Here is a 110,657-nt window from a genome sequence, read left to right as displayed (position 1 = left end):
TGCAACGTCCTCACATGGAGCTGCGCAAATGAGCCGCGAGATCCTGAAAGTCGAAAATCTGAGCATGCGCTTCGGCGGCCTGCTGGCAGTCAACGGCGTGGCCCTGACCGTGAAGGAAAAACAGGTGGTGGCACTGATCGGGCCGAACGGCGCCGGCAAGACCACCGTGTTCAACTGCCTGACCGGTTTCTACCAGCCGTCGGGCGGCAGCATCCTGCTGGACGGCGAGCCGATCCAGGGCCTGCCGGGCCACAAGATCGCCCTCAAAGGCGTGGTGCGCACGTTCCAGAACGTGCGGTTGTTCAAGGACATGACGGCGGTCGAGAACCTGTTGATCGCCCAGCACCGTCATCTGAACACCAACTTCCTGTCCGGCCTGTTCAAGACCCCGGCGTTTCGCAAGAGCGAGCGCGAGGCCATGGAGTTCGCCGAGTACTGGCTGGAAAAGGTCAACCTGAAAGAGTTCGCCAACCGCCCCGCCGGCACCCTGGCCTACGGTCAGCAGCGTCGCCTGGAAATCGCCCGCTGCATGATGACCCGTCCGCGGATTCTCATGCTCGACGAACCGGCCGCCGGCCTGAACCCGAAGGAAACCGAAGACCTCAAGGCGCTGATCAGCGTGCTGCGTGAAGAGCACAATGTGACCGTGCTGCTGATCGAACACGACATGAAACTGGTCATGAGCATTTCCGACCACATCGTCGTGATCAACCAGGGCACGCCTCTGGCCGACGGCACGCCGGAACAGATCCGCGACAATCCTGAAGTGATCAAAGCCTACCTGGGGGAAGCGTAAATGCTGCAGTTCGAAAACGTTTCCACCTTCTACGGCAAGATCCAGGCCCTGCACAGCGTCAACGTCGAAGTCCGCCAGGGCGAGATCGTGACCCTGATCGGCGCCAACGGTGCCGGCAAGTCCACGCTGCTGATGACGCTGTGCGGTTCGCCGCAGGCCCACAGTGGCAGCATCCGCTACATGGGTGAGGAACTGGTCGGCCAGGACTCGTCGCAGATCATGCGCAAAAGCATCGCCGTGGTGCCGGAAGGCCGTCGGGTGTTTGCCCGCCTGACTGTCGAAGAAAACCTGTCCATGGGCGGATTCTTCACCGACAAGGGCGACTATCAGGAACAGATGGACAAGGTTCTCGGACTTTTCCCACGCCTGAAAGAACGCTTCAACCAGCGTGGCGGCACCATGTCCGGCGGCGAACAGCAAATGCTCGCCATCGGCCGCGCGCTGATGAGCAAGCCGAAACTGCTCCTGCTCGACGAGCCGTCGCTGGGCCTGGCACCGATCATCATCCAGCAGATCTTCGACATCATCGAACAGCTGCGCAAGGACGGTGTGACGGTGTTCCTGGTCGAGCAGAACGCCAACCAGGCGCTGAAAATCGCCGACCGCGCCTACGTGCTGGAGAACGGCCGGGTGGTCATGCAAGGCACCGGTGAAGCGCTGCTGACCGACCCGAAAGTACGCGAGGCGTACCTCGGCGGTTGATGGATCGCAGCAAACAGAAAACGGCCTTCGGGCCGTTTTCTGTTTGTGCCGGAAAAAAACTTTTACCGATCGCTGTAACGCATCGCCAAGTCGTTTCTCTAGTGGGGCAAGCAAGCGCATTTGCTTGTTCAACCCAAGTAAAAGACCGGAGAAACATCATGACTGCTACCACCCGCACCCTGTCCGCCACCGCCCTGGTTCTGGCCCTCGGTTCTGCCCTGAGCATGGCCGCCGTTTCGACCGCTCAGGCCGCCGACAACAGCAACATGGAAAAATGCTTCGGCGTGGCCATGAAAGGTCATAACGACTGCGCCGCCGGCGCCGGCACCACCTGTGCAGGCACAGCGAAAATGGATTACCAGGCCAACGCCTGGAAATTCGTACCGAAAGGCACCTGCACCACCACCGAAAGCAAGACCTCGCCGACCGGTTTCGGCCAGATGGAAGCCTTCAAGGCCAAGTCCTGATCCACGGCCTGCCCGAGTGACGAACATGATCACCTCCTGCGACCATGCCTCCCCCCGCACTCGGGCAGCCCTCACCGGGCTCCCGCCCCGCGCCGGGCTGGGGCTCAAGACCGGGCACTTTCGTGAAGTGCTCGGTTCTCTTCCGGACATCGGATTCTTCGAGGTCCACGCCGAAAACTACATGGTGGCCGGCGGCCCGTTCCATCATTTTCTGGGTTTGATCCGCGAGGCGTATCCGCTGTCGCTGCACGGTGTCGGGCTGTCTATCGGTACCGAAGGCGCGCTGGATGTCCAGCACCTCAAACGCCTGGCGGCACTGATCGAGCGCTATCAACCCCAATCCTTTTCCGAACACCTGGCCTGGTCCAGCCATGGCCCGGTGTTTCTCAATGATTTGCTTCCTCTGGCGTATGACACACCGACGCTGAACCGCGTCTGTGACCACATCGACCAGGTGCAGAACACCCTCAAACTCCCGATGCTCCTGGAAAACCCGGCAACCTATCTGGCGTTCGAGCGCTCGACCATCGACGAAGCGGATTTCATCCGTGAAGTCGTCCGGCGCAGTGGCTGCGGCCTGTTACTGGACGTGAACAACGTCTACGTCTCGTGCATCAACCATCAACGTGATCCCTTGGCCTATCTCGACGCACTACCTCTGCGCGCAGTGGGCGAGATTCATCTGGCGGGGTTTGCTGAAGACTCCGACAGCCACGGTGATCGTTTGCTGATCGACGATCACGGCGCGCCAATCGATCAAGCCGTCTGGTCGTTGTACCGGCAAGCGCTGGAACGCGTCGGCCCGGTGGCGACGCTGATCGAACGGGACAATCAGGTGCCGGCCTTTAACGTGCTGTTGGCAGAAGCGCAGCAGGCCGATGCGCTGTTGCTGGGTGCGGGAGCTCGGCCATGAGTAATCAAACCGCGTTCAGCGCTGCGTTGCTCGATACCGGGCTGCCCTGCCCCGACGGTTTGTGCAGCACCAACGGCGCCGATCCTGCCAGCCGTTTCGCGGTCTACCGCAACAACGTGCAGGGTTCGCTGATCAACGCACTGGCCGACAGCTATCCCGTGGTGATGCAGTTGGTGGGTGACGAATTCTTCCAGGCCATGGCCGGCGTTTTCGTGCAAAGCCATCCGCCACACAGTCCGTTGATGAGCGACTACGGCAGTGAGCTGGCGGACTTCATCAGCAGATTCGAACCTGCCGCGAGCGTCCCCTATCTGGCCGACGTCGCGCGGCTGGAACGCTTGCGCACGCTGGCTTATCACGCGGCCGATGCTTTGCCTTTGAGTCAGGAGCGGATCGCCGCCGTGTTTGCAGATGCCGATGCGCTGAATGAACTGCGCATCGGCCTGCACCCTTCGCTGCATCTGCTCGATTCAAGCTTCGCCGTAGTGAACATCTGGGCCGCGCATCAGCACGACGCCACACTGGCCGGGATCGATCCTCTTCACGCCCAACACGCGTTGATTCTGCGCAACGGACTGGAGGTCGAGGTGTTCGCCGTGGATCGCGGCGCCGGCCAGTTCATTCGCCACCTCAAGGCCGGCCTGTCACTCACGCAGGCGCTGGAGTCCGCCGAAGCCTTCGACCTCAGCCAGACCCTCGCCCTGCTGATCAACCGCCAAGTCATCACTCATTTCTATCCAAAGGTGTCGTCATGAACTGTCTCGTTGCGCGCGCCATCGCGCTGCTGGAAAAAATCCCACACAGCCTGATCGCCTTCATCGCGCGTTTTTCCATCGCGGCGGTGTTCTGGAAATCCGGACAGACCAAGGTCGAGGGCCTGGCCATCGACCTGATCGACGGAACATTCCAGATTGGCTGGCCGCATCTGGCGGACTCGACGATTCCGCTGTTCCAGAGCGAATACCACGTGCCGTTGCTGTCGCCGGACATCGCCGCGCACATGGCGGCGTTTGCCGAGCACTTCTTCCCGATGCTGATCCTGATCGGCTTCGCCACACGGTTTTCAGCGCTGGCCTTGCTGGGCATGACGCTGGTCATCGAGCTATTCGTCTACCCCGACGCCTACCCGACTCACGGCACCTGGGCAGCGGTTCTGCTGTACCTGATGGCCACCGGGCCGGGCAAAGTGTCGATCGATCACCTGATCGCCAGGCACTACAACCGGTCCAGCGCTTCGCCGCTGAGTTTGAACCAGCCGATCAGGTAATCCGCCAGCACCTGAGTCCGTTTCGGTAATCCTCCCTGATAAGGGTGCACCAGGTACATCGGCATGCGACGGGTCTGAAAATCGCGAAGGAGCCAGCGCAATCGGCCGTCAGCCAATTCCGCCTGCAACAGATAGGACGGCAGGCGAGCGATCCCGGCGCCGGCCAGTGCGGCTTTCTTCAACAGGTTGTAGTGATTGCTGGCGAACGGTCCCGACACCCGCACCCGCAGCAGTTCGTGTTGCTGGTGATAAAGCCATTCCTCGCGACCGCTGTAATGACTGTTGAGCAGGCAACGGTGTTCGGCCAGTGCCTGCGGCGTCAGTGGTTCGCCAAAACGTTCCAGATAGGCGGGGCTGGCGCAGGTCATTTCCTGCCAGGCCAGCAGCGGCCTGGCCACCAGTCGCTCGTCATTGGCGACCTCGGTGCGAATCGCCAGATCGAAGCCGTCGCGGGACAGGTCGCGGTAGCTGTTGTTCAGCTCCAGTTCGATCTGCACTTCGGGGTATTTCTGCGAGAAGTCCAACAGCAGACCGTCGAAGAACGTTTCTCCCAGCGACACCGGAACCGTCATACGCACCGGGCCAGCCATGTCGTCCTTCAATCGCGCCAATGCCTGACGCGCTCGCTCCACCTGGACTACCAGCGCCTGTGCCTGTGGCAACAACGCCGCACCGGCCGCGGTCAGGCTCAGCCGACGCGTCGTACGTTGCAGCAACACCACGGAAAAACGCGCCTCCAGCTGACTGATACGCTTGGACAGCTGCCCCTTGCTGCACCCCAATTGCTGCGCCGCCAGGGTAAAACTGCCGGCCTCGATCAACACCGCGAACGCCGCCAGATCATCCATCTCGCTCATGGATTGTTTCCATTTGAAAACCAAAGGTTGCTCATTAGTGCGCTTATCCGCAGAAAAAACCACTCTAGACTGAAACCTCGTTCAATCACTTGAGGCAATCACGATGAAAATTCTGTTGATCGGCGCCGGCGGCACCATCGGTTCGGCGGTGGACAAAGAGCTGTCGCAGCGTCATGAAGTCATTCGTATCGGCCGCAACAGCGGCGATTTCCAGGTGGATATCAGCGACAGCGCATCGATTCGCAAATTGTTCGAACAGACCGGCAAGTTCGACGCGCTGGTGTGTGCCGCCGGCAACGTAACCTTCGCCCCGCTGGGTGAAATGACCGAAGACAGCTTCGCCCTCGGCCTGAAAGACAAGTTGATGGGCCAGGTCAATCTGCTGTTGATCGGCCGCGAATTCGCCAACGACGGCGCATCCTTCACCTTCACCACCGGCGTGCTCAGCCACGATCCGATCCGCAGCGGCGCGTCGGCGGCACTGGTCAACGGCGCGCTCGACAGTTTCGTCCGCGCAGCGGCCATCGAGCTGCCACGCGGTCTGCGCGTCAACTCGATCAGCCCGACCGTGCTGGTGGAAGCCATGGGCAGTTACGCCCCGTACTTCCGTGGCTACAAGCCGGTTCCTGCGGCGGATGTGGCATTGGCCTACGCCAAAAGTGTCGAAGGCTTGCAGACAGGTCAGACATTTCACGTGGGCTAAACCCTTGTGATGAACGGTCAGCCTGCGTAACGTGGCGACACTTGTCTGGAGAGCCAAAGATGCGTGTTGCCCGTTCCCTGATCGTTGTTGCCCTGCTCCCGTTGTTTGCCGCGTGCCAGTTGTTCGATGGTGCGCGGGAAAGTGCCTCCCACGTCGGCCAGACGCGGATGCAGGGACAACTGACCGCTGCCGACGGCAAACTGGTGTTCCAGGCGTGCGGCGAGCAGCGCCAGTACGTGGTCAATGACATCGGCGGCACCAGCATCCTGCAAGAGGCCGCCACCCTGGCCGATCAACAGGGCAAGTTGTTCGCCGACGTGCGCGGAAAGATCGCCGGCGACCGCCTCGACCTGACGCAGCTCTATCGCGTCGAACGTTCCGGCACTGCCTGTGACGACCCCAACTTCAAACAGCTGATCCTGCGCGCCTCCGGCCATGGCCCGGAATGGAACGTCAAGGTCAGCGGCAAGGGCCTGGTCCTCGACCGCGAAGGCCAGCCACCACTCGCCGTGCCCTACGTCGAAGAGCAACTGGGCGACGGTCGTTTCAACCTCAGCAGCGAAGCCAACAACCAGCGCATCGAGTTGTGGGTAGCGCCGCAGCGCTGCGTCGACAGCAACACCGGCAGCGTGCAGCACATGAGCGCCGAGTTGCGTATCGACGGCAAGGTACAGCGCGGTTGCGGGTATTTCGGCGGTTCACGTAACGACTGATCGTTTTACCCTCACGGGATCCGGCCGTTGCGGCTTATAATCGCCGCCTTCAAACGCCCTGGCGCAGTTGTGCGCCCCGCGAACCGGATCCTGTCATGTTACGAATCACCGAACTCAAGCTGCCGATCGACCATCCCGACGAAGACCTGCGCGCTGCCATCGTGCAACGCCTGGGCATCGCCAACGATGACCTGCTCGATTTCACCTTGTTCAAGCGCAGCTACGATGCGCGCAAAAAGTCCTCCGAACTGTGCTTCATCTACACCATCGACCTCGAAGTGCGCGACGAGGCCAAAGTGCTGGGCAAGTTCGCCGACGACCGTAACGTCAACATGGCGCCGGATGTCAGCTACAAATTCGTCGGCCAGGCGCCAAGCGACCTGAGCCAGCGCCCGATCGTGGTCGGGTTCGGCCCGTGCGGGATCTTCGCCGGCCTGTTGCTGGCGCAGATGGGCTTCAAGCCGATCATCCTCGAGCGCGGCACCGAAGTGCGCCAGCGCACCAAGGACACCTGGGGCCTGTGGCGTAAAAGCGTGCTCAACCCCGAGTCCAACGTGCAGTTCGGCGAAGGCGGCGCGGGCACGTTCTCCGACGGCAAGCTGTACAGCCAGATCAAGGATCCGAAATTCCTCGGCCGCAAGGTTCTGCATGAATTCGTTAAGGCCGGCGCGCCGGAAGAAATTCTTTACGTCAGTAAGCCGCACATCGGTACGTTCCGTCTGACCGGCATGGTCGAGACCATGCGTGAAGAAATCCGCTCTCTGGGCGGTGAAGTACGCTTCCAGGAGCGTGTCACCGACGTGCTGATCGAGGACGGCCAACTGGTCGGCGTCGAACTGGCCAGCGGCGAGATCCTGCATTCGAAACACGTGATTCTGGCGCTGGGCCACAGTGCCCGCGACACTTTCCGCATGCTCCACAGCCGTGGTGTGTTCATGGAAGCCAAGCCGTTCTCGGTGGGTTTCCGCATCGAGCACCCGCAATCGCTGATCGACCGCGCGCGCCTCGGCAAGTACGCCGGTCACCCGAAACTCGGCGCTGCCGACTACAAACTGGTGCACCACGCCAAAAACGGCCGTTCGGTCTACAGCTTCTGCATGTGCCCGGGCGGCACAGTGGTGGCGGCGACTTCCGAGCCGAACCGCGTAGTCACCAACGGCATGAGCCAGTACTCGCGTAACGAGCGTAACGCCAACTCCGGCATCGTTGTCGGCATCACCCCGGAAGTCGACTATCCGGGCGGCCCGCTGGCCGGGATCGAGTTGCAGGAACGTCTGGAATCCCACGCTTTCGTCCTCGGCGGCAGCGACTACAAGGCGCCGGCGCAATTGGTCGGCGACTTCATCAATGGCATTCCTTCGACCGAGTTGGGCGAAGTCGAACCGTCATACAAACCGGGCGTCGCTCTGGGCGATCTGGCCCTGGCGCTGCCGGAATTTGCCATCGAAGCCATTCGTGAAGCATTGCCGGCGTTCGAGAAACAGATTCGCGGTTATTCGCTGCACGATGCGGTGCTGACGGGAATCGAGACCCGCACCTCGTCACCGCTGCGCATCACGCGTAACGAGGCGCTGCAGAGCATGAACGTCAAAGGTCTGTTCCCGGCCGGCGAAGGCGCGGGTTATGCGGGCGGGATTCTGTCGGCGGGTGTGGACGGGATTCGGATTGCGGAAGCCGTGGCACGAGACATCCTGGGCCTCGAAGCCTGATAAACAAGCTTTGAAGTGACACAACCCCTGTGGGAGCGAGCTTGCTCCCACAGAGGTATTCGGCGTCAGATATTGGCGCGTAATACGCTGGCCGGCAGCGCCTCACCCCGTTCGGCACTCGCCGCCACGACCGCTATCAATCCCTCCAGCTCATAACCCTGCGCCTTGAGCCACGCCTGATCGTAATAGGTGTCCGCGTAGCGCTCGCCGCCATCGCACAGGATCGCCACGATCGACCCCGACTCCCCCGCCGCTTTCATCTGCTGCGCCGCCATCAACGCACCGATCAGGTTGGTCCCGCTCGACCCGCCCACATGCCGGCCCAGACGCTGCGCCAGGTAATGCATGGCCGCCAGCGACAAGGCGTCCGGCACCTTGACCATCGCGTCGATCACCTTCGGCAGGAACGACGCCTCCACCCGTGGCCGGCCGATGCCTTCGATCCGCGAACCGTGATCCAGCCGCAAACTCGCGTCGCCGGTCTGGTAGTAGTCGAAGAACACCGAACGCTCGGCATCGGCGCAGAGCACACGGGTGCAGTGCTGGCGATAACGCACGTAACGGCCGAGGGTCGCGGTGGTGCCGCCAGTGCCCGGGCTGGAAATCAACCAGGTGGGGCACGGGTGTTGCTCGTAGCGCATCTGCTGGAAGATCGACTCGGCGATGTTGTTGTTCGCCCGCCAGTCCGTGGCGCGCTCGGCGTAGGTGAACTGGTCGATGAAATGACCGTCGTGCTCGCGGGCCAGGCGTTCGGACTCGGCGTAGATCTGCGTCGGGTCTTGCACCAGATGACTCTGGCCACCGTAGAACGCAATCTGCGCGATCTTTTCCCTGGACGTGGTCGCCGGCATCACCGCAATGAACGGCAGGCCGAGCATCCGCGCGAAGTACGCTTCGGAAATCGCCGTCGAACCGCTGGACGCCTCGATCACCGGCGCGCCGGGTTTCAGCCAGCCGTTACACAAGGCGTAGAGAAACAGCGAACGGGCCAGCCGATGCTTGAGGCTACCGGTCGGGTGGCTGGATTCATCCTTGAAGTACAACTCGATGCCCGTAAACCCCGGCAGCGGCAAGGGGATCAGGTGAGTGTCGGCGCTGCGCTGGAAGTCCGCTTCGATGATCCGGATGGCTTCGCGGGCCCACTGTCGGTTGTCGCTCATGGCTGTCGTTCTCATTGAATCGGGCAAAAGTGCCTTCACAGGCTCAGCCCCCAAGCTTAGGAAAAAACCTACAGCACTGACAGATACAGCTGAGCTTCAATACCTTTGGCAACTGCTAGGCTCTGCTGCAGGTCTGGCATACGCCTTGTAACCATATATAACAAAAAAGAATATAACTTTTGTTTTAACAACTAACAGTACGAGTTAGGGTGTGCCACCTTTTGACTTTATCGATGGAGAGCGACCTTGCCTCTGCGTAGCACTTTCACGCGTTTCTTTCAGTTGGAAGCTGCCAGCGGTCTGTTACTGATCGCCGCGGCCATCCTGGCTCTAATCATCAACAACTCGCCGCTGTCGTGGTTGTACAGCGGCCTGCTCGACACTCCGGTGGTGGCGCAGATCGGCGCGTTGAAGATCGCCAAGCCCCTGCTGCTGTGGATCAACGACGGCCTGATGGCGCTGTTCTTCCTGCTGATCGGCCTGGAAGTGAAGCGCGAAGTGCTCGACGGCCAGTTGTCGAAACCGTCGCAGATCGTCCTGCCCGGCGCGGCGGCCATCGGCGGCATGCTGGTGCCGGCGCTGATCTACTGGTTCCTCAACCGTGACAACCCGGCCGCCCTCGACGGCTGGGCCATTCCGACCGCCACCGACATTGCCTTCGCCCTCGGCGTGCTGGCCTTGCTCGGCAAGCGCGTGCCGGTGTCGCTGAAGCTGTTCCTGATGACATTGGCCATCATCGACGACCTCGGCGCCATCGTGATCATTGCGATCTTCTACTCCGGCGAGCTCTCGACCCTGTCGCTGGGCCTCGCTGCCGCGTGCATCGCGGCGCTGGTGGCGATGAACCGGCTCGGGGTGGTCAAGCTCGGGCCGTACATGATCATCGGGTTGATCCTCTGGGTCTGCGTGCTCAAGAGCGGTGTTCACGCGACGCTGGCGGGTGTGACCCTGGCTTTCTGCATTCCGCTGCGCACCAGGAATGCCGAGCCTTCGCCACTGCTGACCCTCGAACACGCGCTGCACCCGTGGGTCGCCTACGGCATCCTGCCGCTGTTCGCCTTCGCCAACGCCGGCCTGTCGCTGACCGGCGTGACCGCCGAAAGCTTCACCCACCACGTTCCGATGGGCATCGCCGTCGGCCTGCTGCTGGGCAAGACCATCGGCGTGTTCGGCCTGACCTGGCTCGCCGTCAAATCCGGCATCGCCGCCCTGCCCCAGAACGCCAATTGGGGTCAGGTGCTGGGCGTGGCGATCCTCTGCGGGATCGGCTTCACCATGAGCCTGTTTGTCGGCTCGCTGGCCTTCGTGCCGGGTGCCAGTGAATACGCCGGGATGGACCGGATGGGCATTCTCACCGGTTCGGTGTTCGCGGCATTGATCGGTTATGCGGTGACGTTGGCGGCGAGCAGAAAAAGATCCACTCAAAGCAGTTAACACGATCAATACGGCGCCTCTCGCTGGAAGGCCCAGGATTCAATGAAAGATTCACACACATGATTGGGCTCCAGCCCCCTGCAAACCGTTGGTAAGTGTCCCGTTGGTGCTGCTCGCAGCGCTTAACCTGAGCCTTTCAAGTGTGCTATATCTTCTGTTGACAGCAGCGTTACCCCAGAACGTTTTTTCGGAGTTTTCCATGTCACGCAAAGCAGAAAAGCGCCCAATGACGGACAGTCAGATCGCCGTGCAGGAATCTTATATTCCGGACATTGCCCTGAAAGCGTTCAATAACGCCTACAAAATGGCACTTGCCAATGGGGCTGCGGTGCTTGTCGCCAAAGATGGTCAGTTGTTTGAAGTGACAGAAAAGTCTTCAGTCGCACTGCGTTCGATCGGCACCTATGGAAACCTGAAAAGCGGGACTCGCCTGCACATCAGCAAACTGTCTAAACAGGTCGTTTCTTGAGCACACCGAGGATACGTATATTCGCCGGACCAAATGGATCAGGAAAAAGCACCTTTAATCGGTTGGTTCCTGCGCATCTATTAGGCAATTACATAAACCCGGATGATATAGAGCGTGCAATCAAAGACACTGGATATTTTGATTTCACCACCTATCGCATCGAATCTCACAAAAATGACATTTTCGACTTTTTCCGCAGCCACGCCCTGCTGAAAAAAGCTCCGGAGTCATTGGCAAAATTGGATTCGATTGCGATTGAAGGTGACAGGCTCAGCTTCTCGGATACTCAAATCGACTCATATGTAGCCTCCGCTCTCTCCGACTTCATACGGCGTTCTCTGATCAAAGAGAAAATCAGTTTTACGTTCGAAACTGTAATGTCCTCCTCAGACAAGGTCGATTTGCTCTACGAAGCCCAGAGATCCGGGTATAGGGTTTACGTCTATTACGTTGCAACAGCCGACCCGGAAATCAATGTTGCCAGGGTTGCCTATCGCGTATCGCAGGGTGGTCACAACGTTCCTCCTGAAAAGATACGAAAGCGTTATTGGAGATCTCTGGCGCTTCTATCGGACGCAATCCTCACCTCGAACAGAGCCTATATCTTTGATAACTCCGACGAAGGTAGCGAAGGACTGACACATGTAGCAGAGATTACGGACGGGGAGCTGATTGAAATTAAATCAGACGTACAGCCACCTTGGTTTAAAGAGTTCGTACTCGATAAACTGATCTAGATCACAAGCCTTCGACTTCTCTTAATGTCGGCCCTTATTCACGTCGAAAATCCCCCACGCCTTTAAAGATACGTCCTACCAAATCGCATTCGTCTATCGCGATCCCTGCTGAACACCAAACAAAAACCCCGACCAGTCACCTGATCGGGGTTTTCCTTTACCGCTCGTTTGCGCTTAGTGCGAAACGCGGCTGGTCCCGCCGACAGTCGAAATCCGTACCCGCTCACCGACGCGGAACACTTCATTTTCCTGAACCTGCTGCACGTAGGCGCGCATGCTGCCGTCGTCTTCGCGCACGGTGATTTCGACACCTTGAGTGCGGGTCAGGCCTTCTTCAGTGGCCGAACCGATCAGGCCGCCGGCCACGGCACCGATAACGGCTGCAACGATGCTGCCTTTACCGCCGCCGATGGCGCTGCCGCCGACACCGCCGACCACTGCACCGGCGGCGCCGCCGATCGGGGTCTTGGTGCCTTCGATTTTCACCGGACGCAGGGATTCGATGGTGCCCATGCGAATCGTCTGCACGCGACGCGCTTCGTCACGGGAGTAGGAGTCACCGGTCAGGCTCGACTGGCAGCCGGTCAGCAACATCGCCATCGTGGAAAAGGAAGCAACCAGCAGAACAGACTTACGCATAGCATCAACTCCAAAGGACAGGTATTCATTAAACTCCGCAGCTTGACGCCTGTCACGACGTGGCCCGGATAAAGTTGCTTTCATTCAGGTCCGGTACAGGCACCCGCGAACTCACCCAACAGTAGCGCCAAATTCCATTTCCTGCGCCGTCGACCCAAGGATTTCCATGGATTACTTCATCATTGTCGTCACCACCGCCGCCGGTCTGTACTTCCACTGGTGGCTGTATGTGCGGATCAAACGCTGGATGGATCGCGATCTGGCCTTGTCACTGGCCGGCAAGGATGAAGGCAAACGCGCGTTCATGCTCGAACGGCTGGAGCAGGCTCAGGCACAGAAGATCAAGCGCCGGGACCTGCCGAAGTGGCTTGAGGCCGCTGCGGCAGGTTATCCCGCTCGGTAGACTGCTCAGGGTGCCAGACGTTCAAGAATCCACTCGGCGCCCTGCACACGGTAGTTGAGGCGATCGTGCAAACGGCTCGCGCGGCCCTGCCAGAACTCGATGCGTTCGGGGAGCAAGCGGTAACCGCCCCAGTGTTCCGGGCAGTGAGGCTGAGTGTCGGTGAAGCGCTGTTCGGTCGCCTTGAGCAAGTCTTCCAGTTCACCCCGGCCGTTGATCACCCGGCTCTGCGGTGAAGCCCAGGCGCCCAGTCGGCTGCCCAGCGGTCGCACCTGATAATACGCGTCGGACTCTTCAGGCGAGACCTTCACCACCCGTCCTTCGATGCGCACCTGGCGCTCCAGGGTCGGCCAGAAGAACGTCATGGCCGCGAACGGATTCGCGGCCAGATGCTGGCCCTTGGCACTCTCGTAGTTGGTGAAGAAGGTGAAGCCCTGCTCGTCCAGCCCCTTGAGCAGCAGAATGCGGCAATGCGGACGGCCGTCCGCATCCACCGTGGCCAGGGTCATCGCGTTGGCTTCCACTGGCGCCTGTTCGGTTTTCACCGCTTCGGCAAACCACTGGTGAAACAACGCAAAGGGCTCGGCCGGGGCTTGCGCCTCGGTCAGGCCGTCCCGGGTGTAATCACGACGCATATCTGCCAGAGACTGGGTCACGGCGCATTCCTTTTCGTTAGCGGATCACTTTTTGGTGGTATCGGTCGCAGCGACTTTCTTGTCGGTTGCGGCAGCTTTGGCGGGCGCGGTCTTTTTCGCAGGAGCCTTGGCCGGGGCCTTCTTCGCTGGAGCCTTGGCAGCAGCTTTCTTGGCCGGGGCCTTTTTGGTGGCCGGTACGTCGGCTTTCTTCGCAGCCGGCGCCGGGGTCACCGGTTTGGCGGCAGGCTTGACGTCCTGAGCGGCGACCATGGTCACTGGCTTCGGTGCTGGCATGTTGTACTTGCTCAGCAACGCAACCATGGTGTTCTGCGGGGTCACCAGCAGTTCGACACGACGGTTGAGGGCACGGCCTTCAACGCTGTCGTTGGCGGCGCGCGGTGCTTCGGAACCCATGCCGCGCAGCATCAGGCGATCACGCTGCAGACCGCTGAGACGGAAGATCGCCGCCACCGCCTGGGCACGTTCCTGGCTCAGCTTGATGTTGGCCGGAGCGGCACCGGTGGTGTCACTGTGACCGAGCACCAGCACGGCGGTTTTCGGGTCGGCTTCAAGGATTTTCGCCACGCGGGTGAACGGGCCGAGTGTCACTGGCAGCAGCATGGCCGGGCGATCCGGGTTGAACGAGCCTTCCACCGGCGCGGTTACGACCAGTACGTTTTCACGACGCTCGAGTTGCAGGTTGCTGTCCTTGATCGCGGTGCGCAGGCGCGGCTCGTAATCATCCAGCCAGGCCTGAGTCACTTTCGGATCGGGCATCGGCACGACTTTGGCCGTGTCCTGCTCCTTGCCGCCAAACGGCCACCACCATTTGCCGCCCTTGTCGGCCTCAGCCTTGGCGACTTCGACCGGTTTTGCCTCGGGCTTGGCTTCAGCTTTCACTTCAGCCTTGTCCGCCGAGTCGTCCGAACCAAACGGCCAGTACCAGGGGTTGCTGCTCTCGGCCTTGGCCACCGGCGCGGCAGCAGCCGGTTTCAACGGTGCAGGTGCCGGAGCCGGCTCCTTGGCGGCGACTTTGTCGGAAGAACCGAACGGCCACCAGCTGCCGCCATCGGCGTCGTTCTTCGGAGTCTGTGCACAACCGGTGATTGCGAAACACAGGGCCAGGGCGAGAGTTTGTTTGGACGACATTGGAAACCCACAAAAAGAATTAGTGAACAATCAGAGGACTTTCGCCCGGATAAACAGACGCTTTGAAACGAAAATCGCCATGAGGTTCCGGCCCTGGAACCTCGGGCGACGCTTTACAGACAAGTGGCAAGTACCCGCGCCAGCTTCTGCGCGCGCGGATCCATCAAGACGTACGGCCCCAGTGTATTTGTCACAAATCCAAAGGCCACATCGTGCTCCGGATCAGCAAAACCGATGGAACCGCCGGCACCCGGATGCCCGAATGCACGCGGGCCGAGGCCGTAAGTGGCATTCGGCACGTCGGGTTGATCGAGCATGCAGCCGAGACCGAAACGGGTGCGGGTCAGCAAGGTCTTGTCCTCGCCGAGGCTGTGTTCGCGGGTCAATTCGTCGAGCATTTCGCTTTCCAGCAGGCTGCCGTCGAGCAGACCGGCGTAGAACCCTGCCAGACTGCGGGCATTGCCGTGGCCGTTGGCCGCTGGTTGCTGCATGCGCCGCCATTCCGGCTTGTTGGTGCTGGTGAGCACCGAAGGCGGATTGGTGAAGGCTCGTGTGGTCATGGCCGTCGGCTCGCGCATGGTCACTTGCAGCAGGCGCTGGGCGGCCGCATCACCGGTGTTGCCCTTGCCCCGGGCGATGTGCGCCACGCGATGGAATTCTTCGTCGGCCAGACCGACATGGAAATCCAGCCCCAGCGGTTTGGCGACCCGCGCCACAATCGATTCCCCCGGCCCGCGACCGTCGGCGCGCCGCAGCAATTCGCCGATCAGCCAGCCGTAAGTGATCGCGGCATAGCCATGACCGGTGCCCGGCGTCCACCACGGTGCTTCGGCCGCGAGGGCGTTGACCATGGTTTGCCAGTCGTACAGCGCTTCAGGTGCCAGCAATTCGCGCAGGGCCGGCAGACCGGCCTGATGGCAAAGCAATTGGCGCAGGGTGACGGATTGCTTGCCGGCGGCAGCGAATTCCGGCCAGTAACGGGCGACTGGCGCATCGAGCTGCAACTTGCCTTCGGCAACCAGTTGCAGCGCGGTGACGGCGGTGAAGGTCTTGGTGCAGGAGAACAGGTTGGCGATGGTGTCGCTGTGCCAGGCCTCGGCGCCGTCCTTGTCGGCGGTACCGGACCAGAGGTCAAGGACGGTTTCCCCGCCGACCCGGATGCACAATGCGGCGCCGCGTTCCTGGGGATCGTCGAACAGTGCGGCGAAGGCTTCGCGCACCGCTTCGAATTGAAGCTCGTAATGTCCCTGAATCTGCACCCGCAACTCCCCCGCGAAAACGCTCTACAAAGTGGCCCGCATTGTTCCAGCCCGTGAGGGTTTTGGGAACTGCTGCGGGCCGGGCGGTCTTCAGGTTTCGTAACGATCAGTGACCGTTGCCGGAATGCCCGCCGCTGTGGCCAGCGCCCTGCCCCGGGCCTTTGCCGGCGTCAGCCTTGCGGCCGCCTTCGGCTTCGTGGCCAGCCTTGTCCGATGCGGCAGCCGCTTTTTGCGCCTCTTTGTTCAACTGATCGACGGTCGCCAGGTTGCTCTTGCGCACGGCTTCGACAAAACCCTGGAACGGCAGATCAGTGACGCCAACCAGACCAAAGTGACCGTTCTCGCCATCGAGCAGGCGGCCGGTCACCGGTTGATCCAGATACTGGAACCAGTGCACGCCGACAATCGACGGTTCGCTCAGCGCCTGCTTGAGGAAGTTGGCGTAGGCCGGACCGCGATCTTCTTCCTTGCTCAATGGGGTCACGCCGCCCCAGAACGGGCCACGGTCGGTGGAGCCGAAGTTGAACTCGGTGATCAGCACCGGTTTGTCGAGGCTGCGCAGCGCGGCAAAGTCATAGCCGTCCTGCGGTTGCAGGGTGTACATGTTGAAGCTCAGCACGTCGCAATACTGGGCGCAGGAGGCCACGGCTTCCGGGGTGCTGGTGGCAAAACGGCCACCGAGCAGCAACTGGTTCGGCGCGTGCCATTTCAGCGAGTCGGAAATGGTCTTGAAGTAGGTGTCGGCAAAAACCTTCTGGAAGTATTTGAAGTCGGCCTCGATTTCCGGATGCTCCGGATTCGGCAGCGGCGCTTCGAAACCCGGGTCTTCCATCAATTCCCACGCCGGCAGATCAATGCCCCAGGCCTTCGACAGCCCCGCCTGGTTGCGGTACTTGTCGCGCAACTGCTTGAGGAACGCACGTTTGGCCGGCACGTCTGTAGTCATTTTCAAGGTGCCGTAGGCCAGCGCGTAGCGAGATTTCGGATCATCTCCGGGGCCGGCCCAGGCCAGTTCGTTGTCGGCGAAGTAGCCGATCAGCCACGGATCATCGCGATGATCGCGGGCGGCAATCGCCACGGCGCGCTCGGTGGCCATGGCGAAACGTGGATCAAACGGGTCAGGCATGCCGCCCCACCAGTCGGTGCCGGTGCTGATGCTGGTGTAGTCGCCGACGATTGACAGCGGCAAGGTGTACGGCATGCGCTCGGCGTCACCAAGGACGGGGGCGCTCCAGTTACCGACGGTGTTGAAGCCCCAGGCCTGCAGGCGATCAAGGGTGTGGCTGGCCCACTTTTGCTCGTCGACCGTGTTGTTGCACGGTGTCGCTACGCTTTGCCCGGTGGTGGCAGCCGACTCGGCGACCCCGGCTTTCGGCTGTTCGGAGGCGGCTACCGGTGCACTGGCGTTGGTTGCCGCCTCTTCTGCGGCACCAGCCTTGGCGGCTTCGGCCACTCCGGCCTTGTTGTCGCTGTCCGGGATGCAGGGCTCGCCATACAGACGTTGAAGGTTGGCGCCGTAGAAGTCGTACCAGCGCCCGAAATTGTAACCACGGCCCTGATCGACACCGTTACCGCCACGGTTGTCACCTTCGCCGAAGTGGCTGGCCAGCGGCTCTTCAGGTTTTGGCAGGGATTCGAACATGTATTCGCGACCGGCCACGTAGGTCTGGTTGACCTCGGGGCTGACAGTGTTTACGCCCAGGGAATAGAACGGATGGCCCTCGGGCGTCACCAGATACCAGCGACCGTCACGCTTTTCGGTGCGGAAGAAACCGCTGGCCTTGAACGCCGGGCCTTTATTCCAGCCACCGAACTTGTCCAGCGACGACTTTTCGCGCTCGGCCAGCCAGGTTTTCAGTTGTTGCTGTTCTTTGGCGGCGGCGGATTTCAGTTGTTCGTCGTTGGCGACTTTTTCCGGCCACTTACCGCGAGTCGATTGGCCATAGGCATCCACCAGATTGCCGTAGGCGGATTTGATCACCTCACCTTCGTCCTGCACGCCAAAACGCTCAAGCAACAGACTTTGCGCGGCTTTCGGCTGGTCCATCGACAGGCTGACCGATACCACCTGGCTGCGATCCAGCTCACCGCTGCTGCTCGCCAGCAGGATGCGCTGCCCGTCAATCGTCATCGGCATCGCTGGCCCGGCCTTCATGCCCTGGCTCAGTGGCGAGGTCGCGGTCAATGGCACCAGCAAGGTCTGCGCCGGGCCGGCCGGCAGATCAACGCGGCTGACCAGGGTCTTGCCGTCGTTACTCTGGATTTGTACGTAGACGGTCACCGCCCAGTTCATCGCACTCTGGATGCGCAGGCTCATCATGCCGGACTGCGACCAGTCCCAGGCACCGGTCTGTGGGGACAGACGCAAGGTCGGGCGGGCCGTCGGATTGAACGTCACCCGGCGCAGCACTTCACCTTCCGGGGTCTGCTCGGCGTTGGCTTGCGGCAGGTCGGCGTTTTCGGTCGCCACTTTCACCACATCGGCGGGGCGGACAAAGTTGAACAGGGTCTGCTGGCCGGCAGGTGCCGCCAGCAAGGGGCCAGCGAAAACCAGGGCAAAAATGGCAGGCAACGAACGACGAATCATGAGAACGGAATTCTCCCTAACGACCCACAAGGGCCAATGGAAAAGCAATGACAGAGAGATAGACAGCGCGGCGGGCAAAACTGCCCACCGATGTCTCAGGATATTTCACGACGGAAAGGAGGCAACGCATTGAGGATCGCCTTGCCGTAGCGCTGGGTGACCAGTCGCCGATCCAGCAAAGTGATGGTGCCGCGGTCTTCTTCGGTGCGCAGCAGACGACCACAGGCCTGAACCAGCTTCAGCGAGGCGTCGGGCACCGAGATTTCCATGAACGGATTGCCGCCCCGGGCTTCGATCCATTCAGACAACGCGGCTTCGACCGGATCGTCCGGCACCGAGAACGGGATCTTGGCGATCACCACGTGCTCGCAGTAGGCCCCTGGCAAGTCCACACCCTCGGCGAAACTGGCAAGACCGAACAGCACGCTGGAATCGCCGCCATCGACCCGCGCCTTGTGCTTGTTCAGGGTTTCCTGCTTCGACAGGTTGCCCTGAATGAACACTTGCTTGCGCCAGTCGCGGTCAAGGCCGTCGAACACGTCCTGCATTTGTTTGCGCGACGAGAACAACACCAGACTGCCGCGAGAGCCTTCCACCAGTTCCGGCAGATCGCGGATGATCGCGGCGGTGTGGGCGGCGGCATCGCGCGGGTCGGCCTTGAGGTCCGGCACCCGCAACACTCCGGCGTCGGCATGATGGAACGGGCTCGGCACCACGGCGGTGACGGCTTTTTTCGGCAGGCCGGCGCGCATGCGGAAGCGATCGAACGTGCCGAGCGCGGTCAAGGTCGCGGAAGTCACCAGGCAGCCGTAGGCCACGTTCCACAGACTGCGGCGCAGGGTTTCGGCGGCGAGGATCGGGCTGGCGTTGACCTCGATATCGAACAGCGAACCGCTTTCGGCCAGGGTCAGCCAGCGGGCCATCGGCGGGTTGTCTTCCGGGTCTTCGGCGGTGAATGCGGTCCACAGTTCCCAGTTGCCGGAGGCACGGGACAACAGGCTGCCGAACAGTGGATACCATTCTTCGGCCTGATTGCTGGCGATGCCGATGTTGACCTCGCCGTCCATGCCTTCCTTGAGCAGATCCGTCAGGCGGGTGAACAGATCGTTGAGGCGGGCGAAGCCTTTTTTCAGCTCGATGCCCATCTCGCGCATGTGTTCGGGAATCACCCCGCCGATGAAGCGATGACGCGGGCGTTCGCGGCCCTCGACGTCTTCGCCGGGCTTGAAATCGGCAATCTGTTCGCAGGCGGTGAACATGAACTGCTGCTGGGTCTTGATCTCCCGCGCCAGCTCCGGCACCTGCTCGATCAGCTTGCCGAGGTCACCCGGCAGCGGGTGCTGGGCCAGCAGTTTGGTGAGGTTCTTGGCGGTGGTTTCCAGCCAGTCGGCGGTGGAACGCAGGCGCGTGTAATGGGCGAAGTGGCCGATGGCCTTGTCCGGCAGGTGATGGCCTTCGTCGAACACATAAATGGTGTCGCGCGGATCGGGCAATACCGCCCCGCCGCCCAGCGCCAGGTCGGCCAGCACCATGTCGTGGTTGGTGACGATCACGTCGACTTTGCCCATGCCTTCGCGGGCCTTGTAGAAGGCGCACTGGCCGAAGTTCGGGCAATGCCGGTTGGTGCACTGGCTGTGATCGGTGGTCAGGCGCGCCCAATCGGCGTCTTCCAGCGCGTTGGGCCAGCTGTCGCGGTCGCCGTCCCATTTATTGCCGGCGAGCTTCTCGATCATGCTGGTGAACAGCTTCTGGCTGGCCTCATCGACCTCGATCTTGAAGCCTTCTTCTTCGAACAACTGGGCGGTGGCGGTCTGGGCATGGCCTTCCTGCAGCAGCATGTCGAGCTTGGACAGGCACATGTAGCGGCCACGGCCCTTGGCCAGGGCGAAGCTGAAGTTCAGCCCGCTGTTGCGCATCAGGTCGGGCAAGTCCTTGTAGACGATCTGCTCTTGCAGGGCGACGGTGGCGGTGGCGATCACCAGGCGTTTGCCGGCCAGTTTCGCCGTCGGGATCGCGGCCAGGCTGTAGGCCACGGTCTTGCCGGTGCCGGTGCCGGCTTCCACCGCGACAATCGCGGGGTCCCCACTGCGCCGGCCTTCGTCATCGGTGTCGATATCCCCGAGGACCTTGGCGACTTCAGCGATCATCAGGCGCTGGCCGTAACGCGGCTTGAGGCTCTTGGCCTCTAGAAAACGCGAGTAGGCGCCCTGGATCGTGGTTTTGAGTTCAGTGCTGATCATTGAGTGTCGGGCGCAAAAAACGCTGGATAAATTTTCAGTGGTTCGAATGGGGGGCTATCATACCCCGCGAATCGATCCCGCGCAGAACGGAGTACCCCAATGACACCTTTTAGCCTCGTTTACCCCATCCATGTACTGGCCGCGCTGGTGTGGGTCGGCGGTATGTTTTTCGCCTGGATGGTGCTGCGTCCTGCGGCGATGAAGGCGCTGGACGGTCCCGGGCGCCTGACGCTCTGGGTGGAAGTGTTTCAAGGTTTTTTTCGTTGGGTGTGGGGGGCGGTGATTTTGCTGCCGGTGACCGGAGTAGGCATGTTGCATCTGCAACACATCGCCTTCGATAGCGCGCCGCGTTACGTGCAAGTGATGATGGGGTTGTATGTGGTGATGACTGCGCTGTTCATCCGCATTCAGGCATTGATGCTGCCGGAACTGCGCACGGCGGTGCAGGCGAAAGACTGGCCGGCCGGTGCGGCAGTGCTGGGGCGGATTCGCAAGGTGGTGGGGTTCAATCTGCTGGTCGGGATGGTGCTGGTGGCGGTGGCCGCAGCGCGACCGTCGTTCTGAAGTGATGCTGATCGTTCCCACGTCGAGGCGTCGAACCGTCCGCGTGGGAATGCAGCCCGTGACGCTCCGCGTCACTGGACGCGGAGCGTCCCTTGAGGCATTCCCACGCAGAGCGTGGGAACGATCAAGCAATCTATTACAGGCGCTGTACGGTGACAGCCCCCGCCGCACCCGCAGGCCCCGGCTGTCCGTCGGCCCCCGGTTTGCCGCTCTTGCCACCATCGGCACGATAGACCAGACAGCCCTTGGACTTGCCACCCGCACCCGGCTTGCCCCCGGGACCGGCCGGACCACCGGCACCGCCGGCGACTTCGACCTTGATCAGCTCGGCCGGAAATTCCCGCGGCACTTCAAGACGCACCAGTGCGCCCGGTGCCCCTGGCTGACCGTCGCTACCGTTGCTGCCATCAAAGCCGCGCCCTGCCTGACCCCAGGTGCAACCCGGCTCCTGACCGTTGGCGCCATCGAGCCCGACAAAACCCGGCGCACCGGTACCGCCACGGGCATCGACCACCAGTTTCGGCGCATTCAACGCTTTGAATTGCAGATTCAGATTGCGCCCGGCGCGGGCGGCTTTTTCGTACGTCCCCGGCGCGCCACGGGCGGTGATCTGGCTGCCTTCGGCGAGTTCGGCGCGGATGACTTTCATATCCAGCGCCTGTTCGCTCGGCACGATGGCGATGCGTGCTTCGTGGCCCAGCTGCAATTCACCGACATTCAGTTCGGTCACGTTCGAAGGAATCAGCAAGGTGCCGTAATCGGCGACCACCAGTTTTTCCAGCTGCAAGGTGCTGGCGGTGTTCGGCAGACGCATGAGGGAGTTGGTTTCGACGCTGACCACCTGGGCGCAGGCCAGGGGACTGATGAATGCAGCGAGCAGGCAGAGTTTACGCATGGGAAGCCTCCGGAGCGGCCGGGGCCGGGATGGTTTGCAGGTGGAATACGCCGAACAACAGGATGCGGCCACGATCACGCCAGGGGTGAGAGCGACCCTTGAGGCTGCGATTGCACAACAGCACTTCGAGTAGGTGGATCGCCAGCAGCAGACCGGCGGCCAGATTGACCATCAGGTGCAGCGGATGAACAAACGGCACCAGCTGATTGGCCAGCACCACGCAGCAGAACAGCAGGGTCAACAATCGCCCCAGCCCACAGAACACCTTCATACGCTCCCCCGTGTTGCGAATTATTCTTTGGGCGCACAGTAACGGCTTCTGCAGGGGATAAGCCAGAGGGGAAAATGAAAAAAACCGGTCCGCCGCCGGATGGCTGCCGGTTCGACGAGATTCATCGACCGACAGCTCTAGCCTGCAGACTACAGACGTTATCTAACGATTGATGTGCAGTTCCACCCGACGGTTCTGCGCACGCCCCTCATCAGTATTGTTGTCGGCGACCGGTTCGCTTTCGCCGCGCCCTTCACTGGTGAGTTTGTTCGGCGCCAGGCCCTGGCTCAGCAAATATTCCGCCACGCTGCTGGCTCGACGTTCCGAAAGCGCCTGGTTATAAGCATCCGAACCTTTGCTGTCGGTGTGGCCGATGACTTTGATGCTCACCACATCGGCATTGCGCAGTTTGTCCATCAACGTGTCCAGCTGGCTTTTGGCAGCGGGTTTCAAATCGGACTTGTCGAAATCGAACAACACGTTGCCGGCGTCGTTGAGGGTGATGACTTCGGTTTGCGGGGCCGGTTCGGCCGGTTTCTCGGTGACCGGGTATTGCGGCAACGGACAGCCACGATGATCGACCGGAGTGTTGGCCGGGGTGTCGGGGCAACGGTCGCGGCGATCGAATACGCCGTCGTCGTCTTCATCGCCATCCTGGGCGTAACAGATCAATCCGCCAGTGAGGATCCCCAGCGCAGCGCCACCGCCGGCCCAGCCGCTATTTTCGAGCGCGCCGAGACCGCCGCCGACCAGTCCGCCAATAAGGCTGCAGATCGGCCAGGTACGTTGATTGAGGGGAGCGGTGCCATCGCTGTGGGTGGCGCAACCGGTCAACAGGCTGCCCAGCAGCAGAACCGGCAAGACGGACCTTGTAAGAACACTCATCGTTAAAGCTCCTGTGTCACCGGCCCATACCGGTTACACAGGAGTAAAGACCCGCATCCGCGACTGCACAAGCCGCGGATGCGAGGGGGGCTAGCGGTTGATTTTGATTTCGGTACGACGGTTCAGCGCGCGACCGTCGGCAGTTTTGTTGTCTGCCACCGGCTGGCTTTCACCGGCACCGGTCACCGACACGAAGCTGCTTTGCGGTACGCCGCTTTCGACCAGGTACTTGACCACCGAGTGCGCACGGCGGTCCGACAGTTTCTGGTTGTAGGCATCGCTGCCGACGCTGTCGGTGTGGCCGGTCACGGTCAGTTGCGCCGTGCTGGATTCCTGTTTCAGGCGCGAAGCGACTTTATCCAGGACCAGTTTGTCGGCCGGAGTCAGCGTGGCCTTGTCGAACTGGAAGTGAACATCGCGGATGACAATGGTTTCTTCCTTGACCACCACAGCTTCTTCGACCACTGGCGCAGGGGCTGGTGGAGGGCAGCCGTCAGCATCGACCTGTACGCCTTTAGGCGTGCCCGGGCACTTGTCGCGACTGTCCGGCACACCATCGCCGTCTTCATCGCCATCACCGTGAACCCAGCAATAGGCTGCTGCCGTACCGCCGACGAGTAACGCGCCATACCCCGCCCATGCGGAGCTTTCGGTCGCACCGAGACCCGCACCGACGACACCACCGACTGCCGCACAGGTCGGCCAGTCGGTTTTCTGCAAACCTGCACAACCAGTCAACACACTGGTTAGCAGAACCAAGGGTAATGCTGTCCGAACTATGCTCATCTAGTTTTCTCCTGAGGGATCGGCTTAGAACCGATTCAGGGAGTAAAGACCGGAGTTTTAATCTCCGCCAGCAATAGGCCATTGCCGTTTGTGCGCCTGTTCACGGGACTTCGGCGAATTTGCCGCAAACCCGCAGGACAGAGATCTAGGCCTTGGCGTCCGGGCAGGCTAGTCTTGGCGCTCTGATTGAGGAGCTTCGATGAACGTTGCCATTTCTTCCCGCACCCCGCAGCAGGCGTTGGCCACCCTGCTCGACCGCTACGCCCCGGCACGCCTGCTGCTGATCGGCGCCAGCGAATTCCCGGCGCTGGCTGCCTTTAAGCAGGCGCACCCGCAGACCTGCGTCGCGCACGCCGCGCCCGGTGCGTTGCCGGCCGAACTGGCGGCCCAACGTTTCGACCTGGCGCTGGTGGTAGATTGCCTGGAACATTTGCCCAAGCGCGACGGCCTCAATCTTTTGGGCGGGATCCGCAACCTCAACGCCAGCCGCATCGCGGTGCTGGCGGATCTGCCGGCCAGCGGCTGGCAGGAGACCGATTTTTATTCCCTGGCCCTGCAGGCCAGCGAACGCTTCGCCCGGGACGAACAGGTGCTGACCCTCTTCACCTACGATCTGCTTGACTACAAACAAGTCCCCGACTGGCTCAATTCGCGGTTCTGGGCCAATCCGGAAAACTTCGGGAAATACTGGTGGTAATGCAATGAGTACAGCCATTTGCCCTTGCGGCAGCGGCAACCTGCTGGATGCCTGCTGCGGTCCTTATCACGCCGGCCACCCGGCCCCGTGCGCCGAAGCCCTGATGCGTTCGCGCTACAGCGCCTACGTGCTGGGTCTGGTCGATTATCTGGTGGCCACCACCCTGCCCGCCCAGCAAGCGGGGCTGGATCGCCAGTCGATCAGCAACTGGAGCGCCCAGAGCACCTGGCTCGGTCTGGACGTGGAAAGCTCGGAAGTGTTCGGCGGCCAGCCGGAACACGCATTCGTCACGTTCACTGCGCGCTGGCATGACGGTCAGGGCGAGCACAGCCACCGCGAACGCTCGTCGTTCGTGCAGAACAGCGGGCGCTGGTATTTCATCGACCCGACCGTGCAACTGAAGCTGGGCCGCAACGACGCCTGCCCGTGCGCCAGCGGCCAGAAGTTCAAGAAATGCTGTGCGGGGTATTTCGGCAGCTGAGGCTAGACTGGGCCGCAAAGGGAGTTAAACCATGCTCGGTCATTGGCGCACATTTCAGGTCCTTTCACTGCTCGTGTTTCTGGGGCTCGGCGGCTGCGCGTCCTGGTTCAGCGACGACTCCCGCGACCCCGCCGTGCACCTGGTGAAAGTCGAGGTAGTACGCGCCAGGTTGCTGGAACAGAAATTCATCCTGCACTTTCGCATCGACAACCCCAACGACAGCGACCTGACCGTGCGCGGCCTGGAATACCGCATACACCTGGCCGACATGCTGCTGGCCGAAGGCGAGCACGAACACTGGATCACGGTGAACCCCAAAAGCAGCGCGTTCTACAACGTGCCGATCCGTACCAACCTGTGGCCGAAGGTCAAAGAGGTGGTGAAAATGCTGAAAAACCCGAACCAGCAGATTCCCTATCGGCTGGAAGGCGAGATGGAAACCGGTTTATTCATCGCTCACTACGTGCACCTGGCGCGCAATGGCGTGATAATCCCCGCCGATTTGATTACGGAGTGACCCCGATGACCCAGCAACCTCATGTCCATGGCCCTGACTGCAACCACGATCATGACCATCACCACCATGACCATGGCCATGTCCACGGCCCGAACTGCGGCCACGCCCACCAGGAACCGGTGCGCAATGCCCTGAAAGACGTTGGCCGCAACGACCCTTGCCCATGCGGCAACGGCAAGAAGTTCAAGAAGTGCCACGGCGCTTGATGTTTCGGGCGAAGACCGACTTCGCCTGATACACCGCTTTCGCGAGCAAGCTCGCTCCCACAGGGATCGCGTTCCGTCAGGAGCAACTCGGTCGAATGTGGGAGCTGCGGTGCGACGATTCGACTTGCCGGCGATGGCGGCGGCACATTCAGCAAAGCCCTATCGGGCCGCAAGAATCTCCGCACTGCCAACCACCGTCGCATACTCCCCGTGCAGATTCCCCAGCGACATGGCATGCACCTCTTGCGCCGAACGCAGCGTGCCGAAATAGTCAGCCTTGTCGAAGGTAAAGCACGCATCCTCCGCCACCCACGCCTCGAACCCCAGATTGCCCGCCGTGCGTGCCGTGGACTCCACCGAGTTGTTCGTCGCCACGCCGACAATGATCAACTGCCCGATCCCCGCCTCACGCAGCTTCGCCTCGAGCCCCGTCGCACAAAACGCATCCGGTACCTGTTTCCGGATCAGCCATTCGCCGTCCTGCGGCAAGAACCGGTCCTGAAATTCCACCCCTGACTGCTCTGGCCAGAACACTGATTCCGGCGAGCGCGACAGGTGCTGTACATGAATCACCGGCCGCCCGCTGCGCCGCCAGAAGCCCAGCAAATCGAGGATCCGCTCTTCGGCCGACGGATTGTTCCGCCGCCCCAGACGCGGTTCCAGAATGCCTTTTTGCTGGTCGATGATGATAAGTGCAGCGTTGGCCTTGAGCTCCATGGCGATTTTTCTCACGCAGGGTCATTGAATTTCCCGTACTTGAGCATCACCTCCTGTGAGTAAGCAAGCTATCGAACGCACACAGGACAACCTGAAGCCGGCGTTTGCTGTCCGCACGTAAGTCATTTTCCTGATTTGGAGTTTTCCATGATCGACCTGTATTACTGGACCACGCCCAACGGCCACAAGATTTCCCTGTTCCTCGAAGAGGCGGGCCTGCGCTACGACGTGCACCCGATCAACATCAGCCAAGGCGAGCAGTTCCAGCCGCACTTTCTGAAAATCGCGCCAAACAATCGCATCCCGGCCATCGTCGATCATGAGCCGGCCGATGGCGGCGAACCGTTGTCGCTGTTCGAGTCCGGGGCGATCCTGCTGTACCTCGCGGAAAAGACCGGCAAGTTCCTGCCCAAGGATCTGCGTGGCCGCCAGGTGGCGCTGCAATGGCTGTTCTGGCAAATGGGCGGCTTGGGGCCGATGGCCGGGCAGAACCATCATTTCAGCCAGTTCGCCCCGGAAAAAATCCCCTACGCGATCAAGCGCTACATCGACGAAACCGCGCGCCTGTACGGGGTTCTGGACAAGCAACTGGCGAACAATGAGTTCGTCGCCGGCAGCGAATACAGCATCGCCGACATGGCGATCTACCCGTGGATCGTTTCGCACAAGTGGCAGAGCCAGAACCTGGAAAACTTCCCGAACGTGCAGCGCTGGTTCAACCACATCAAGGATCGCCCGGCGACCGTGAAGGCGTATGCGCTGGTGCAGAAGATCAATCCGCCAAAGTCCTGACCTGTCTTGATCGTTCCCATGCAGAGGCGTCGAATCGTCCGCGTGGAAATGGGCCGCAGAGCGGCCCGGACTGCATTCCCGCGCAGACGGTTCGGCGCCTCGACGTGGGAACGATCTGCATGAGCGGAAAGAAATAACCGCTCGCCCCGCTTGCGCGGCCCCCACCTGCTCACTAACGTAGCGGCTTTATTGCGCCCCCAGCCTCTACACCCCCGCAGGAGCTTTGCCATGGCCTCGCCAGCCCTTTCACATTTTCTTCCCCGGTTCGGCGTTGCCGCAGCAGTGGCCGGTGTTCTGAGCCTGACCGGTTGTCAGACCTGGAACGCCCAGGACACCCTCCCGCCGACCTCCGGTGTGCAGCCGCTCAAGGGCCTGGCGCAGAACGTTTCGGTACGCCGCAATGCCATGGGCATGCCGCTGATCGAAAGCAACAGCTTCCACGACGCACTCTTCGCCCTCGGCTACGTGCATGCCAGCGACCGGATCAATCAGATGGTCACCCTGCGCCTGCTGGCCCAGGGCCGTCTGGCGGAAATGTCCGGTTCGTCGATGCTCGACGCCGACCGTTATATGCGCGCCGTCAACCTGAAGAAAAGCGCCGGCGAGCTGTACAAGGCCTCGTCGCCACGGCTCAAGCGCTTCTTCGAAGTCTATGCCCGGGGCGTCAACGCCTACCTGTTCCGCTACGCCGACAAACTGCCGGGGGATCTGGCATCCAGCGGCTACAAGCCCGAGTACTGGAAACCGGAAGATTCGGCGCTGATCTTCTGCCTGCTGAATTTCAGCCAGTCGGCCAACCTGCCGGAAGAAATCGCTTCGCTGGTGCTGGCGCAGACCGTGACCAACGACAAACTGGCGTGGCTGACGCCGTCCGCCCCTGACGAAAACCTGCCGCTGGCCGAGGCCGACAAGCTGCAAGGCATCAAGCTCAACGGGCAGATTCCGGGGCTGACGGAACTGAGCAACGCCAGCGAACAACTGGCCGCCATCAACCTGCTTGGCACTCAGTCGTCGAACAACTGGGCCATCGCTCCGCAACGCAGTCGCAGCGGCAAGAGCCTGCTGGCCAGCGACAGCCATGGCCCGCTGGCCGCGCCGTCGCTGTGGAGTTTCGTGCAGATCCGCGCACCGAAATACCAGGCCGCCGGTGTGACCGTGGCGGGTCTGCCCATGGTGCTCGGCGGCTTCAACGGCAAGGTGGCGTGGAGCCTGACCAGCGTGCTCGGCGATAACCAGGACCTGTTCCTGGAAAAAATCCGTCGTCAGGGCAGCACGCTGTCCTACGAGGTCAACGGCAAGTGGCAACCGGTCGCCGTGCGCAACGAAACCTATTTCGTCAAAGGCCAGCGGCCAATTCGCGAAGCGGTGTACGAAACCCGCCATGGCGCGCTGCTCAACAGTGTTCAAGCCGCCGCTCAGGGCGCAGGTTTCGGCCTGGCCCTGCAGACGCCGAGCTTCACCGACGACAAATCCCTCGATGCGTTTTTCGATCTGAGCCGCGCCCAGAACGTTGAACGCGCCTCGGACGCCAGCCGGGAAATCCGCGCCATCGCGTTGAATCTGGTGTTTGCCGACGCCAGCAACATTGGCTGGCAAGTCACCGGACGTTTCCCGAACCGCCGTGAGGGCGAAGGCCTGCTGCCGTCGCCGGGCTGGGAAGGTCGCTACGACTGGGACGGCTACGCCGACCCGATGCTGCACCCCTACGATCAGGATCCGGCCCAGGGCTGGCTCGGCACCGCCAACCAGCGGGTCATTCCCCATGGCTACGGCATGCAACTGTCCAATTCCTGGGCGGCGCCGGAACGTGGCGAGCGCCTGGCTGAACTGGCCGGCAGCGGCAAACACGATGGTCGCAGCGTGATCGCCATGCAGTACGACCAGACCACCACCTTCGCTGCCAAGCTGAAGAAAATGTTCGAAGCACCGGGCATGGCGCAGCCGCTGAAACAGGCGATCGACGCGCTGCCGGACGCCGAGCGCAGCAAGGCCCGCGAGGCCTACACCCGTCTGATGGCGTTCGACGGCAAGCTCAACCCGACTTCCGCCGATGCGGCAATTTACGAGCTGTTCCTGCAGGAAAGCATGAAGCAGATTTTCCTCGACGAACTCGGCCCGCAAAACAGTCCGGCGTGGAAAGCGTTTATCGCCAACGGCGATCTGTCCTACGCCGCACAGGCCGATCACTTGCTGGGCCGCGAAGACAGTCCGTTCTGGGACGACGCCCGTACGCCGCAAAAAGAAGACAAACCGGCGATCCTCGCCCGCAGTCTGGCGGCTGCGATCAGCGCTGGCGACAGTCAGTTGGGTGGCGACCGCCGGTCTTGGCAGTGGGGCAAACTGCACCGCTACGAGTGGAAGAATGCCAACGGCCAGACTGTTCGCGGCCCGATCGCGGCGGGCGGCGACCACACCACGCTCAACACGGCGGCGTTTGCCTGGGGCCAGGACTTCAACACCACCCGTGCGCCGTCGATGCGTTTCATCGTCGACTTCGGTCAGAGCGAGCCGCTGATGGGGCAGAACGGGACGGGGCAATCGGGTAATCCGGTGAGCCCGAACTACCTGAACGGCATCGATCCGTGGCTCAAGGGCCAGTACATCGGCCTGCCGATGCAGCCGCAGAACTTTGACCGGGTGTATGGCAAGACGCGGTTGACGCTTACCCCCGGCAAGTAATCCCCCCCCACAGTTGATCATTCCCACGCTCCGCGTGGGAATGCCTCAAGGGACGCGGAGCGTCACGGGCTGCATTCCCAAGCAGAGCGTGGGAACGATCATGTGACAGTAAAAAACTCGATAGAACTTCTGACTTCGCGCCTGCCTCATAGCTAACAAGTCCTCCATTCCGGTAACACCATGGACCTTGTTATTGCTCGCCCCGAAGGCCTCTACTGTCCCGCCGGGGATTTCTACATTGACCCGTGGCGGCCCGTCGAGCGCTCGGTGATCACCCATGCCCACGGTGATCATGCCCGTGGCGGCAACCAGCATTACCTGGCCGCCAGCCCTGGCGAAGGGATTTTGCGCGCGCGCCTGGGCCAGGACATCAACCTGCAAACCCTCGACTACGGCCAGCGCCTGACCCACCACGGCGTCACCCTGAGTTTTCATCCCGCCGGCCATGTGCTCGGCTCGGCCCAGGTGCGGCTGGAATACGGCGGCGAAGTCTGGGTCGCGTCCGGCGACTACAAGATCGAACCCGACGGCACCTGCGCGCCGTTCGAACCGGTGCGTTGCCACACCTTCATCACCGAATCGACCTTCGGCCTGCCGATCTATCGCTGGCAGCCGCAGGCGCAGGTGTTCGCCGAGATCAACCAGTGGTGGCAGGCCAACATCGAGGCGGGCAAGGCCAGCGTGCTGTTCTGTTATTCGTTCGGCAAGGCCCAGCGGATTCTCCACGGCATCGACGAAACCCTCGGGCCGATCCTCAGCCACGGTGCGGTCGAGCCGCTGAACCGGGTCTACCGCGAGGCCGGCGTCTACCTGCCGCCGACGATCTACGCCGGCGACGTGAAAAAGAACGACCCGATGATGCGCCAGGCGCTGGTCATCGCCCCGCCGTCGGCCGGCGGCAGCAGCTGGATGCGCCGGTTCGGCGATTACAGCGACAGCTTCGCCAGCGGCTGGATGCGCCTGCGCGGCACCCGCCGGCGGCGCGGGGTCGATCGCGGGTTCGTGCTTTCGGATCATGCCGACTGGCCCGGCCTGTTGTGGGCCATCGAGCAGACCGGCGCCGAACGGGTCATGGTCACCCACGGCTCGATTGGCGTACTGGTGCGCCATCTGCGCGAAAAAGGGCTCGACGCCCAAGGCTTCAATACTGAATACGGTGACGACGAAGAAGAGCATTCCACCGCCACGCCCGCCGTCGCCGAGGTGCAGCCATGAAAGACTTCGCCGGGTTGTACGCCGAACTCGACGCCACCACCTCCAGCAACGCCAAACTGGCGGCCATGCAGACTTACTTCGCTCAGGCGCAACCGCAGGATGCGGCGTGGGCGGTGTACTTTTTGTCCGGCGGGCGGCCTCGGCAACTGGTGCCGGTGCGGATCCTGCGGGATCTGGCGGTCGACGTGTCCGGGCTGGAGCCGTGGCTGTTCGAGGAGAGCTATCAAGCAGTCGGCGATCTGGCGGAAACCATCTCGCTGGTGTTGCCGGAACACCCGCACACCTCCGAGGCCGGCCTCGCCGAATGGATCGAAGCCAAACTGCTGCCCTTGCGCGGTGAAACCCCGGAATACCTCGCCCACCAGTTACCCGCACTGTGGGCGCAACTGGATCGACCGAGCCTGATGCTGTGCATCAAACTGATCACCGGCAGCTTCCGGGTTGGCGTGTCCAAATTGCTGGTGACCCGAGCCCTGGCTTCCATGGCCGGGCTCGACAGCAAACGCGTGGCGCAAAGGCTGGTGGGTTACACCGACTTGTCCAACCGGCCGAGCGCTGACAGCTACCTGAAACTGATCGCGCCCGAATCCAGCGATGAACACGCCCAGCGCGGAGGCCAGCCCTACCCGTTCTTCCTCGCCCACGCGCTGGCGCAACCGGTGGAAACCTTCGACACCCTGCTCGGGCCTGCAAGCAACTGGCAGGTGGAGTGGAAGTGGGATGGTATCCGCGCGCAGGTGGTTAAGCGCGACGGCAAATTGTGGGTCTGGTCCCGGGGCGAAGAGCTGGTCACCGAACGTTTTCCCGAACTCGACACACTGGTGCAAGGGTTGCCTGACGGCACAGTGATCGATGGTGAGATCGTGGTGTGGAAGAACAACCGCCCGGTCACCGAAGACGCGTTCGATCCCCAGACGACGCAAGCCCCGGCGGTGCAACCCTTCGCGCTGTTGCAACAGCGGATCGGTCGCAAGTCGCTGGACCGCAAAATCCTCGAAGACGCGCCGGTGGTGGTACTCGCCTATGACCTGCTCGAATGGCAGGGCGAAGACTGGCGCAACCAGCCCCAGGCCAGACGTCGTGAGCAACTGGAGCAGGTCATCGCCAAATGCAACAACCCGGTGCTGCTGCCTTCGCCGCTCCTGACGGGTGATGACTGGCTCGATCTCGCCCGCCAGCGTGAGGCCTCCAGGCGACTTGGGGTCGAAGGCATGATGCTCAAGGCCCGGGATGCGATGTACGGCGTCGGCCGCACCAAGGACATGGGCGTGTGGTGGAAATGGAAGGTCGATCCGTTCAGCGTCGACGCGGTGCTGATCTACGCCCAGCGCGGGCATGGGCGCCGCGCCAGCCTCTACAGCGATTACACCTTTGCGGTGTGGGACGGCCCGCCCGGTTCCAGTGCGCGGGCGCTGGTGCCGTTCGCCAAGGCCTATTCCGGGCTGACCGATGCGGAAATGCGCGAAGTGGACAGCATCGTGCGCAAGACCACCGTGGAAAAATTCGGTCCGGTCAGCAGCGTGACACCAAGCCTGGTGTTCGAACTGGGCTTCGAAGGCATCGCCCTCTCCCGCCGGCACAAAAGCGGCATCGCCGTGCGCTTCCCGCGCATGCTGCGCTGGCGCCAGGACAAGACCGTGGATGAGGCCGACAGCCTGGCGACCTTGCAAGAGCTGTTGGTCTGACTCCTTCCCCCGATACTCCCCCTCACCCCGATCGTTCCCACGCTCCGCGTGGGAATGCCTCAATGGACGCTCTGCGTCCGCTTTGGGACGCGGAGCGTCCCGGGCTGCATTCCCACGCAGAGCGTGGGAACGATCCCCTGAACCATCCTGGTGCAGCTTTTGCGGCGCGCCCGTTTTCGTGCACTGACCGGCCCCGGCATGCACTTCCTGCACCTTTTAAAACACTTGTTCGGGACTCTGGTTCGGAAATTGCTACTTTCTATAAGTCGTAAGCGCTCCAGTAACAATCATTCCGCGCCACAAGCGCTCATATTGGTTCTTAGGGATTGAATAATGAAAAAAGCATTGCTGACCCTTTCTGCACTGGCGTTGTGCATGGCCGCCGGCTCCGCGCTGGCCAAGGAATACAAAGAACTGCGGTTTGGCGTTGACCCTTCCTACGCACCGTTCGAGTCGAAAGCGGCAGACGGCAGCCTGGTTGGCTTCGACATCGATCTGGGCAACGCGATCTGCGCCGAGTTGAAGGTCAAGTGCAAATGGGTCGAAAGTGACTTCGACGGCATGATTCCGGGCCTCAAGGCCAATAAATTCGACGGTGTGATCTCGTCGATGACCGTGACCGAAGCCCGTGAAAAAGTCATCGACTTCTCCAGCGAGCTGTTCTCCGGCCCGACTGCCTACGTGTCGAAGAAGGGTTCCGGCATCACCAACGACGTCGCGTCGCTGAAAGGCAAAACCGTCGGCTACGAGCAAGGCACCATCCAGGAAGCCTATGCCAAAGCCGTGCTGGACAAGGCCGGCGTGAAAACCCAGGCCTATCAGAACCAGGATCAGGTGTATTCCGATCTGACTTCCGGCCGTCTCGATGCGGGCATTCAGGACATGTTGCAGGCCGAACTGGGCTTTCTGAAGTCGCCACAGGGTGCCGACTATGCTGTCAGCGAGCCGGTCGACAACCACTTGCTGCCAGCCAAGACCGCTGTCGGTATTAAGAAAGGTAACACCGAGCTGAAAGCGCTTTTGGATAAAGGTATCAAAGCGTTACACGATGATGGCAAATACGCCGAGATTCAAAAGAAACACTTTGGCGATCTGAATCTGTACAGCGGCAAATAATGCCCCGGCGCCCATCCTCGATGGGCGCCTTTTTCATTCAGTCAGGTTGCTGATTTATGTTCGAAAACCTCTTACAAAATCTGGGGCTCTCCGCCTTCAGCCTCAAGGGCTTTGGCCCGCTGCTGTTGGAAGGCACCTGGATGACCATCAAATTGTCGGCGTTGTCGCTGCTGGTGGCCGTGTTGCTCGGCCTGCTCGGCGCCAGTGCCAAGCTGTCAAAAGTCAAACTGCTGCGCCTGCCCGCCCAGATCTACACCACGCTGATTCGCGGGGTGCCGGACCTGGTGCTGATGCTGCTGATCTTCTACAGCCTGCAAACCTGGCTGACGACGCTCACCGATTACCTGGAATGGGAATACATCGAGATCGACCCGTTCAGCGCCGGGGTCCTGACCCTGGGCTTCATTTATGGCGCGTACTTCACTGAAACCTTCCGCGGAGCGATTCTCGCCGTGCCACGCGGTCAGGTCGAAGCCGCCACCGCCTATGGTCTCAAGCGCGGCCAGCGCTTTCGTTTCGTGGTGTTCCCGCAAATGATGCGCTTCGCCCTGCCGGGCATCGGCAACAACTGGATGGTGATGCTCAAGGCCACCGCGCTGGTCTCGATCATCGGCCTGGCCGATCTGGTCAAGGCCGCGCAGGACGCCGGCAAGAGCACCTATCAGCTGTTCTATTTTCTGGTTCTCGCCGCGTTGATTTACCTGCTGATCACCAGTGCCTCGAACTTCATCCTGCGCTGGCTCGAACGCCGCTACGCCGCCGGTGCACGGGAGGCCGTACGATGATCGAACTTCTGCAGGAATACTGGAAAGCCTTCCTTTATACCGACGGCCAGAACATCACTGGCCTTGCGATGACGATGTGGCTGCTCAGCGCCTCGATCTTCTTCGGTTTCATCGTGTCGATTCCGCTGTCGATCGCCCGCGTCTCGCCGCACTTCTACATCCGCTGGCCAGTGCAGTTCTACACCTACCTGTTCCGTGGCACGCCGCTCTATATCCAGTTGCTGATCTGCTACACCGGGATCTACAGCCTGGCCGCCGTGCGCGCGCAACCGCTGCTCGACAGTTTCTTCCGCGATGCAATGAACTGCACGATCCTGGCCTTCGCCCTGAACACCTGCGCCTACACCACGGAGATTTTCGCCGGGGCGATCCGCAGCATGAACCACGGCGAAGTCGAAGCGGCCAAGGCTTACGGGCTGACCGGGTGGAAACTCTATGCCTACGTGATCATGCCGTCGGCGCTGCGCCGGTCGTTGCCGTACTACAGCAACGAAGTGATCCTGATGCTGCACTCGACCACCGTGGCCTTCACCGCGACCATCCCCGACATCCTCAAGGTCGCGCGGGACGCCAACTCGGCGACCTTCCTGACCTTCCAGTCGTTCGGCATCGCCGCCCTGATCTACCTGACCATCACCTTTGCGCTGGTCGGCCTGTTCCGTCTTGCCGAACGCCGATGGCTGGCCTTTCTCGGCCCGACCCACTAGGACCCTTTTGAGATGCGCCACCAGATACACAACTTGCTGGCCCCGCTGCCGGGGACCGCACGACAGATTCACAGCTTTCACTTCGGCCCGGACAAGGCCCAGGGCAAGATTTATATCCAGTCCTCGCTGCATGCCGACGAACTGCCCGGCATGCTCGTGGCCTGGCACCTCAAGCAGCGTCTGGCGGAGCTGGAAGCCGCCGGGCGCCTGCGCAGCGAAATCGTGCTGGTGCCGGTGGCCAACCCGGTTGGCCTCGAACAGGTGCTGATGGATGTGCCGCTGGGCCGCTACGAGCTGGAGAGCGGGCAGAATTTCAACCGCTGGTTCGTCGACCTCAGCGAAGAAATCGGCAACGAAATCGAAGCGCAACTGAGCGACGACCCGCAGCGCAACCTCGAATTGATCCGATCCAGCCTGCGCAACGCCCTCGACCGCCACACCGCCACGACTCAGTTGCAATCCCAACGCCTGACCCTGCAACGGCTGGCCTGCGATGCGGACATGGTTTTGGACCTGCATTGCGATTTCGAATCCGTGGTTCACCTCTACACCACGCCCGAGGCCTGGCCGCAGGTCGAGCCGCTGGCGCGCTATATCGAATCCCAAGCGAGCCTGCTGGCCACCGACTCCGGCGGCCAGTCGTTCGATGAGTGCTTCACCCTGCTGTGGTGGCAATTGAAGGAGCGCTTCGGCGAACACTTCGACATTCCGCTCGGCAGTTTCTCGGTCACCGTCGAGTTGCGCGGTCAGGGAGATGTCACCCATCCGCTGGCCAGTGGCGACTGCCAGGCGCTGATCGATTACCTGATCCATTTCGGCGCCATCGTCGGCGAACCAAAAGCCTTGCCGGCACTGCCACATCCCGCCACACCTCTGGCCGGCGTGGAACCGGTGGCCACTCCCGTCGGCGGCCTGCTGGTCTACAGCGCCACACCCGGCCAGTGGCTGGAAGCCGGGCAGAAAATCGCCGAAATCATCGACCCGATCAACGACCGGGTCACGCCAGTCCATTGCACCGCTTCCGGTCTGCTCTATGCCCGCTCGCTGCGGCGCATGGCCACCGCCGGGATGGTGATCGCCCACGTCGCGGGCGCCGAAGCCTATCGCAGCGGCTATCTACTTTCGCCTTGAGGATGCCTGTTCCATGTACAAATTGACCGTTGAAGGCCTGCACAAAAGCTATGGCGACCATCAGGTGCTCAAAGGCGTCTCGCTCAAGGCCAAGACCGGCGACGTGATCAGCCTGATCGGCGCCAGCGGCTCGGGCAAAAGCACCTTTTTGCGCTGCATCAACTTTCTCGAACAACCCAACGACGGCGCGATGAGCCTCGACGGCCAGGCGATCCGCATGGTCACCGACCGCCACGGCATGCACGTCGCCGACCCCAATGAACTGCAACGCCTGCGCACGCGCCTGGCGATGGTGTTCCAGCATTTCAATCTGTGGAGCCACATGACCGTGCTGGAAAACATCACCATGGCCCCGCGCCGGGTGCTGGGTTGCAGCAAACAGGAAGCCGACGACCGCGCCCGGCGATATCTGGAAAAGGTCGGTTTGCCGGCGCGGGTGGCCGATCAGTACCCGGCGTTCCTCTCCGGCGGCCAGCAACAACGGGTGGCGATTGCCCGCGCGCTGGCCATGGAACCGGAAGTCATGCTGTTCGACGAACCGACTTCGGCACTCGACCCGGAACTGGTCGGTGAAGTGCTCAAGGTGATCCAGGGCCTGGCCGAGGAAGGCCGGACCATGATCATGGTCACCCATGAAATGAGCTTTGCGCGCAAGGTCTCGAGCCAGGTGCTGTTTCTGCACCAGGGGCTGGTGGAAGAAGAAGGTGCGCCCGAAGAAGTGCTGGGCAATCCGAAAAGCGAACGTCTGAAGCAATTCCTCAGCGGCAATCTCAAGTAAAACTATTGCCCCGCCGGCGCGGTCTCTGAAGGAACACTTTCAGAGCACACGTCGCCGGCATGGGCACTTCCACCGACTTCGCCAAACTTTGGTTCAGCGCCCGCGACTGGAAGCCGTTCGCCTTTCAAAAACAGGTGTGGGCGGCGGTCAAACGTGGCGAATCCGGCCTGCTGCACGCCAGCACCGGCGCCGGTAAAACCTACGCGGTGTGGTTTGCCGCGCTCAATCGGTTTGCCCGCTCCGGGCCTGTTGCCGAAGCCACCCGTAAACGTCCACCGCCCGCCGAACCGCTGACTGTCTTGTGGATCACGCCGATGCGGGCGCTGGCCGCCGACACCGCGCGCGCCTTGCAAACGCCGCTGGACGATCTGCAGATTCCCTGGAGCGTCGGCCTGCGCACTGGCGACACCGGCAGCAGCGAACGCGCCCGGCAGAACCGGCGACTGCCCACCACGCTGATCACCACCCCGGAAAGCCTGACCCTGATGCTCGCCCGCGCCGACGCGCAAACGGCGCTCTCGACGCTGCGCATGGTCGTGGTGGATGAATGGCACGAATTGCTCGGCAACAAGCGCGGCGTCCAACTGCAACTGGCCCTCGCCCGGTTGCGGCGCTGGCACCCGGGACTGATCGTCTGGGGTGTTTCTGCGACGCTCGGCAATCAATCCCACGCCGAACAGGTACTGATCCCACAAGGCGGTGGCATCAGCATTCAGGGGAAAAGCGAAAAGTCGCTCAAGGTCGACACCTTGCTCCCACCGGCCATCGAACGCTTTCCCTGGGCCGGACATATCGGTTTGAAGATGTTGCCGCAGGTGGTCGCCGAACTGGACGTCTGCGCCAGCAGCCTGGTGTTCACCAATACCCGGGCGCAATCGGAAATCTGGTATCAGGCCTTGCTGGAAGCGCGGCCGGACTGGGCCGGGTTGATCGCCTTGCATCACAGTTCTCTGTCCCGCGACACTCGCGACTGGGTTGAGCAGGCGCTGAAGAATGGTCAGCTCAAGGCCGTGGTCTGCACGTCGAGTCTGGATCTGGGGGTGGACTTCCTGCCAGTGGAGCGGGTGCTGCAGATTGGTTCGGCCAAAGGTGTCGCGCGGCTGATGCAGCGTGCCGGGCGTTCGGGCCATGCGCCTGGTCGAACGTCGCGGGTAACGTTGGTGCCGACCCATAGCCTGGAACTGATCGAAGCCGCTGCTGCTGGTGATGCCGTAGCACAGCGGCGGATCGAACCTCGATTGTCACCGCACAAACCGCTGGATGTGCTGGTGCAGCATCTGGTCAGCATGGCCCTGGGCGGTGGCTTTATTCCCGATGAGTTGTACGAGGAAGTCCGTGGTGCCTGGGCCTATCGCGACCTGACACGTGCAGACTGGGCCTGGGCGCTGGCGTTCGTACGCCACGGCGGGATGTCGCTGACGGCGTACCCGGATTACCGCCGGGTCGAACCGGATGAGCACGGGATCTGGCGCGTCCCAGATGCGCGGCTGGCACGCCGCCATCGGATGAGCGTCGGCACCATCGTCAGCGACGCTTCGATCCATTTGAAATTCTGGAGCAAGGGCGGTGGCGGCAAGCAACTGGGCAGCGTTGAAGAGGGCTTTATCGCCCGCCTCAAACCCGGCGACGGCTTCTTGTTCGCCGGGCGCTTGCTGGAGTTGGTGCGGGTGGAAAACATGACTGCCTACGTCAAACGCAGCACGGCGAAAAAAGCCGCTGTACCGCGCTGGAATGGCGGGCGTATGCCGCTGTCCAGCGAACTGGCGCAAGCGGTGGTCAGCCGGTTCAGCGCGGCGGCAAACGGTGAGTTTGCCGGCCCGGAAATGCAGGCGTTGCGACCGTTGCTGGAAACGCAGCTGCGCTGGTCGGGCCTGCCGACCGTTAACAATCTGCTGGCCGAAGTGCTGAAATCCCGCGAAGGCTGGCACCTTTTCCTCTACCCGTTCGCCGGACGCCAGGTGCATCTGGGACTGGCCAGCCTGCTGGCGTGGCGGGTCAGTCAGCGCCTGCCTGTGACCTTCTCGATTGCGGTCAGCGATTACGGCCTGGAATTGCTCAGCGCGACGCCCGTTGACTGGTCTGTGCAACTGGATGACGCGCTGCTCAGTCCCGAGGATTTATTGAGGGATGTGCTGGCCAGCCTCAACGCGGGCGAACTGGCGCTGCGCAGGTTTCGGGAAATCGCCCGGATTGCCGGTCTGGTGTTCGCCGGTTACCCCGGTGCGCCGAAAAGCACTCGTCAGGTGCAGGCCTCCAGCGGGCTGTTCTTTGAAGTGTTCAAACAATACGACGCCGACAATCTGCTACTGGCACAGGCCGGGGAAGAGGTCCTGCGCGAAGAGCTGGATATTCGTCGGCTGGAACAGACATTGGAGCGAGTCAACCGGATGAAACTGGACATGCACCTGATCAAACGTCCCACACCGCTCGGCTTTCCATTGCTGGTGGAGCGCATGCGCGAAAGCATGAGTTCGGAAAAGCTCGCCGACCGCATCCGCCGCATGGTTGGCGACCTGGAGAAAACCGCCGACAAGGGCCAATCCTGATGAACGCGCCCTATCCTGTGCGCCTGGCAGGCGAAGACCTCTGGTTGCTGCCGGAAAAGGCGCTGTACTGGCCGGCGCAACAGGCGTTGCTGATCGCTGATGTGCATTTCGGCAAGGCTGCCGCTTACCGGCGTCTGGGGCAACCGGTGCCGCAGGGCACCACGGCGAGCAACATCGCCGTGATCGAGCAGTTGCTGGCGAAACTGCCGTGTCGGCAACTGATCTTTCTTGGGGACTTTCTGCACGGGCCTGGCTCCCACGCTCCCGACACCTTGCAGGCATTGGCGCAATGGCGGGCGCGGCACGCCGATCTGCCGATCACGCTGATTCGCGGCAATCACGATAAACGTGCCGGTGATCCACCGCAGACCCTGAACATTCGAGTGGTGCCCGAACCCCTGTTGCTAGGGCCTTTCGCGTTGCAGCACGAACCCGAACCGCACCCTGAACGCCACGTCCTTGCAGGCCACGTACACCCGGTCTTTCGGTTGAACGGCAAGGGGCGTCAGCGTTTGCGGCTGGCGTGTTTCAGGCTGGGAGAACGCATCAGTCTGCTGCCGGCCTTCGGGGCCTTCACCGGCGGTTATCCGGTGGAGAAGGAAGACAGCTGTCGGATCTTTGTCATTGGCGACAACGAAATATGGCCCGTCGGCTGAAGTCCTGCTCAGGACTCAGCCGACGGGCCATACATTCAATCAAGCGACAGGCGCGGGTGGCGGTTTGTCCGGCAACGTAGGCTCGCCGGGCTCGGTCGGTTCTTCGTTGGGGGTATCGGGATCGGGCTGGTGAGGAATTCCGCCAGCCATGGCGATGGGTGGGTGTGCCAACAAGGACCAGGCCAATACGCCAACCTGATTGGGCTCGAGCCTTGCCAGTTCGGCAGTGATTTGCGGATCGATCTTCATGGAGCACTCCTCGGCGAAGGCCCGTTTCGCTGTCCGCGAATCGGGCAGTACACCTCATAGAGTGTCTACCCGCCGAAGAATTCCCGGTAACTGCCGGATGGACGGCTCAGGTACGTGGCAAGGTCACGCCACGCTGGCCCTGGTACTTGCCGGCGCGATCCTTGTAGGAGACTTCGCATTCCTCGTCGGATTCAAGGAACAGCATCTGCGCCACGCCTTCGTTGGCGTAGATCTTCGCCGGCAGGTTGGTGGTGTTCGAGAACTCCAGGGTCACCTGGCCTTCCCACTCGGGCTCGAGCGGGGTGACGTTGACGATGATGCCGCAGCGAGCGTAGGTGCTCTTGCCCAGGCAGATGGTCAGGACGTTGCGTGGAATACGGAAGTATTCAACGGTCGTGGCCAGGGCGAAGGAGTTCGGCGGAATGATGCAGACGTCGCTGTGGACGTCGACGAAGCTGCCGGCATCGAAGTTTTTCGGATCGACGATGGCCGAATTGATGTTGGTGAACACCTTGAAATGATTGGTGCAACGCACATCGTAGCCATAGCTCGAAACACCGTAGGAGATCACACGGCTGTCGTCGCTGCCACGTACCTGGCGCTCGACGAACGGCTCGATCATGCCGTGTTCCTGCGCCATGCGGCGAATCCACTTGTCCGATTTGATGCTCATGGCGGGTGTCCTGAATAGCGAGGTGGAAAAAATCTGTCCGGCATCTTACCGGGCGCGCCGCCGGGTTCAAAGTCCGGGCTGCAAATCTCGCCGAACGTGCAGGAATTACGCGGCCTGGCGACGAACCGTCAGACCGCCGATCCCTAAAACAGAGAAACCTTCGCAAGAAGCATTGGCACGTTCCGGAAAAAGGGTTAAGGTGGCGCCACTGTGCTGCTTGTGTCACTGAGAATCTCTACACGATATGTTGAATTTCGATCCAACCATCTACAAGAATTTTTCCTGCTCTTTGCACTCAGTCTCGGCCAGGGTTCTTCCTGAGTCGCAGTTATCTTTGTTCAAGGAGTTACACCATGTCTAATCGCCAAACCGGTACCGTTAAGTGGTTCAACGATGAAAAAGGCTTCGGCTTCATCACCCCACAATCCGGTGACGACCTGTTCGTTCACTTCAAAGCTATCCAATCCGACGGCTTCAAAAGCCTGAAAGAAGGCCAACAGGTTTCTTTCATCGCTACCCGCGGTCAGAAAGGCATGCAAGCTGAAGAAGTACAAGTTATCTAACTTGTAGCTTCTTTAGTAAAAGGCCCCGCCCTCAAAAGCGGGGCTTTTTTGTGAGCGTCTGTTTTTCCGGGCGCAAAAAAAGATCGCAGCCTTCGCAGGCTGCGATCTTTTTTGTTGTTTACCAGGCGACGCCGAAACCGGCGGTGTAGCGGGTCTTGCTCAGGTCCGCGTCCTCGGTGCCGCTGATGATGTCGCGCTCGGCCTTGAGGTTGAGGGAGGCCCAGTCGGTGACCTTGTAGCGCAGGCCCATTTCCGCATCCAGAGCATAGTCGGCCACACCGGACAGCGGCTTGCCGACTTCGCCATTGGTGAAGAACTCGACTTTCTTGCCGATCAGGTAGCGGTTGTAATCCCACTTCATCGCGACCGAATAGAAGTTGTCCTTGCTGCCATCGCGATACTGGTAGTCGGTGCGGTTGAGCAGCGAGCCCAGGGAGAATGCCCCCAGCTCGTCATCCCAGAACTGGTAACCCGGACCTGTACCGACCACGCGCTGACGCGCCAGCTCTTCGATGTGGTCGCGCTTGTAATTCAGGCGCCCCTGCCAGAACCACTTGTCCGTCAGGAAACGGTCGAGTGCATACTCGGCGCGCCAGTTGTCGGTAGTGGTCACGTCGTCCTGCACTTCGCGGTTGTACTCGCCCTCGGCGGTGTGGCGCCAGCGACCATGGCGGGCGGACGTCTTGAAGCCGATATCGTAATCGTCGGTGTCCTTTTCCGCGCGCTGATAATCCAGCGCCAGATCGACGTTGCCCTTCCACACCAGATCCTCGACCACCGGTTTGGGTTTGAGAATCTGCTGAATGCTCGCCAACTCCACGGTTTTCGGCGCTTCGCCGTTGGCCAGGGTGACCTTGCCGTCTTCGGCAGCGCTCAGCGACTTGGCCTTCTCGCCGTTGTAGGCGTCTTGCTTGACCAGCAACTCCTGATCGCTCTCCAGCGTCTTGACCTGCTTCCAGTCAATGGTCACTGCGCCCGCGTACTGGGTCTGGACCAGCAACTTGCCACCGTCGAACAGCGTGATTTTGCCGCTCAGCTTGTCACCGTTCTTCAACCAGACGGTGTCGGCAAGCAGGGGTGTGGACGCACTGAAGACAGCAAGGCACAGCAGGGTTCTGGACAACATAAGCAAATCGGGGACTCAAGTTTGCGAAAAAATGGTCGGCATTATCCGTAGGAATAATTCCCTGACAAGGAATGACCCGGCTATTTCTATTGAGTTCATTTCTCAATTGCCCTTGCACCGATTACGCTTAAGGACATAACGCGATCAAGTTCAGGAACCGCGCACGTGACAGACCCGATGCATGCCTGCGAAAACGATCCGCAAATCCGACGCACGGCACTCTATTCCACCCTCGCCCAAGTGCCCGAGGGCAAGGTCGTCAGCTATGGTCAGTTGGCCGAACTGGCGGGGTTGGGGCGCGCCGCCCGCTGGGTCGGCCGGACCCTGAGCCAATTGCCCGGCGATACCAAACTGCCCTGGCACCGCGTACTCGGCGCCGGCGGTCGGATCAGCCTGCCGGCGGGCAGCCCGTCCGGGGACGAACAGCGGGCGCGATTGCGCATGGAAGGCATCACCATCCTGAACAATCGTGTGGATATTCGGCGCCATGGCTGGCGTCCGGTAGAGCACAGCGGTTAGAGTGCGCGCTTTGTTTTCGCAATCTTGAGGCAGACTTCAGCCCATGCCCCGTAAAACCTGGCGCGCCGCGCTCGCCGCCTATGCCAGTCCTTCGACGCTCGTGCTGTTGTTGCTGGGTTTCGCCGCCGGCCTGCCGTACATGCTGGTGTTCTCGACACTTTCGGTCTGGCTGCGTGAAGCCGGTGTGGCCCGCGAGACGATCGGCTACGCCAGCCTGATCGGTCTGGCCTATGCCTTCAAATGGGTCTGGTCGCCCCTGCTCGATCAATGGCGCCTGCCGTTGCTCGGCAAGCTGGGGCGCCGTCGCTCGTGGCTGGTGCTCTCACAGACGCTGGTGATCCTCGGCCTGATCGGCATGGGCTTTTGCGACCCGCAGAAACACCTGTCCTGGCTGATCGCTATCGCAGTGATCGTCGCCTTCGCTTCCGCCACCCAGGACATCGCCGTCGACGCCTATCGCCTGGAAATCGCCGAAGACAACCGTCAGGCCGCTCTGGCCGCCAGTTACATGTCCGGTTATCGGGTGGCGGCCCTGCTCGCGACCGCTGGTGCACTGTTCTTCGCCGAAGGCTTCGGCTCCACCGGGTTCAACTATCAGCACTCCGCCTGGACCGGCACCTACGTGCTGTTCGGCGCCTTGATGGTCCCTGCCCTGCTCACCACCCTGCTGATGCGCGAGCCTCCGGTGCCGTTGCGCACTCAGTTGCAGGCCGGGCGCTACACCTTCATGCATCAGTTGATGTCGGTGTTCGTGCTGATCATTTTGCTGGTCTCCGTCCCGGCGATGTTCACCCAGCTCTACAACACCGATTTCGCCAGCGTGCTGTTTGGTGACATGAGCCCGCTGGACCTGCTGCTTGAAGACCGGGCGTTCCTGCGCGCGATTCTCTACACCACGCTGACCTGCCTGTGCCTCTCGGCCATGGGCCGTCGCGGTCTGGCGCCGGTGCTGACGCCGGTCAACGACTTCATCCTGCGCTACCGCTGGCAGGCGCTGCTGCTGCTCGGCCTGATCGCCACCTATCGGATGTCCGACACGGTGATGGGCGTGATGGCCAACGTGTTCTACATCGACCAGGGCTTCACCAAGGACCAGATCGCCAGCGTCAGCAAGATTTTCGGTCTGATCATGACCCTCGTCGGCGCCGGCATGGGCGGTCTGCTGATCGTGCGCTTCGGCATCCTGCCGATCCTGTTCATCGGCGGCGCTGCGTCGGCGGCCACCAACCTGCTGTTCCTCATGCTGGCGGACATGGGCCCGAACCTGCAGATGCTGGTGGTGACGATCTCTCTCGACAACTTCAGCTCCGGTCTGGCTACCTCGGCGTTCGTCGCCTACCTGTCGAGCCTGACCAACCTGAAGTTCTCCGCCACTCAATACGCCCTGCTCAGCTCGATCATGCTCCTGCTGCCACGCCTGATCGGCGGCTACTCCGGCGTGATGGTGGAGAAATTCGGTTATCACAACTTCTTCCTGATCACCGCGCTGCTCGGCGTGCCGACCCTGGTGCTGATTGCCCTGCACTGGTTCCAGGAAAGCCGCCGCGAAGGTCCGACGCCGACGCCGGAACCTGCACCGACCTCCGTCGTGGAAGAATCGTAAGACATCTCGCACCCGGCGAGAGGGTTCGCGCCGGGGTTGCACTTCTGTACGTCGGCGGATCTCGCCGTTACACTGCTCCGTCATTTCCAGTCATAGCAACCGACAACGGCCAACCATGCGCACCAGTCAATTTTTGCTCGCCACACAGAAAGAAACGCCTTCCGACGCGGTCGTGATCAGCCATCAGCTGATGCTGCGCGCCGGCATGATCCGCAAACTCGCCTCGGGCCTGTACACCTGGCTGCCGATGGGCTTGCGAGTGATGCGCAAGGTGGAAGCCATCGTTCGCGAAGAGATGAACGCCGCCGGCTCTCTGGAAGTGTTGATGCCGAGCACCCAACCGGCCGAGCTGTGGCAGGAATCGGGACGCTGGGAAGAATACGGCCCTGAGCTGCTGCGCATCAAAGACCGCCACGGTCGTGATTTCTGCGCGGGCCCGACCCACGAAGAAGTGATCACCGATCTGATGCGCAACGAGTTGAGCAGTTACAAACAGCTGCCGATCAACCTGTACCAGATCCAGACCAAATTCCGTGACGAAATCCGTCCACGCTTCGGCCTGATGCGCGGTCGCGAATTCATCATGAAAGACTCGTACTCCTTCCATGCGGATCAGGCGTCGCTGCAGGTCACCTATGACCGCATGCACGAAGCGTACTGCAACATCTTCACCCGTCTGGGCCTGAAGTTCCGTCCGGTGGAAGCCGACAACGGTTCGATCGGCGGTGCCGGTTCCCACGAGTTCCACGTGCTGGCCGAGTCCGGCGAAGACGATATCGTTTTCAGCAACGGTTCCGACTACGCCGCGAACATCGAGAAAGCGGAAGCCGTACCGCGTGAAACCTCGCGTGCCGCGCCAAGCGAAGAGCTGCGCCTGGTCGACACGCCAGACACCAAGACCATCGCGGCCCTGGTGGAAAAATTCGGTCTGCCGATCGAAAAGACCATCAAGACCCTGATCGTGCACGCCGAAGAAGAAGGCAAGCTGATCGCGCTGATCATCCGTGGCGACCACGAACTGAACGAAATCAAGGCTGCCAACCAGCCAGGCGTTGCCAGCCCGCTGGTCATGGCTTCCGATGCCGAACTGCGCGACGCCATTGGCGCCGGCGCCGGTTCCCTCGGCCCGCTGAACCTGCCGCTGCCGATCATCATCGACCGCTCGGTCGAGCTGATGAGCGACTTCGGCATCGGTGCGAACATCGACGACAAGCACTACTTCGGCGTGAACTGGGAGCGTGATCTGCCGGTTCCGACCGTGGCCGACCTGCGTAACGTCGTGGCCGGCGACCCGAGCCCGGACGGCAAGGGCACCCTGGAAATCAAGCGCGGCATCGAAGTCGGGCACATCTTCCAGCTGGGCAACAAGTACAGCAAGGCGATGAAGTGCGAAGTGCTGGGCGAGAACGGCAAGCCGGTGACCCTGGAAATGGGTTGCTACGGCATCGGCGTTTCCCGCGTGGTGGCCGCCGCCATCGAGCAGAACAACGACGAGAACGGCATCATCTGGAGCGACGCCCTGGCACCGTTCCAGATCGCCCTGGTACCACTGCGCTATGAAACCGAGCTGGTGCGCGAAGCCACCGACAAGCTGTACGCGGAACTGACCGCGGCTGGCTTCGAAGTGTTGCTGGACGACCGCGACAAGAAAACCAGCCCGGGCATCAAGTTCGCGGACATGGAGCTGATCGGCATTCCGCACCGGATCGTGGTCAGCGATCGCGGCCTTGCCGAAGGCAACCTGGAATACAAGAGCCGTACCGAAGGCCAGGCGCAAGCGCTGCCGGTTGCCGACGTGCTGTCCTTCCTTCAGGCCCGTATCCGCCGCTGAAACCAGATAGAGACGTCATGTTCAAGCGAAACACCTTAGGCCTCGGTGGTGCCGCCCTGTGCGGCACCCTGCTGGTCAGCGGCTGTGCCAATCACATGTCGCAACGCAGCGAGCACGAGGAACGTGTCGAGCGCAAACTGCTCGATCACAGCCTGCAGATCGATGTCGGCGAGCCCAAGGTGCTTGAGCTGCCGCAACGGCGGGTGAAGATCAACGAACAGAAGACCTTCGAGGTCACCGAGTTCGAGGTCACGCGCCATTACGACCGTTACACGCCTTACCAGCCATGGCGGGAGATCTACGAGATTCCGCTGGGCGCGGTGGCGGTGGTCGGCGGCATCGGTGCGAACGTGGTCAACGTGTTTGCCCTTGGCAATCTGCCCGACAGCGTGACCCGTGACTGGCTCAGTTACGGTTTCGCCGGGCTCAACCCGTTCATGAACGTGCAATCCAATGGTCGCGCGCAACAGAACTTGGCCGGTATCGACGAAGTCCAGCGCGACAAGCGCACGGAGTATTCGAGCCTGCCGTGGAGCGAGCGCCCGGTTCAGATCAAGGCCGGCAAGCAGACCTTCGACATGACCACCGATCGCCACGGCGTGCTGCGTCTGAACCTGCTGGACAGCCCGTTCGCCGAAAACGACCTCAATCATGTAGGCAAACTGCAGATCATTGTCGAAGACAGCAAGGACGACGTGCACTCCGATTCGTCTTTGGCGATCAGCACTCACCTGCGCGGCAAGTTGCTGGAGGCTCACGCACTGATCTACGACGATCTGGAAGACGACGAAGTGAGCCAGTGGGTGCACCGGGTCAAGCGTCTGTCGGAACTGGGTCTGGAAGAAGAAGCCAGTGAGCTGGAGCAAAGTCTGATCGAACTGACCCGCAACGATCCCGAGTTGCAGACCGAGTTCCTCAAATCCCTGACCCGGGATGCGGGGCGCCTGGTGGCGGATCCGGGGCCGAACTGAAGACCCCGAAAAAATGCCCGAACCTGCTTCGGGCATTTTTTTGTCCGCTTATCGCTCGAACAACTCCATTTGTTCGAACCCGCCGCGCAAATCCTCCAGCCGCACGCCCACTCCTAATAGCCGTACCGGTTTGCCACCGCGGTTGAACGCCTGCGTCAGCATCAATTGGTAACTGCCCAGATCCCGCCCTGCCCCGGCCTGCTCCAGCGTGGTCTGGGTGAAATCGTGAAACTTCACTTTGACGAATGGCTTGCCCGGTCGGTAACTGCTGTCGATTCGCGCCATGCGGGTTTTCAGGGTTTCCAGCAATTCCGGAAGCTTGTCGAGGCAACTGCGCAGATCCGGCAGATCGACGTCGTAGGTATTTTCGACGCTGATCGACTGACGGCGGCTGTCGTTGTGCACCAACCGCTCATCGATCCCACGGGCCAGACTCCACAAGCGCTCGCCGAAACTGCCGAATTCCCGCACCAGCGCCAGCTTGTCCCACTCGCGCAACTGCAGACAGTCACTGATACCAAGCCTGCTCAACTTGTCGGCCGTGACCTTGCCCACCCCGTGCAACTTGCTTACCGGCAGGCCACTGACGAAGTCTTCGACCTGGTCCGGGGTAATCACGAACAAGCCGTTGGGCTTTCTCCAGTCGCTGGCGATCTTGGCCAGAAACTTGTTCGGCGCCACACCGGCGGAGACCGTGATGTGCAGTTGATTGGAAACCCGGCGACGAATGTCCTGGGCGATGCGCGTGGCGCTGCCGCCGAAATGCGCGCTGTCCGAGACGTCGAGATAGGCCTCGTCCAGCGAAAGCGGCTCGATCAGGTCGGTGTAATCGCTGAAGATCGTATGAATTTCCTTCGACGCCTCGCGATAGGCATCCATTCGCGGCTTGACGATGGTCAGGTCCGGGCACAGCTTCAAGGCATGCCCGGACGACATCGCCGAGCGAACGCCGTAAGCCCGCGCCTCATAGTTGCAGGTGGCGATCACCCCGCGCCTGTCCGCCGAACCACCGACCGCCAACGGCTTGCCGGCGAGGCTCGGGTCATCCCGCATCTCGATGGCGGCGTAGAAACAGTCACAGTCGACGTGGATGATTTTTCGCTGAGTCATGACAGAAAAGGAAACATGGCGAGCCGGACCGGCAGTATCTCACTGACACCTGTATATAGCACCAGTGGTATGAATGTTCTTTTCAGTTTGTAGGCAAAGGACTTTGAATTTATTTACTCAATCGAAAACCAATCCCCAATAGAGCTGAAACCCTTGCCCTGTCTGCCCTGCGCTCAATGAAAAGACCGTCCGTCAGCGCTAACCGATTGAAGCTCAACAGGTTTTATCCGAATTGAAGGTTGACACCACGGCATTCCTCTGTAGAATGCCGCCACACAGACGCGGGATGGAGCAGTCTGGTAGCTCGTCGGGCTCATAACCCGAAGGTCGTCGGTTCAAATCCGGCTCCCGCAACCAAACATCAGAAAAGGCCAATCGAAAGATTGGCCTTTTTTGTGCGCTTCGGTTTTTTCGGATCCAGTCGAACATTCCGGAAATCGTTCCGATTCCGAAACTTAGCGCTTCCCCTGCGACCGTTTGCCGCGATTGCACACTTATTTGACCCTTCACGGGATTATCGGTTGACACCCCGCCGTTCGCCTGTAGAATGCCGCCACACAGACGCGGGATGGAGCAGTCTGGTAGCTCGTCGGGCTCATAACCCGAAGGTCGTCGGTTCAAATCCGGCTCCCGCAACCAAACATCAAAAAAGGCTACTCGAAAGAGTGGCCTTTTTTGTATCTGTGGAAAAAGTCCTTTCGCAACAATGATCTGTCACTGTGCAGTGAACCGTTCAGGATCTTCAGTCCCGCCAGGTTGCGACTATGCTTGAAGTCGCAGGCAAGGCGTCTGCAATCCAGGAGCTGCCCTCGCCGATACCCGGTGAGAGGCGTAGTATTTTGTGATTATTTTTTTCTACAGGGATTGGTAACTTGGCTGGATACCTCCATCCTGTCGCGCACAATCCAAGAGGTGATTGATGCGCGCCAACTCGTCTGATTCACAAGACACCGTCACAGCGAACCCACCGATCAAGCCTGAGCGTCTGCGCCTGCTGGATCGGATCAGCAAATACCGGCAACCGATCGGTCTGGCGGTCACTTTGCTGCTGTTCGCCATCGCGCTGATTGCCTGTCGCCATCTGCTCAGCGAACTCGATCTCGACGCACTGCACGACTCGATTCTCGAGGTGCCGAAACCGGCCCTTCTCGGCGCCCTCGGTGCGACAGTCATCGGCTTCATCATTCTGCTCGGCTACGAATGGTCGGCCAGTCGATATGCGCGCGTGACGCTGACACCGAAAACCCTGGCTCTGGGCGGCTTCACCGCGTTTGCCATCGGCAATGCCATCGGCCTGTCGATGCTGTCCGGTGGCTCGGTGCGTTACCGTCTATATGCAAGGCATGGCCTGGGCGCTTCCGAAGTCGCGCACATGACCCTGTTCGCCAGCCTGTCGCTGGGCTGCGCCCTGCCGCCACTGGCCGCCCTTGCGACCCTGAGCAACCTGCCGGCCGCCTCACAGGCACTGGGACTGTCCGAGACCTTGTTGGGTACGATTGCCGGCGTGGTGTTGCTGCTCGGTGCGATTCTGGCCATCGGCATCTATCGCCGTCGCCTGCCGGAGCAACCTTATCCGGACAACCTGCTGGTCCGGGCCGGTCGTCGCACCCTGCGTCTGCCGGGTCGTCGCCTGACGTTCCTGCAACTGGTCATTACCGCCCTCGACGTCGCCGCCGCTGCAACCGTGCTTTATCTGCTGCTGCCGCAAGCACCGCCCTTCGGTGCATTCCTGTTGGTCTATCTGCTGGCACTGGCGGCCGGTGTACTCAGCCACGTTCCGGGTGGTGTGGGTGTTTTTGAAGCGATTCTGCTCGCTGCGTTCGCCGACAAACTCGGCGCCGCGCCGCTGGCTGCCGCCCTGCTGCTGTATCGCCTGATCTATGTAGTGCTGCCGTTGCTGGTGGCCTGCGTGCTGTTGCTGCTCAACGAAGGCCAGCGCCTGTTTCAGTCGCAGACCATGCGTGCAGCGTCCGGTCTGGCGGCACCGATCCTCGCGGTGCTGGTGTTCCTGTCCGGCGTGGTGCTGCTGTTTTCCGGCGCGACGCCAGAGATCGACACTCGTCTGGAGCACATCGGTTTTCTGATTCCTCACCGTCTGGTCGACGCCTCGCACTTTGGCGCCAGCCTGATCGGCGTGCTGTGCCTGATGCTCGCTCAAGGCCTGCGTCGCCGGTTGTCGGCGGCATGGATGCTGACCACCATTCTGTTGCTGGTGGGCGCCCTGCTCTCGCTGCTCAAGGGTTTCGACTGGGAAGAGGCAACTCTGATGACCCTCACCGCCGCGCTGCTGGGGGTGTTCCGTCGTTCGTTCTATCGCCCGAGCCGTCTGACCGAATTGCCGTTCTCGCCGCTGTATCTGGTGGCCAGCCTGTGCGTACTCGGTGCTTCGACCTGGCTTTTGCTGTTCGCTTATCAGGACGTTCCGTACAGCCATCAACTGTGGTGGCAGTTCACCCTCGACGCCGACGCCCCGCGCGGTCTGCGCTCGCTGCTCGGTGCCGCCGTGTTGTTGCTGGTGATCGCCCTGACCTGGCTGCTGCGCACCGCTCGCCCGGTGATCCACTTGCCGACACCCGATGAGCTGGAACGCGCCTCGAAAATCCTGATGGCCTCTTCGCAACCGGACGGTGGCCTGGCCCTGACCGGCGACAAGGCGCTGCTGTTTCACCCCAATGATGAAGCCTTCCTGATGTATGCCCGTCGCGGCCGCAGTCTGGTGGCCCTGTACGACCCGATCGGCCCCGGCCAGCAACGGGCCGAGATGATCTGGCAGTTCCGCGACCTGTGCGACATCCATCACGCCCGCCCGGTGTTCTATCAGGTGCGCGCCGAGAACCTGCCGTACTACATGGACATCGGCCTGACCGCGATCAAGCTGGGCGAAGAAGCCCGGGTCGATCTGCATCGCTTTGACCTGGAAGCCAAGGGCAAGGAGATGAAGGACCTGCGCTACACCTGGAATCGTGGCACCCGCGATGGTCTGTCGCTGGAAATCCATGAGCCGGGCCATGCACCGATGGATGAGCTCAAGGTGATTTCCGATGCCTGGCTCACCGGCAAGAACGTGCGCGAGAAAGGCTTCTCCCTCGGCCGTTTCAGCGACGATTACCTGAGGCATTTCCGCATCGCGGTGATTCGCTTCGAAGGCCGCCCGGTGGCGTTCGCCAACCTGCTCGAGACCTACAGCCATGATCTGGCCAGTCTCGACCTGATGCGCGCGCACCCGGACGCCCCCAAGCTGACCATGGAATTCATGATGGTCGGTCTGATTCAACACTATAAGAGTCACGGATACGCGCGCTTCAGCCTGGGCATGGTGCCGCTGTCGGGGTTGCAACCCCGGCGCGGGGCACCGCTGACCCAGCGTCTGGGCTCGATGGTTTTCCGCCGTGGTGAGCAGCTGTACAACTTCCAAGGCTTGCGCCGCTTCAAAGACAAGTTCCAGCCTGACTGGGAACCCCGTTATATGGCCGTGCCCGCCGGACTCGATCCGCTGGTGGCGCTGGCCGACACTGCTGCCCTGATCGCGGGCGGCTTGACTGGATTGGTGAAACGCTGATGATTCAACGCTCCCTGAAGTACATCCTGGTCGCACTGCTGGTGCTGGCCGCGATTGCCGGTGGCGGTTTCTGGTACCTCAAACGCCCGGCACCGGAACCGACCCTCGAACAGCTCACCCCGGCCGATGGCGCCGCCATGACCCGGGTCATCCCCGGCACCAAGCCCAAGGCTCAGGTGTTGGTGGCAGTCAACGACGACCAGAAACTCAGCGACAAGCAACTGAGCACCCTGAGCCGCAGCGCCTCGGCGCAGATCGTTCAGGTGATTCTGCCCAAGGACTGCCTGCTGCAGAGCCGCGCCCTGCAAGCCGGCCTGCGCGAACTGAACGGCCCGGCGACGCTGGTCAGCGGCATCGGCCCCGGCGCCGTGCTGGCGTGGCGCTGGTTGTCCGAACAGAAAGACGACAAGGCCCAGGCCGTCTCCGTCGACCTGGCCCTGGAAAAACCCGGCTGCACCCATCTGCTGCCAAAATCCTCCGCCCACGGCCACTGGCTGGTGGCGTGGAACGACAACCCGGACGACACCAGCGCCGGTTTCGTGCGCGATCAACCAAACGCCGAAACCAGCATCAGCGACTACGACATCAACCTGCCGCAAGTGCTGAACAACGAACTGCGCAAGATCCTCGTCGGCGGCGACAAGGCCAACGGCGGCCTGCAGATCCCGGTGGTGGAAGTCCCGGCCGGCCAGGCCAAGGACACCGTGACCCTGTTCCTGTCCGGCGACGGCGGCTGGCGTGATCTGGACCGCGACGTGGCCGGTGAAATGGCCAAGATCGGCTACCCGGTCGTCGGCATCGACACCCTGCGCTATTACTGGCAGCACAAGAGCCCGGAACAGAGCGCGCTGGACCTGACCGAACTGATGCAGCACTACCGCCAGAAATGGGGCACCAAGCGCTTCATCCTGACCGGTTACTCGTTCGGCGCCGACGTCCTGCCGGCCATCTACAACCGCCTGCCGGAAACCGAGCAGCAACGCGTCGACGCAATCATCCTGCTGGCCTTCGCCCGCACCGGCAGTTTCGAAATCGAAGTCGAAGGCTGGCTCGGCAATGCCGGCAAAGAAGCCGCCACCGGCCCGGAAATGGCCAAGCTGCCACCGGCCAAGGTCGTGTGCATCTACGGTGAAGAAGAAACCGACGAAAGCGGCTGCACCGACAAGACCGCGGTGGGCGAAGCGGTGAAGCTGCCTGGCGGCCACCACTTCGACGAGAACTATCCGGCGCTGGCCAAGCGCTTGGTGGATCTGATCGAGAAGCGCCAGAACACGGCGCAGGTGGCGGAAGAGTGATCTGAAGCGCCCCCCAAAAAAGCCCCCGCAACTTCGCAGTTGCGGGGGCTTTTTCACTCAATGCTTGACTCTTCATGAAATTGAAAACGCCAGGCGTCCACATTCCATAAAACGTGGACACCTGCTTCATTGGCCTTTTCGAGTCGTCAACTCCACATTCATCTGCCGCATCAAAGACGCGCAAAACCTCCATCAACATTGAATTTCGTTTACGTCTGGTGTCGCAATATCAGATGACGTCCGCATACCTTGTAGGCAAACTCCTAATCTCCTGCTTGAGCACTTTGCCGCCCTATTGCGCTGTTTTCCGACGGGATACTCTCCAGAGGTCGCTGACCCTTTCAGCGATCGGGTGTGGTAACCCGGATAAACCAGCGCAACAGCACCCTCATCACAATCACAGACACTTTCAAGCCTGTGATTTCGAGTTATGGCAGCTGTGCGTGGGACGCCTTCGGGCGTGCCGGTTTCCTTGGTTCCCGGTTTACCACCCTGCGTACAGCTGCCTCCCTTTCGTGTGGTAACGGAAGTCGCAGCTCCTCGAACCAAGGAGTAACACCATGACCGAAACGAAATCGCCGTCCCCCGCAGATCTCACAACAATCGGCTTCACCTCTTTCCTCTACAGCTCGGATCAGGCGTTACTCAACGTTCGCTCCGGCGTCCCGATCGTCGAAGCACTGTCCCAGGCTTCAGACCTATTGTTCCTCGCCAAATCCTTCGCCGAGGATGCCGCCTACGACAAGGAGAGCGACCGTCACGCCTGGGCCGCGCACTACCTGACGATAATCGGCAAAGCCTTGGTCGACGACGTGATGAAGGCCCTGATGCCGCGACCCGCGAGAACGAAAACCGAGTCTGAAGCAGAGTTGCCCAAAAGCATGTAACGGCATAAAAACGAAAAAGCCCCGCCAGCCAAAAGGCTGACGGTGGCCTTTTGTTCAGAGGCGCCTTTCAGCAGCGCCATACACCTCTTCGTCACGTCGAGCCCCCACCGCAACGATCAACACCTGGATGGCCCGGCCATCAACTCTATAAACGATTCGCGTGTCGCCCGTTCGAATTCGTCTGCACCCCGCAAGACTGGCTCTCAGAGGCTTGCCACTTTTATCCGGCTCGCCGTGGATGATCCGTTCTTCGATCACATCCAGTATCCGGTTGGCAGCTGCTGATCCCAATTGATCAAGATCCCCTTGGACTTCCGGATGATAAATCACTCCCCAAACCATCCAGCGCTCCCTTAATCCTTCCGGGCGTACCTTGCCCGCATATCCTCATGGCTGACAGCCTTGGTCTGATCAAAATTGCTCAGACGTTCGCGGGCTGCCGCTTCAATGCGAAGGTCCTCAAGTTCATCCAGCATTTCCTGATAGGCCTGCACGTTGATGATGACCGCTGCCGGTTGATTGTCCTTGAAGATGACCAGACGCTCAGTGGCACGACTGGAAATCTCCTTGAGCTTCGCGCTGAAGCTCCTGACCATGGCAGTCACGGAAATTGCTTGGTCAGCACGCTCTAATAATGCCGTCATAATCACCTCTCACTCACATGCTGATGCGTACGTTAATGCACAAAGTATTGTGCTGAATTAAACATAGTGCAACTTGCTGTTTCCACTATCCGACCAAGCACTCCAACCGGACACGCACAAAAAAGCCCCCGACAGCCACAAGGCTGACGGGGGCTTTCAGTTCAGACGGAGCCTACATCTCCACCTGCGTCCCCAATTCAATCACCCGGTTCAGCGGCAGATTGAAGAACCGCAGGTTCCCGTTGGCGTTCTTCAACATGAACGCAAACAGCGCTTCACGCCAACGGGCCATGCCTTCGAGTTTCGAGGCGATGACCGTTTCGCGGCTGAGGAAGTAGGTGGTGCGCATCGGGCTGAAGTCCAGGTCGTCCAGATGACACAGCTTCAGCGCCTGCGGCACGTCCGGCTCGTCAGTGAAGCCGAAGTGCAGGATCACCCGGAAGAAGCCTTCGCCGTGGGCCTCGACTTCGAAACGGCGCGATGACGGCACACGCGGGATGTCTTCGTAGACCACGGTCAGCAGCACCACTTGTTCATGCAGCACCTGGTTGTGCAGCAGGTTGTGCAACAGCGCATGCGGCACCGCGTCGGAACGGGCGGTGAGGAACACGGCTGTGCCCTGAACGCGATGCGGCGGCTGCACGCGGATGCTGCTGATGAAGATCGGCAGCGGCAGCGCGCCTTCGTCCAGGCGCTCGACCAGCAGTTGCTTGCCGCGCTTCCAGGTGGTCATGAGGATGAACAAGGCGATACCGGCGACCACCGGGAACGCACCGCCCTGGACGATCTTCGGCACGTTGGCGGCGAAGTACAGACCGTCCACCAGCAGGAAGCCGATCAGCACCGGCACGGCCAGCACCGGCGGCCATTTCCACAACAGCAACATGACCGCCGATACCAGAATCGTGGTCATCAGCATGGTGCCGGTTACTGCAACACCATAGGCCGAGGCCAGTGCGCCGGAGGATTCGAAGCCCAGCACCAACAGGACAACGCCGACCATCAGCGCCCAGTTCACCGCGCCAATATAAATCTGGCCCTGCTCGTCGCTGGACGTGTGCTGGATGTACATACGCGGAATGTAACCAAGCTGAATCGCCTGACGGGTCAGGGAGAACGCGCCGGAAATCACCGCCTGGGACGCAATGACGGTGGCCAGGGTCGACAGACCGACCAGCGGAATCAGCGCCCAGCCCGGCGCCAGCAGGTAGAACGGGTTGCGCGCCGCTTCCGGGTTGTCCAGCAGCAAGGCGCCCTGTCCGAAGTAGTTAAGCACCAGCGCCGGCAGCACCAGCAGGAACCACGCCCGGGCGATCGGCTTGCGACCGAAGTGGCCCATATCGGCGTACAGCGCTTCGGCACCGGTCAGCGCCAGCACCACGGCGCCGAGAATCGCCACGCCCATGCCGGTATGCACCATGAAAAAGCGCACGGCCCAGATCGGGTTCAGGGCCTTTAGCACTTCCGGGGAATGGCTGATGCCGTACACGCCCAGAGCGCCGAGAACGAGGAACCAGGTGACCATGATCGGCCCGAAAAGAATGCCGATCCGTGCTGTGCCATGGCTCTGGATCAGAAACAGCCCGACCAGCACCACCAATGACAACGGCACGACCCAATGGTCGATCCCGTCAAATGCCAGGCCCAGACCCTCGATGGCCGACAGCACAGAGATCGCCGGGGTGATCATGCTGTCGCCATAGAACAGCGCTGCGCCGATCAAGCCGCAGACCACCAGCAGCGAACGCAATTTTCTGCGCTCCCCCGCTGCCCGCCGTGCCAGTGCGGTGAGCGCCATGATGCCGCCCTCGCCCTGGTTGTCGGCACGCAGCACGAACATCATGTATTTGATCGACACGACCCAGATCAGCGACCAGAAGATCAACGACAGAATGCCCAGCACTCCGTCGTGGTTCACCGGTACGCCGTAACCGCCGGAAAACACTTCTTTGAGGGTGTACAACGGGCTCGTGCCGATGTCGCCGTAAACTACCCCGACTGCCGCGACCAGCATACTCAGCGGCTTGGTGGCCGAACCTTCGGCGCCTGCCGCATGACTACTTGCCTGACCCATCCAACACTCCTACTTCTCAGAACCGGCTTCTTGAATGAAGCACTATGCTTTGTGGTGCAGCATGCGCTGTTTTACCTGCTGTTACAGACGTTTTGTTGACTGTAAAAAATTGGTAAAGCTCAACGGCGCGAAGCATAGCGCAGCACTCGTCGTATTTCCCTGCATAAAGCTGGTCAAGTGCGTTGCTCATCGCTAGAATTGCGCACTTTTTGATCAGAGGCGCACTTCAAGCGCCCGTCCGTCGGCTTCCGCCATCAGGCAAGCGACGTCACAAAACACCGAGGTTAGACATGTCCACCACTCCTGCGCCGGCCAATCCAAAGGTTGGCTTCGTTTCTCTGGGTTGCCCGAAAGCACTGGTCGACTCCGAGCGCATCCTGACCCAGCTGCGCATGGAAGGCTATGACGTGGTGTCCACCTATCAGGACGCCGACGTGGTCGTGGTCAACACCTGCGGCTTCATCGACTCGGCCAAGGCCGAATCGCTGGAAGTCATCGGTGAAGCGATCAAGGAAAACGGCAAGGTCATCGTGACCGGCTGCATGGGCGTGGAAGAAGGCAATATCCGTGACGTGCACCCGAGCGTGCTGGCCGTCACCGGTCCGCAGCAGTACGAGCAAGTGGTCAACGCGGTGCACGAAGTCGTGCCGCCGAAGCAGGATCACAACCCGCTGATCGACCTGGTGCCGCCGCAAGGCATCAAGCTGACCCCGCGTCACTACGCGTACCTGAAGATTTCCGAAGGCTGCAACCACAGCTGCAGCTTCTGCATCATCCCGTCGATGCGCGGCAAACTGGTCAGCCGTCCGGTCGGCGACGTGCTCGACGAAGCCCAGCGCCTGGTGAAATCCGGCGTGAAGGAACTGCTGGTGATTTCCCAGGACACCAGCGCCTACGGCGTTGACGTCAAATACCGCACCGGTTTCTGGAACGGCGCGCCGGTGAAAACCCGCATGACCGAACTGTGCGAAGCGCTGAGCACCCTCGGCGTCTGGGTCCGTCTGCACTACGTTTACCCGTACCCGCACGTCGACGAGCTGATCCCGCTGATGGCCGCCGGCAAGATCCTGCCGTACCTGGACATCCCGTTCCAGCACGCCAGCCCGAAAGTCCTGAAGGCGATGAAACGCCCGGCGTTCGAAGACAAGACCCTGGCGCGGATCAAGAACTGGCGCGAGATCTGCCCGGACCTGATCATCCGTTCGACCTTCATCGTCGGCTTCCCCGGTGAAACCGAAGAGGACTTCCAGTACCTGCTGGACTGGCTGACCGAAGCCCAACTCGACCGCGTCGGCTGCTTCCAGTACTCGCCGGTCGAAGGCGCACCGGCCAATGACCTGAACCTGGATATCGTTCCGGACGACGTCAAGCAGGATCGTTGGGAGCGCTTCATGGCACACCAGCAGGAAATCAGCTCGGCCCGTCTGCAAATGCGCATCGGCCGCGAGATCGAAGTGCTGGTGGACGAAGTCGACGAGCAAGGCGCAGTCGGCCGCTGCTTCTTCGATGCCCCGGAAATCGACGGCAACGTGTTCATCGACAATGGCAGCAACCTCAAGCCGGGCGACAAGGTCTGGTGCAAGGTGACCGACGCCGACGAGTACGACCTCTGGGCCGAACAGATCTAAGCGCGAAAAATACAGAAAGCCCCGCTCTCTTTTACGAGATGCGGGGCTTTTTTACGGCTATCGTTTGGGGTGGGAAGGACTCCCTCATCCATGACAAAGAGGCTATCGGGCATGCGTCACCACTCGGTCATCCACACGCCGAAACTCAGCGATTATCAGGAACTGACCCGGGTCTGGGAGGCCTCGGTGCGCGCGACTCATGATTTCCTGCCGGAATCCTACATCGAGCTGCTGAAGAATCTGGTGCTGACCCGCTACCTCGACGCAGTGATGCTGATCTGCACCCGCGACAGCCACCAGCGCATCACCGGATTTGCCGGGGTCGCCGCGGGCAAGATCGAAATGCTGTTCATCGACCCGGCGCATCGCGGCCAGGGCCTTGGCAAGAAACTGCTGAAGTACGCCATGGAGCACCTGAATGCTGACGAACTGGACGTCAACGAACAGAACCCGCAGGCCCTGGGGTTTTATTTCAAGCAAGGGTTCGAGGTGATCGGCCGCTCGGAAGTCGATGGCATGGGCCAGCCCTATCCGCTGTTGCATATGCGTCTGAAACAACCGGAGCAGCGCGCGGTACGCGGCTAAAAGCCACACGGCGCAAATGCAATCGGGCTTAACCGGCCCCAGGCAGGTACAATGCCCACCCCTTTTTTGTTACGGCCCCTGTCATGACTGACCCGATTCGCCTCTCCAAACGCCTCATCGAACTGGTCGGTTGTTCCCGCCGCGAGGCCGAGCTGTTCATCGAGGGCGGCTGGGTCACCGTGGACGGCGAAATCATCGACGAGCCGCAATTCAAGGTCGGCGACCAGAAAGTCGAGCTCGACAAGGACGCCAAGGCCACCGCGCCGGAGCCGGTGACCATTCTGCTCAACGTGCCGGCCGGCATGGATGTCGACACCGCCATGCAGTCGCTGAATGCCGACACCCTCAGCGAAGAGCACCGCTACGGCAAGCGTCCGCTGCGCGGGCATTTCCTGCGCCTGACCGCCAGCGCTGACCTGCAACCCAAGGCCAGCGGCCTGCTGGTGTTCACCCAGGACTGGAAGGTGCTGCGCAAGCTCACCGCCGACGCGGCCAAAATCGAGCAGGAATACGTGGTCGAAGTCGAAGGCGACATGGTTGCCCACGGCCTCAATCGCCTGCAGCACGGCCTCACCCACAAGGGCAAGGAGCTGCCGCCGGTCAAGGCCAGCTGGCAGAACGAAAACCGCCTGCGCTTCGCCATGAAGAACCCGCAGCCGGGGATCATCGCCCAGCTCTGCGAAGCGGTTGGCCTGAAGGTGATGGGCATCCGCCGCATCCGCATCGGCGGCGTGTCCATCGGCAAGGTGCCGGTCGGCCAATGGCGCTACCTGTCCGGCAAAGAGAAATTCTAAGGCTCGCAAGCCACCCTATATTTCCGGCACCGCGCCCGCGCGATGCCCACAGCGAACAAACAGGATTGCACACATGGTTCACAATGACGTTCTGCGCAGCGTGCGCTACATGCTCGACATCAGCGACAAGAAAGTGGTCGAGATCATCAAACTCGGCGGCCTGGACGTCACGCTTGCCGATGTCGTGACCTACCTCGACAAGAAAGAAGAAGACGAAGAAGGCTTCGTGCGCTGCCCGGACGAAGTCATCGCGCACTTCCTCGACGGTCTGGTGATTTTCAAGCGCGGCAAGGACGAGAGCCGTCCGCCGCTGCCGATCGAAGTGCCGGTGACCAACAACATCATCCTGAAAAAGCTGCGCGTGGCCTTCGAACTGAAAGAAGACGACATGCACGCGATCCTCAAGTCGGCCGATTTTCCGGTGTCCAAGCCTGAGCTGAGCGCGCTGTTCCGCAAGGTCGGCCACACCAACTACCGCCCGTGCGGCGATCAGTTGCTGCGCAATTTCCTCAAGGGCCTGACCCTGCGCGTTCGCGGCTGATTTTTTTGCAAAAACAAAACGGCGACTTCGGTCGCCGTTTTCATGCATGCCCCTCCATTCCTTCCAAAAATAGTGGCTCCGCTTTTCGCGGCCGGCGACTAGGGTGTACTGAACCCTAGCCCTCAGGATTCGCCATGCACCCGTATTTCTCCCTGCAAGGCCGCACCGCCCTGGTGACCGGCGGCACCCGTGGTATCGGCAAAATGATCGCCAAGGCCTTTGTCGAAGCCGGCGCCCGCGTGTACGTCTGCTCCCGTGACGCTGAAGCCTGTCATCAAACCGCTGAAGAACTCAGTGCCGTGGGCACTTGCCTGGGCGTGGCGGCGAATCTGGCGACGGAAGAAGGCGTAAAAGAACTGGTCGCGCGACTGGGCGAGCAGATCACTCATCTGGACATTCTGGTGAACAACGCCGGCACCACCTGGGGCGCTCCGCTGGAGAGCTACCCGGTCAAGGGCTGGGAAAAGGTCATGCAACTAAACGTGACCTCGGTGTTCAGTTGCATCCAGCAATTTCTGCCGTTGCTGCGCAAATCCGGCTCGGCGGCCAATCCGGCGCGGATCATCAACATCGGTTCGGTGGCGGGGATCTCGTCTTTCGGTGAACAGGCCTACGCCTATGGGCCGAGCAAGGCTGCTCTGCATCAACTGTCGCGAATTCTCGCCCGGGAACTGGTGAGCCAGCACATCAACGTCAACGTCATCGCGCCGGGGCGTTTCCCGAGCAAGATGACCCAGCATATCGGCAACGATCAGCAGGCACTGGCCGAAGACACCGCGCTGATCCCGATGAAACGCTGGGGCCGTGAAGAGGAAATGGCGGCGTTGGCGATCAGCCTGGCGAGTACTGCCGGGGCCTACATGACCGGGAATATCATTCCGCTGGATGGCGGATTCAGTCTTTAGGTCGGCGATCCGGCCTTCGCGAGCAAGCTCGCTCCCACACTTGGAATGCGTTTACCTGTGGGAGCGAGCTTGCTCGCGAAGAGGCCAGGTCTGACACCACCAGACTTGAAGCCTGCCGGGTTATCATGCCCGCCCTGCTCCGCTTCGAATGCAAACCATGACTTACAGCGTCTCCCCCATCGGCTTTGTCCGCTCCTGCTTCAAGGAGAAGTTTGCCATCCCGCGCCAGCCGCAACTGGCCCCCGCCGCCCGTGGCGTGCTGGAACTGGTAGCACCGTTCGATCAGGGCGACGCAGTACAGGGGCTGGAGCAGGTCAGTCATGTCTGGCTGCTGTTCCTGTTCCATCAGGCACTGGAAGAAAAGCCGCGCCTCAAAGTCCGCCCTCCGCGCCTGGGTGGCAACAAGTCCATGGGCGTGTTCGCCACTCGCGCCACGCATCGGCCGAACGGCATCGGCCAGTCAGTGGTGAAGCTGGACAAAGTCGAGGCCAATCGCCTGTTCATCTCCGGTATCGACCTGCTGGATGGCACGCCGATTCTCGACATCAAACCCTACGTGCCCTACGCCGACATCATTGCTGACGCGTCCAACAGCATCGCCAGCGCTGCGCCGCAGTTGATTGACGTGCAGTGGACGGACTCGGCGCTGAAACAGGCGCACACACACGCTCAACGCCTCGATGAACCTTTAGTGGCGCTGATCGAGCAATGCCTGGCCCAGGACCCGCGTCCGGCGTATCAGACGCCCGCGCCCGAACGCGAATACGGCGCGCAGTTCTGGGATCTGGATGTGCGCTGGCATTACCCCACGCCGGAGCAGATTCGCGTCCTGGAAGTGGTTCCCGCCGCTGACTGAACCCCGAAAACGAAAAAGCCCGCGCTGCCTTCTCAGGCAACGCGGGCTGATCGTTCCCACGCTCTGCGTGGGAATGAATCCAGTGACGCTCTGCGTCACCTATAAACAGCTTACTTCTCGACGAATGCACGCTCGATCAGGTAATCACCCGGCTCACGCATACGCGCCGAAATCTTCAGGCCAAAGCTGTCGAGCACTTCGCTGGTCTCGTCGAGCATGCTCGGGCTGCCGCAGATCATCGCGCGGTCGTCCTGCGGGTTGATCGGAGGCAGGCCGATGTCGCGGAACAGCTTGCCGCTGCGCATCAGGTCGGTCAGACGGCCCTGATTCTCGAACGGCTCGCGGGTGACGGTCGGGTAGTAGATCAGCTTGTCACGCAGCGCTTCGCCGAAGAACTCGTTCTGCGGCAGGTGCTCGGTGATGAACTCGCGGTAGGCGACTTCGTTGACGTAACGGACACCATGAACCAGGATCACTTTCTCGAAGCGCTCGTAGGTTTCCGGGTCCTGGATCACGCTCATGAACGGCGCCAGACCGGTGCCGGTGCTCAGCAGGTACAGGTGCTTGCCCGGGTTCAGGTCGTCCAGCACCAGAGTGCCGGTCGGTTTCTTCGAGATGATGATCTCGTCGCCTTCCTTCAGGTGCTGCAGCTGGGAGGTCAGCGGACCGTCCTGCACCTTGATGCTGAAGAACTCGAGATGCTCTTCCCAGTTCGGGCTGGCGATCGAGTAAGCGCGCATAAGCGGGCGGCCGTTTGGCTGTTGCAGGCCGATCATCACGAACTGACCGTTCTCGAAGCGCAGGCCCGGATCGCGGGTGCACTTGAAGCTGAACAGAGTGTCGTTCCAGTGATGAACACTGAGGACACGCTCGTGGTTCATGTTGCTCATGTACGTGGGACTCCTGGAGATTGATCTGCGCCTGCCCGGCTCGCGTTGAAGGATGCCGACGGTGCGCAATTGCATCGCATTCTAATAGCGCCGACAATATCTGTTAACTGGATTATTAAGATAAGGGTTATCGGTTATATCGATATGCGATTTACTCTTCGTCAACTGCAAGTCTTCGTTGCTGTCGCCCAACAGGAAAGCGTGTCCCGTGCTGCGGGTCTGCTCAACCTGTCGCAATCGGCCGCCAGCACTTCCATCACCGAACTGGAGCGCCAGTCCAGCTGCCAGCTGTTCGATCGCGCCGGCAAACGTCTGAGCCTCAACGCCCTCGGCAAACAGTTGCTGCCGCAAGCCGTGGCCCTGCTCGATCAGGCCAAGGAAATCGAAGACCTGCTCAACGGAAAATCCGGTTTCGGCTCACTGTCGGTGGGCGCGACCCTGACCATCGGCAATTACCTGGCGACGCTGCTGATCGGCGGATTCATGCAGCGCCATCCCGAAAGTCAGGTGAAGCTGCATGTGCAGAACACTGCCAATATCGTGCAACAAGTGGCTCATTACGAAATTGATCTGGGTCTAATCGAAGGCGATTGCAGCCATCCGGACATCGAAGTACAGAGCTGGGTCGAGGATGAACTCGTGGTGTTCTGCGCCCCGCAGCATCCACTGGCCAAACGCGGCAGCGCGACCATGGAAGCGTTAACGCACGAAGCGTGGATTTTGCGGGAACAGGGTTCGGGGACGCGCCTGACGTTCGATCAGGCGATGCGCCATCACCGCAGCGCGCTGAACATCCGGCTGGAGCTGGAACACACCGAAGCGATCAAGCGCGCGGTGGAATCAGGTCTGGGGATTGGCTGCATCTCGCGCCTGGCGCTGCGTGATGCCTTCCGTCGCGGCAGCCTGGTGCCGGTGGAGACGCCGGATCTGGATCTGGCGCGGCAGTTCTATTTCATCTGGCACAAACAGAAGTACCAGACCTCCGCCATGCGCGAATTCCTCGACCTGTGCCGCGCCTTCACCGCCGGGGTCCAGCGCAGCGACGAGATCGTTCTGCCGAGCATCGCCTAAAGCAGAATCACCGCCCACACCAGGGCAATCATGCTCAGCGCCACGAATTGCGCGGCACTGCCCATGTCCTTGGCGTTCTTGGACAGCGGGTGCAACTCAAGCGAGATGCGGTCAATGGCCGCCTCCACTGCCGAATTCAACAGCTCGACGATCAGCGCAAGCAGGCACACAGCGATCAGCAACGCCTGCTCGACCCGGCTGACATTGAGAAAAAACGTCAGCGGAATCAGCACCACGTTGAGCAGCACCAGTTGGCGGAAAGCCGCTTCGCCAGTGAAGGCGGCGCGCAAGCCGTCCAGCGAGTAACCGGAAGCGTTGAGGATGCGTTTCAGGCCCGTCTGGCCCTTGAAAGGTGACATAAAGTAGATAACCGACCGAAAGAAAGTGGGGAAGCTAGATCAACGAAAGTCAAAAAAGCGTGAAGACGCCAGCACTTACTGGCTCGGAATTGACTCAAGTTGCTGCAGCAGTAAAGCTGCCTGGGTCCGGGTTCGCACGTTCAACTTGCGAAAGATCGCCGTGACGTGGGCCTTGATGGTCGCTTCGGACACGCTCAGCTCGTAAGCGATCTGCTTGTTCAGCAACCCTTCGCAGACCATGGTCAACACCCGGAACTGCTGCGGTGTCAGGCTCGCGAGGCCATCACTGGCAGCCTTGGCTTCATCCGAAACACTGACCGCTTCAAACGCCTGAGGCGGCCAGAACACATCGCCGTCCAGCACCTTGCGCACCGCTTCCTGAATCACGCTCAGGTCGCTGGACTTGGGAATGAAACCACTGGCGCCGAATTCCCGGGACTTGACCATCACCGAGGCTTCTTCCTGGGCCGAAACCATCACCACAGGAATCTGCGGGTATTGACCGCGCAGCATCACCAGCCCGGAAAACCCGAAAGCGCCCGGCATGTTCAGGTCCAGCAGCACCAGATCCCAGTCAGCCTTTTCGGTCAGGCGGGCTTCCAGCTCGGCGATGCTCGCCACTTCCACCATGCGCACGTCCGGGCCAAGGCCCATCGTTACCGCTTGATGCAGTGCGCTACGAAAAAGAGGGTGATCATCGGCAATCAGGATGTCGTATGTGGCCATTTTTCAAATGATCCTGTTTTTGATGGCGGGCCCGCGCATTCGGGCCTTGCCAAAGCAAATCCAGACACCGCCCGGCAGCGGCATCCACAGGGGCACGTTCAACGCCAATCACGAACAAAAACGGCGTTTCAAACCTTGGCCGCACCCCAATCGGCGCCAAGCATGACCAGCGAAGCCGGGGTGGTCAAGCCGCACGGCCACTGCTTTAGCAGTATGGGCCAGGATCAGGCCGGTACGGGGGGCGCGTTTCGGATATAGGGCTGCAATTCGGCGTGGGCCGGCGTCGATACATTGACCTCCAGTTGCTGCTTGGCCCCCAGGTAATGCTGGCTGAACACATCGAAATAGGCGTCCAGCGCCGACGCGGCGTCCGAATCGCCGGCCAGTTCCAGGCACAGCGCCGCCACTTCGGCGGTGCACAGGTGTTCACTGCGGGTCGAGCGGCGCAGGCGATAACGCGACAGCTTGTCGGGTAACAGGCTCAGAATCGGCAAGCGGTCGAAATACGGGCTCTTGCGGAAAATCTTCCGGGCTTCGGTCCAGGTCGCGTCCAGCAAGATGAACAGCGGACGCTTGCTGCTATCGAGATCCACGGTGTTGGTCACCCGCGAGGGATCGACGTACTCACCGGGGAACACCAGATACGGCTGCCATTGCGGGTCGCTCAGCAGCGCCAGCAGTTGCACGTCAGGTTCGGTCCGGGACCAGATGAAGGCATGGTTGTCGCGCACGATGTCGGCGATCAGCCAACCGGTGTTGCTGGGTTTGAACACTTCCTTGCCTGTCATGATCAGGCAAACGCCCGAGCGCGTATCGACGGTCGGCCGCCAGGCGCACAGGCAATGGCTGATGATCACCCGACAATCGCGGCAACGCGGGGAGCGAAAGCCACGGGCCTGAATCGGCTTGATACCTTCATCCTCGCGCTGGTCGCGCAGGCGGGCCACGGCGTTGGGGGCATGATTCATTGCAGGCGGCACCGGCAGACAGGAAAACTCGACACAAACGACACTCGGCAGGGCAATAAAGGGCGGCAGTTTACCAGAGCGGCAGGCACAAGCCTGTACCCTCCCGACCGGCTCCCCTATAATTCGCCGCCACTGAACGCACAGTCACGTGGCTGGTCGAACCACCAGTCACTGAACCAGGAGAGTTTCATGCTGCGCCTTATCGTTCCCACCGCTGCCATTCTGCTGGCTTCGTCCTTCAGCGCTCAGGCGGCATCCCTGAGTGAGCAGAATCTGAACCGAGAGCTGCGCAATGTCGCCGCACAAAGCAGCGTCGGCACGCCACGGGCGATCAACGAAGACATTCTTGATCAGGGCTACACCGTCGAAGGCACTACGCTGATCAACCACCTGAGCGTGCAAAAGAGCCACGCCGACAAAATGCGCGCCGATCCCAAAGCCGTGTATTTCCAGTTGGGCGCCTCGGTTTGCAACAATCCGTCGTACCGTAAGCTGATGGCCAAGGGCGCGATCATGCGTTACGACTTCACCGAAGTGAAAAGCAACAAGGCGATCGGCTCCGCCAGCTACCAGGAATCGGATTGCCCGAAAGCGGCTCCAGCGAAGAAGAAGTAATCATCGCGACGTGGCGCGCCGCTGTTCATCCTCGGCGCGCAGTTCGGCCAGCAAGGCCTGCAAGTAACGCGAGCGGCGATCCCCTCCCGCCAGCCGTCGGCAGCACTCCTCCTCGAGACTCACTTGGTTGGTCTCGGCCGATGCTTTCAACAACCGATACAGCTGCGTATCGATCTCCAGAATGATTCTGGCCATGTGTCCTGCCTCCCTGCCACCCGCAAATCCTTGAATAGCGTGCACCTTGCGTACGGTCGTTGACGCAAAGTTGTCGTACGGCGCCTTTAACTTAGTAAATCAGAGCATTCAGCCCTCGACGCGGCATCGGACGAGCGGTGAAAACACTTCGCAAAACGCCAATAAGCAGTTGCCAGGAAAGACTTTGCGGCGCAATGCTCGATGAGCGAGAAGTGCTTCAAGGGTCTAGATTCAAAGTATTCCCGTTCATTTTTCCAACGGCAGGAAAGGATCTGCCGGATGTTTGTTTTCTTGCAGCGCGGCACTGACGCCGCACGTCAGGGCCGAAAGCCCTGTGCAGAAGGAGAAGTTGCATGCCTTACCAACCGAATGACCTGCTCAGCCGTCATTTTCAGGAAAGCGGCCACGACCTCATCAGCAAGGTCGAAGAACAACTCAACCTCGTGTCACCCAACAGCCCGAATTCCCCCATTTACCGCGACATGATCCTGACCGTGCTGCGCATGGCCCAGGAAGACCACAACCGCTGGAATGCGAAGATCACCCTGCAAGCCCTGCGCGAACTGGAGCAGGCCTTTCGCACCCTTGAACAGTTCAAGGGACGACGCAAGGTCACGGTGTTCGGCTCGGCTCGCACCCCGGTCGAACATCCCCTTTACGCCATGGCTCGTGAACTCGGGGCGGCGCTGGCCCGCTCGAACATGATGGTCATCACGGGTGCCGGCGGCGGAATCATGGCAGCCGCGCATGAAGGTGCCGGTCGCGATCAAAGCCTCGGGTTCAACATCACCCTGCCCTTCGAACAACATGCCAATCCCACTGTGGACGGCACCAATAATCTGCTGCCGTTCCACTTCTTCTTCACCCGCAAGCTGTTCTTCGTCAAGGAGGCCGATGCGCTGGTGTTGTGCCCTGGCGGGTTCGGCACCCTGGACGAAGCGCTGGAAGTACTCACGCTGATCCAGACCGGTAAAAGTCCCCTGGTGCCGGTGGTGCTGCTGGACGCACCGGGCGGGACGTTCTGGCAAGGCGCACTGGACTTCATCCGCCAGCAACTGGAGGAAAACCGCTACATCCTGCCGACCGACCTGAAGCTGATGCGCCTGGTCTACAACGTTGAAGAGGCGGTGGAACAGATCAACCAGTTCTACGGCAACTTCCACTCCAGCCGCTGGCTCAAGCGCCAGTTTGTCATTCGCATGAACCACAAGCTGAGCGATCAAGCCCTCGACCATATGCAGGAAGCCTTTGCCGATCTGTGCCTGAGCGACCAGTTCCATCAACACGCCTACACCGGTGAAGAACACGACGAGGCTCAATTCAGCCACCTGACGCGACTGGCCTTCGCCTTCAATGCCCGGGACCACGGGCGTCTGCGAGAACTGGTGGACTACATCAACCAGCCTGAAAACTGGGCCCAGTCACCCCCCCAGACCGCTCAACGCACCCGCGAACCGTCGAAGGTAACGTGAAGGCAAAAAAAACGGCCCGCTATTGAAATAGCGGGCCGTTTTTTGATTGAAGCTGGAGCGATTTAATCGTCCATCCCTCTGCCGCTGAACAAGCGGTTGATCATCTCCATCGAGAATCCCCGATACGCCAGGAACCGACCTTGTCTGGCGCGTTCCTTGGCATCGCCGGGAAGCTGTCCGGAGAACTTCCGTTGCCACGTGTCCGTTAGCTGCTCCTGCCAGTTGATGCCGCTCTCGCGCAACGCGAGTTCAATATCGGCGCGTTGCAAACCGCGCTGGCCAAGTTCTTCGCGAATCCGCAGTGGGCCGTAACCGGAGCGGGCGCGATAGGAAACAAAGCTTTCAAGATAACGGGCTTCGGAAAGCAGCCCTTCTTCCGTCAAACGGTCAAGGGCTGTTTCGATCATCTCGGGGGGAGCGCCACGCTGACGCAGTTTGCGCGTCAGCTCGACTCGACCGTGCTCGCGGCGTGCGAGCAGGTCCATGGCGGTTCGCCGCACCGCGACGAGGGTATCGAGTACGGCGGTTGTCATCGGTGCAATCAGATATCAGCGTCAGCCAGGTCGTCTTCGGTCTCTTTGACCGCAGAAGCCTTCGAGTCGGCGATCACTGCTGGCGACAGCAGTTTGTCACGCAGTTGCTTCTCGAGCTTGGCCGCAACTTCCGGGTTGTCTGCCAGGAACTTGGCCGAGTTGGCCTTGCCCTGACCGATCTTGGTGCCTTCGTAGGCATACCAGGCGCCGGACTTCTCGACAAAACCGTGCAGCACGCCCAGGTCGATCATCTCGCCGTTCAGGTAGATACCCTTGCCGTAGAGAATCTGGAACTCGGCCTGACGGAACGGCGAAGCCACCTTGTTTTTCACAACCTTGACGCGGGTTTCGCTGCCGACCACTTCGTCGCCTTCCTTCACCGCGCCGGTACGGCGGATGTCGAGACGAACCGAAGCGTAGAACTTCAGCGCGTTACCACCGGTAGTGGTTTCCGGGCTGCCGAACATCACGCCGATCTTCATCCGGATCTGGTTGATGAAGATCACCAGGCAGTTGGCGTTCTTGATGTTACCGGTGATTTTACGCAGCGCCTGGGACATCAGACGGGCTTGCAGGCCCACGTGCATGTCACCCATTTCGCCTTCGATTTCAGCCTTCGGCACCAGGGCGGCCACGGAGTCGACGATGATCACGTCAACGGCGTTGGAGCGCACCAGCATGTCGGTGATTTCGAGGGCCTGCTCGCCGGTGTCCGGCTGGGAAACCAGCAGGTCGTCAACATTGACGCCCAGCTTGCCGGCGTACTCGGGGTCGAGGGCATGTTCGGCGTCGACGAAGGCGCAGGTCGCACCGGCTTTTTGAGCCTGGGCGATCACGGACAGCGTCAATGTGGTTTTACCGGAAGATTCAGGACCGTAGATTTCAACGATACGGCCTTTTGGCAGGCCGCCGATGCCAAGTGCGATGTCCAGACCCAGAGAGCCGGTGGAGATGGATGGGATCGCCTGACGGTCCTGATCGCCCATACGCATTACGGCACCCTTGCCGAATTGACGTTCGATCTGACCCAGGGCCGCAGCCAAGGCTTTCTTCTTGTTGTCGTCCATTAAAGTCCTCACGTAATCAATAAGGCCTGACGGCCAACACCTGTATAAGTAGCCAGTATTATTCCACAGCGTTCACGGATCGCCTACCCCTGATTTTCGATTTCTCGTGCCGCTAGCCGCAGCAAGCCGTCTAGCGCGGCCTTCACCGTTTGTCGGCGGACTTCGTCGCGGTTTCCGGGGAAGTGCTGGAGCTCACTGGAAACCGTGTCGCCCACACCCCAAGCCAGCCAGACGGTGCCCACTGGTTTGTTCGGCGAACCACCGTCCGGCCCGGCCACACCGCTGACCGCCACGGCAAACCGCGCCAGGCTTTTCTCCTGAGCGCCACGTACCATGGCTTCGACCACCTCGCGACTGACCGCGCCCACGGTGCCGAACAGATTAGCCGGTACATTCAACTGCTGGGTTTTCTGGCGGTTGGAGTAGGTCACGTAACCCGCCTCGAACCACGCCGAACTCCCCGGAATGCGGGTGATGGCTTCGGCAATCCCGCCACCGGTACAGGACTCGGCCGTAGTGACATGGGCGTTGAGCAATTGCAGACGTCGGCCAAGTTCGGCCGCCAGTTGGGTGATTTCTTTCACGGCGCGCTCCGGATCGGATGGAATGGGTACCACCGTACACGAGCCGGTTGCGCTTTCAATACACAAGCTTATTCAAAATGTGCAGGCGCCAGCGCTCTGATATAGGCCTGACAAGCCTGCAAGGCGATCAGTCCACGGTCGCCTTCGCCGGTGATGGCGACAATTCGTCGAGCATGCGCCGGGTCAAGTCGGGCGCGTACGGTTGCATGATCCACGCCGCCGGCGCCGGTGGTGGCTGACACACCGCAGCCTTGGGCAGCATCGCCTGCGTCGATGAGGACTGACAGGCGCAGATCAGCAGTGGCAAGACGATCGCGCAGGCGATCCTGATCACGTTGGGCATCGTTCAGTGCTCGGTAATGAGTTTGTTCACTGGCCGCGAGCCGTTGCTCAACGGCCAGTCGCTTGTCCTGCTCGGCCTGTTGCGCAGTCGCGGCCGTCAGGGTCAGTTGATTGAGGATTTCGGCGTGCTGCCGGGCCTGCTCGGCCAGTTGCCGACCGTAGCGCCAGTCCTGGAATTGCCACGCCAGCGCCGCCGACCCTGCGACCAGCAGCACCAGGCCAATCAGCCGCCAGATGCTCAGACCGAAGGCAGGCATAGCACCGCCCTCGCCCGCCCCCACAGCTCCAGGCGATCCTGCAAGCCGTTCAACCCGCCGTTGATCCGCCGGGTAATGCTATTGAACTGATCCTGATCCGCCAGCGCGTTCAGGCCATTCTTCTCCCAGAACCACGCAGCGGACTCGGCCGCCCATTGCGGTTGTTCCAGCAGTTCCGGCAGCGCCAGCAAACGCTCATCGCCGAACAGCCCGAGACTGCACTGGCGATAGTTGGCGCGCCCGGTGATCTGGATCAGCCCGCGACCGCGATACTTCTGCCCGTCGCCATCCGCCTCGGGCGTGTTACCCAGGCGCAAGGCCAGCGTACCGGTGTCGTATTTGCTCAGGTATTGGTTGTTGCCCAGTTCACGCACGTACTGCAACTGCCCCGATTCGTGTCCGATCTGGGCGAGAAACGCAGCGATGCGCTTGGGCGTGTCGATGAGATGGCGCGCCATGGCATCGTTGAGTGCAGAAACAAAAACGCCCGCTTGGCGGCGGGCGTTGGGCATGATGTTGAGTAGGTTGTCTTCAGTAATTTGCATAATGCTCGATCCTCCCTGGATGCTCCGATTGAATCACGGTTGGCGACCAAAGCTGATCAGCCATTGTTTACCTCAGTTTTCAGCGTGCTGTCCGGGGACACCTGGATCATTCGCTTGAACAACCCCAGCATGCCTTGATTGGCCGTCAGCCTCTCTAGCGGCGGGTCCAGTGGCAGTACCTGTCCTCCGGAAACCAGCCACTCCTGGTACTCGAGCCAGTCCCGATTAATGGGATCCTGTGGAATAAACGCTGAATCACTCAGGCGCAGAACGCCATACGATGTGAGCTGATAACTCATGGACTTGTCCCTAGATTTCCGCGTCCGCGGTCCAATCGACCTGCAATGCCTGCCCGGGAAAGCTGCCTACGGGCGTCACGGTGGCAAGCGCAAACCCTCGCTCGCTCACACTTTGCAGGATGGTTCCTGTGCAGGCCTTCGCAAGCGATGAATGCCAGACTTGATTGCTCGCCTCACCAGGGCAATACGTCACGACCGTTGGCTGAACTCGCTTGGGCACCTGCATATCGATGCACATTCCATATTGGCCGGAATTGGCTGCCGCTACTTGGGAAAAGGTGGCGATACAGGTTCCTGGGCCGTTGTTCGAACGGATCGGCAAACGGTTTACAAAGGATTTTTCGAAATAGCGCTGACAGAGAGTCAACTCTTCCGCCGCTGGACGGTATTCAAACGGTGTTGCAACCGGCCCCTCCTCCAATTGCATCTGTGCCAGATCGACGGTCTGCAACACGTTGAGCGGCAGATCGAACGACAAGGTCAGGCAGTCATTCACGCCCAGCATTTTCCCGGCGATGGTTGGCACCTGAAACGTTGCGCTGTATTTCTTCCACGACGTACTCAGTTGAAAGACGTCGACAACCTTCACGACACCCTCCGAACCGCCCGCCCCGAATTGCTGGGCAATCGTGACACGCAAAGGACGCGTCGCATCGGATCGCGCCCAGAAGCTGACTGTCGCCATTCGTCCGGCCAGGGTCCTGACCGATTCAATGCTCTGGGCGACTTTATGCACCGTTGCTCCCGTGCCTGCGGTGGCCTGCTGCCAGCGCAGGAAATAAGCGGGTTCACCCACGACTTCCGTTTGACCGAGGGGAAAATCCTGGCGCGAAATGCTGACACCTGCGTTGCCGTTCCAGTCGCACCGAAAGCGATCCGCCACATAGCCACCGATGTTCGGCCCCTGATTGGTCGTGCCGCGTTGCCAGATATTGAATCCACCATTGATCAACAGATTCTTGCGATACACCTGCACAGGAAACTGCTGCAGCGGATCAGGCTTGGCCAGTTGCCGAATGGCCTGTGCCAGTTGATCGGTCTGCTCCTCATCCGGCGTCAGACCGGCGGCCGTGATCGCGTTGAGAATTTCCTGGGTCACACTGTTTCCCCAACTGGCCGGGATCAACGATCCCGGTTTTCCGGCGATGGGGTCTTCATCGACGAACTTGCCATTCTCCAGGCCTGAGCCGGGAACGCTTTTCGGATAATCCATGTTAATTCCTCCTTGATCAGATCATCGGCTCAGCCCTTTGAGCGCAGCAAGCCTTCAAGCCAGTCGGGCTCTACCGGACGAGCCTGGGCATCCGGAAATTCCGGATCATTGGGCCAGTCGCGCAGTGCCTGTCGATAGGCGAGAAGTTGTTTGAATTCGTCGGTGCGCAGAGTGGTGCCTTCGCCGACTTCCAGCTCTTCGGCATCGCGAAGAACCAGCCATTGGGTGCGATCCAGTACCTTGTCTCGCCAGGCCCTCTCTGTGTCATCGGGGATTTGCTCAGCCAGTAGCACCCGTTCCGGGCGTCCGTTGGCGGTCAGAGAAAGAACGGTTCCTTTTGGAGCGTTCGAGACCAGCGCGCAATACTCGCCCTCGCTTAATTCAAAGGCGTCCACAGGAATATTGGTGCCGTGTAGATCGGAGTGATAAAAGCCGGAAGTTGTCGGAGAAAAATAGTACATGCTCAATATCCTATTCCGATGACACGAGCGGCAATGGAGCCTGACGGCCATTCAGGACAACGTACATTTATGCCTGCCTGCCGACTCACGGTCGCATTATTGTTCCAGATCAGTTGCGTTCCGGATGCCGTGCCTTCATGGGAAGCGACTGCAAGAAACAGCGCGTTGGGAAAGACCAGCGGCCATAGATTCAGATCGCCATAACCATTGTTCCCCGCCTGGCTGGCCGCCCCGGTGATCCACTGAATGATTAGTCCACCCATCCACGAGGGGAAAACGACATAGCCGGATGCCCCCAGCCTCACCATGAACCCTAGCCTGAGTTTTTTAGGGGTCACGACAGAAGTATCACTGACACCGGCGTTGACCTCCGCCTGAGATGCAACCTTTGCAATCCCCATCAGCGACTCGGTCGCCTGTTGCACCTTCTTCGCTATCGATTGAAACACTCGTAACGGCGTCATCACCTGGGTAGCACTGGTTCCCGACTCTGCTTCGTCCTGACTGGCCAGGCTGTCGCTCTGCTTCTTCGAGATCAGCGTATCGATTGCCGCCCTGAGTTGGGTGTTATCACTCTCATCGGCAGCCGTCCCTGCGCTTTTGATGACTTCAAGAATTTCTTGCGTAACACCATTTCCCCAGCTTGCCGGAATCAACGAACCGGGTGTTCCGGTGAGAGGGTTTTCGTCAACAAACCTGCCATTCACCAAACCTGCACTGGGAATGTTTTTTGGATAATCCATTACCTGTCTCCTGAATATGAATACACGTCCATTCGGCTGCGTCAGGCAGAAACTGCCGTGAACCAGGCAGGCTGCTCAGGCCGCTCAGCGAAGATCTGAAACGAGCTCGCGGCAGGCCAGTCGCGCAAGGCCTGGCGGTACTCGAGCAGCTCCAGATACTGCTGAGCCTTGAGCGTTGTTCCACGTCCCAGTTCCTGCTCGTCGCGGTGGCGGGTGACCAGCCATTCGGTGGCCGCGAGCATGGTCTGGCGCCAAGTGCGTTCTGCCGCCAGAGGCTCGCTGTCCTCGATTACAAGGCCCTTGGCGACAATGGGACTTTGCATTGCGCGCGAAGGCTCGACAGCGGGAGCCGCATCGGCCATCGGCGCACCGATTTCAACGTCGACACCTTCGGGCACCTGCACCATCGCCGCGACGAAAGCAGGCGCGAACAGTTGCTCGATCGCGTAGTCACCTGTGTCGATCACCTCAATCGCAACACCGTTTTCAATACGTGCATACATGGCCATTACGCGTACTCCCAGATTTCACAGAAGGCATTGCCACCGGCACCACTCAGAAAGGACGCAGAAGTGTTGTTGGAGCAGGTACCTCCACCTCCGGAACCTCGAACCCCCGCATAGCCATTGCCGTTGACACCGGTGGACGACGCACCGCCGTCAAATGGGCTGGCGCCCCCGGTGCCGGAAAGCACGCCCCAATTGTTGTTGAACATCGCGAACCCACCGCTCACGCCGCGGGCGTTGGTCAGATTGCCGCCTGTGACCACCTGACCACCTGGGCCGCCCTGGACGAAGCCGTTCGCCGTGGGTCCCACGGCGACAGCCAGAATCTGCCCGCCAGCACCGCCGGCTGCACTCATCAAAGAGCCGAACGAAGCGCCGCCTCCCGCCAAGCCAGCCACAGTGCGGGACGCGCCACCAGCGCCCAGCGTGACAGGCACGCCGGCGAGCATGTCCGTCGTCACGTCATACAGACCTTCCGCATAGGCTCCAGCGCCACCACCTCCGCCAATCCGCACAGTGCTCACCTCGACAGGTGCACATCCGCCCCCGGAACCTCCCGCGCCGACCAGCCGGACGCGAATCCTTTTCGCATTGGGGTTGGGGCGGTAAACCGTGATCCCGACCGTCTAGATCTGTCTGACTGCCAGCAGCCGCCCTACGGCATCGGTGATGCCGTAGCCCGCCAGCGTGGTCGGGGTGTTCTGCAGTTTGGTGAAGTCGACAAGGGCGCCAATGGCCGTTGCCAGCTGGTTGGTTTTGCTCTCGTCAGGTGTCAGTCCGGCGGACTTGATGGCGTTGAGAATTTCTTGCGTGACACTGTTGCCCCAAGAGGCGGGGATCAGTGATCCGGGCGTGCCGGCAACGGGGTTTTCATCGGTGAATACGCCGTTGACCAGGCCGACGCCAGGGATGCTGTTTGGATAATCCATTGCACGGTTCCCTATGCTGCGATCAGTTGGTTAAGGTTGCGCCGGGCACTGCCGGCCAGGTGACCTCGCGGGGAAAACCGGCCTGTTTTTCGATGCGGTTCAGCTCCACGCTGTAGAGCTTCCATTCGAGCAACTGCAGTTGCTCTTCTTGGGAGGCATCGCCGATGTCTTCTGCGTATTGCAAAGGGGCGATGCGCAGGACCGCGTCGCGCAGCAGCGTGTCACGCTCTTCCAGGACCTGCTGGCTGATGCTGAGCAAACGGGCCTGCTCATCCACTTGCCAGGAGTTATCACGCCACACATGAAACTCGCCGGGCCATGGCTGTGCCGTAAAAGTGTCGGGCAATTCGCCCAACTCGTTCCAGATCTGTTGCCCGCCGCCGTCCTTGCGGAAAACCGGACCGCGCCGGTCAATCACCTCTCGCGGTACACCGTTGATCAAGGCCCAGGTGCGACCAGGTTCCGGGACAGGTAATTCGAACGACAATTCCACCGCGTTGCTGGGCAGTTGAATGCCGATGCCAGGGGTAACGAAAAACTCGACAGGCCCGGACAAAGCGCCCGCGCCGTCAACCAAATAATTGAACATGGGCACCTCAGATGAGCTTGATACGGCCGGGATAGGCGATGTTGCGAGGACGGGATTTGAAAGCCAGCAGCAAGGTGTTGGCAGCATCTCGTTGGTAGGTCGTATTGGCAGGATAGACAGGGCCGCCGTTGACCAGTCCGGACACGTATTGCGGCTCTTCACGAGTATCGGCACCGAAACTGGTCAAGGCGTCCGACCACCAGGCCCCCACCGCACCGGCACCATTGGCGCCCATGGCGTAAGAATGAGTCGATCCGACCTGAAAGGAGCCCATGGAGCGACCGGCATCCACGCCCCTGCCCTCGTCCAGCACTCGCAGAAACTCGCCTCGCCCTTCCGGACCTCGAAAGGTTGCCGCGCCGTCACCCGAGGTCCATTTACCTTCGTTACCAGCACGCGCAGCTTCGGTGCCCAACATTCCGGAAAGCTGGGCGTGATCCCACAGCCATGGCCACTCGACACGCTTCATGACCGTGCCATTAAGTGCACCATAACCACCGGGGCTGAGCAAAGTGGTCGTCTCGAAAAACGGCCGGCCAAGGGGAGTATTGTCAAACCGGCCGACTGGCCACCAGCTACCCGCTGCGTCACTGCGCAGATGCCACCAGTCTCCCGCCCCCATCAACACCAGAAACGGATAACCGCTAGGTGAAAGGTGAGTGTGAAAACGGATGCGGTCGGAATCCGACGCCTGAACGATCAGGCGGTTGCCGCTGTTATCCATGCGCCGAACAATCACATCGCGTACGCCCAGGCCCGCGTTCGCCGGCGGCAACGTGACCGTCACGGCGCTGGATCCGCCATCGATCAACACCAGGCCCAGCTCCGGGTCGGTCAACGCCTTGGATGCAGTCAGCCGTGTCACCACCGAGCGCATCGGACTGGCATTGCCGACAATCGACTGAATGGCTTTGAGCAACTGACCGGTATCGGCCTCGGCAGCTGTCAGCCCGGCGCCGATAATCACGTTGAGAATCTCTTGCGTAACGCTGTTGCCCCACACCGCCGGTATCAACGATCCCGGCGTTCCCGCCACCGGGTTTTCATCGACGAACCGGCCATTGACCAGGCCGACGCTAGGGACGCTTTTTGGGTAATCCATCGGATGTTCATTCCTCTGAAATGACAAATGAAACGTGGCCGCGCGCGGGTACTCGCAAAGGCTCAAAACGCTTCTGTTTCTGAAAATAAAAAGCCCACCGTGAAGTGGGCTTGGGTGACGCGAGTGCGATTAGGAGGTCGAGTTGGCCGTCAGTTCACGAATGGCCAGCAACGCCTCATCGGCAGCAGTCCGGGCCTGATCCATATGGCCTTTACTTGCATAAGCACGAATCTGGGTCTTGGCTTTCAGGCGCAAGGTGCGCAGAGTCAGCAGGCTGTCGCTGAGCTGGGCGGCCTTGTCGAGAATCTGCTCGGCGGACTGTTTCGCCGAACGGCCCTTAGCAACCCACGCGGCGACGGACAGCGGCACTTCCTTTTTCGGGTAACCGGCGTCCTGAAAGGCCTGAGCGTCGATGGCAGCCTGGGCGTACTCCAGGGCTTTGAGCGGATCGCCGGCCAGTTGAATGCGAATGGCGTCAGCGGTCGCATCGACTCTGGCACACAACTGTTCGGCGGCCTGCTGATCGAGCAGCGCCGCCCTTTCTTCGTTGACCACCCACTGTTCGCCATTCCAGTCATGGGCGGCCGATGGAGCCGGCGGACGTAATTCGCCGTCGATCTGATGCAGTTCCTGAATGACGATCATCGAATGAGCTCCCATTGCAACTGAACGTTCACGGCGTCCCCGAAATTGATCGCGATGCCGACGCTGTAGTCGTTCAGCGGATGACTCTTGATGCCCATGCTCAATAGCAATTCATCGCTGTCGGCGCTGGCCTGCGCCAGGTTGTGCTCAGCCTGATAGGACTGCCACAGAGAACGCAGATTGGCATGGTCGAAACTGGCGGTCAGGGTGGACACGGTGACGTCGTTGACGATGTTGTTGGTGAACACTACACATGGCTGCGCAGTGGTAGGATTCCAGCCGCCCGCATTGTTGGATACACCCGTTGAAACCGGCGACAGGTAGCTGTAGTTGCCGCCTGCCCATCCGGCGCTTGGAAAGGCGACGCTCGTCACGGCGGTCGACGAAGGCGTCGGGTTACCCACGATCAACCGCGCAGCACGAGCATGGGGATCGAGCGGCAAAAACACCGCACCGGTGCCGTTGACGGTCTGCGTCCAAGTCAAACGCGCCCGGTTGTAAATCGAGCGCACTACCGGCACAGAGCCTGGAGCACCGGTGACCACCCAGGCCAGGCACATGTCCAGCACCGAACTCTGGAAACCGCCACCGGCAGCACCGTTGACAGTGCCTTTCAGAGACTCGGGCGTCGCGTCGTAAATCGTCCCGCGCTGCATGTAAAACGTCAGCGCCCCACCCACCACCTGCGCCCGCAGAAAGTAACCCGAACTCGGCAGCAGATCGGCGCTACTCCAGGCCTGAGTGGTGAACGTTCGCGAACGTCCCAACTGCCCCGCCACCACTTCCTGACCGATGCTGACGTAAATGCCCGCCGGCACCGACACTCGTCCGCCGCTGGTCGATGCGGCGGCCGGCGTGATCGGCATCCGGGCGTCAGCCGTGGCCACGGTCGGCAATGGCAACGCGGCCAATGGCAACGCGAGATCCTGATTCCAGCCCTTGGCCGAAACACTCTGAATCGCCTGGAGCAACTGATCGTATTTCTTCTCGTCCGGGGTCAGATCCCCGGCCTTGATCACATTGATGATTTCTTGCGTAACACCGTTGCCCCAGTCAGCGGGGATCAGCGACCCCGGTGTCCCGGTCAGCGGGTTTTCATCGATAAATTTCCCGTTCACCAGACCGGCGCTGGGGACACTTTTTGGATAGTCCACGTGCGGACCTCCCGTTATTCAGAGGGATGGTTGTCAGGGTTGGTTTTCAAAGATCAGACCAGTGGCGGCCTCAGGCAGGCCGTTCGGGCCAGACTACGTGTTGCGGGTAATCCGGCTGCTTTTCGATCTTGTTCAGTGCCAGCTTGTACGTGGCGTAAGCCTTGAACCGCTGCATGTCGTCGGCATCCAGCAATCCTGCAATGTAGGCGTCCGCCATACCGACAGTCTGTTGATCGGCTTCTGCCAGCAGCTCATCACGCCGCGCCAGCGCAGCGGCTCGCCGTTCGGCATCGACTTGCTGCGAGCTGTTCGGCAAGGCGTGCTTGGTGACCTTGCCTTCGGTGTATCGCCAGATGCCGTCACGCTCATCGATCGTGCGCAGGAACAACTCGTCGGAAATTTCCACCGCGCTGGCCGGAATCTGCGTGTGAATCATCGGGTCGTAGCGTCCAAGGAGTTCACCCTGGGCGTCAAAATCAATAAATTTCATCGTCTTCACCTTTGATTTCAGAAGCCCATGGCAAACCAGTTCCAGCCACCGGGATCGGAATTTGAAAATCGTTGAAACTGGCTTAGCGAGAGTCTGTAAAAGGAAAAACGCAGGTCTGCGAACCCCGGGGAAATATCGCCACCTGACAGAAACAGCACCGCGCTGGGAAAGGCAATCGGATAGGTGATGGTTTCGCTGAGGGCTCCGCCGGTGGCCAGCCCCCATTGCAAAATCAGACCGCTGGGAAGGCGCTGATAGCCACCGGCAGTTCCCAACGAAGCGGCGAATGCCGGAGAGTATTTGAGCGCGCCGTCCCCCGAGTCCAATCCCCACCCGCCGCCCAATAGAAGGCGCCTGAAGGTCACGAAACTGCCGCCGACAAATGAAAGGGAGGTACCTGAGACCCCATTGGTGGTGCTCAGGGTTTCGCCCGTTCTGGCTTTCACTGTCAAACCACCGGAGCTGGCGACAAGAGAGACCAGGCCACCCGCAGGAACGCTCGACCAGTCAGGCAATGTCGCCGTGCTCGGTCCAGTGAAGATAGAGAGTTTGCCAACGTCCGCGGCCGTCAACGTCACTTCGCCGACGTAGTTGGTTTGACCCGCCAGACTACCCAGTGCGCGCTGGACAAACTCTGTCGTCGCGACCTTCTGACTGGAGTCGAACTGTGCAGGCGTTTCAAAAAGTCGCTTGCCGCGCAGCGCCTCCAGCAATTGCGTGTTCAAGCCCTCGGTAGGCTCGATGCCCGCCGCCTTGATGACCGTCAACACTTCCTCGGTCAGCGCATTGCCCCATTCGGCAGGAATCAACGACCCCGGCGTTCCCGTGATCGGGTTTTCATCGACGAATCGGCTGTTGACCAAACCCACACCGGGCAGGCTTTTCGGATAATCCATTGCGCTACTCCCTAGTCATAGTTGATGTGCACCTTGGTATGCGCCGGCGCCGCCCGATGAATCAGGCACTCAAGCGCCGAGCCCGGATTCACGCCGAAGCGTTCGCCCCAGTAGCTCGCGCCGAAACGCCGCCCGAGCAACAGTCGCCCGCCGGTGTTGAGCGTCCACATGAACTGCGCTTCCCAGGTGCCCCAGTGCGCCGCGCCGAAACGCGAGCGGCCCATGCGCGGTGCTTCGAGTTCGGTGATGGTGGCGTTGGGGTAACCCTGGCTTTTGGCGATTTCCAGGTAGTAACCGACGGCCTGGCTGCCGACCGCCAGCAAGCGGCGGCGCACGGCGAGGCGACGGTCGTCGAACAGCGGTGTGGCGCCAAGGCACGGGTCGGGCAGGTTCATCACCTGCTCCCAGTCCGGCACCAGTTCGCTGACGCCGGCCGGGTCCATTTCGTTGAGCAGATCGGCGGCGCGAGCGTCGAGGCGCGCCAGCTCGACGGCGACGCCTTGCAGCACTTCCTCAAGTTCCGGCACGCGCTCCGGATCCCACGCCGGACCGCTCGGCAGCAAGGCGCGCAGTTGCGCCTGGTATTGCGCGGCGGTTCTTATGGCAGCCATACGCACCCCCCGAAGGTGAGCAGTTCACTGTCAGCTGCGGCCACGTTCGCCACCGGGGCCGACAGCACGTGATCGGTCTCACCCGCCGCGCTGCTGATCGCTTCGCGGATATGGCTGATCAACAGATCTTCGCCCAGATCGGCTTCACGGTTGTGCAGGTCGCGCAACTGGGTTTCAACAGCGGCGCGCACGGCGGTGGTGTCGGGGGTCAGCTTCAACTGATAGGTCACCGGTTTCTGCACCGGAGGACGCACGTGGACTTCGGCGGTCACCGGGCGCAGCGGTTCGATGTAGGCCTGCACTTCGGCCAGTTGATCGGCATTCGGTACTGGCTGCGGATCATCGTCGCGCATGATGTACACGCCGACGGTGCCCGGTCCGAGGAAGCCACCACGGCACCACGCGCGGGTCACACCCGGCACTTCCAGCGCCCAGGTTTCATAATCGCTGGCCGAACCGCCGTGGGGGATGACGCGATAGGAACGGATCACCCGCGAGCGCAGCGACTCCAGGCTTTCCCGCGCCACACCGCCGTTGAGTCCCGGCGCCAGTACGACAAAGCTGTTACTGACCACACCGGTGACTGGCTGCACCGGCGTCAGCGCCAGCCCGGCCTCGGCATTGCCCAGGCTGCCGGCATCCAGTGCCGCGATGGAAGTGCTGTTGACGCCATTGACGGTGGTGCGCGCGGCAGTGACTTTGAAGGTGCGACCGTCGCTCGATTGCAGCAATGTATCGGCGTCCAGCACCGCGCCCGCCGTGGCGTTGAAGCTGACCGTGCCGGTGGCGACCTGCGCCGGTTTGCGCGGCTGGTTCAGGCGCAATGCGGCGATCCGTTCCAGGGTCGATTCATCGGCGGTGTCGGGCAGGATCTGCTCGGCAATCCAGTCGAGGTAGCCGTACAGACCATAAGCGGCGCCGCCGAGTGTGCGGGCCAGGACTTGCGCATCGGACTGGCGCAGCGAATCGCCGGCCAGGTCGCTCTGGGTGCGCTTGATCAGCACCGGCAGCGAAGGGGTTTCAAACGGCATAGATCACCTGCCAACTGTTATCGGGATTGATGTCCAGGCGTTCGCCGTCGGCCAGGGTCAGGACCGTGCGCAGGTTCAGGCGCTGGGCGTCGAGGCGTTCGCTGATGATGTCGATGGCGCTGCAATGGCCGTCGTCGATCAGCCATTGCAAGGCTTCGCGGGCATAGAACTCGGCATCCATCTGGGTCTGCCGGGTCAGCTTGACCCGGCGCAGCAGCCACAGCCGCGAGCCGATGCGATCGTCGGCAACGGTGGGAAAGGTGTCGCCCCACCAGCCGAAACGCTCCTCATCGTCGAGGGCATCGTCGTCGGCGGCGCGGCGCCAGGTGAACAGGCTGATCAGTACGGCTCGGGTCAGCGCGGCGTGGAGGTTCTGACTGAAAAGCATCACTGACCTCCCGCCGGCGCGCCGGTCTGGCCGCTGCCCGCCTGCACGCCAACGTGTACGTGCTTGATCTGGCTGATGCCGCCGGCCACTTGATCGTCTTTGGAAACGATCTTGCCGGTCTGGTTGATCACCGGCGTCTCGAAGTTCACGGCGGTGCTGGCGCGGATGTTGAGCGTGGCGGTTTCGATGTCGATGATCCGCCCGCGCTTGAAGTGGATTTTGTCGCCCTCGTCGGTGTAGATCGCCACTTCACCGGCCGCCAGCGACTGCAGGCGATAGCGACGGTCGGCGACCACCAGGGCGATGGCGTGGGAACGGTCGCCGCCGAGGAACGTGACGACGCCTTCGGCACCGGCCAGCGGGTGGCTGGTGAAGCCGTAGGGTTCGAAGTGCTCCATGTCGTCGTTCACTTCACCGGCGGTGAGGCGCATTTGCAGCGATTGCAGTTTGGATGCCGAATTGGCGAGCACGACAGTGCCGCGCGCCAGCAGGCGTGTCAGTAGGCTCATAGGTTTTCCTCTAGAAGTCGGCCAGCCACAGACAAACCCTGTGGGGGCGGCGGTGCGACGGGTCGACTTGCCCGCGATGGCGGTGTGTCAGGCAAAGAAGTGTTTGCGGTAACCACAGCTATCGCGGGCAAGCCCGCTCCCACAGGGTCAGGTGATGCCAGTCTGGTTCGGCGTCAGGCTCAGGTTTTTTTCGGGGGAATCGGGTTCGCGTCGAATGTGTGCGGCGGAGCCACCTGCAGGGTGGTGACCGAGCCTTGCGCCGACAGCGAGTACGTCACCTTGGAGATCAGCATGTCGCCATCGAAACCGAGCACCGGATCCTTGACCTTCACCAGCGTGTTGTGGCGCCACAGGTCGCCGTTGGACTGACGCCAGCCCTGCACCTGATAGGTAGTGGTCAGCGCCCGGCCCATGCGCGTGGCGCTTTCCCACTGGGCCCGTTGCTGGGCCAGTTCGAACGTCAGTTGCGAGCCTTCGTTGATGATCGTGGTGCGCCGACGCTTGAAGCTCAGGTCAGTCGCGCTGGATTCAACCTCGCTGACCGCCGCCCCGCTCTTCTTGTCGTTGCCCTTCTGCTGGCCGATCACCCGATACTCGGAGAACACCTGGCTGTGATCCATCGGCGCATTGGCCGAGAGAATGTTCTTGCCCAGCTCCAGCGCATCGCTGGCGCGACCGCCGCTGCCCGGTTTGGCCAGCACCAGCCGGCCCTCGGCGTCATCGGTGGAAAACACCCGGTACAGCGAGAGCAGACGGTCGATCGACTGAAACACCGTTTCACCCGGAACGATCGTGTGCTTGCTCAGGCGTGCGGTTTCGGGAATTTCGTTGACCACCATCAACGCGTACTCCATGGCCAGGGCCTGGACGATGTTCAACAGCGATTGATCCTGCCATTGGCCGGGGTTGTTTCGCGCCGCACAATCGACCAGATCCTGGGTTTTGGAACTGCCTTCGATGCTCAGGCTGATTTGCCGCCCGTCATAGCTGATCGGGGCCTTGAAAACGTAACCGGTGAGCACCAGATCCTTGCCGATCCGCACTTCGCACGGGTCACCGGCCTTGATCCGCTGATCCACGGTCTGCCCAGGCCATTGCCAGGTGATGTCGAGTTTGAAGGTGCGGAACTGGCGCTCCAGATCCGCCGTGATTTCCACGCTTTTCCAGCCACCGTATTCCATGTCGCCAACGCTCAGCGTGACGCGATTGTCTAGGTCGCTCATGGCTTACTCCCCTGAAACCTTGACGTCGTTGGGTGAGAAGCCGGGGTGGGACAGGCCGTTGCGCTGAATGACCTCGGTCACTCGGGTGGCGTCGCCAAACTGCTTGTAGGCCACGACCACAGCCGGAAAGGTTTCCTGGAAGGTTTTGCTGACCAGCCGCACACCGGACGACGCCACAGCCTTGAGGTGCGCGATCAGCGCTTCCTTCACATCGGCGATGGCCTGATAGTGCGCGGGATCGGCCTTGTCCTGGGCCTTTTGCAGCGCTTCGATCAGCTCTTTTTGCAATGTTTGCAGATCATCGGTGACCGGCACTTCCTGACGGCTGACCGGCTGCTTCGACTGCTGGTCCAGCGAAGGTGTCGAGTTCAGTTTCACCGGGTTAGACGCCACCGGCATCGAGGCCACCCATTGCGCCACTTTGACGATCAGGGTGTCCTGCACCAGATTGGCCATCGCTTGCGCGGCGGCGTTGGTGTCCTTGCCGGTGGTGATTTTCGGCGCGTCGGCCTTGCGGATGGCTTCGATCTGTTGGGACACGTCGGCAATCACGCCACGGTAGCCTTCCTTCGCGAATTCCTTGAGCTCCTTGATATCGCCGAGCAAGCCCTTGAACTCCGCCGCTACTTCCTTGGGCAGTTCCTTCACGGCCCTGACCAATTCGGTGATCTGCTTGTATTGCGCGATCAGCGGTTTGAGTTGCTCCTTGATCACGTCATAAACGCCGGTGAGGCTGTTGCGCAGATTGGTGATGCCGATCCGCGCCGCCTTGATCAGGATCATCGCCTGTTCGAAGCGCGCCACCGCCGAACCGAGCAAACCGTCGGCCTTGATCAGCAGGACTTTTTGCGTACTGACCGTCGCCGTCGGAAACGGCAGCGGTCGGTCGGGGTAGAACTTCAGGCTGAACGTCACCATCCCGCCGTCCTGGCGGGTGTGGGTCATGTCGCATTCGCCGACCTTGACCTGTAAGCGGCCCAGCCACGGATGCACCAGTTCGCCGCTGCCCTGCTCCAGGGCCTGGAGCAACTTGTCGCGCTGCTCCAGGCAATCGGCACCGATGATGAACGCCGTCAGGTCGTGAGTCTTGGCCTGTTGACCGAGGTCCTCGAAAAACGGCAGGTCGCGTTGCGGATATTCGTGCAACTGCCCCTTGCGGCCGACCGGGGTTTTCGCCTGGTCGATCCAGAAGCCGACACCGCGAAAGGATGCCGGCAACAAACGGTCACGCCAGTTCATTGGAACCTCCCATGGACAGCGAGCGATAGCCGATGCGCGAACTGAGCGCCAGCCCCGGTTGATTGGTTTGCGGTTGATCGGTACGCAGCCCCGCCGGCGCGTTTTCGAAGCGCACCGTCAGGCCGCCCTCGAGTTGCGTGCGGTTGTTGGCGGCGCTTTGCTGGATCAGGGCGCTGGAGGATTGCGGCAACGAGCCGCCCTGCAACGCACCGCCACCCTCGGGTTTCGGGCTGGCACCGAAGAATGCCGGCGCCAGTTCGCCCTTGCCTTCGGCATTGGTCTGGCGTTGCGCTTCGGTCAGGGTTTCGACCTTGCCGGTGACCTTGGCGATCAGCCCGGCGAAGCCACCGTCGAACAGTTCCTTGATCGGTGCGATGACGGTTTGCAGCTTTTGCCACAGCTCGCCGAACCACTCGGTGATCGGTCCCCAGCTCTCGATGATCTGATCCAGAGGTTTCCATTCGAACAGGCCGTGCAAAAAATCCACGACCGGTGCGGACAGCGCGAGTACAACCCCCCACAGCGCCGAGAAAACCTCACCGATCGGCTGCCAGTACTGTGCAATCTGCTCCAGCGGCGACCACTCGAACAGACCGGTGAAAAAGCCTTTGACCTGTTGCACTGACGCTTGCAGTGCCGTCCAGATCGGTTCGAAGAATCCGACGACACCACCCCAGGCGCTGGTGATCATCTCCATCGGGAAAAAATCGAACAGTGTCCGCAACGTATCCCGGGTGATTTGTACGGCCGATTGCAGCGTCGTCCATACCGGCTGGAAGTACGCAATGACACCGCCCCAGGCGCTGGTGATCATCTGCATGGGCGAGAAGTCGAACAACGACAACAGGAAATCTTTAGCCGGTTGCGCGGCTTTTCGCAGGCCGCTGAACATCGGTTCGAAGAACCTGACAACACCGCCCCATGCACTGTTGATCATCTGCATCGGCGAGAAATCGAACAGGTTTCTGAGAAACGCCATCACCGGCACACTCAAGGCCTTGAGCAATTCCCAGATCGCCGAAAACAGACCGGTCAACGGCCCCCAGTTTTCCAGGATCAGGCCTGCGGGCGACCACGAGAAAACCGACTTGAAGAAGTCGATCACCGGCGCGGTCACGGCCTTGACCTTGTCCCAGACTCCCGAGAAGAAACCGGTGACCGGTTCCCACAACGCCGCCAGTGTCTCCAGCGGCCGCCAGTCGAGCACCGAGCGCAACATCGCCATTGCACTGGCTCCGGCGTTTTTCACGCCCTCCCACAATCCGGTGAAGAACGCGGAAATGGGTGTCCAGTTGGCCACGATCAAACCGGCCGCCACGGCAATACCCATGGCGATCAGCATGATCGGATTGGTCTTGAGCACCATGCTCATCACGTCCATCACCTGGGTCATACCGGTGACGGCGGTCTGCATCGCGGAAAACGCAATCGCCCCCGCTGCCAGGCCTTCGACCAGTTTCGGGTTGTCGGCCAGCAGGCTGCCGACCTGGGTCAGCATCGGTTCCAGCCCGACCACCAATGCGCCCACTGCCGGTATCAGTGCGGCGTCCACCGCAGCGGACACTTTCTCCATGGACGCACTGAACACGTTCATGTTCTGCGCGGCGGCTTTCGGTGTTTCCGGCAGGTCGACGGTTTTCGCCGCCTCGCTGACCTCGGCAAGCTTGCCCTGAAACGCCGCAGCCGATTTGATGCCGTCCACGAACGGCGTAATCACGCTGCCGCCCTTGAACAGACCGCTGATGTCGAGTTTGCCGAGGCCGGTCTGTTCGAGGTTTTTCTTGAAGTCATCGACCTTCACTCGCAGGGCGCCGAGTTTGGGTGACAGTTCGTCGATGCCGGTTAGCAGCACCGACGCTTTAGCTTTGGTTTCTTCTGCCATCACTGCACCTGCTGCATCGCATTGATCCGTTGCGCGTGCTCCAGCGATTCGCGAAGCACATCCAGTGGCCTGGCCATCATCTGTTCGGGGTCAACCTTCCAGAACCAGGCCAGGTCATAGGCGACCGAAATCAGGTCGGTGATGGCTCCGACGCCGCACTCATGAAAAAACTCGCAACGGCCCAGCTCAGCGCGTTGAGGTCAGCCAGATCCAGCTGGTTGACCGACGACGGCGGAATGCCGGCGCACACCGCGATGTATTTGGCCGCCACGTCCATGTCGAGGCTGACCTCTTCGCTCTTGTCGATCTTGTACGGCAGCGCCTTGATCGCTCGCACTTCCTGCACCGTCGGACGGCGCAGGACGAGTTCGGTCAGGGGCTCGCCGTGAGCTTCGATCGCAACTTGAAGCTTCACGGCGCCGCTCATTGCCAGGTCCCCTTGATGCCTTCGAATTTCAGTTCGATGGTGGCGTCATCGCCCTTGGAGACTGGCTCTTCGACCAGATAGGCACCGGCCAGCACGTAGACTTTGCCGTTGCTGAATTCGCAGGTGACGGTGATGTCGGTGCCTTCGATCAGCTTCTTCAGCGGGAAGTCGGCGGTGTGCAGCGCGGTCACCTTGAACGACGGCGCAACGTCGGTTTCCTTGTAGAAACCCGGCACGACGGTTTCGCGTTTGACGGCCATCAGCGGGGCTTCGCAGCCGCCGTTGATGGTCAGTTGTGCACCGTCGACCTTGACGTAGCAGGTGCCTGCAATCAGTTGACCCATGGTGTTACTCCCTTCAAATAAAAAGCCCACGCAAGGTGGGCTGAAATCACAGTGTCAAACGCACCGATCAGGCGACGTCGTCGTACTGCAGACGGAACTGGTTGAGCAGTGCGAACACGCGCAGACCGTTGATGTAATCCGGCGGGAACAGCACGTTCACGCGGCTCGGGTCCTGCACGTCGCGCTCGACGATCAGGTGCTCGGCGAACAGCTCGGCGTTTTCCACGTGGCCTTCGAGTTCGAGCTTGGCGTACTGGGCGATCAGCTCACCGCGAATGGTTGCCGGGGTGACGATCGGCTGGCCGGCGCCGAAACGGGTGCCGTCGGAAGCCAGCTTGTGGCGACCGTATTTGCTGGTGATCACGCTTTGCAGACGACGCACGATGAACGCCGACTGGTGCATGGTTTCGCTGTCCAGGTACGAGTTGTCGGCCTGGCCGTAAGCGTTCTTCTGGTAGGTGGTGATCGAGCGCTGGATGCGCACGTAACCGCCTTCGTAGTACGCGGTGGCGATGCCGTAGTTGAGCAGCGACTGACGCTCGGTCAGGGTGAAGCGCTCGCTGGCCGGTGCCGGATCGACGCCTGGCAGGCTGCCGCTCTGGGTCGGACGGCTGGCGTCAGCGGAGATGAACACCGCAGTGCGTGCAGCCAGTGCCGCAGCTTGTACCCACACTGGTTGCGGAACGCCCGGCTCCAGCGCCTGAATGGTCATGTGCTGGTCGTTGCGGGCCTGACCGGCGGCCACCAGCGTGCCGACGGTGCCGCGCTTGGCACTGTAGACGTGACCGAACAGTTGCTTGGCCCACGACCAGCGACCGGTGCTGTCGTCCATCACCGCTTGCCAGGTGTTGAGGGTAGCCAGGTCGGACCATGGCAGCGCGATGAACTCGAACGGCTCGTCGCCCAGTGCGGCCACCGCTTCAACCTGGTCAGGCACACCGACGCCGCCGGTCATGGCGGTGATCGCGGTGGTCAGGCCGGCCGGGGTTTCTTCACCGTTGCTCTTGCCCAGGCGATTGAATTGCAGGCTGATGTCGTTACCGCTCTCGCCAGTCCATTTGGCGTTCAGGGTGACGACGCCTTCGGCAGCTGCAGCGCTCACCGGCAGATCGGCGGTGGCGTTGATTTTCTGTGCCAGGGCGGTGGCCGCCTGGGCAGCGGTGGCACCGTTGACGACGGTGGCCTGCACGCGGACGCCGCCGACATACAGGTTGAGCACGCCAGCCTGAGTCGCGGTGCCGGTCAGGGTCACTACGCCTTTGGCGATGGCGCCGGTGGCGTTGTGCAGCGGCAGGCACCAGATCTCACCGATCGGGTCGGCCTTGCGGAAGGTCTCGTACATCGAGGCGAGCATCGAGCCCTGGCCGCCAATGCTCTTGGCCAGCGCCACGCTGGAGACCAGCACCAGTTTGCCGACTTCGCTCGGGGCGATGTTGTCGTTGACCTGCGCCACGATCAGGCGGCGCATGGACGAGGACGCGCTATTGGCGGCCGAGTTGTCCATTTCGGCATAGAACAGCGGTACACGAATGTCCGCAGGGATGTTGCTGAATCCGATCGCCATTATTTGGCTCCCTTTTGTTTGGCTGTTGCGGTTTTGAGGGTGATATCGCCGTCGGCCAGACGCCGGCGCCACCAGGCGCTGTCCAGCACTTCACGGCCTTCCAGTGGCAGCAGGTCTCCGGCTTCCGGGTCCGGCACGGCACGGCCGGCGGCCGGCACTACGGTGATGCGGTTGCTCATGGGGTTACGTCTCCAGAGAAAGTCATTTCCACGCGCCCGTCAGGGCCCGGGCGTTTCAGGTTGGGGTCGGCCGGATCGATCGCATCGACCCGAACGGTGGCCCCGGTAAAGGACGACAAACCGTCCAGTTCGCGTTCGTGCCAGCTCTCCGCAGGCTGACTTGGCAGATTGCGGCCCAGCTGGAACTCGGCAAAGAAGCGCAGCCGGTAAAAAGCGCGGCTGGTGTTGATCGAGACCGTTTCGCCGCCGTCATAAACGATGGCGCTGTAGTTGGAATCGGGTTTGAAACCCACCAGCGCACGCCACAGTTCGGCGCGCAGGTCGTGCAACAGATCCAGCGCTTTTGCGCCGTCCGTGGCGTCGAGCACCAGGATGATTTCGAAGCGGTCGCGGATCGGTTGGCTGGCGGAGTTCTGGGCGGTGCTGGCGCTGGCCAGGTCGGCCAGGGGTAAAACATGAGCCGACGGGGTCGGCAGATTCGGGTCACCTTGCAGCAGCGCCAGGTCGACACCTGTCACGATATGGCCAGCAAGGCTTGGGCATTGCGCACGCAGCTGCGTGAGGATCGGGGAGATCTTCATGGGGAGCGTTCCAGAGAGATTTTTTGCTGGGAATGCCTGAACGATCAGGCTTTTGGATCGAGGCTCGTGGCTTCGATGACGCAGCGATAGCTTTCATCGCGCTTGCCGCTGGCAGTCACTTTTTCGATCGACCAACGCCCGCGCAGGAAGTCCGGCCAGGTCTCGTCGAGCAACAGCAGGCCTTCGGCAGACAACAGCGGATTGCCCGGGCAGGTGATCTTCACCTTGTATTTTTCCCGCAGCATCTTGCGCACTTCGCCCTCACCGATAGCCTTGGCCTCCTCCTCGCTCTGGCAAGTCTGACGCACGGTCTTGTACGGCTCCTCGCCAGTCAGTACCTCACGCATCACACCTTTGGCGTTATCCCAGAAGCTGGTTTTGCAGCCTTTGGCCTGCGCGCGGGCGGTCTCTTCAAGGGTCGCGCCGATGAACGCGTGATCGCCGGGGCGGTTGTTCTCGGTTACCGACAGACGCACGTCCGCCAGTACCTTGCCCGACAGTGATTTCACCTGACCGGGCCGCGCCAGCACATACAACTCGCCCACCGGTTTGGCGATCACTTTGTACTTCTTCGCCAGACGCGTCAGGAAACCCATGTCGGTTTCGTTGGACTGGTCGATGTGATCGATCCTGATCAACGCCAGATCGGGCGCGACCCTGGGTGAAAACCCGTGGCGCGAAACCAGTTCGCGAAACAGTGCACCCAGAGTGGTCGGGCCATGACTGGCCGTCCGCCGCTGTTTGAAGCCGGTCTCGTCGGCGGCGCTGAACGGTGCGGCCGTGGCGACCAGTGTCAGGCGAAACGGGAACAGGGTCGGTGTCAGGCGCGTCACTTTGAACAGGCCTTTATCGACCATTCCCGACTCAAGATAGCCAACCCGAAGACCGATTTTCCCACCCAGTTTTGGCAGGCCATCAAGCCCTTCCAGATCGATCGTCAACGTCAGTTGATCAGACTCTATACCGGCGGCATCGACATGCTCCCAACTCATCAGGCGCTGGTTGAGCAGCGCCGCGTTGGCCCCATAGATTTCCACGACCGGGGTGAATCCCTGTGCCATGCAGCCTCCTTAATCCCAGGCCGAAACCGGTTTGATTGCGGCGGGTTTCGAGTCGAGTTCCGGCAGCACCACCCAGACGCCCGCAGGCAAAACCGGGCCGTGTTCGGCCAGGGTGGGGTTGAGTGTCCACAGGGCTTCTTCGGCGACGTCATCGCTGCGCCCGGTTTCGCGGTAGAGCAACAGATTCACCGAATCACCGGCCACGCTTCGTACCTTACGCATTGTTGAACTCCGCCAGTTCGATGACCCACTTGATGACCATCGCAGTGCCATCGTCGATGACCTCGCTCTGGTTCTCCTGGATGCTGTTGATCCGCCACAGGCCCCAATTGCGACCGATGCCGTCAATCAACGGCAGCGGCGATCTCAGTGCCTGCAGCGCACGCAACTCATCGAGCCGGTTCATCGCCACGGCGTACATCGAGGTACCGGAGATGGTCAGGGTTTCGGGCTTCTGCCCGGTCTGGTGGGACTTGGGTTTGCTGGTCAGGATCGGCAGTTCCGTCCAGCCGCCATCGGACTTTCGCGCCAGCGTGCTGTACGCAAAATCCCGGGACAGGCCGAAGATGAAACTGCCCAGTGCCATTTGTTGTTTCATTGGGCGACTCCATCGGTCAGGGCTGCGTCACGGCGCGTCCCGAGTGGGTTACCCGTCAGCAGCGGCATGAATTGGCCGTGGAACTGGCCGGACAGCTGTTGCTCGATAATCGATTGAATCTGTTGGGCAGTGTCGGGTGCAGGACAAGAGACCTGGATGGTCGGAGCGAAGGAAATCTGCTGGTTCTGCGTCTGTGCACCAGAGAGGTCTTTGGCGACTTCGGCAGGAGGGGCGAGTTTGTCCGGCGCGGTGGACATGAGCCTCTCACCTAAAAAGCCTCCTCCTTCAGCGCCCAGCCATCCCCCGACCAGTCCACCGATCAGACCGCCAAGTGCAATACCTGGCGCCAACCCCACACTTCCAATGGAGGCGCCGATCGAGCTACCGGCGACTGCGCCGGCCCAGGCACCACCGGCTTCACCGAGCCCCTTGCTGATCTGCTGTTTGTCACCGCTGGCAATACCTGCGGCGACAGCCGAAGCACCCATCGCCGCCTTCGCCTGCCAAGGCATCCAGCGCGAGGCCGGCTGCATCGATGCGAGTGCAGGCTCCAGCCGCGGAACAGCAACCCTTGCAGTCTGTTCGAGTATTTTCAGACCGTTGCCAGCGCTGGCACTACGACTGGCCAGAGCCAGGCCCTGAGTTTCAGCCACGGCCGTCGCAGAGGTTGCTGCAGACAAGCCGAGCTTTGAACGACCGGGAAGGTAACTGGCAGCTTTATCAACGATCCATTTGCCTCCCCGGTCTTTCAGCTCACCGACCACCGCATCGGTCACGGCGTCGAACACCGGTTTGATCCAGGCCGTCGCCGTCAGAACGGCACCCGTGGTTTTCGGGTAGGTTTCGGCCAGATCGCTCAGCGTGTCTATCGAATGGCTCTCACCGGTTTTTTCGATATCCGGCGCCAGTGCATTACCTTTGGCGACCGACAAACGTTCCTCACGAGCATTCTTGATGTTCCACTGCCCCTGCTGAGTTTCGGCAAGTGCCAGTGCGGACTGCCTCACCGAGCTTTTATCACCCAGCTTCGATGTCGCGTATTGGCTTTTGTCGCTCACGAGGTAAAAGGCTTCATTCACCTTGCCCAGGTCTTGGGACAGCGACAACGCGGCCTCTCCGCTATCCGCGAACAAGGTCCGGGCCAATGTCGAACGCTGTTCCACCGGTTTGGCATTCAGCGCCGCAAGCACCGATAGAACAACGCCTTGGGCATTCTGCTTGTCAGGATCACGCATGGCTTCAGCCAATGCCTTGGGATCTAGGCCCAACTGCTTCCAGGCACCTTTTTCGGCCATGGATGCTTGATCGCCCTTGCCCAGTGCACTGGAAATGTTCTTCAGCGCATTGCCGGCATCGTCTTTTTTCGCGCCGCTGTTCAGCAACGCTGCCGTCAACGCCGCAGCCTGTTCAGGTTGCAAGCCTGCGCTGATTGCCGCCTCGCCCGACTGCTGCAGAACAGAACCAATATCCGCTGTCTGCACATCTCCGGGCATTTTGCCGAGATGGTTGGCCGCATCCGCCAGATCAAGGGCTTGATCACGCGAGAGCTTCATCGAAGTGCGCCAGACCTTCAACATTTCGCCGGCTTCCAGCCCCGAAACCTTGAATGCCGATGCAGTGATGGCCGCATCGCTGGCAAAGGTCAGCAACTCGTGCTTTCTACCTTCCTCGTTCACCGCTTCGCTGCCGATTCCCGCCTTGGCTGCCAGGGTTTCAATCCTGACCAGTTCGACCCCGGTCGTGCCTCCGGCAGCCACCAAAGTGGCACTGGCCATTTTCAGGCTCGTGAGTGCCATGTCTTTCCCGTCATCGCGGGAGAGCTGCGCCACACTCGCAAGCGTGGCCGCCGCCGAATCCATCGCCATCGCGGCCTTGCGCGTCTCGGGAAGCTCATGCCCTGCTGAGGATTTTTCCGGTGCTTTTTGTCCTCCGGCTGACTCACTCTTCGCTCCGGCATTCGCTGCCTGAGGCAACGCACGCAAGGCGGCCAGGGTCACGCTCAATGCTTCGATTGCCGTCGTCAGCAGTACGATTTTTCCGCTGGCTGTCAGCAATGCCTGACGCAGACCGCTGGTCTGCTCCATGGCAAGTTGCCCGGCAGATGTATTCAGCGAAGCCGTGCTCAGCGGGATACTGCCAAATCCTGCGCCGGCGCTGTCACCGGCATTCACGAGCGCAAATTTGCTCTCTGCCATGCCGCTCTACTCCTTTTTCACGCCAAGGCGAGTGATCGCTATGTCGTAGCGGCGCAACGCCTTTTCGGCGTCCCACTCCAGAATCTCCGCCTCACTTACCGGGTAAATGAGCGGCACGATATCGAGGATTACTTCGATGTCGCGTTCTGAAAGAAGGCCGCCGGCTGGTTTAAAAAATCGTCGATGCGCACCTGCAATTGCGTCCAGTCCGGGACGGTCATCAGGGCCAGGTCGGGGATCATCAGGCCGGTGCAATGGGCGGTGATGAACTCGGCGCGTTCCTTGGCCGTTTTCAGTTTCTTCATCACTTTGGTGGCCCGCAGCGCCGGCATTTCCAGGCTCAGCGAGGTCACGGTGCGGCCGGTGACGGCAAGCGGTTGCAGCAGTTGCACCTGGTCGGGATCGTCGGACTTTTCCGCGTCTTCGACCTGATCGAGAAAGTACGACGCCGGCCGGGTCGACATCTCGTGTACGTACTGCGCGATCGTCACGTAGTCCGGACGCTTGAGCTGGTCGAGTTCCTTGACCGACAAGCCGGTGGCCAGCAGCGCCAGTTCGAAGAACTGGTCGTCCTCATCGTCGCCGGCGCGTTCCAGCGCTTCTTTCTGGGCGGCGTAGAACAGCGGCTTGAGCTGGATCGATTCGATCTGCGAGCCGTCGTCACCGGTGATCGGCGACAACAGGTCATGCTTGGGTGGCATCCACGACATGTATGAATTCCTTGGTGATTCTTGAAGGGTGTTGCAGTCCCTTGTGGGAGCGGGGTTTGCCCGCTCCCACAGGGTTTTGTGATTGCCTTTGGCCGAGGCTTACGGCATCAGCACCGCACGACGGGCATCACCGAGGATGTCGACGCCGTTGAGGACAAATTTCTGGGTGCGCACGTCGATGTCGATCACCGGCACGCCGTTTTCCAGGCGGTTGTAAGTGCGGCAGGAGAGTTCCAGGTTGGTCTTGGGCTTCTCACCCATCTTCACCGCGGTCTCCTCGAGGGATTTCAGCTTGCCGCCGACCGTGTGGTAGGTGAACCAGGTGTTGCCGTCCTGATCCTGACCGGCTTCACGCACGTTCAGCAGGATGTCGTCACCCAGCTTCACACCCAGTGCGAGCATGACTTCGGTGCCCATGCCTTGCAGGGTCAACTTGGCATTGAGCGCTTTACCGCCCTTGGCCATTTCTTCGACGATGAAACGGCCGCCACGCATCTCTTCCACATCGAATTCGATCTTCGGCGGAGTGAATTCCTCCACGGTCGCCGACAGCGGCAGGCCTTGCAGGGTGGCCGCGATGGCCTGTCTTACGCGGTTGGTAAACATTAGAGAACGTCCTCCAGGAACTGCTCGATGATTTCATCGCGGGCGTTGAGTTGATAAACCATGTGTTCGTTCGGCGCGTAGCGGCCGTAATCGATGACCACGTACCAGGTGCCGTTCTTGTACTTCTCGACGCTGTTGAGTTCCGGGTGCAGATACACGCTGCCGCCGGGAATGGTTTCGTCGGCGACCAGGGTCTGCAGCCAGTCGTTGATGCGCTTGACTTCCTGGTCCATGAACGACTTGGTCAGGTTCTTCGCCATGGCTTTCTGGCCGGCCTTCACCAGCTTGCGGCTGATGGCGTCTTCCAGACCGACGTAGCTGATGAACTTGCCGGTGATCGAGCGGTTGCCCAGCAGCGAGAAGCCGCCAAGGATGGTGCGGGCGTAGTAGCTGACGCCGTAGCGGTTGAGCAGATCGCCTTCGGTGGAGGTGTCGAGGATGTTGTACTCAACGACCCGCGACACGTCCTCGGCGTAGGTCACCTGGTTGCCCGGGCTTTCCCATTGCTTGACCTTGGCCAGCGCGGCAATCGCGAGGCTGGATGGCGCGAGGAAGACGTTTTTCTTCGCCGCTTTCGAGTACACGGCCGGCATGTTGTGCACCACCAGGCAACGGTCGAAACCCAGATCCGCGCCGCCCAGTTCCTGGCTGTACAGCACCTGGTCGGCAACCGAGACATCCTTGCCGTCCAGCACCACACGGGCCTTGATGCGCTTGCCGAACGAGGCGAACTCGCTGGCCACAGCCTTGGTGCCGGTGAAGCCCGGCGCGCCGATGATGGTCAGGTCTTCCGGGACGCTGCCCAGTGCCGCCAGACCGAGCTTGCGGCCGGTGGCCGGTTCAACACCGCCGATCACGGCGTTGACGGTATCGGCCGGGGTCGCGCCCGCCTCGACGATCACCACGTACACCGGCACCTTGACCACTTTGAGGATCTGGTAAACGGCGTGGTACAGGGTGCCCTCTTCCGCACCGGTCGGATCGAGCAGCGCGTGAGTGGTGAAGCTGTTGATGCGAAACGGTGCGTTGCGCGGAATCAGCGGATCGGCTTTCGGCGCGGTGCCGACCAGACCGATGACGTTGTCACCCAGGCCACCCATGGCCTCGGGGGATTCGGTGGCATTGACGGTAATGCCGTTGTGCTCGAAGTTCAGAACCTCAGCCATATTCAGTCAGCCTTCTTGGCAGCGGCCTTCACGGCCTTGGTGGTAGATGTTTTCAGCTCCAGTCGACCGGCGCTGTGCAGGGCACTGGCCTCGACGTCGAGCAGATCAAGTTCCTGGCCGACACTCGACCAGTGCCCACCGCCGGTGGGGAATGGAACGAGCACGGTGTAGGTTTGGCGGGTTGCCATTTTTCGTTTCTCCATAAACGGGAAAGCCCCTCAAAGGGAGGGGCTTGGCGGGTGTTGAATGTGTTGGGCGGACAAGAAAACGCCCCGATGTACGGGGCGTTCAGTCGAGATCTGCGGTATCGGTCGACGATGAATCCGGCCAACCTTCGGCCAGCATTTCGTCGTGGTACTCGCCTGCCTCGATTGCGCGTAACAACGTCAGTTCGCGGTCAAAACAGGCCTGTACGTGCGCCCGTACTGCCTTCGCAATATCGATGATCTGCGCAGCGCCGATCTCGACGAATCCCTTCGCTGTTTTGAAATTGCAGCGGTATTCAGGATCAAGGATGGCTGAGAGCCCCATGCTTGCGATCAGCGCCTGGCTTTCTCGGGTCGTTTCGATTTGCAAGTCTGCAACAGCTACGCCGATTGCCTCACGCTTGTAGCGCTCGTCGGCCACCATCTGCACAACATCCGGTAGAACTTCGGGCAATGGCTGCTTGACCAACTCGCCGTCCACCAGACGCCATACGCCATCCGTGTCATTCAGTGTCGGCCCCCACAGCTTTTCCGGGATAACGATTGCGCCCTCGGGGATTGCTGCGTGAAAACGATCATCAAACCGGCCGATAATTTCGCCGGCATCATTAAAAGTTGCGTATTTCATTTTTACCTCAGCGACCGATGGCAAGCCAGACGAACGGAATGGCTAAACTTCCCGAGCCTCGAACATGGGTCACGGCCCAATTGACGGCGTTCGCCGTAAAAAAGTGATCGGTGGTAATCCCGTTCGAATTCTGCAATTCAGAGCTTCGATAACCGAGGATTCGGAAAACCTGATTCGGAAAAGCCATTGGGAAGGCGTACTGATTGGTCGTGATTGTCGTGCCCACTTGAGCCGTTTGCTGGCCCCATTGAAAAATCACACCACCCAGCCATGACGGCAGCGCAAACCAGCCATTGGCACCGAAGTTCCACGAAACACCCATCCGCAGTTTTTTCGGCGTAACGATGGAGGTGTCATCTTCACCCGTATCTGTCTGCGCCTGCGTGGCGATCTTGGCCGTACCTTGATTGACCTCAGTTGCTTGCTGCGCCAGAGGCGCCAACGCGGCGATATCAATCGTTCCTTGGTTAACCGGCGCGTTCCAGGCCTTGATACACCACATCACCGCCAAGCTGCGTGGCCGGGTCTCCGTCGAAGTGCGTGCCACCCTCGAGGCATCGAATGACATATTGATGACACCGGTAGAGGCTGTGCCTGCGGGTAGTTGAGTCCCACCTGTTGCTGTCGCGCTGAAAACGCCGCCGACCGTGCCAGTTGCTGCAAGCTGAACACCGTTGTTCGCGGCGTACTGCCCTGTGATGTTCTGGAGCGAGTCGAGTTGATAACTGCCGATTGCCCTGCCTGCATCCACACCGCGTCCGTGATCCCAGCCACGCAGGAACTCGCCGCGAGACTCCGGCAACCGGAAGTTGCCCGCACCCTCATCGCCCTTGTTGAACTTTGTACCGAGATAAGCCGCCAGATCCGGATAGGTCGCAATGCTCTGCACACTTCCATCCAGTTCAAGATAACCGGCAGGAACGACACCCGTTGGAAACGACAGGACAGCACCGACCGGAACGGAGGATTTGAGCTGTGCGACTTCATTGGCCAGTGCGGCGACGTCGATGCTTCCCTGATTGATCGGCGCGTTCCAGGCCTTGATGCACCACATGACGGCGAGGTTGCGTGGTCGCGCCTCGCTGCCTCCCGACGTGTTCATGTAGCTGGCGAAGTTGGAACTGCCTGTCTGCGTTCCATTGTCGGCAACGATACCCGCGGCGTTGGCGCCACCGGTATTGCCGAAAACGGGAATCCGGGTGTATGTGTGGGCGTGAGCCTTGTTGTCATCCGCCTGCCAGCTACCGAGCCCGCGACCTATATCGATCCCGCGACCATGATCCCAGCCTCGCAGGAACTCACCACGCGATTCCGGCAACCTGAAGTTTCCGGCACCCTCATCACCCTTGTTGTAAGTGGTGCCAAGATATGCCGCCAAATCCGGATAAGTCGAAGTGCTCTGCACACTGCCATTCAACTCAAGAAAGCCGGGCGGTACGATCCCCGTCGGGAACGCCATGACGGCACCCACCGGAACGGCAGATCCGAGCCGGGAGACTTCCTTGACCAGTGCCGCTACGTCGATGTTTCCCTGATTGATCGGGGCGTTCCAGGCCTTGATGCACCACATGACGGCGATGTTGCGTGGTCTCACCACACCGCCATCGACCAATACAGGCGAAGATACAGCACCTGCCGTGGTGTACGATCTGGCCACGCCGGGATAATCAGCGGGTATGAATACATCTGCCTGAGCTGCCGCCACCGTTGCCTGAACAACTTCGACCGTAAGGTTCGGATTCGGGTTGCTGTCAAAGGCTGTCACTGTCCCCATCTGAGATGACCCAATCGCCCGCCCCGCATCCACCCCACGCCCATGATCCCAACCGCGCAAGAACTCCCCACGCGCCTCCGGCAACCGGAAATTCCCGACGCCCTCATCCCCCTTGTTGAACTTGCCGCCCAGATAGGCGCTCAAGTCCGGGTAGGTCGCGCTGCTCTTGACGCTGTTGTCCAGCTCCAGAAAACCCGGTGGCGGCGTATCGACAGGGAAGGCAACAATCGAACCCACCGGCAGCGCTGAAGCCTTGGCAATCAGCGCCTCGACTTCAGCCTTGGTGTACGAATCCTTGATGCCAAAACCGGCCAGCGTGTCGGGGTTCGAGCCGGCCGTCGCGCGGCCATATTCGTCGACGCTCAGACTCTTGTAAGTCCCGGCAGCAATCCCGGTACGCCCCGCGAGCATCTTGAATGTCAGCGCGGTTGTGCCGAGGGTAATCGGCGCATTGGTGGTCAGGTGCCACAGCGAATCGCCGTTGAGCGTGCCCTCTTCCACCATCACCGTCAGGCCCGGGGTGACCTTGGCGCTGACGTTGGCATCATTCGCTCGAGTCCAGTCGCCGTTAGCCACAACCCACAGCCCGTTGTCCTTGGCCAGGGTCTGGTTCGGCAACAGCACGCGGTCGCCGGCAATCACGGCAACGCCGTCAATCTGCTGCGCACCGTTCAACACCACGTTGGCGGGGGCGGCGACGCGCACCGACTGTTTGCCGTCGAGTTTGCCGAGTTCTTCGGCGAGGTAGCTCATGACCCAGGCGCGGGTGGCCTTGACCACGGTGTCGTCAATCTGCAGCGTCACCAGCGAGGCATTGCTGGTCTCGAAAATCGAGCGGATGTAGAACTCTTTGCCCGAGCCGGACGTGGCCAATACCGGTTTGAACGACTCCGGGTATTTGACGATGGCGTAGAGAATGCCGGTGTCGGTCCACAGCCCGGCTTCACGTACATACCAGCCGCCGACGTCCGGCGGGATGGTGACTTCGGCGAGCAGCCAGCTCGGATTTTTCTCGTCCTGGAACAGCGCGTTGAGCGGACCGCGCCAGACTTCGCGTTTCAGCGCAGTGGCAGTCGCGGCGGGATTGTAGACCGCGCCGCCGCCATCGCCGACGGAAATCTGCGTCAGCTTGATCGGCAGGCCCGCAGCCTTGCACGCCGTTTCGTAGGCAATCCCTGCGTTGGTGAGCAGGGTGTAATAGTCAGCCATTCAGGCCCCCTGAGGATAAATAGTGGATGTTTCGACGGTGTACAGAGCGGCCGCCATGAAGGCCTCGCCGGATGTCTCGAGCCCTTCGAGGAACACCGGATAGACCGTGGTCAGTTCGCCGCAAAAGGTCGCGGCGCCGATGACGTGATTGCCGAAGGCGCTGAGGCCGACCGACACCGACAGCACGTCCCGCTCGCTCTTGGCATCAGCCAGGCGTCGGTCGAGACGGGCGTCGATTTCTTCGCTGTAGGGTTGTTCGCTGAAGGCCCGCACGGAAAAGCTGTAAGGCTCGCCGGGCGGGGTCTGTTCGTACCAGGCGCGAATCTCGGGCCTGAGCTGCAAACCCTTGGCGGCGTTTTCCAGCGCCTTGCGAGTGCCGGCCTGGCGCGCGGTGGGCCAGGCCAGTTCGACGGTCAGGCGCTTTTCCGCTTCCGGTGCGTCGGTGCTCCATTCGGCCACTCCACGATCTGCGGCGAGATACGGCAGAAACGCGACGGGCGTAGAGGCAGGATTCATCAGTTCGGGAAACGGCGGCGCGATGCGGTCCAGCAACGCGCCGAAGCCGATATCGAGGGCCCGTTCCAGCGCCGAGCTGTTGGCCGGCAGCAGAGTCGGACGCGGTGTCTGATCCGTCATAGCGTCTGCACCTCGACTTCGACTGCCGTGCAGTACGGCGCTTGAAACGCCGAGCACACAATGGGCGCCAGCGGTTCAAGGATCTGCAATTGCACGGCGCCGGCGCTGTGCAGCGTGTAGTCGATCCAGCTCGGATCGACCCGGCCTTCCAGGCGATGGCAACTGTCGGCGTAGGCTTGCAGATTCTGCTCGGCGGCGACCTTGGTCAGGCCGGAATCCGGGCCGGAATTGATCTTTGCCACGACGCGGATTGTGTAGCGTTGAATCTCGGCACCTTTGACCGTGACCTTGTCGGTTTCCGGACAAACATCGGGCCGGGCAAAGTGTTGGCGTACACCTTCGAGCAACGTCGCGGATGGCGTACCGTCGCCTTCGCGGGCAAGCACGGTGACTTGCACTTCACCCGGCGCGGTACGACGGCCATTACCGTCCTTGACCTGCGCGGCGAGGCCATCCGGGTCGAAGGTGTAAGTGACGTTTACCACGCCCGCATCGGTGGATTCGACTTTCACCGCCGGCCGCTCGCCGAGGGTGAACACCTCGCGACGGTACTGCATCCGCGAGCCGGCGGCCGGAGCGTGGGGCGCCAGGTAATAGCGCAACCGGGCGTCATCGTCGCTCTCGTAAATCGCGGGCACCGGCGGGAATGCCGCCGGGTCGCCCGGATCGAGCAACTGGCGCTCCAGGCCCATGTCCGCGAGCCGTGCATCGAGGTTGCTGCCGGTGGCCCACCACGCCAGCATCTGCTTGATCCGGGCGTTGTATTTGCGTTCATGGGTTTGCAAGCGAACGCAGAAAGCTTCCAGCGCCATGGTCAGCAGTTCGCTTTCGTTGTCCAGGCTGGTCTTGAGTTTTTCCGCGCTCTGCGGCGAGCGTGCGCCGACGTACTCGATGACGAAAGTCTTGAACTCGGCGAGCAGATCCTCGAAGGCATCGACCTTGATCAAGGAGGGTTCGGCCAACTGGTTCTGGCCGGGGATCAACATGCTCATGTCACGACCTCGAAAGTCTGTTGGCGGTTTTTCCAGGTGCCGGCAAACCGCAGCAACAGACCGGCGCCCTGTCGGGTGGCGACGATCACAGCGGGCTGGAAATCGCCGATGCCGTTTTGCGGGTTGTAGAACGCCTGGGCTGCGTGGCTCTGGGCGAGCAACAGAATGTCGTCGCCCAGGTTTTGCCCCAGCAACGTGGGGATCAACGAACCATAAAGGGGCCTTTTTTGCCGGGTGCCCAGCGGCGTGGTCAGGGCCCGGGTCGCGCGCTGCACGAATTGCAGCCAGTCGTCGACCGTGGCCCCGCTGTCTCTATCGATTCCGATCATGGGAAGCTCTTGATTCAGGGGCTGATGACGCGGCCTTGGTGATCCACCAACGGGCCGCTGAAGTGCACGCCCGAGGCGTCGATGGTCAGGCCGACCGCGCCCAGTTGCAGGGTGATCGCTTGCGGGGTCATCGCCAGCCGTGCCGGGCCGATGCTCAGTTCAAGCGATTCGCGAGAGCCGCTGAAGGCTGCCGGACCGTTTTGCCAGTGCAGGGTGTGCGTGGCGTCGTCGTAACCGCTTTCGCTGCCGTCCTGATGAACACGACGCGTCAGCGTCGGTACGGTGGAGGCCGGTGGAAAACGGTCACTGTTCAGGCCGAACAACGCCACGCTCTGGGCGCCGCTTTCGCCGCTGCCGTAGTTGAACAGCAGACACTGCTCACCCACCGTCGGGATCCGCGACTCGCTCTGCGCGCCGGCGCTGGGGTTGAAGAATTTGATGGCCGGGGTGAGCAGTCCACCGTGGCTGACCCGGCAGGTATTGCTCGCGGCATCGACGTCCTGGCAGATGCCGATGCGGCAATAACTCTCGGCGCGCCGGTGCAGGTCGTCGATCTCGGCGTCCATTTCCGCCAGGCGTTCGATGATCGGGCCCAGTTGCATTCGCAGTAACGCGTCGAACATCGGTCAGGCCTCCAGCGAGGTGTATTGGTCGGGGTCGTCGATGTCACTGACTTCCCAGGTGCGGGCGAATTTCGGCGTGCCGAGCGGGTCGTCGAGCAGGGTCGGGCCCAGGTAAAGGGTCTGATTGAACGACAGGGTCCAGGCTTTGTTTGGCTGGTCGGCGCGGATGAGCAACGACGGCATTCCATCGATGTTCATCGGCAGATCGCATTGATCGCCGGACAGGCCCCAGCGGTTGTCGGTGACCAGGTTCTTCAGGGCGGCGATGAGATCGCACGCGGCAAACGCTGTAGCGGAAACCGCCGGAATCACTTGCAGCGTCAACGTGAGCACATGAGCAATGCGCCCGTTGGCGGCGCGCTCTCCCGGTGCATTTCGCTCGATGTCGATCAGCACCCAGGCTTTGTCGCCGGGGGCCGTGAAGTCATCGTGATGACCGACCTGCACATTCAGATCGACGCTGTTACGCAAGGCTGTGGCGATTGCCGTGAACAGCTGCGAAGGCTGCTGGATCGGTGTGGGCATGCTTGACCTCCTTTTCTGATGTCCACGCGAAGTCCCGCCGCACAGCGTGCAGCGAGACAGGAAAGTGAGGGGTTATTGCGGATCGCGCGGGGGAACTTCGCAGACGCCAATGCGCTTGGCGGCCCAGCGTTCGTAAAGGCCGATGGCCACGTCGGCACCGGCCATGGCCGTCAGGCAACCAAATGCCCCGGCAGCCCAGATCGACATGCCGGCGGCGTACAGCAGCATGATCGCCGAAACGCCGCAGATCATGCAGGCGCCGGAGCGCAGGGCCAGACGCCGAAGCAGTGGCCAGCCACGAGCGCCCTCCTTGTCGGCGCGCCACATTTCCCCGGACACCCCGCCCACGACGGCAAGGAGGATGACCAGCCAGATCGGCATGTCCGCCAACGCTTGTTGCTCGTTTGTCATGTCACGCCTCCTGGTGTGATGGATGAGTGTTGTGTGTTGGGTTCAATCGTTTTCTCTTGAGGCAGGCATTCCAAAAAGCCCTGCATTTCGCCGGGCTTTTCAGTAATGCACTCCTTTGCCTTCCTTCAATCCTGTGTACGTGAAGGAAGCTGACTTTTCGGCGCTACTGGCGCGGTACGAGTCCATTCAAATTGTTTTTCCGACCGCGGTCCCTGCCCGCCGGATAACTGTTTCTGGTGCTTTACGCTGCACACCCGGGTCAGTTGCCAACCCTCTGAACCGTTGAGGCCGGTTCATCGCTGCCTGTTCTTGTGGAACTAAAGAGCTGTTGTTGCCAGCCGCTTTGTCGAGCGGCTTGGTGGCAAGAATATGCATGGATGCATATACAGTCAATGCGTAAATGCATTTATTTATGCATTAAATTTGCGCAGATGCATGGAAGCCACGCCGTTCAAGGGCTGGCCGGTTTTCCAGAGGCGAAAAAAAACCCGCCGAAGCGGGTTTTGTCTGAGGATTGGCTTAGCGGGCGTACATGCCCCACCAGAAGACGTGACCGAGGATGACGATCTGCTCTTCCTGCATATCCTGGAAGCTGTAGTCCTCGTCCGGGTGTTCATCGCGATTGAAGCTGCGCAAGCGGATACCGGTAGGCAGGCGATAGAGCTGTTTCACCCGCAACTGACCGTTGTGGTTGATCGCATAAAGGTCACCATCAATGATGTCGCCGATCCCGCACTTGCCGGCATTGACCCCGACCGTGGCACCGTCGCGCAGCACCGGCAACATACTGTTGCCCCGAACGGTCACGCATTTGGCCTGGTCGAACTGCACACCGTTATGGCGCAGGCTGCGCTTGCCAAAGCGCAGGCTGGAGCGTTCGCTCTCTTCGATGACGAATCTTCCTGATCCAGCAGCCAATTCAACCTCGCGAAGAAAGGGCACTGACACCTCGTCGTCATCGACGGGCGTGTCATCGTCCCACAGGCTTATGTCCTTGAGTTCGGAATGCAACTCGTCGCGTCCGGTGTTGGCAGCGGGCGCAACATCCGCGCGCCCGCGCAACTGATCGGTGCTCACGGAAAAGTACTCGGCAATCTTCGAGATATGTTTATCCGAAGGATCGACGATCTTCCCGCTGAGAATCCGCGAGAGCGTGGATTGAGGCACGCCGGTGCGACGGTGGAGCTCCGTGGGGGAGATCCCGTGCTGGTCGAGCAGTGCTCTTAAGACGGTAGATACGTTGCGTTTTTGCATAACGCGCATAGTGCTTGAAGTTTTTCGCGAAGACAAATGCTGATTTGCATAAATCGTGCATAGTCGACGTTTTTGCGCCAGTTAGGTGTCACCCGGCCGCGATGCCTGCGGACCACAGACCGCCCATGGTAACCTTGCGCCCATCGCGGAAAAGCCCGGCGACTGCCGCGCTTTTGCCCCACACCTTTGAACGAGTTACCTGACAATCCGATGAATAAAGCCGTCTCCGACCTGTCCTCCCACACTCCGATGATGCAGCAGTACTGGCGCCTGAAGAATCAGCACCCGGACCAGCTGATGTTCTACCGCATGGGCGACTTCTACGAGATCTTCTACGAAGACGCGAAGAAGGCGGCCAAATTGCTGGACATCACCCTGACCGCCCGCGGACAGTCGGCGGGGCAGGCGATTCCGATGTGCGGGATTCCTTACCACGCGGCGGAAGGTTACCTGGCGAAACTGGTCAAGCTTGGCGAGTCGGTGGTGATCTGCGAGCAGGTCGGCGACCCGGCCACCAGCAAAGGACCGGTGGAACGTCAGGTAGTGCGCATTATCACGCCGGGTACGGTCAGCGACGAGGCGCTGCTCGATGAGCGTCGCGACAACCTGATCGCGGCGGTGCTGGGCGACGAGCGTCTGTTCGGCCTGGCCGTGCTGGACATCACCAGCGGCAACTTCACGGTGCTGGAGATCAAGGGCTGGGAAAATCTGCTGGCGGAGCTGGAGCGAGTCAACCCGGTCGAGCTGTTGATCCCGGATGACTGGCCGAAGGATCTGCCGGCGGAAAAACGCCGTGGCGTTCGTCGCCGTGCGCCGTGGGATTTCGAGCGCGATTCGGCGCTGAAAAGTCTCTGCCAGCAATTTTCCACCCAGGACCTGAAAGGCTTTGGTTGCGAAACCCTGACCCTGGCGATCGGTGCCGCCGGTTGCCTGCTGGCATATGCCAAGGAAACCCAACGCACCGCCCTGCCCCATCTGCGCAGCCTGCGCCATGAGCGGCTGGACGACACCGTGGTGCTGGACGGCGCCAGCCGTCGTAACCTCGAACTCGATACCAACCTGGCCGGTGGCCGCGACAACACCCTGCAATCGGTGGTCGACCGTTGCCAGACCGCCATGGGCAGCCGTCTGCTCACCCGCTGGCTCAATCGCCCACTGCGCGACCTGACCGTGCTGCTGGCTCGCCAGAGCTCGATCACTTGCCTGCTCGACCGCTATCGCTTTGAAAACCTGCAACCGCAGCTCAAGGAAATCGGCGACATTGAGCGGATTCTGGCGCGGATCGGCCTGCGCAATGCCCGCCCTCGCGACCTCGCTCGTCTGCGTGATGCACTCGGCGCACTGCCTGAACTGCAAGCGGCGATGACCGATCTTGAGGCGCCGCACCTGCAACGCCTGGCGACCACTACCAGCACTTATCCGGAACTGGCGGCGCTACTGGAAAAAGCCATTATCGACAACCCGCCGGCGGTCATCCGTGACGGCGGCGTGCTTAAAACCGGGTACGACAGCGAACTCGACGAGCTGCAATCGCTGAGCGAAAACGCCGGCCAGTTCCTGATCGACCTCGAAGCCCGGGAAAAGGCCCGCACCGGTCTGGCCAACCTGAAAGTCGGCTACAACCGCATTCACGGCTATTTCATCGAGTTGCCGAGCAAACAGGCTGAATCGGCGCCGGCGGATTACATCCGACGCCAGACCCTCAAGGGTGCCGAGCGCTTCATCACGCCAGAACTGAAAGAGTTCGAAGACAAGGCGCTGTCGGCCAAGAGCCGCGCCCTGGCTCGCGAGAAAATGCTGTACGAAGCGCTGCTGGAAGACCTGATCAGCCAGTTGCCGCCGCTGCAGGACACTGCTGGTGCCCTGGCCGAACTGGATGTGTTGAGCAACCTCGCCGAACGTGCGCTGAATCTCGACCTGAATTGCCCGACGTTCGTCAGCGAACCGTGCATGCGCATCTCCCAGGGCCGTCACCCGGTGGTCGAGCAAGTGTTGACCACGCCGTTCGTGGCCAACGACCTGAGCCTGGACGACAACACTCGCATGCTGGTGATCACCGGCCCGAACATGGGCGGTAAATCCACTTATATGCGCCAGACTGCACTGATCGTGCTGCTGGCACACATCGGCAGCTTCGTGCCGGCCGCCAGCTGCGAACTGTCGCTGGTGGACCGGATCTTCACCCGGATCGGTTCCAGCGATGACCTCGCCGGTGGTCGCTCGACATTCATGGTGGAAATGAGCGAAACCGCGAACATCCTGCACAACGCAACCGAGCGCAGCCTTGTGCTGATGGACGAAGTCGGTCGCGGCACCAGCACTTTCGACGGTTTGTCGCTGGCATGGGCGGCGGCTGAGCGACTGGCGCAGCTGCGTGCCTATACTCTGTTTGCGACGCACTATTTCGAACTGACCGTGTTGCCGGACGCCGAACCGCTAGTGGCCAACGTGCACCTCAATGCAACCGAGCACAACGAACGCATCGTGTTCCTGCACCATGTGTTGCCAGGCCCAGCCAGCCAAAGCTACGGTTTGGCTGTGGCACAACTGGCCGGTGTACCGAGCGAAGTCATCTTGCGTGCTCGCGAGCATCTGAGCCGCCTGGAAGACACCGCACTGCCCCATGAAGCGCCGAAGCCGGCGGCCAAGGGCAAACCGGCGACGCCGCAGCAGAGCGATATGTTTGCCAGCCTTCCGCATCCGGTGCTGGATGAATTGGCCAAACTGGATCTGGATGACGTCACGCCGCGTCGTGCACTCGAAATGCTCTATGCACTAAAGAACCGGATATAAGCACCGACGAACCGGATATAACGCAAACGGCTTCAAGCTGTTAGAATCTCGCGCGGTTCGGGATGCTGCTGGCTAATAGCCTGGCTGGCAGACATCGCTCCCGAACCTGGCGACCCCAACCGTGAAGGGGCAACGCTGCCGCCGCCTGAGGAGAAAATTAGAAATGACCTTCGTCGTCACCGACAACTGCATCAAGTGCAAGTACACCGACTGCGTAGAAGTCTGTCCGGTGGACTGCTTCTACGAAGGCCCGAACTTCCTGGTCATTCACCCGGACGAGTGCATCGACTGCGCCCTGTGCGAACCGGAATGCCCGGCCGTGGCCATTTTCTCCGAGGACGAAGTTCCGGAAGAAATGCAGGAATTCATTCAGCTGAACGTAGAGCTGGCCGAGATCTGGCCGAACATTACCGAGAAAAAAGAATCGCTGCCGGATGCCGAAGAGTGGGATGGCGTCAAAGGCAAGATCAAAGACCTCGAACGCTGATCTGTTCCGCGTTTTGAAGAGAAGGCCCCTCGCGGGCCTTTTTGCTTTTTCGGATTTGGCTTTTTTCAGGCAAAAAAAGGGGCGGTTTGACCCGCCCACATTTTTTCCCTATTCCCTGTGTTCCTTTTCATCGTCCTGATGAATCGCGTCCTGCGATGTCCATTCCCCTCTTCCTTGAAGGGCGCGTCTATCCGTCGACACAACCCAGATACTAGAGATTTCGCCGATGGGCACAACTGGCCGCCAGCGTACTAATCCTTGGTCACAAGCCTTTAACATTGAAAAATAACCATATAAATCAATAGATTATGAATATAAAACGAGCGCAATAGCCTTCAGCGGCAGGGTAAAAATAACGAACACTTACGATACAGTCAGCAAAGGCTTACAAAGTAAACCTACAAGGCGGGAAAACCTCCCGCTTCCAGAGCGCAAATAAAAAGGTTCTTCACGGATTACCGGGAAAG

The 110,657-nt window shown here is 60.9% G+C and carries 120 protein-coding genes, 2 tRNA genes and 1 pseudogene (1 of these 123 running past the window's edge); 52 read left to right on the top strand and 71 right to left on the bottom strand.

All coding sequences use genetic code 11. The features are described 5' to 3' along the window. From AC1MDC_RS06015 to AC1MDC_RS05985, 7 genes are all read left to right on the top strand, one after another. A protein-coding gene (locus AC1MDC_RS06015) for a high-affinity branched-chain amino acid ABC transporter permease LivM (RefSeq protein WP_085697438.1) crosses the window boundary here: on the top strand, positions 1-32 show its final stretch. The gene continues 1,225 nt to the left of window position 1, outside the view; the window shows 32 of its 1,257 coding nt (coding positions 1,226-1,257); its start codon lies off the left edge, out of view; the stop codon is at positions 30-32. Next, on the top strand, positions 29-796 hold the full coding sequence (gene livG, locus AC1MDC_RS06010; protein WP_085697437.1) for a high-affinity branched-chain amino acid ABC transporter ATP-binding protein LivG: 768 nt from the start codon (positions 29-31) through the stop codon (positions 794-796). The genes AC1MDC_RS06015 and livG overlap by 4 nt, the downstream gene beginning before the upstream one ends. After that, positions 797-1,498 carry an ABC transporter ATP-binding protein gene (locus tag AC1MDC_RS06005; protein ID WP_003222380.1) on the top strand — a complete coding sequence of 234 codons (702 nt, stop codon included), beginning with the start codon at positions 797-799 and terminating at the stop codon, positions 1,496-1,498. 158 nt (positions 1,499-1,656) lie between these two features. Continuing rightward, positions 1,657-1,965 (top strand): BufA1 family periplasmic bufferin-type metallophore, encoded by a 309-nt coding sequence (locus AC1MDC_RS06000; RefSeq protein WP_085697436.1) that lies wholly within the window; start codon positions 1,657-1,659, stop codon positions 1,963-1,965. A 25-nt stretch (positions 1,966-1,990) separates the two neighbouring features. Next, the gene (gene bufB / locus AC1MDC_RS05995; protein WP_480392664.1) at positions 1,991-2,878 is read left to right on the top strand and encodes an MNIO family bufferin maturase; all 888 of its coding nucleotides are present in this window, start codon (positions 1,991-1,993) and stop codon (positions 2,876-2,878) included. After that, positions 2,875-3,633 carry an HvfC/BufC N-terminal domain-containing protein gene (locus AC1MDC_RS05990; protein ID WP_266202199.1) on the top strand — a complete coding sequence of 253 codons (759 nt, stop codon included), beginning with the start codon at positions 2,875-2,877 and terminating at the stop codon, positions 3,631-3,633. The genes bufB and AC1MDC_RS05990 overlap by 4 nt, the downstream gene beginning before the upstream one ends. Beyond that, positions 3,630-4,145, top strand: coding sequence for a DoxX family protein (locus tag AC1MDC_RS05985; protein ID WP_266202198.1), 516 nt, complete (start codon positions 3,630-3,632; stop codon positions 4,143-4,145). Before AC1MDC_RS05990 ends, AC1MDC_RS05985 begins: the two co-directional genes overlap by 4 nt. Here the strand turns inward: AC1MDC_RS05985 and AC1MDC_RS05980 are convergent. Continuing rightward, complete coding sequence (locus tag AC1MDC_RS05980; protein WP_085683276.1) at positions 4,094-5,002, bottom strand: LysR family transcriptional regulator; 909 nt, start codon at positions 5,000-5,002, stop codon at positions 4,094-4,096. The genes AC1MDC_RS05985 and AC1MDC_RS05980 overlap by 52 nt on opposite strands. A gap of 103 nt (positions 5,003-5,105) precedes the next feature. On the opposite strand from AC1MDC_RS05980, the gene AC1MDC_RS05975 reads away from it, so the two are divergent. The 3 genes from AC1MDC_RS05975 to AC1MDC_RS05965 all read left to right on the top strand — a co-directional run bounded on the left by AC1MDC_RS05975 (position 5,106) and on the right by AC1MDC_RS05965 (position 8,127). Beyond that, positions 5,106-5,705 carry a short chain dehydrogenase gene (locus AC1MDC_RS05975; RefSeq protein ID WP_085702647.1) on the top strand — a complete coding sequence of 200 codons (600 nt, stop codon included), beginning with the start codon at positions 5,106-5,108 and terminating at the stop codon, positions 5,703-5,705. 59 nt (positions 5,706-5,764) lie between these two features. After that, entirely contained in the window at positions 5,765-6,418 is a 654-nt protein-coding gene (locus tag AC1MDC_RS05970) for a COG3650 family protein (RefSeq protein ID WP_085702646.1), read from the top strand. Between the two features lie 95 nt (positions 6,419-6,513). After that, complete coding sequence (locus tag AC1MDC_RS05965; protein ID WP_480392663.1) at positions 6,514-8,127, top strand: NAD(P)/FAD-dependent oxidoreductase; 1,614 nt, start codon at positions 6,514-6,516, stop codon at positions 8,125-8,127. 65 nt (positions 8,128-8,192) lie between these two features. Here the strand turns inward: AC1MDC_RS05965 and AC1MDC_RS05960 are convergent, their stop codons facing one another. Further along, on the bottom strand, positions 8,193-9,287 hold the full coding sequence (locus AC1MDC_RS05960) for a PLP-dependent cysteine synthase family protein (protein ID WP_480392662.1): 1,095 nt from the start codon (positions 9,285-9,287) through the stop codon (positions 8,193-8,195). Positions 9,288-9,533: 246 nt separating this feature from the next. Between AC1MDC_RS05960 and nhaA the strand changes: the two genes are divergently transcribed. The 3 genes from nhaA to AC1MDC_RS05945 all read left to right on the top strand — a co-directional run bounded on the left by nhaA (position 9,534) and on the right by AC1MDC_RS05945 (position 11,927). Continuing rightward, on the top strand, positions 9,534-10,721 hold the full coding sequence (nhaA, locus tag AC1MDC_RS05955; RefSeq protein WP_480392661.1) for a Na+/H+ antiporter NhaA: 1,188 nt from the start codon (positions 9,534-9,536) through the stop codon (positions 10,719-10,721). Positions 10,722-10,920: 199 nt separating this feature from the next. Beyond that, a complete protein-coding gene (locus tag AC1MDC_RS05950) occupies positions 10,921-11,190 on the top strand; it encodes a hypothetical protein (protein ID WP_085697427.1) in 270 nt (89 codons plus the stop codon). Further along, complete coding sequence (locus tag AC1MDC_RS05945; protein ID WP_085697426.1) at positions 11,187-11,927, top strand: ATPase; 741 nt, start codon at positions 11,187-11,189, stop codon at positions 11,925-11,927. Before AC1MDC_RS05950 ends, AC1MDC_RS05945 begins: the two co-directional genes overlap by 4 nt. A gap of 174 nt (positions 11,928-12,101) precedes the next feature. On the opposite strand, the gene AC1MDC_RS05940 is transcribed toward AC1MDC_RS05945, so the two are convergent. Continuing rightward, positions 12,102-12,566 (bottom strand): outer membrane lipoprotein, encoded by a 465-nt coding sequence (locus AC1MDC_RS05940; RefSeq protein ID WP_007969461.1) that lies wholly within the window; start codon positions 12,564-12,566, stop codon positions 12,102-12,104. 166 nt (positions 12,567-12,732) lie between these two features. Here AC1MDC_RS05940 and AC1MDC_RS05935 point away from each other — a divergent pair, with 166 nt between their 5' ends. Beyond that, a complete protein-coding gene (locus AC1MDC_RS05935) occupies positions 12,733-12,969 on the top strand; it encodes a hypothetical protein (protein WP_039771369.1) in 237 nt (78 codons plus the stop codon). A gap of 5 nt (positions 12,970-12,974) precedes the next feature. Here AC1MDC_RS05935 and pdxH read toward each other — a convergent pair whose 3' ends face one another. The 5 genes from pdxH to dinG all read right to left on the bottom strand — a co-directional run bounded on the left by pdxH (position 12,975) and on the right by dinG (position 20,836). After that, entirely contained in the window at positions 12,975-13,622 is a 648-nt protein-coding gene (gene pdxH / locus AC1MDC_RS05930) for a pyridoxamine 5'-phosphate oxidase (protein ID WP_085702643.1), read from the bottom strand. Positions 13,623-13,646: 24 nt separating this feature from the next. Further along, positions 13,647-14,750, bottom strand: coding sequence for an OmpA family protein (locus tag AC1MDC_RS05925; protein ID WP_085702642.1), 1,104 nt, complete (start codon positions 14,748-14,750; stop codon positions 13,647-13,649). 113 nt (positions 14,751-14,863) lie between these two features. Then, on the bottom strand, positions 14,864-16,009 hold the full coding sequence (locus AC1MDC_RS05920; protein ID WP_085702641.1) for a serine hydrolase domain-containing protein: 1,146 nt from the start codon (positions 16,007-16,009) through the stop codon (positions 14,864-14,866). A gap of 106 nt (positions 16,010-16,115) precedes the next feature. Beyond that, positions 16,116-18,596 carry a beta-agarase gene (locus AC1MDC_RS05915; RefSeq protein WP_480392660.1) on the bottom strand — a complete coding sequence of 827 codons (2,481 nt, stop codon included), beginning with the start codon at positions 18,594-18,596 and terminating at the stop codon, positions 16,116-16,118. A gap of 95 nt (positions 18,597-18,691) precedes the next feature. Continuing rightward, positions 18,692-20,836, bottom strand: coding sequence for an ATP-dependent DNA helicase DinG (gene dinG / locus AC1MDC_RS05910; RefSeq protein ID WP_007952008.1), 2,145 nt, complete (start codon positions 20,834-20,836; stop codon positions 18,692-18,694). Between the two features lie 99 nt (positions 20,837-20,935). Between dinG and AC1MDC_RS05905 the strand changes: the two genes are divergently transcribed. Next, positions 20,936-21,400: a CopD family protein gene (locus AC1MDC_RS05905; protein WP_480392659.1), complete on the top strand. Its 465-nt coding sequence runs from the start codon at positions 20,936-20,938 to the stop codon at positions 21,398-21,400. Positions 21,401-21,536: 136 nt separating this feature from the next. Here the strand turns inward: AC1MDC_RS05905 and AC1MDC_RS05900 are convergent, their stop codons facing one another. From AC1MDC_RS05900 to AC1MDC_RS05885, 4 genes are all read right to left on the bottom strand, one after another. Continuing rightward, the gene (locus AC1MDC_RS05900) at positions 21,537-22,295 is read right to left on the bottom strand and encodes a collagen-like protein (RefSeq protein ID WP_227234643.1); all 759 of its coding nucleotides are present in this window, start codon (positions 22,293-22,295) and stop codon (positions 21,537-21,539) included. Next, positions 22,288-22,566 (bottom strand): DUF1145 domain-containing protein, encoded by a 279-nt coding sequence (locus tag AC1MDC_RS05895; RefSeq protein WP_085702637.1) that lies wholly within the window; start codon positions 22,564-22,566, stop codon positions 22,288-22,290. The genes AC1MDC_RS05900 and AC1MDC_RS05895 overlap by 8 nt, the downstream gene beginning before the upstream one ends. Positions 22,567-22,728: 162 nt before the next feature. Next, positions 22,729-23,451, bottom strand: a complete 723-nt coding sequence (locus AC1MDC_RS05890) for a PA1041 family peptidoglycan-binding anchor lipoprotein (protein WP_085697418.1) — start codon at positions 23,449-23,451, stop codon at positions 22,729-22,731. A gap of 90 nt (positions 23,452-23,541) precedes the next feature. Beyond that, complete coding sequence (locus AC1MDC_RS05885) at positions 23,542-24,237, bottom strand: PA1041 family peptidoglycan-binding anchor lipoprotein (protein WP_011332779.1); 696 nt, start codon at positions 24,235-24,237, stop codon at positions 23,542-23,544. 199 nt (positions 24,238-24,436) lie between these two features. On the opposite strand from AC1MDC_RS05885, the gene AC1MDC_RS05880 reads away from it, so the two are divergent. From AC1MDC_RS05880 to AC1MDC_RS05865, 4 genes are read left to right on the top strand one after another with little or no spacing between them, the layout of a single operon-like run. Continuing rightward, a complete protein-coding gene (locus tag AC1MDC_RS05880; protein ID WP_480392658.1) occupies positions 24,437-24,934 on the top strand; it encodes a DUF6231 family protein in 498 nt (165 codons plus the stop codon). A 4-nt stretch (positions 24,935-24,938) separates the two neighbouring features. Then, positions 24,939-25,415 (top strand): YchJ family protein, encoded by a 477-nt coding sequence (locus tag AC1MDC_RS05875; RefSeq protein WP_085697416.1) that lies wholly within the window; start codon positions 24,939-24,941, stop codon positions 25,413-25,415. Positions 25,416-25,446: 31 nt separating this feature from the next. After that, the gene (locus tag AC1MDC_RS05870) at positions 25,447-25,932 is read left to right on the top strand and encodes an LEA/WHy family protein (protein WP_085697415.1); all 486 of its coding nucleotides are present in this window, start codon (positions 25,447-25,449) and stop codon (positions 25,930-25,932) included. 5 nt (positions 25,933-25,937) lie between these two features. Then, positions 25,938-26,138, top strand: coding sequence for an SEC-C metal-binding domain-containing protein (locus tag AC1MDC_RS05865; RefSeq protein ID WP_085581598.1), 201 nt, complete (start codon positions 25,938-25,940; stop codon positions 26,136-26,138). Between the two features lie 159 nt (positions 26,139-26,297). On the opposite strand, the gene AC1MDC_RS05860 is transcribed toward AC1MDC_RS05865, so the two are convergent. After that, a complete protein-coding gene (locus AC1MDC_RS05860) occupies positions 26,298-26,855 on the bottom strand; it encodes a cysteine hydrolase family protein (protein ID WP_085697414.1) in 558 nt (185 codons plus the stop codon). Between the two features lie 147 nt (positions 26,856-27,002). Here AC1MDC_RS05860 and AC1MDC_RS05855 point away from each other — a divergent pair, with 147 nt between their 5' ends. The 11 genes from AC1MDC_RS05855 (at position 27,003) to pdeM (ending at position 40,945) form a co-directional block, all read left to right on the top strand. Then, a complete protein-coding gene (locus AC1MDC_RS05855; protein ID WP_480392657.1) occupies positions 27,003-27,647 on the top strand; it encodes a glutathione binding-like protein in 645 nt (214 codons plus the stop codon). Positions 27,648-27,875: 228 nt separating this feature from the next. Next, positions 27,876-30,326 (top strand): penicillin acylase family protein, encoded by a 2,451-nt coding sequence (locus AC1MDC_RS05850; protein WP_480392656.1) that lies wholly within the window; start codon positions 27,876-27,878, stop codon positions 30,324-30,326. Positions 30,327-30,506: 180 nt separating this feature from the next. Continuing rightward, the gene (locus tag AC1MDC_RS05845) at positions 30,507-31,541 is read left to right on the top strand and encodes a ligase-associated DNA damage response exonuclease (protein ID WP_480392655.1); all 1,035 of its coding nucleotides are present in this window, start codon (positions 30,507-30,509) and stop codon (positions 31,539-31,541) included. Further along, positions 31,538-33,226: an ATP-dependent DNA ligase gene (locus AC1MDC_RS05840; RefSeq protein WP_480392654.1), complete on the top strand. Its 1,689-nt coding sequence runs from the start codon at positions 31,538-31,540 to the stop codon at positions 33,224-33,226. Before AC1MDC_RS05845 ends, AC1MDC_RS05840 begins: the two co-directional genes overlap by 4 nt. Before the next feature lie 333 nt (positions 33,227-33,559). Next, positions 33,560-34,342: a transporter substrate-binding domain-containing protein gene (locus AC1MDC_RS05835; RefSeq protein WP_085683295.1), complete on the top strand. Its 783-nt coding sequence runs from the start codon at positions 33,560-33,562 to the stop codon at positions 34,340-34,342. A gap of 56 nt (positions 34,343-34,398) precedes the next feature. Further along, positions 34,399-35,127 carry an ABC transporter permease gene (locus tag AC1MDC_RS05830; protein ID WP_085697409.1) on the top strand — a complete coding sequence of 243 codons (729 nt, stop codon included), beginning with the start codon at positions 34,399-34,401 and terminating at the stop codon, positions 35,125-35,127. Then, the gene (locus AC1MDC_RS05825; protein ID WP_011332767.1) at positions 35,124-35,834 is read left to right on the top strand and encodes an ABC transporter permease; all 711 of its coding nucleotides are present in this window, start codon (positions 35,124-35,126) and stop codon (positions 35,832-35,834) included. The genes AC1MDC_RS05830 and AC1MDC_RS05825 overlap by 4 nt, the downstream gene beginning before the upstream one ends. A gap of 12 nt (positions 35,835-35,846) precedes the next feature. Continuing rightward, entirely contained in the window at positions 35,847-36,965 is a 1,119-nt protein-coding gene (locus AC1MDC_RS05820; RefSeq protein ID WP_480392653.1) for a succinylglutamate desuccinylase/aspartoacylase family protein, read from the top strand. A 13-nt stretch (positions 36,966-36,978) separates the two neighbouring features. Then, positions 36,979-37,743: an ABC transporter ATP-binding protein gene (locus AC1MDC_RS05815; RefSeq protein WP_085697407.1), complete on the top strand. Its 765-nt coding sequence runs from the start codon at positions 36,979-36,981 to the stop codon at positions 37,741-37,743. Positions 37,744-37,802: 59 nt separating this feature from the next. After that, positions 37,803-40,289, top strand: coding sequence for a ligase-associated DNA damage response DEXH box helicase (locus AC1MDC_RS05810; RefSeq protein WP_480392652.1), 2,487 nt, complete (start codon positions 37,803-37,805; stop codon positions 40,287-40,289). Next, entirely contained in the window at positions 40,289-40,945 is a 657-nt protein-coding gene (pdeM, locus tag AC1MDC_RS05805) for a ligase-associated DNA damage response endonuclease PdeM (RefSeq protein ID WP_227234632.1), read from the top strand. Before AC1MDC_RS05810 ends, pdeM begins: the two co-directional genes overlap by 1 nt. A gap of 39 nt (positions 40,946-40,984) precedes the next feature. Here the strand turns inward: pdeM and AC1MDC_RS05800 are convergent, their stop codons facing one another. Both AC1MDC_RS05800 and dcd read right to left on the bottom strand, forming a co-directional pair. Continuing rightward, on the bottom strand, positions 40,985-41,194 hold the full coding sequence (locus tag AC1MDC_RS05800; RefSeq protein WP_085697404.1) for a hypothetical protein: 210 nt from the start codon (positions 41,192-41,194) through the stop codon (positions 40,985-40,987). A gap of 106 nt (positions 41,195-41,300) precedes the next feature. After that, complete coding sequence (dcd, locus tag AC1MDC_RS05795) at positions 41,301-41,867, bottom strand: dCTP deaminase (RefSeq protein ID WP_007954988.1); 567 nt, start codon at positions 41,865-41,867, stop codon at positions 41,301-41,303. A 353-nt stretch (positions 41,868-42,220) separates the two neighbouring features. On the opposite strand from dcd, the gene AC1MDC_RS05790 reads away from it, so the two are divergent. After that, a complete protein-coding gene (locus AC1MDC_RS05790; protein WP_002554837.1) occupies positions 42,221-42,430 on the top strand; it encodes a cold-shock protein in 210 nt (69 codons plus the stop codon). 118 nt (positions 42,431-42,548) lie between these two features. Here the strand turns inward: AC1MDC_RS05790 and AC1MDC_RS05785 are convergent, their stop codons facing one another. Continuing rightward, positions 42,549-43,556, bottom strand: coding sequence for a DUF481 domain-containing protein (locus AC1MDC_RS05785; protein ID WP_007954986.1), 1,008 nt, complete (start codon positions 43,554-43,556; stop codon positions 42,549-42,551). Between the two features lie 177 nt (positions 43,557-43,733). On the opposite strand from AC1MDC_RS05785, the gene AC1MDC_RS05780 reads away from it, so the two are divergent. The 4 genes from AC1MDC_RS05780 to AC1MDC_RS05765 all read left to right on the top strand — a co-directional run bounded on the left by AC1MDC_RS05780 (position 43,734) and on the right by AC1MDC_RS05765 (position 48,480). Next, a complete protein-coding gene (locus AC1MDC_RS05780) occupies positions 43,734-44,075 on the top strand; it encodes an MGMT family protein (protein ID WP_170929714.1) in 342 nt (113 codons plus the stop codon). 43 nt (positions 44,076-44,118) lie between these two features. Then, complete coding sequence (locus AC1MDC_RS05775; protein WP_085697402.1) at positions 44,119-45,678, top strand: AmpG family muropeptide MFS transporter; 1,560 nt, start codon at positions 44,119-44,121, stop codon at positions 45,676-45,678. A gap of 115 nt (positions 45,679-45,793) precedes the next feature. After that, positions 45,794-47,509, top strand: coding sequence for a proline--tRNA ligase (locus tag AC1MDC_RS05770; RefSeq protein ID WP_085697401.1), 1,716 nt, complete (start codon positions 45,794-45,796; stop codon positions 47,507-47,509). Positions 47,510-47,526: 17 nt separating this feature from the next. Then, complete coding sequence (locus tag AC1MDC_RS05765) at positions 47,527-48,480, top strand: hypothetical protein (protein ID WP_085697400.1); 954 nt, start codon at positions 47,527-47,529, stop codon at positions 48,478-48,480. A 48-nt stretch (positions 48,481-48,528) separates the two neighbouring features. Here the strand turns inward: AC1MDC_RS05765 and dinB are convergent, their stop codons facing one another. Then, on the bottom strand, positions 48,529-49,590 hold the full coding sequence (gene dinB, locus AC1MDC_RS05760) for a DNA polymerase IV (RefSeq protein WP_085683305.1): 1,062 nt from the start codon (positions 49,588-49,590) through the stop codon (positions 48,529-48,531). A 280-nt stretch (positions 49,591-49,870) separates the two neighbouring features. Between dinB and AC1MDC_RS05755 the strand changes: the two genes are divergently transcribed. From AC1MDC_RS05755 to AC1MDC_RS05735, 5 genes are all read left to right on the top strand, one after another. Next, positions 49,871-49,947 (top strand) — tRNA-Met (locus tag AC1MDC_RS05755). A gap of 205 nt (positions 49,948-50,152) precedes the next feature. Continuing rightward, positions 50,153-50,229: transfer RNA gene (locus AC1MDC_RS05750), tRNA-Met, on the top strand. Positions 50,230-50,509: 280 nt separating this feature from the next. After that, positions 50,510-53,149: a bifunctional lysylphosphatidylglycerol flippase/synthetase MprF gene (gene mprF / locus AC1MDC_RS05745; protein ID WP_085702629.1), complete on the top strand. Its 2,640-nt coding sequence runs from the start codon at positions 50,510-50,512 to the stop codon at positions 53,147-53,149. Then, entirely contained in the window at positions 53,149-54,444 is a 1,296-nt protein-coding gene (locus AC1MDC_RS05740; RefSeq protein WP_085697398.1) for a virulence factor family protein, read from the top strand. The genes mprF and AC1MDC_RS05740 overlap by 1 nt, the downstream gene beginning before the upstream one ends. Positions 54,445-55,004: 560 nt before the next feature. Further along, complete coding sequence (locus AC1MDC_RS05735; RefSeq protein WP_085697397.1) at positions 55,005-55,331, top strand: DUF3077 domain-containing protein; 327 nt, start codon at positions 55,005-55,007, stop codon at positions 55,329-55,331. A gap of 54 nt (positions 55,332-55,385) precedes the next feature. Here the strand turns inward: AC1MDC_RS05735 and AC1MDC_RS05730 are convergent, their stop codons facing one another. The 3 genes from AC1MDC_RS05730 to AC1MDC_RS05720 form a co-directional block, all read right to left on the bottom strand. Next, positions 55,386-55,673, bottom strand: a complete 288-nt coding sequence (locus AC1MDC_RS05730; RefSeq protein ID WP_007954964.1) for a type II toxin-antitoxin system RelE family toxin — start codon at positions 55,671-55,673, stop codon at positions 55,386-55,388. An 11-nt stretch (positions 55,674-55,684) separates the two neighbouring features. Then, positions 55,685-55,975 (bottom strand): Phd-YefM, encoded by a 291-nt coding sequence (locus AC1MDC_RS05725; RefSeq protein WP_085697396.1) that lies wholly within the window; start codon positions 55,973-55,975, stop codon positions 55,685-55,687. A gap of 172 nt (positions 55,976-56,147) precedes the next feature. Then, positions 56,148-57,989, bottom strand: coding sequence for a potassium transporter Kup (locus AC1MDC_RS05720; protein ID WP_480392767.1), 1,842 nt, complete (start codon positions 57,987-57,989; stop codon positions 56,148-56,150). Between the two features lie 350 nt (positions 57,990-58,339). Here AC1MDC_RS05720 and rimO point away from each other — a divergent pair, with 350 nt between their 5' ends. The 6 genes from rimO to tsaA all read left to right on the top strand — a co-directional run bounded on the left by rimO (position 58,340) and on the right by tsaA (position 63,358). Then, positions 58,340-59,677, top strand: a complete 1,338-nt coding sequence (gene rimO / locus AC1MDC_RS05715; protein WP_085697394.1) for a 30S ribosomal protein S12 methylthiotransferase RimO — start codon at positions 58,340-58,342, stop codon at positions 59,675-59,677. Positions 59,678-59,788: 111 nt separating this feature from the next. Continuing rightward, the gene (locus tag AC1MDC_RS05710; protein WP_041475157.1) at positions 59,789-60,262 is read left to right on the top strand and encodes a GNAT family N-acetyltransferase; all 474 of its coding nucleotides are present in this window, start codon (positions 59,789-59,791) and stop codon (positions 60,260-60,262) included. Positions 60,263-60,345: 83 nt separating this feature from the next. After that, complete coding sequence (locus tag AC1MDC_RS05705) at positions 60,346-61,056, top strand: rRNA pseudouridine synthase (RefSeq protein WP_085697392.1); 711 nt, start codon at positions 60,346-60,348, stop codon at positions 61,054-61,056. Between the two features lie 73 nt (positions 61,057-61,129). Beyond that, entirely contained in the window at positions 61,130-61,597 is a 468-nt protein-coding gene (locus AC1MDC_RS05700) for a YehS family protein (RefSeq protein ID WP_085697391.1), read from the top strand. Positions 61,598-61,731: 134 nt separating this feature from the next. After that, entirely contained in the window at positions 61,732-62,502 is a 771-nt protein-coding gene (locus AC1MDC_RS05695) for an SDR family oxidoreductase (protein ID WP_227234621.1), read from the top strand. Between the two features lie 157 nt (positions 62,503-62,659). Then, entirely contained in the window at positions 62,660-63,358 is a 699-nt protein-coding gene (tsaA, locus tag AC1MDC_RS05690; RefSeq protein ID WP_480392651.1) for a tRNA (N6-threonylcarbamoyladenosine(37)-N6)-methyltransferase TrmO, read from the top strand. Between the two features lie 110 nt (positions 63,359-63,468). Here the strand turns inward: tsaA and fpr are convergent, their stop codons facing one another. Next, positions 63,469-64,248 (bottom strand): ferredoxin-NADP reductase, encoded by a 780-nt coding sequence (gene fpr / locus AC1MDC_RS05685; RefSeq protein ID WP_085702623.1) that lies wholly within the window; start codon positions 64,246-64,248, stop codon positions 63,469-63,471. 144 nt (positions 64,249-64,392) lie between these two features. Here fpr and AC1MDC_RS05680 point away from each other — a divergent pair, with 144 nt between their 5' ends. Beyond that, positions 64,393-65,319: a LysR family transcriptional regulator gene (locus tag AC1MDC_RS05680; protein ID WP_085697388.1), complete on the top strand. Its 927-nt coding sequence runs from the start codon at positions 64,393-64,395 to the stop codon at positions 65,317-65,319. Here AC1MDC_RS05680 and AC1MDC_RS05675 read toward each other — a convergent pair. Both AC1MDC_RS05675 and erdR read right to left on the bottom strand, forming a co-directional pair. Next, positions 65,316-65,678: a diacylglycerol kinase gene (locus AC1MDC_RS05675; protein WP_003222276.1), complete on the bottom strand. Its 363-nt coding sequence runs from the start codon at positions 65,676-65,678 to the stop codon at positions 65,316-65,318. The two genes, AC1MDC_RS05680 and AC1MDC_RS05675, sit on opposite strands and share 4 nt — an antisense overlap. Before the next feature lie 75 nt (positions 65,679-65,753). Beyond that, positions 65,754-66,404, bottom strand: coding sequence for a response regulator transcription factor ErdR (gene erdR, locus AC1MDC_RS05670; protein WP_085647827.1), 651 nt, complete (start codon positions 66,402-66,404; stop codon positions 65,754-65,756). Between erdR and AC1MDC_RS05665 the strand changes: the two genes are divergently transcribed. After that, the gene (locus AC1MDC_RS05665) at positions 66,397-66,570 is read left to right on the top strand and encodes a hypothetical protein (protein WP_170929707.1); all 174 of its coding nucleotides are present in this window, start codon (positions 66,397-66,399) and stop codon (positions 66,568-66,570) included. The genes erdR and AC1MDC_RS05665 overlap by 8 nt on opposite strands. A 58-nt stretch (positions 66,571-66,628) precedes the next feature. Here AC1MDC_RS05665 and AC1MDC_RS05660 read toward each other — a convergent pair whose 3' ends face one another. Beyond that, a complete protein-coding gene (locus tag AC1MDC_RS05660) occupies positions 66,629-67,372 on the bottom strand; it encodes a tRNA-uridine aminocarboxypropyltransferase (protein ID WP_480392650.1) in 744 nt (247 codons plus the stop codon). A 189-nt stretch (positions 67,373-67,561) separates the two neighbouring features. Between AC1MDC_RS05660 and AC1MDC_RS05655 the strand changes: the two genes are divergently transcribed. Next, entirely contained in the window at positions 67,562-67,987 is a 426-nt protein-coding gene (locus tag AC1MDC_RS05655; protein ID WP_085697386.1) for a PA3611 family quorum-sensing-regulated virulence factor, read from the top strand. Here the strand turns inward: AC1MDC_RS05655 and AC1MDC_RS05650 are convergent, their stop codons facing one another. Next, positions 67,988-68,182: a hypothetical protein gene (locus tag AC1MDC_RS05650; protein WP_480392649.1), complete on the bottom strand. Its 195-nt coding sequence runs from the start codon at positions 68,180-68,182 to the stop codon at positions 67,988-67,990. 353 nt (positions 68,183-68,535) lie between these two features. On the opposite strand from AC1MDC_RS05650, the gene AC1MDC_RS05645 reads away from it, so the two are divergent. Then, positions 68,536-69,654, top strand: coding sequence for an LOG family protein (locus AC1MDC_RS05645; RefSeq protein WP_085697384.1), 1,119 nt, complete (start codon positions 68,536-68,538; stop codon positions 69,652-69,654). 62 nt (positions 69,655-69,716) lie between these two features. Here the strand turns inward: AC1MDC_RS05645 and recX are convergent, their stop codons facing one another. The 46 genes and pseudogenes from recX to AC1MDC_RS05415 all read right to left on the bottom strand — a co-directional run bounded on the left by recX (position 69,717) and on the right by AC1MDC_RS05415 (position 106,910). After that, positions 69,717-70,187, bottom strand: a complete 471-nt coding sequence (gene recX / locus AC1MDC_RS05640; protein ID WP_085697383.1) for a recombination regulator RecX — start codon at positions 70,185-70,187, stop codon at positions 69,717-69,719. A gap of 8 nt (positions 70,188-70,195) precedes the next feature. Beyond that, entirely contained in the window at positions 70,196-71,254 is a 1,059-nt protein-coding gene (recA, locus tag AC1MDC_RS05635; protein ID WP_085683314.1) for a recombinase RecA, read from the bottom strand. An 83-nt stretch (positions 71,255-71,337) separates the two neighbouring features. Next, positions 71,338-71,838, bottom strand: a complete 501-nt coding sequence (locus AC1MDC_RS05630) for a CinA family protein (RefSeq protein ID WP_085697382.1) — start codon at positions 71,836-71,838, stop codon at positions 71,338-71,340. A gap of 68 nt (positions 71,839-71,906) precedes the next feature. Beyond that, complete coding sequence (locus AC1MDC_RS05625; protein ID WP_085697381.1) at positions 71,907-72,437, bottom strand: lysis system i-spanin subunit Rz; 531 nt, start codon at positions 72,435-72,437, stop codon at positions 71,907-71,909. Further along, positions 72,419-72,982, bottom strand: a complete 564-nt coding sequence (locus tag AC1MDC_RS05620) for a glycoside hydrolase family 19 protein (protein ID WP_480392648.1) — start codon at positions 72,980-72,982, stop codon at positions 72,419-72,421. The genes AC1MDC_RS05625 and AC1MDC_RS05620 overlap by 19 nt, the downstream gene beginning before the upstream one ends. 56 nt (positions 72,983-73,038) lie before the next feature. Beyond that, on the bottom strand, positions 73,039-73,281 hold the full coding sequence (locus AC1MDC_RS05615; protein WP_480392647.1) for a hypothetical protein: 243 nt from the start codon (positions 73,279-73,281) through the stop codon (positions 73,039-73,041). Between the two features lie 10 nt (positions 73,282-73,291). Further along, the gene (locus tag AC1MDC_RS05610) at positions 73,292-74,494 is read right to left on the bottom strand and encodes a carbohydrate binding domain-containing protein (protein WP_085697379.1); all 1,203 of its coding nucleotides are present in this window, start codon (positions 74,492-74,494) and stop codon (positions 73,292-73,294) included. A 29-nt stretch (positions 74,495-74,523) separates the two neighbouring features. Beyond that, positions 74,524-74,955, bottom strand: a complete 432-nt coding sequence (locus AC1MDC_RS05605; protein WP_085697378.1) for a phage tail assembly chaperone — start codon at positions 74,953-74,955, stop codon at positions 74,524-74,526. Between the two features lie 2 nt (positions 74,956-74,957). Continuing rightward, positions 74,958-75,698, bottom strand: a complete 741-nt coding sequence (locus AC1MDC_RS05600) for a gp53-like domain-containing protein (protein ID WP_085697377.1) — start codon at positions 75,696-75,698, stop codon at positions 74,958-74,960. 41 nt (positions 75,699-75,739) lie between these two features. Next, positions 75,740-76,207: a phage tail assembly chaperone gene (locus AC1MDC_RS05595; protein WP_480392646.1), complete on the bottom strand. Its 468-nt coding sequence runs from the start codon at positions 76,205-76,207 to the stop codon at positions 75,740-75,742. Beyond that, positions 76,207-77,133, bottom strand: a pseudogene (locus tag AC1MDC_RS05590) (glycine-rich domain-containing protein). Before AC1MDC_RS05590 ends, AC1MDC_RS05595 begins: the two are co-directional and overlap by 1 nt. A 22-nt stretch (positions 77,134-77,155) precedes the next feature. Next, the gene (locus tag AC1MDC_RS05585) at positions 77,156-77,722 is read right to left on the bottom strand and encodes a tail fiber assembly protein (RefSeq protein WP_480392766.1); all 567 of its coding nucleotides are present in this window, start codon (positions 77,720-77,722) and stop codon (positions 77,156-77,158) included. A gap of 7 nt (positions 77,723-77,729) precedes the next feature. Continuing rightward, the gene (locus AC1MDC_RS05580; RefSeq protein WP_480392645.1) at positions 77,730-78,824 is read right to left on the bottom strand and encodes a phage tail protein; all 1,095 of its coding nucleotides are present in this window, start codon (positions 78,822-78,824) and stop codon (positions 77,730-77,732) included. A 129-nt stretch (positions 78,825-78,953) separates the two neighbouring features. Continuing rightward, positions 78,954-79,469, bottom strand: a complete 516-nt coding sequence (locus tag AC1MDC_RS05575; RefSeq protein WP_085697372.1) for a phage tail protein — start codon at positions 79,467-79,469, stop codon at positions 78,954-78,956. Further along, positions 79,466-80,623: a phage tail protein gene (locus AC1MDC_RS05570; RefSeq protein ID WP_480392644.1), complete on the bottom strand. Its 1,158-nt coding sequence runs from the start codon at positions 80,621-80,623 to the stop codon at positions 79,466-79,468. Before AC1MDC_RS05570 ends, AC1MDC_RS05575 begins: the two co-directional genes overlap by 4 nt. A gap of 70 nt (positions 80,624-80,693) precedes the next feature. Then, complete coding sequence (locus AC1MDC_RS05565) at positions 80,694-81,113, bottom strand: tail fiber assembly protein (RefSeq protein ID WP_480392643.1); 420 nt, start codon at positions 81,111-81,113, stop codon at positions 80,694-80,696. A 17-nt stretch (positions 81,114-81,130) separates the two neighbouring features. Next, on the bottom strand, positions 81,131-82,009 hold the full coding sequence (locus tag AC1MDC_RS05560) for a gp53-like domain-containing protein (RefSeq protein WP_480392642.1): 879 nt from the start codon (positions 82,007-82,009) through the stop codon (positions 81,131-81,133). A gap of 11 nt (positions 82,010-82,020) precedes the next feature. Then, entirely contained in the window at positions 82,021-82,620 is a 600-nt protein-coding gene (locus AC1MDC_RS05555) for a YmfQ family protein (RefSeq protein WP_085697370.1), read from the bottom strand. Then, positions 82,608-83,651 (bottom strand): baseplate J/gp47 family protein, encoded by a 1,044-nt coding sequence (locus AC1MDC_RS05550; RefSeq protein ID WP_085697369.1) that lies wholly within the window; start codon positions 83,649-83,651, stop codon positions 82,608-82,610. Before AC1MDC_RS05550 ends, AC1MDC_RS05555 begins: the two co-directional genes overlap by 13 nt. Continuing rightward, a complete protein-coding gene (locus AC1MDC_RS05545) occupies positions 83,641-84,039 on the bottom strand; it encodes a phage GP46 family protein (RefSeq protein ID WP_007954906.1) in 399 nt (132 codons plus the stop codon). Before AC1MDC_RS05545 ends, AC1MDC_RS05550 begins: the two co-directional genes overlap by 11 nt. Then, a complete protein-coding gene (locus AC1MDC_RS05540; RefSeq protein ID WP_085683326.1) occupies positions 84,039-84,548 on the bottom strand; it encodes a phage baseplate assembly protein V in 510 nt (169 codons plus the stop codon). The genes AC1MDC_RS05545 and AC1MDC_RS05540 overlap by 1 nt, the downstream gene beginning before the upstream one ends. Positions 84,549-84,727: 179 nt before the next feature. Continuing rightward, positions 84,728-85,771: a phage baseplate assembly protein gene (locus tag AC1MDC_RS05535; protein WP_480392641.1), complete on the bottom strand. Its 1,044-nt coding sequence runs from the start codon at positions 85,769-85,771 to the stop codon at positions 84,728-84,730. Positions 85,772-85,774: 3 nt separating this feature from the next. Then, positions 85,775-87,010 carry a DNA circularization protein gene (locus tag AC1MDC_RS05530; RefSeq protein WP_480392640.1) on the bottom strand — a complete coding sequence of 412 codons (1,236 nt, stop codon included), beginning with the start codon at positions 87,008-87,010 and terminating at the stop codon, positions 85,775-85,777. Further along, the gene (locus AC1MDC_RS05525; protein ID WP_139834827.1) at positions 86,997-88,892 is read right to left on the bottom strand and encodes a phage tail family protein; all 1,896 of its coding nucleotides are present in this window, start codon (positions 88,890-88,892) and stop codon (positions 86,997-86,999) included. Before AC1MDC_RS05525 ends, AC1MDC_RS05530 begins: the two co-directional genes overlap by 14 nt. Before the next feature lie 130 nt (positions 88,893-89,022). Then, positions 89,023-89,319 (bottom strand): phage tail assembly protein, encoded by a 297-nt coding sequence (locus AC1MDC_RS05520; RefSeq protein ID WP_003222226.1) that lies wholly within the window; start codon positions 89,317-89,319, stop codon positions 89,023-89,025. Further along, the gene (locus AC1MDC_RS05515; RefSeq protein ID WP_085697365.1) at positions 89,316-89,663 is read right to left on the bottom strand and encodes a phage tail tube protein; all 348 of its coding nucleotides are present in this window, start codon (positions 89,661-89,663) and stop codon (positions 89,316-89,318) included. Before AC1MDC_RS05515 ends, AC1MDC_RS05520 begins: the two co-directional genes overlap by 4 nt. 67 nt (positions 89,664-89,730) lie before the next feature. Further along, positions 89,731-91,227, bottom strand: coding sequence for a phage tail sheath subtilisin-like domain-containing protein (locus AC1MDC_RS05510; RefSeq protein ID WP_085697364.1), 1,497 nt, complete (start codon positions 91,225-91,227; stop codon positions 89,731-89,733). Continuing rightward, positions 91,227-91,406, bottom strand: coding sequence for a DUF2635 domain-containing protein (locus AC1MDC_RS05505; protein ID WP_007954893.1), 180 nt, complete (start codon positions 91,404-91,406; stop codon positions 91,227-91,229). Before AC1MDC_RS05505 ends, AC1MDC_RS05510 begins: the two co-directional genes overlap by 1 nt. Beyond that, entirely contained in the window at positions 91,403-91,987 is a 585-nt protein-coding gene (locus tag AC1MDC_RS05500) for a phage tail terminator protein (RefSeq protein WP_480392639.1), read from the bottom strand. The genes AC1MDC_RS05505 and AC1MDC_RS05500 overlap by 4 nt, the downstream gene beginning before the upstream one ends. A gap of 44 nt (positions 91,988-92,031) precedes the next feature. Next, a complete protein-coding gene (locus AC1MDC_RS05495; RefSeq protein ID WP_480392638.1) occupies positions 92,032-93,048 on the bottom strand; it encodes a phage late control D family protein in 1,017 nt (338 codons plus the stop codon). Between the two features lie 9 nt (positions 93,049-93,057). Continuing rightward, entirely contained in the window at positions 93,058-93,270 is a 213-nt protein-coding gene (locus tag AC1MDC_RS05490) for a tail protein X (RefSeq protein WP_085697361.1), read from the bottom strand. After that, positions 93,263-93,646: a phage tail protein gene (locus tag AC1MDC_RS05485; RefSeq protein WP_085697360.1), complete on the bottom strand. Its 384-nt coding sequence runs from the start codon at positions 93,644-93,646 to the stop codon at positions 93,263-93,265. The genes AC1MDC_RS05490 and AC1MDC_RS05485 overlap by 8 nt, the downstream gene beginning before the upstream one ends. After that, positions 93,643-95,841, bottom strand: a complete 2,199-nt coding sequence (locus tag AC1MDC_RS05480) for a phage tail tape measure protein (protein WP_480392637.1) — start codon at positions 95,839-95,841, stop codon at positions 93,643-93,645. The genes AC1MDC_RS05485 and AC1MDC_RS05480 overlap by 4 nt, the downstream gene beginning before the upstream one ends. Positions 95,842-95,969: 128 nt before the next feature. Next, positions 95,970-96,551 carry a phage tail assembly protein gene (locus AC1MDC_RS05475; protein WP_480392636.1) on the bottom strand — a complete coding sequence of 194 codons (582 nt, stop codon included), beginning with the start codon at positions 96,549-96,551 and terminating at the stop codon, positions 95,970-95,972. Positions 96,552-96,650: 99 nt separating this feature from the next. Beyond that, entirely contained in the window at positions 96,651-97,157 is a 507-nt protein-coding gene (locus AC1MDC_RS05470; RefSeq protein ID WP_085697357.1) for a phage major tail tube protein, read from the bottom strand. Continuing rightward, on the bottom strand, positions 97,157-98,323 hold the full coding sequence (locus AC1MDC_RS05465; RefSeq protein ID WP_085702603.1) for a phage tail sheath protein: 1,167 nt from the start codon (positions 98,321-98,323) through the stop codon (positions 97,157-97,159). The genes AC1MDC_RS05470 and AC1MDC_RS05465 overlap by 1 nt, the downstream gene beginning before the upstream one ends. Before the next feature lie 2 nt (positions 98,324-98,325). Then, on the bottom strand, positions 98,326-98,511 hold the full coding sequence (locus AC1MDC_RS05460) for a hypothetical protein (protein WP_085612311.1): 186 nt from the start codon (positions 98,509-98,511) through the stop codon (positions 98,326-98,328). A gap of 100 nt (positions 98,512-98,611) precedes the next feature. Next, positions 98,612-99,157: a DUF4376 domain-containing protein gene (locus tag AC1MDC_RS05455; protein WP_480392635.1), complete on the bottom strand. Its 546-nt coding sequence runs from the start codon at positions 99,155-99,157 to the stop codon at positions 98,612-98,614. Positions 99,158-99,164: 7 nt separating this feature from the next. Beyond that, positions 99,165-102,140, bottom strand: a complete 2,976-nt coding sequence (locus AC1MDC_RS05450) for a tail fiber protein (RefSeq protein ID WP_480392634.1) — start codon at positions 102,138-102,140, stop codon at positions 99,165-99,167. Beyond that, positions 102,141-102,776 carry a phage tail protein I gene (locus AC1MDC_RS05445; protein ID WP_085697354.1) on the bottom strand — a complete coding sequence of 212 codons (636 nt, stop codon included), beginning with the start codon at positions 102,774-102,776 and terminating at the stop codon, positions 102,141-102,143. Then, positions 102,773-103,768 (bottom strand): baseplate J/gp47 family protein, encoded by a 996-nt coding sequence (locus AC1MDC_RS05440; protein ID WP_480392633.1) that lies wholly within the window; start codon positions 103,766-103,768, stop codon positions 102,773-102,775. The genes AC1MDC_RS05445 and AC1MDC_RS05440 overlap by 4 nt, the downstream gene beginning before the upstream one ends. After that, positions 103,765-104,097 carry a phage baseplate protein gene (locus AC1MDC_RS05435; protein ID WP_085702600.1) on the bottom strand — a complete coding sequence of 111 codons (333 nt, stop codon included), beginning with the start codon at positions 104,095-104,097 and terminating at the stop codon, positions 103,765-103,767. Before AC1MDC_RS05435 ends, AC1MDC_RS05440 begins: the two co-directional genes overlap by 4 nt. Positions 104,098-104,111: 14 nt before the next feature. Next, positions 104,112-104,720: a phage baseplate assembly protein V gene (locus AC1MDC_RS05430; RefSeq protein WP_085702599.1), complete on the bottom strand. Its 609-nt coding sequence runs from the start codon at positions 104,718-104,720 to the stop codon at positions 104,112-104,114. Between the two features lie 3 nt (positions 104,721-104,723). Then, entirely contained in the window at positions 104,724-105,245 is a 522-nt protein-coding gene (locus AC1MDC_RS05425) for a hypothetical protein (protein WP_085702598.1), read from the bottom strand. 72 nt (positions 105,246-105,317) lie between these two features. Next, positions 105,318-105,656, bottom strand: coding sequence for a phage holin family protein (locus AC1MDC_RS05420; RefSeq protein WP_085647806.1), 339 nt, complete (start codon positions 105,654-105,656; stop codon positions 105,318-105,320). A gap of 519 nt (positions 105,657-106,175) precedes the next feature. Further along, positions 106,176-106,910 carry an XRE family transcriptional regulator gene (locus AC1MDC_RS05415; protein ID WP_085702597.1) on the bottom strand — a complete coding sequence of 245 codons (735 nt, stop codon included), beginning with the start codon at positions 106,908-106,910 and terminating at the stop codon, positions 106,176-106,178. Between the two features lie 210 nt (positions 106,911-107,120). Here AC1MDC_RS05415 and mutS point away from each other — a divergent pair, with 210 nt between their 5' ends. Beyond that, entirely contained in the window at positions 107,121-109,703 is a 2,583-nt protein-coding gene (gene mutS / locus AC1MDC_RS05410) for a DNA mismatch repair protein MutS (RefSeq protein ID WP_480392632.1), read from the top strand. A 163-nt stretch (positions 109,704-109,866) separates the two neighbouring features. Continuing rightward, a complete protein-coding gene (gene fdxA, locus AC1MDC_RS05405; RefSeq protein WP_007908827.1) occupies positions 109,867-110,190 on the top strand; it encodes a ferredoxin FdxA in 324 nt (107 codons plus the stop codon). Positions 110,191-110,657: the final 467 nt, after the last annotated feature.

The sequence above is a fragment of the Pseudomonas sp. 1 genome (assembly GCF_056626735.1).
This window is presented reverse-complemented; position numbering and strand designations above follow the sequence as displayed.

Coding starts and splice junctions, on each gene's coding strand:
- livG (WP_085697437.1), top strand. CDS start 29: ATGAGCCGCGAGATCCTGAAAGTCGAAAATCTGAGCATGCGCTTCGGC.
- AC1MDC_RS06005 (WP_003222380.1), top strand. CDS start 797: ATGCTGCAGTTCGAAAACGTTTCCACCTTCTACGGCAAGATCCAGGCC.
- AC1MDC_RS06000 (WP_085697436.1), top strand. CDS start 1,657: ATGACTGCTACCACCCGCACCCTGTCCGCCACCGCCCTGGTTCTGGCC.
- bufB (WP_480392664.1), top strand. CDS start 1,991: ATGATCACCTCCTGCGACCATGCCTCCCCCCGCACTCGGGCAGCCCTC.
- AC1MDC_RS05990 (WP_266202199.1), top strand. CDS start 2,875: ATGAGTAATCAAACCGCGTTCAGCGCTGCGTTGCTCGATACCGGGCTG.
- AC1MDC_RS05985 (WP_266202198.1), top strand. CDS start 3,630: ATGAACTGTCTCGTTGCGCGCGCCATCGCGCTGCTGGAAAAAATCCCA.
- AC1MDC_RS05980 (WP_085683276.1), bottom strand. CDS start 5,002: ATGAGCGAGATGGATGATCTGGCGGCGTTCGCGGTGTTGATCGAGGCC.
- AC1MDC_RS05975 (WP_085702647.1), top strand. CDS start 5,106: ATGAAAATTCTGTTGATCGGCGCCGGCGGCACCATCGGTTCGGCGGTG.
- AC1MDC_RS05970 (WP_085702646.1), top strand. CDS start 5,765: ATGCGTGTTGCCCGTTCCCTGATCGTTGTTGCCCTGCTCCCGTTGTTT.
- AC1MDC_RS05965 (WP_480392663.1), top strand. CDS start 6,514: ATGTTACGAATCACCGAACTCAAGCTGCCGATCGACCATCCCGACGAA.
- AC1MDC_RS05960 (WP_480392662.1), bottom strand. CDS start 9,287: ATGAGCGACAACCGACAGTGGGCCCGCGAAGCCATCCGGATCATCGAA.
- AC1MDC_RS05950 (WP_085697427.1), top strand. CDS start 10,921: ATGTCACGCAAAGCAGAAAAGCGCCCAATGACGGACAGTCAGATCGCC.
- AC1MDC_RS05940 (WP_007969461.1), bottom strand. CDS start 12,566: ATGCGTAAGTCTGTTCTGCTGGTTGCTTCCTTTTCCACGATGGCGATG.
- AC1MDC_RS05935 (WP_039771369.1), top strand. CDS start 12,733: ATGGATTACTTCATCATTGTCGTCACCACCGCCGCCGGTCTGTACTTC.
- AC1MDC_RS05925 (WP_085702642.1), bottom strand. CDS start 14,750: ATGTCGTCCAAACAAACTCTCGCCCTGGCCCTGTGTTTCGCAATCACC.
- AC1MDC_RS05915 (WP_480392660.1), bottom strand. CDS start 18,596: ATGATTCGTCGTTCGTTGCCTGCCATTTTTGCCCTGGTTTTCGCTGGC.
- dinG (WP_007952008.1), bottom strand. CDS start 20,836: ATGATCAGCACTGAACTCAAAACCACGATCCAGGGCGCCTACTCGCGT.
- AC1MDC_RS05905 (WP_480392659.1), top strand. CDS start 20,936: ATGACACCTTTTAGCCTCGTTTACCCCATCCATGTACTGGCCGCGCTG.
- AC1MDC_RS05900 (WP_227234643.1), bottom strand. CDS start 22,295: ATGCGTAAACTCTGCCTGCTCGCTGCATTCATCAGTCCCCTGGCCTGC.
- AC1MDC_RS05895 (WP_085702637.1), bottom strand. CDS start 22,566: ATGAAGGTGTTCTGTGGGCTGGGGCGATTGTTGACCCTGCTGTTCTGC.
- AC1MDC_RS05890 (WP_085697418.1), bottom strand. CDS start 23,451: ATGAGTGTTCTTACAAGGTCCGTCTTGCCGGTTCTGCTGCTGGGCAGC.
- AC1MDC_RS05885 (WP_011332779.1), bottom strand. CDS start 24,237: ATGAGCATAGTTCGGACAGCATTACCCTTGGTTCTGCTAACCAGTGTG.
- AC1MDC_RS05880 (WP_480392658.1), top strand. CDS start 24,437: ATGAACGTTGCCATTTCTTCCCGCACCCCGCAGCAGGCGTTGGCCACC.
- AC1MDC_RS05875 (WP_085697416.1), top strand. CDS start 24,939: ATGAGTACAGCCATTTGCCCTTGCGGCAGCGGCAACCTGCTGGATGCC.
- AC1MDC_RS05870 (WP_085697415.1), top strand. CDS start 25,447: ATGCTCGGTCATTGGCGCACATTTCAGGTCCTTTCACTGCTCGTGTTT.
- AC1MDC_RS05865 (WP_085581598.1), top strand. CDS start 25,938: ATGACCCAGCAACCTCATGTCCATGGCCCTGACTGCAACCACGATCAT.
- AC1MDC_RS05860 (WP_085697414.1), bottom strand. CDS start 26,855: ATGGAGCTCAAGGCCAACGCTGCACTTATCATCATCGACCAGCAAAAA.
- AC1MDC_RS05855 (WP_480392657.1), top strand. CDS start 27,003: ATGATCGACCTGTATTACTGGACCACGCCCAACGGCCACAAGATTTCC.
- AC1MDC_RS05850 (WP_480392656.1), top strand. CDS start 27,876: ATGGCCTCGCCAGCCCTTTCACATTTTCTTCCCCGGTTCGGCGTTGCC.
- AC1MDC_RS05845 (WP_480392655.1), top strand. CDS start 30,507: ATGGACCTTGTTATTGCTCGCCCCGAAGGCCTCTACTGTCCCGCCGGG.
- AC1MDC_RS05840 (WP_480392654.1), top strand. CDS start 31,538: ATGAAAGACTTCGCCGGGTTGTACGCCGAACTCGACGCCACCACCTCC.
- AC1MDC_RS05835 (WP_085683295.1), top strand. CDS start 33,560: ATGAAAAAAGCATTGCTGACCCTTTCTGCACTGGCGTTGTGCATGGCC.
- AC1MDC_RS05830 (WP_085697409.1), top strand. CDS start 34,399: ATGTTCGAAAACCTCTTACAAAATCTGGGGCTCTCCGCCTTCAGCCTC.
- AC1MDC_RS05825 (WP_011332767.1), top strand. CDS start 35,124: ATGATCGAACTTCTGCAGGAATACTGGAAAGCCTTCCTTTATACCGAC.
- AC1MDC_RS05820 (WP_480392653.1), top strand. CDS start 35,847: ATGCGCCACCAGATACACAACTTGCTGGCCCCGCTGCCGGGGACCGCA.
- AC1MDC_RS05815 (WP_085697407.1), top strand. CDS start 36,979: ATGTACAAATTGACCGTTGAAGGCCTGCACAAAAGCTATGGCGACCAT.
- AC1MDC_RS05810 (WP_480392652.1), top strand. CDS start 37,803: ATGGGCACTTCCACCGACTTCGCCAAACTTTGGTTCAGCGCCCGCGAC.
- pdeM (WP_227234632.1), top strand. CDS start 40,289: ATGAACGCGCCCTATCCTGTGCGCCTGGCAGGCGAAGACCTCTGGTTG.
- AC1MDC_RS05800 (WP_085697404.1), bottom strand. CDS start 41,194: ATGAAGATCGATCCGCAAATCACTGCCGAACTGGCAAGGCTCGAGCCC.
- dcd (WP_007954988.1), bottom strand. CDS start 41,867: ATGAGCATCAAATCGGACAAGTGGATTCGCCGCATGGCGCAGGAACAC.
- AC1MDC_RS05790 (WP_002554837.1), top strand. CDS start 42,221: ATGTCTAATCGCCAAACCGGTACCGTTAAGTGGTTCAACGATGAAAAA.
- AC1MDC_RS05785 (WP_007954986.1), bottom strand. CDS start 43,556: ATGTTGTCCAGAACCCTGCTGTGCCTTGCTGTCTTCAGTGCGTCCACA.
- AC1MDC_RS05780 (WP_170929714.1), top strand. CDS start 43,734: ATGCATGCCTGCGAAAACGATCCGCAAATCCGACGCACGGCACTCTAT.
- AC1MDC_RS05775 (WP_085697402.1), top strand. CDS start 44,119: ATGCCCCGTAAAACCTGGCGCGCCGCGCTCGCCGCCTATGCCAGTCCT.
- AC1MDC_RS05770 (WP_085697401.1), top strand. CDS start 45,794: ATGCGCACCAGTCAATTTTTGCTCGCCACACAGAAAGAAACGCCTTCC.
- AC1MDC_RS05765 (WP_085697400.1), top strand. CDS start 47,527: ATGTTCAAGCGAAACACCTTAGGCCTCGGTGGTGCCGCCCTGTGCGGC.
- dinB (WP_085683305.1), bottom strand. CDS start 49,590: ATGACTCAGCGAAAAATCATCCACGTCGACTGTGACTGTTTCTACGCC.
- mprF (WP_085702629.1), top strand. CDS start 50,510: ATGCGCGCCAACTCGTCTGATTCACAAGACACCGTCACAGCGAACCCA.
- AC1MDC_RS05740 (WP_085697398.1), top strand. CDS start 53,149: ATGATTCAACGCTCCCTGAAGTACATCCTGGTCGCACTGCTGGTGCTG.
- AC1MDC_RS05735 (WP_085697397.1), top strand. CDS start 55,005: ATGACCGAAACGAAATCGCCGTCCCCCGCAGATCTCACAACAATCGGC.
- AC1MDC_RS05730 (WP_007954964.1), bottom strand. CDS start 55,673: ATGGTTTGGGGAGTGATTTATCATCCGGAAGTCCAAGGGGATCTTGAT.
- AC1MDC_RS05725 (WP_085697396.1), bottom strand. CDS start 55,975: ATGACGGCATTATTAGAGCGTGCTGACCAAGCAATTTCCGTGACTGCC.
- AC1MDC_RS05720 (WP_480392767.1), bottom strand. CDS start 57,989: ATGCTGGTCGCGGCAGTCGGGGTAGTTTACGGCGACATCGGCACGAGC.
- rimO (WP_085697394.1), top strand. CDS start 58,340: ATGTCCACCACTCCTGCGCCGGCCAATCCAAAGGTTGGCTTCGTTTCT.
- AC1MDC_RS05710 (WP_041475157.1), top strand. CDS start 59,789: ATGCGTCACCACTCGGTCATCCACACGCCGAAACTCAGCGATTATCAG.
- AC1MDC_RS05705 (WP_085697392.1), top strand. CDS start 60,346: ATGACTGACCCGATTCGCCTCTCCAAACGCCTCATCGAACTGGTCGGT.
- AC1MDC_RS05700 (WP_085697391.1), top strand. CDS start 61,130: ATGGTTCACAATGACGTTCTGCGCAGCGTGCGCTACATGCTCGACATC.
- AC1MDC_RS05695 (WP_227234621.1), top strand. CDS start 61,732: ATGCACCCGTATTTCTCCCTGCAAGGCCGCACCGCCCTGGTGACCGGC.
- tsaA (WP_480392651.1), top strand. CDS start 62,660: ATGACTTACAGCGTCTCCCCCATCGGCTTTGTCCGCTCCTGCTTCAAG.
- fpr (WP_085702623.1), bottom strand. CDS start 64,248: ATGAGCAACATGAACCACGAGCGTGTCCTCAGTGTTCATCACTGGAAC.
- AC1MDC_RS05680 (WP_085697388.1), top strand. CDS start 64,393: ATGCGATTTACTCTTCGTCAACTGCAAGTCTTCGTTGCTGTCGCCCAA.
- AC1MDC_RS05675 (WP_003222276.1), bottom strand. CDS start 65,678: ATGTCACCTTTCAAGGGCCAGACGGGCCTGAAACGCATCCTCAACGCT.
- erdR (WP_085647827.1), bottom strand. CDS start 66,404: ATGGCCACATACGACATCCTGATTGCCGATGATCACCCTCTTTTTCGT.
- AC1MDC_RS05660 (WP_480392650.1), bottom strand. CDS start 67,372: ATGAATCATGCCCCCAACGCCGTGGCCCGCCTGCGCGACCAGCGCGAG.
- AC1MDC_RS05655 (WP_085697386.1), top strand. CDS start 67,562: ATGCTGCGCCTTATCGTTCCCACCGCTGCCATTCTGCTGGCTTCGTCC.
- AC1MDC_RS05650 (WP_480392649.1), bottom strand. CDS start 68,182: ATGGCCAGAATCATTCTGGAGATCGATACGCAGCTGTATCGGTTGTTG.
- AC1MDC_RS05645 (WP_085697384.1), top strand. CDS start 68,536: ATGCCTTACCAACCGAATGACCTGCTCAGCCGTCATTTTCAGGAAAGC.
- recX (WP_085697383.1), bottom strand. CDS start 70,187: ATGACAACCGCCGTACTCGATACCCTCGTCGCGGTGCGGCGAACCGCC.
- recA (WP_085683314.1), bottom strand. CDS start 71,254: ATGGACGACAACAAGAAGAAAGCCTTGGCTGCGGCCCTGGGTCAGATC.
- AC1MDC_RS05625 (WP_085697381.1), bottom strand. CDS start 72,437: ATGCCTGCCTTCGGTCTGAGCATCTGGCGGCTGATTGGCCTGGTGCTG.
- AC1MDC_RS05620 (WP_480392648.1), bottom strand. CDS start 72,982: ATGCAAATTACTGAAGACAACCTACTCAACATCATGCCCAACGCCCGC.
- AC1MDC_RS05615 (WP_480392647.1), bottom strand. CDS start 73,281: ATGAGTTATCAGCTCACATCGTATGGCGTTCTGCGCCTGAGTGATTCA.
- AC1MDC_RS05610 (WP_085697379.1), bottom strand. CDS start 74,494: ATGGATTATCCGAAAAGCGTTCCCGGCTCAGGCCTGGAGAATGGCAAG.
- AC1MDC_RS05605 (WP_085697378.1), bottom strand. CDS start 74,955: ATGTACTATTTTTCTCCGACAACTTCCGGCTTTTATCACTCCGATCTA.
- AC1MDC_RS05600 (WP_085697377.1), bottom strand. CDS start 75,698: ATGGATTATCCAAAAAACATTCCCAGTGCAGGTTTGGTGAATGGCAGG.
- AC1MDC_RS05595 (WP_480392646.1), bottom strand. CDS start 76,207: ATGGCCATGTATGCACGTATTGAAAACGGTGTTGCGATTGAGGTGATC.
- AC1MDC_RS05585 (WP_480392766.1), bottom strand. CDS start 77,722: ATGTTCAATTATTTGGTTGACGGCGCGGGCGCTTTGTCCGGGCCTGTC.
- AC1MDC_RS05580 (WP_480392645.1), bottom strand. CDS start 78,824: ATGGATTACCCAAAAAGCGTCCCTAGCGTCGGCCTGGTCAATGGCCGG.
- AC1MDC_RS05575 (WP_085697372.1), bottom strand. CDS start 79,469: ATGATCGTCATTCAGGAACTGCATCAGATCGACGGCGAATTACGTCCG.
- AC1MDC_RS05565 (WP_480392643.1), bottom strand. CDS start 81,113: ATGAAATTTATTGATTTTGACGCCCAGGGTGAACTCCTTGGACGCTAC.
- AC1MDC_RS05560 (WP_480392642.1), bottom strand. CDS start 82,009: ATGGATTATCCGAAAAGCCTGCCCGGTGTGGGTTTGGTCAACAGCCGA.
- AC1MDC_RS05555 (WP_085697370.1), bottom strand. CDS start 82,620: ATGGCTGCCATAAGAACCGCCGCGCAATACCAGGCGCAACTGCGCGCC.
- AC1MDC_RS05550 (WP_085697369.1), bottom strand. CDS start 83,651: ATGCCGTTTGAAACCCCTTCGCTGCCGGTGCTGATCAAGCGCACCCAG.
- AC1MDC_RS05545 (WP_007954906.1), bottom strand. CDS start 84,039: ATGCTTTTCAGTCAGAACCTCCACGCCGCGCTGACCCGAGCCGTACTG.
- AC1MDC_RS05540 (WP_085683326.1), bottom strand. CDS start 84,548: ATGAGCCTACTGACACGCCTGCTGGCGCGCGGCACTGTCGTGCTCGCC.
- AC1MDC_RS05535 (WP_480392641.1), bottom strand. CDS start 85,771: ATGAGCGACCTAGACAATCGCGTCACGCTGAGCGTTGGCGACATGGAA.
- AC1MDC_RS05530 (WP_480392640.1), bottom strand. CDS start 87,010: ATGAACTGGCGTGACCGTTTGTTGCCGGCATCCTTTCGCGGTGTCGGC.
- AC1MDC_RS05525 (WP_139834827.1), bottom strand. CDS start 88,892: ATGGCAGAAGAAACCAAAGCTAAAGCGTCGGTGCTGCTAACCGGCATC.
- AC1MDC_RS05520 (WP_003222226.1), bottom strand. CDS start 89,319: ATGAGCGGCGCCGTGAAGCTTCAAGTTGCGATCGAAGCTCACGGCGAG.
- AC1MDC_RS05515 (WP_085697365.1), bottom strand. CDS start 89,663: ATGGGTCAACTGATTGCAGGCACCTGCTACGTCAAGGTCGACGGTGCA.
- AC1MDC_RS05510 (WP_085697364.1), bottom strand. CDS start 91,227: ATGGCGATCGGATTCAGCAACATCCCTGCGGACATTCGTGTACCGCTG.
- AC1MDC_RS05505 (WP_007954893.1), bottom strand. CDS start 91,406: ATGAGCAACCGCATCACCGTAGTGCCGGCCGCCGGCCGTGCCGTGCCG.
- AC1MDC_RS05500 (WP_480392639.1), bottom strand. CDS start 91,987: ATGAAGATCTCCCCGATCCTCACGCAGCTGCGTGCGCAATGCCCAAGC.
- AC1MDC_RS05495 (WP_480392638.1), bottom strand. CDS start 93,048: ATGGCACAGGGATTCACCCCGGTCGTGGAAATCTATGGGGCCAACGCG.
- AC1MDC_RS05490 (WP_085697361.1), bottom strand. CDS start 93,270: ATGCGTAAGGTACGAAGCGTGGCCGGTGATTCGGTGAATCTGTTGCTC.
- AC1MDC_RS05485 (WP_085697360.1), bottom strand. CDS start 93,646: ATGAAACAACAAATGGCACTGGGCAGTTTCATCTTCGGCCTGTCCCGG.
- AC1MDC_RS05480 (WP_480392637.1), bottom strand. CDS start 95,841: ATGGCAGAGAGCAAATTTGCGCTCGTGAATGCCGGTGACAGCGCCGGC.
- AC1MDC_RS05475 (WP_480392636.1), bottom strand. CDS start 96,551: ATGTCGTGGATGCCACCCAAGCATGACCTGTTGTCGCCGATCACCGGT.
- AC1MDC_RS05470 (WP_085697357.1), bottom strand. CDS start 97,157: ATGTTTACCAACCGCGTAAGACAGGCCATCGCGGCCACCCTGCAAGGC.
- AC1MDC_RS05465 (WP_085702603.1), bottom strand. CDS start 98,323: ATGGCTGAGGTTCTGAACTTCGAGCACAACGGCATTACCGTCAATGCC.
- AC1MDC_RS05460 (WP_085612311.1), bottom strand. CDS start 98,511: ATGGCAACCCGCCAAACCTACACCGTGCTCGTTCCATTCCCCACCGGC.
- AC1MDC_RS05455 (WP_480392635.1), bottom strand. CDS start 99,157: ATGAAATACGCAACTTTTAATGATGCCGGCGAAATTATCGGCCGGTTT.
- AC1MDC_RS05450 (WP_480392634.1), bottom strand. CDS start 102,140: ATGGCTGACTATTACACCCTGCTCACCAACGCAGGGATTGCCTACGAA.
- AC1MDC_RS05445 (WP_085697354.1), bottom strand. CDS start 102,776: ATGACGGATCAGACACCGCGTCCGACTCTGCTGCCGGCCAACAGCTCG.
- AC1MDC_RS05440 (WP_480392633.1), bottom strand. CDS start 103,768: ATGAGCATGTTGATCCCCGGCCAGAACCAGTTGGCCGAACCCTCCTTG.
- AC1MDC_RS05435 (WP_085702600.1), bottom strand. CDS start 104,097: ATGATCGGAATCGATAGAGACAGCGGGGCCACGGTCGACGACTGGCTG.
- AC1MDC_RS05430 (WP_085702599.1), bottom strand. CDS start 104,720: ATGTTCGACGCGTTACTGCGAATGCAACTGGGCCCGATCATCGAACGC.
- AC1MDC_RS05425 (WP_085702598.1), bottom strand. CDS start 105,245: ATGCCCACACCGATCCAGCAGCCTTCGCAGCTGTTCACGGCAATCGCC.
- AC1MDC_RS05420 (WP_085647806.1), bottom strand. CDS start 105,656: ATGACAAACGAGCAACAAGCGTTGGCGGACATGCCGATCTGGCTGGTC.
- AC1MDC_RS05415 (WP_085702597.1), bottom strand. CDS start 106,910: ATGCAAAAACGCAACGTATCTACCGTCTTAAGAGCACTGCTCGACCAG.
- mutS (WP_480392632.1), top strand. CDS start 107,121: ATGAATAAAGCCGTCTCCGACCTGTCCTCCCACACTCCGATGATGCAG.
- fdxA (WP_007908827.1), top strand. CDS start 109,867: ATGACCTTCGTCGTCACCGACAACTGCATCAAGTGCAAGTACACCGAC.